90 protein-coding genes, 3 tRNA genes and 1 pseudogene (2 of these 94 cut by a window edge) are annotated in these 115,343 nt (G+C 62.6%); 54 read left to right on the plus strand and 40 right to left on the minus strand.

Translation table 11 applies throughout. The features are described from left to right. The 3 genes from dapC to map form a co-directional block, all read right to left on the minus strand. Positions 1-427: the start of a succinyldiaminopimelate transaminase gene (gene dapC / locus HXS66_RS11575; RefSeq protein ID WP_176503600.1), read on the minus strand. 773 nt of this gene lie to the left of the window's left edge; 427 of the gene's 1,200 nt are visible here — the first part of the coding sequence; it begins with the start codon at positions 425-427; the stop codon falls past the left edge of the window. A 163-nt stretch (positions 428-590) separates the two neighbouring features. Then, positions 591-3,302: a [protein-PII] uridylyltransferase gene (locus HXS66_RS11580; protein WP_077377823.1), complete on the minus strand. Its 2,712-nt coding sequence runs from the start codon at positions 3,300-3,302 to the stop codon at positions 591-593. Between the two features lie 5 nt (positions 3,303-3,307). Next, positions 3,308-4,099, minus strand: coding sequence for a type I methionyl aminopeptidase (gene map / locus HXS66_RS11585; protein ID WP_077378170.1), 792 nt, complete (start codon positions 4,097-4,099; stop codon positions 3,308-3,310). 316 nt (positions 4,100-4,415) lie between these two features. On the opposite strand from map, the gene rpsB reads away from it, so the two are divergent. The 18 genes and pseudogenes from rpsB (at position 4,416) to tilS (ending at position 26,403) form a co-directional block, all read left to right on the plus strand. Beyond that, entirely contained in the window at positions 4,416-5,150 is a 735-nt protein-coding gene (rpsB, locus tag HXS66_RS11590) for a 30S ribosomal protein S2 (protein WP_065392491.1), read from the plus strand. Positions 5,151-5,329: 179 nt separating this feature from the next. Next, complete coding sequence (tsf, locus tag HXS66_RS11595; RefSeq protein ID WP_065392492.1) at positions 5,330-6,199, plus strand: translation elongation factor Ts; 870 nt, start codon at positions 5,330-5,332, stop codon at positions 6,197-6,199. Positions 6,200-6,314: 115 nt separating this feature from the next. Further along, positions 6,315-7,052 carry a UMP kinase gene (pyrH, locus tag HXS66_RS11600; protein WP_240499639.1) on the plus strand — a complete coding sequence of 246 codons (738 nt, stop codon included), beginning with the start codon at positions 6,315-6,317 and terminating at the stop codon, positions 7,050-7,052. Positions 7,053-7,056: 4 nt separating this feature from the next. Continuing rightward, positions 7,057-7,614, plus strand: coding sequence for a ribosome recycling factor (gene frr / locus HXS66_RS11605; RefSeq protein ID WP_077377825.1), 558 nt, complete (start codon positions 7,057-7,059; stop codon positions 7,612-7,614). 55 nt (positions 7,615-7,669) lie between these two features. Continuing rightward, the gene (uppS, locus tag HXS66_RS11610; RefSeq protein WP_084207816.1) at positions 7,670-8,413 is read left to right on the plus strand and encodes a polyprenyl diphosphate synthase; all 744 of its coding nucleotides are present in this window, start codon (positions 7,670-7,672) and stop codon (positions 8,411-8,413) included. Beyond that, complete coding sequence (locus HXS66_RS11615) at positions 8,413-9,216, plus strand: phosphatidate cytidylyltransferase (protein ID WP_084207817.1); 804 nt, start codon at positions 8,413-8,415, stop codon at positions 9,214-9,216. Before uppS ends, HXS66_RS11615 begins: the two co-directional genes overlap by 1 nt. Positions 9,217-9,227: 11 nt before the next feature. Further along, entirely contained in the window at positions 9,228-10,448 is a 1,221-nt protein-coding gene (gene ispC / locus HXS66_RS11620; RefSeq protein ID WP_176503601.1) for a 1-deoxy-D-xylulose-5-phosphate reductoisomerase, read from the plus strand. A gap of 88 nt (positions 10,449-10,536) precedes the next feature. Further along, positions 10,537-11,892 carry a sigma E protease regulator RseP gene (gene rseP, locus HXS66_RS11625; RefSeq protein WP_084207818.1) on the plus strand — a complete coding sequence of 452 codons (1,356 nt, stop codon included), beginning with the start codon at positions 10,537-10,539 and terminating at the stop codon, positions 11,890-11,892. A 258-nt stretch (positions 11,893-12,150) separates the two neighbouring features. Then, positions 12,151-14,487 (plus strand): outer membrane protein assembly factor BamA, encoded by a 2,337-nt coding sequence (gene bamA / locus HXS66_RS11630; protein WP_170877460.1) that lies wholly within the window; start codon positions 12,151-12,153, stop codon positions 14,485-14,487. A 117-nt stretch (positions 14,488-14,604) separates the two neighbouring features. Next, entirely contained in the window at positions 14,605-15,117 is a 513-nt protein-coding gene (locus HXS66_RS11635; protein ID WP_077377836.1) for an OmpH family outer membrane protein, read from the plus strand. Positions 15,118-15,203: 86 nt separating this feature from the next. Beyond that, a complete protein-coding gene (lpxD, locus tag HXS66_RS11640; RefSeq protein ID WP_077378183.1) occupies positions 15,204-16,241 on the plus strand; it encodes a UDP-3-O-(3-hydroxymyristoyl)glucosamine N-acyltransferase in 1,038 nt (345 codons plus the stop codon). 251 nt (positions 16,242-16,492) lie between these two features. Next, a complete protein-coding gene (gene fabZ / locus HXS66_RS11645; RefSeq protein WP_077377839.1) occupies positions 16,493-16,936 on the plus strand; it encodes a 3-hydroxyacyl-ACP dehydratase FabZ in 444 nt (147 codons plus the stop codon). Beyond that, positions 16,933-17,700, plus strand: coding sequence for an acyl-ACP--UDP-N-acetylglucosamine O-acyltransferase (lpxA, locus tag HXS66_RS11650; RefSeq protein ID WP_077377842.1), 768 nt, complete (start codon positions 16,933-16,935; stop codon positions 17,698-17,700). The genes fabZ and lpxA overlap by 4 nt, the downstream gene beginning before the upstream one ends. 2 nt (positions 17,701-17,702) lie before the next feature. Further along, positions 17,703-18,854 carry a lipid-A-disaccharide synthase gene (lpxB, locus tag HXS66_RS11655; RefSeq protein ID WP_176503602.1) on the plus strand — a complete coding sequence of 384 codons (1,152 nt, stop codon included), beginning with the start codon at positions 17,703-17,705 and terminating at the stop codon, positions 18,852-18,854. 92 nt (positions 18,855-18,946) lie between these two features. Then, a pseudogene (gene rnhB, locus HXS66_RS11660) lies at positions 18,947-19,591 on the plus strand (ribonuclease HII); the annotation flags it as partial. Positions 19,592-20,019: 428 nt separating this feature from the next. After that, the gene (gene dnaE / locus HXS66_RS11665; RefSeq protein WP_077377851.1) at positions 20,020-23,520 is read left to right on the plus strand and encodes a DNA polymerase III subunit alpha; all 3,501 of its coding nucleotides are present in this window, start codon (positions 20,020-20,022) and stop codon (positions 23,518-23,520) included. 277 nt (positions 23,521-23,797) lie between these two features. Continuing rightward, a complete protein-coding gene (gene accA, locus HXS66_RS11670) occupies positions 23,798-24,751 on the plus strand; it encodes an acetyl-CoA carboxylase carboxyl transferase subunit alpha (protein WP_084207821.1) in 954 nt (317 codons plus the stop codon). Between the two features lie 143 nt (positions 24,752-24,894). Next, positions 24,895-26,403, plus strand: coding sequence for a tRNA lysidine(34) synthetase TilS (gene tilS / locus HXS66_RS11675; RefSeq protein ID WP_176503604.1), 1,509 nt, complete (start codon positions 24,895-24,897; stop codon positions 26,401-26,403). A gap of 104 nt (positions 26,404-26,507) precedes the next feature. On the opposite strand, the gene ppx is transcribed toward tilS, so the two are convergent. After that, the gene (gene ppx, locus HXS66_RS11680) at positions 26,508-28,070 is read right to left on the minus strand and encodes an exopolyphosphatase (protein ID WP_077377856.1); all 1,563 of its coding nucleotides are present in this window, start codon (positions 28,068-28,070) and stop codon (positions 26,508-26,510) included. 411 nt (positions 28,071-28,481) lie between these two features. Between ppx and trxA the strand changes: the two genes are divergently transcribed. The 5 genes from trxA (at position 28,482) to folM (ending at position 33,889) form a co-directional block, all read left to right on the plus strand. Next, positions 28,482-28,808: a thioredoxin gene (gene trxA / locus HXS66_RS11685; protein ID WP_077377859.1), complete on the plus strand. Its 327-nt coding sequence runs from the start codon at positions 28,482-28,484 to the stop codon at positions 28,806-28,808. A gap of 528 nt (positions 28,809-29,336) precedes the next feature. Further along, positions 29,337-30,596, plus strand: a complete 1,260-nt coding sequence (rho, locus tag HXS66_RS11690; protein ID WP_077377862.1) for a transcription termination factor Rho — start codon at positions 29,337-29,339, stop codon at positions 30,594-30,596. A 197-nt stretch (positions 30,597-30,793) separates the two neighbouring features. Continuing rightward, on the plus strand, positions 30,794-32,263 hold the full coding sequence (gene ubiD / locus HXS66_RS11695; protein WP_176503605.1) for a 4-hydroxy-3-polyprenylbenzoate decarboxylase: 1,470 nt from the start codon (positions 30,794-30,796) through the stop codon (positions 32,261-32,263). 84 nt (positions 32,264-32,347) lie between these two features. Continuing rightward, on the plus strand, positions 32,348-33,142 hold the full coding sequence (locus tag HXS66_RS11700; protein WP_077377867.1) for an FAD-binding oxidoreductase: 795 nt from the start codon (positions 32,348-32,350) through the stop codon (positions 33,140-33,142). A 33-nt stretch (positions 33,143-33,175) separates the two neighbouring features. Beyond that, entirely contained in the window at positions 33,176-33,889 is a 714-nt protein-coding gene (folM, locus tag HXS66_RS11705; RefSeq protein WP_176503606.1) for a dihydromonapterin reductase, read from the plus strand. A 152-nt stretch (positions 33,890-34,041) separates the two neighbouring features. Here the strand turns inward: folM and HXS66_RS11710 are convergent, their stop codons facing one another. Together HXS66_RS11710 and HXS66_RS11715 are read right to left on the minus strand one after the other, a co-directional pair. Next, positions 34,042-34,752, minus strand: coding sequence for an anti-sigma factor domain-containing protein (locus tag HXS66_RS11710; protein ID WP_077377873.1), 711 nt, complete (start codon positions 34,750-34,752; stop codon positions 34,042-34,044). Then, on the minus strand, positions 34,731-35,285 hold the full coding sequence (locus HXS66_RS11715; protein ID WP_077377876.1) for a sigma-70 family RNA polymerase sigma factor: 555 nt from the start codon (positions 35,283-35,285) through the stop codon (positions 34,731-34,733). Before HXS66_RS11715 ends, HXS66_RS11710 begins: the two co-directional genes overlap by 22 nt. Positions 35,286-36,079: 794 nt before the next feature. Here HXS66_RS11715 and HXS66_RS11720 point away from each other — a divergent pair. Beyond that, positions 36,080-37,174: a 3-deoxy-7-phosphoheptulonate synthase gene (locus tag HXS66_RS11720; protein WP_077378189.1), complete on the plus strand. Its 1,095-nt coding sequence runs from the start codon at positions 36,080-36,082 to the stop codon at positions 37,172-37,174. Positions 37,175-37,414: 240 nt separating this feature from the next. Continuing rightward, complete coding sequence (locus tag HXS66_RS11725; protein WP_176503607.1) at positions 37,415-39,565, plus strand: PhoX family phosphatase; 2,151 nt, start codon at positions 37,415-37,417, stop codon at positions 39,563-39,565. Positions 39,566-39,778: 213 nt separating this feature from the next. On the opposite strand, the gene ppk1 is transcribed toward HXS66_RS11725, so the two are convergent. Continuing rightward, positions 39,779-41,947 (minus strand): polyphosphate kinase 1, encoded by a 2,169-nt coding sequence (gene ppk1, locus HXS66_RS11730; RefSeq protein ID WP_077377882.1) that lies wholly within the window; start codon positions 41,945-41,947, stop codon positions 39,779-39,781. 159 nt (positions 41,948-42,106) lie between these two features. Continuing rightward, entirely contained in the window at positions 42,107-43,126 is a 1,020-nt protein-coding gene (hemB, locus tag HXS66_RS11735) for a porphobilinogen synthase (protein WP_136939602.1), read from the minus strand. Positions 43,127-43,573: 447 nt separating this feature from the next. Between hemB and elbB the strand changes: the two genes are divergently transcribed. Next, a complete protein-coding gene (gene elbB, locus HXS66_RS11740) occupies positions 43,574-44,260 on the plus strand; it encodes an isoprenoid biosynthesis glyoxalase ElbB (protein ID WP_077377888.1) in 687 nt (228 codons plus the stop codon). A 122-nt stretch (positions 44,261-44,382) separates the two neighbouring features. Here the strand turns inward: elbB and tatC are convergent, their stop codons facing one another. The 13 genes from tatC to HXS66_RS11805 all read right to left on the minus strand — a co-directional run bounded on the left by tatC (position 44,383) and on the right by HXS66_RS11805 (position 57,512). Then, on the minus strand, positions 44,383-45,174 hold the full coding sequence (gene tatC, locus HXS66_RS11745) for a twin-arginine translocase subunit TatC (RefSeq protein ID WP_077377891.1): 792 nt from the start codon (positions 45,172-45,174) through the stop codon (positions 44,383-44,385). Continuing rightward, entirely contained in the window at positions 45,174-45,578 is a 405-nt protein-coding gene (gene tatB, locus HXS66_RS11750) for a Sec-independent protein translocase protein TatB (protein WP_077377894.1), read from the minus strand. Before tatB ends, tatC begins: the two co-directional genes overlap by 1 nt. Positions 45,579-45,583: 5 nt before the next feature. Next, complete coding sequence (gene tatA / locus HXS66_RS11755) at positions 45,584-45,838, minus strand: Sec-independent protein translocase subunit TatA (protein ID WP_084207831.1); 255 nt, start codon at positions 45,836-45,838, stop codon at positions 45,584-45,586. A 113-nt stretch (positions 45,839-45,951) separates the two neighbouring features. Further along, positions 45,952-46,287, minus strand: a complete 336-nt coding sequence (locus HXS66_RS11760; RefSeq protein ID WP_077377900.1) for a phosphoribosyl-ATP diphosphatase — start codon at positions 46,285-46,287, stop codon at positions 45,952-45,954. Between the two features lie 287 nt (positions 46,288-46,574). Further along, the gene (gene ubiB / locus HXS66_RS11765) at positions 46,575-48,203 is read right to left on the minus strand and encodes a ubiquinone biosynthesis regulatory protein kinase UbiB (protein WP_084207832.1); all 1,629 of its coding nucleotides are present in this window, start codon (positions 48,201-48,203) and stop codon (positions 46,575-46,577) included. Beyond that, positions 48,200-48,868 carry an SCP2 domain-containing protein gene (locus tag HXS66_RS11770; protein ID WP_077377906.1) on the minus strand — a complete coding sequence of 223 codons (669 nt, stop codon included), beginning with the start codon at positions 48,866-48,868 and terminating at the stop codon, positions 48,200-48,202. Before HXS66_RS11770 ends, ubiB begins: the two co-directional genes overlap by 4 nt. Positions 48,869-48,875: 7 nt before the next feature. Beyond that, positions 48,876-49,622, minus strand: coding sequence for a bifunctional demethylmenaquinone methyltransferase/2-methoxy-6-polyprenyl-1,4-benzoquinol methylase UbiE (gene ubiE, locus HXS66_RS11775; protein ID WP_077377909.1), 747 nt, complete (start codon positions 49,620-49,622; stop codon positions 48,876-48,878). A gap of 150 nt (positions 49,623-49,772) precedes the next feature. Continuing rightward, positions 49,773-50,132 (minus strand): gamma-butyrobetaine hydroxylase-like domain-containing protein, encoded by a 360-nt coding sequence (locus tag HXS66_RS11780; RefSeq protein WP_240499733.1) that lies wholly within the window; start codon positions 50,130-50,132, stop codon positions 49,773-49,775. Positions 50,133-50,478: 346 nt separating this feature from the next. Then, positions 50,479-51,804 (minus strand): ATP-dependent protease ATPase subunit HslU, encoded by a 1,326-nt coding sequence (hslU, locus tag HXS66_RS11785; protein WP_077377915.1) that lies wholly within the window; start codon positions 51,802-51,804, stop codon positions 50,479-50,481. A gap of 1 nt (position 51,805) precedes the next feature. Next, complete coding sequence (hslV, locus tag HXS66_RS11790; protein ID WP_077377918.1) at positions 51,806-52,327, minus strand: ATP-dependent protease subunit HslV; 522 nt, start codon at positions 52,325-52,327, stop codon at positions 51,806-51,808. A gap of 334 nt (positions 52,328-52,661) precedes the next feature. Then, a complete protein-coding gene (locus tag HXS66_RS11795) occupies positions 52,662-53,315 on the minus strand; it encodes an SPOR domain-containing protein (protein ID WP_077377921.1) in 654 nt (217 codons plus the stop codon). Positions 53,316-53,318: 3 nt separating this feature from the next. Further along, positions 53,319-55,004, minus strand: a complete 1,686-nt coding sequence (gene argS / locus HXS66_RS11800; RefSeq protein ID WP_176503608.1) for an arginine--tRNA ligase — start codon at positions 55,002-55,004, stop codon at positions 53,319-53,321. Positions 55,005-55,244: 240 nt separating this feature from the next. Beyond that, complete coding sequence (locus HXS66_RS11805; protein ID WP_176503609.1) at positions 55,245-57,512, minus strand: primosomal protein N'; 2,268 nt, start codon at positions 57,510-57,512, stop codon at positions 55,245-55,247. Between the two features lie 218 nt (positions 57,513-57,730). On the opposite strand from HXS66_RS11805, the gene rpmE reads away from it, so the two are divergent. Both rpmE and HXS66_RS11815 read left to right on the plus strand, forming a co-directional pair. Then, complete coding sequence (gene rpmE / locus HXS66_RS11810) at positions 57,731-57,943, plus strand: 50S ribosomal protein L31 (protein WP_077377930.1); 213 nt, start codon at positions 57,731-57,733, stop codon at positions 57,941-57,943. 437 nt (positions 57,944-58,380) lie between these two features. Beyond that, entirely contained in the window at positions 58,381-59,649 is a 1,269-nt protein-coding gene (locus HXS66_RS11815; RefSeq protein ID WP_077377933.1) for a malic enzyme-like NAD(P)-binding protein, read from the plus strand. 101 nt (positions 59,650-59,750) lie between these two features. Here HXS66_RS11815 and HXS66_RS11820 read toward each other — a convergent pair whose 3' ends face one another. Together HXS66_RS11820 and HXS66_RS11825 are read right to left on the minus strand one after the other, a co-directional pair. Continuing rightward, positions 59,751-60,515, minus strand: a complete 765-nt coding sequence (locus HXS66_RS11820; RefSeq protein ID WP_103751453.1) for a YdiY family protein — start codon at positions 60,513-60,515, stop codon at positions 59,751-59,753. Positions 60,516-60,649: 134 nt separating this feature from the next. Further along, positions 60,650-63,166, minus strand: a complete 2,517-nt coding sequence (locus HXS66_RS11825; RefSeq protein WP_077377936.1) for a penicillin-binding protein 1A — start codon at positions 63,164-63,166, stop codon at positions 60,650-60,652. Positions 63,167-63,413: 247 nt separating this feature from the next. On the opposite strand from HXS66_RS11825, the gene pilM reads away from it, so the two are divergent. From pilM to eno, 12 genes are all read left to right on the plus strand, one after another. Continuing rightward, entirely contained in the window at positions 63,414-64,478 is a 1,065-nt protein-coding gene (pilM, locus tag HXS66_RS11830) for a type IV pilus assembly protein PilM (RefSeq protein WP_103751454.1), read from the plus strand. After that, entirely contained in the window at positions 64,475-65,065 is a 591-nt protein-coding gene (locus tag HXS66_RS11835; RefSeq protein WP_077377939.1) for a PilN domain-containing protein, read from the plus strand. The genes pilM and HXS66_RS11835 overlap by 4 nt, the downstream gene beginning before the upstream one ends. Then, positions 65,062-65,694 (plus strand): type 4a pilus biogenesis protein PilO, encoded by a 633-nt coding sequence (locus HXS66_RS11840; RefSeq protein WP_077377942.1) that lies wholly within the window; start codon positions 65,062-65,064, stop codon positions 65,692-65,694. Before HXS66_RS11835 ends, HXS66_RS11840 begins: the two co-directional genes overlap by 4 nt. Beyond that, positions 65,694-66,248 (plus strand): pilus assembly protein PilP, encoded by a 555-nt coding sequence (locus tag HXS66_RS11845; protein WP_167592959.1) that lies wholly within the window; start codon positions 65,694-65,696, stop codon positions 66,246-66,248. The genes HXS66_RS11840 and HXS66_RS11845 overlap by 1 nt, the downstream gene beginning before the upstream one ends. A gap of 140 nt (positions 66,249-66,388) precedes the next feature. Beyond that, the gene (locus tag HXS66_RS11850) at positions 66,389-68,434 is read left to right on the plus strand and encodes a type IV pilus secretin PilQ (protein WP_077377948.1); all 2,046 of its coding nucleotides are present in this window, start codon (positions 66,389-66,391) and stop codon (positions 68,432-68,434) included. Continuing rightward, on the plus strand, positions 68,434-68,976 hold the full coding sequence (aroK, locus tag HXS66_RS11855; RefSeq protein WP_077377951.1) for a shikimate kinase AroK: 543 nt from the start codon (positions 68,434-68,436) through the stop codon (positions 68,974-68,976). Before HXS66_RS11850 ends, aroK begins: the two co-directional genes overlap by 1 nt. A 71-nt stretch (positions 68,977-69,047) precedes the next feature. Beyond that, positions 69,048-70,154 (plus strand): 3-dehydroquinate synthase, encoded by a 1,107-nt coding sequence (aroB, locus tag HXS66_RS11860; RefSeq protein ID WP_084207838.1) that lies wholly within the window; start codon positions 69,048-69,050, stop codon positions 70,152-70,154. Between the two features lie 569 nt (positions 70,155-70,723). Next, positions 70,724-75,175: a glutamate synthase large subunit gene (gene gltB / locus HXS66_RS11865; RefSeq protein WP_176503610.1), complete on the plus strand. Its 4,452-nt coding sequence runs from the start codon at positions 70,724-70,726 to the stop codon at positions 75,173-75,175. A gap of 77 nt (positions 75,176-75,252) precedes the next feature. Then, positions 75,253-76,668 (plus strand): FAD-dependent oxidoreductase, encoded by a 1,416-nt coding sequence (locus HXS66_RS11870; RefSeq protein ID WP_176503611.1) that lies wholly within the window; start codon positions 75,253-75,255, stop codon positions 76,666-76,668. A gap of 193 nt (positions 76,669-76,861) precedes the next feature. After that, a complete protein-coding gene (locus tag HXS66_RS11875; RefSeq protein WP_077377963.1) occupies positions 76,862-78,502 on the plus strand; it encodes a CTP synthase in 1,641 nt (546 codons plus the stop codon). 135 nt (positions 78,503-78,637) lie between these two features. After that, the gene (gene kdsA / locus HXS66_RS11880; RefSeq protein WP_176503612.1) at positions 78,638-79,489 is read left to right on the plus strand and encodes a 3-deoxy-8-phosphooctulonate synthase; all 852 of its coding nucleotides are present in this window, start codon (positions 78,638-78,640) and stop codon (positions 79,487-79,489) included. A 102-nt stretch (positions 79,490-79,591) separates the two neighbouring features. Continuing rightward, complete coding sequence (gene eno / locus HXS66_RS11885) at positions 79,592-80,881, plus strand: phosphopyruvate hydratase (protein ID WP_077377968.1); 1,290 nt, start codon at positions 79,592-79,594, stop codon at positions 80,879-80,881. Positions 80,882-82,094: 1,213 nt separating this feature from the next. On the opposite strand, the gene fdxA is transcribed toward eno, so the two are convergent. Both fdxA and mutS read right to left on the minus strand, forming a co-directional pair. After that, a complete protein-coding gene (gene fdxA / locus HXS66_RS11890) occupies positions 82,095-82,418 on the minus strand; it encodes a ferredoxin FdxA (RefSeq protein WP_077377971.1) in 324 nt (107 codons plus the stop codon). Positions 82,419-82,670: 252 nt separating this feature from the next. After that, entirely contained in the window at positions 82,671-85,250 is a 2,580-nt protein-coding gene (gene mutS / locus HXS66_RS11895; protein WP_077378198.1) for a DNA mismatch repair protein MutS, read from the minus strand. A 168-nt stretch (positions 85,251-85,418) separates the two neighbouring features. On the opposite strand from mutS, the gene HXS66_RS11900 reads away from it, so the two are divergent. From HXS66_RS11900 to HXS66_RS11940, 9 genes are all read left to right on the plus strand, one after another. Beyond that, on the plus strand, positions 85,419-85,940 hold the full coding sequence (locus HXS66_RS11900; RefSeq protein WP_084207843.1) for a CinA family protein: 522 nt from the start codon (positions 85,419-85,421) through the stop codon (positions 85,938-85,940). A gap of 231 nt (positions 85,941-86,171) precedes the next feature. After that, positions 86,172-87,233 (plus strand): recombinase RecA, encoded by a 1,062-nt coding sequence (recA, locus tag HXS66_RS11905; RefSeq protein WP_077377977.1) that lies wholly within the window; start codon positions 86,172-86,174, stop codon positions 87,231-87,233. Positions 87,234-87,380: 147 nt separating this feature from the next. Next, positions 87,381-88,019 (plus strand): regulatory protein RecX, encoded by a 639-nt coding sequence (locus HXS66_RS11910; protein ID WP_255303222.1) that lies wholly within the window; start codon positions 87,381-87,383, stop codon positions 88,017-88,019. A 248-nt stretch (positions 88,020-88,267) separates the two neighbouring features. Next, entirely contained in the window at positions 88,268-90,871 is a 2,604-nt protein-coding gene (gene alaS / locus HXS66_RS11915) for an alanine--tRNA ligase (protein WP_176503613.1), read from the plus strand. Between the two features lie 109 nt (positions 90,872-90,980). Further along, the gene (locus tag HXS66_RS11920; protein WP_077377982.1) at positions 90,981-92,228 is read left to right on the plus strand and encodes an aspartate kinase; all 1,248 of its coding nucleotides are present in this window, start codon (positions 90,981-90,983) and stop codon (positions 92,226-92,228) included. Between the two features lie 362 nt (positions 92,229-92,590). Beyond that, positions 92,591-92,782: a carbon storage regulator CsrA gene (csrA, locus tag HXS66_RS11925; RefSeq protein ID WP_043332937.1), complete on the plus strand. Its 192-nt coding sequence runs from the start codon at positions 92,591-92,593 to the stop codon at positions 92,780-92,782. A 474-nt stretch (positions 92,783-93,256) separates the two neighbouring features. After that, positions 93,257-93,349, plus strand: a tRNA-Ser gene (locus HXS66_RS11930). A 22-nt stretch (positions 93,350-93,371) separates the two neighbouring features. Beyond that, positions 93,372-93,448: transfer RNA gene (locus HXS66_RS11935), tRNA-Arg, on the plus strand. Between the two features lie 93 nt (positions 93,449-93,541). Further along, positions 93,542-93,618 (plus strand) — tRNA-Arg (locus HXS66_RS11940). Between the two features lie 207 nt (positions 93,619-93,825). On the opposite strand, the gene HXS66_RS11945 is transcribed toward HXS66_RS11940, so the two are convergent. Beyond that, positions 93,826-94,848: a tRNA-dihydrouridine synthase gene (locus HXS66_RS11945; RefSeq protein ID WP_176503639.1), complete on the minus strand. Its 1,023-nt coding sequence runs from the start codon at positions 94,846-94,848 to the stop codon at positions 93,826-93,828. Positions 94,849-95,102: 254 nt separating this feature from the next. On the opposite strand from HXS66_RS11945, the gene HXS66_RS11950 reads away from it, so the two are divergent. From HXS66_RS11950 to HXS66_RS11960, 3 genes are all read left to right on the plus strand, one after another. After that, a complete protein-coding gene (locus HXS66_RS11950; protein WP_084207845.1) occupies positions 95,103-95,369 on the plus strand; it encodes an OadG family protein in 267 nt (88 codons plus the stop codon). Between the two features lie 204 nt (positions 95,370-95,573). After that, entirely contained in the window at positions 95,574-97,403 is a 1,830-nt protein-coding gene (oadA, locus tag HXS66_RS11955) for a sodium-extruding oxaloacetate decarboxylase subunit alpha (RefSeq protein WP_077377989.1), read from the plus strand. Positions 97,404-97,473: 70 nt separating this feature from the next. Beyond that, entirely contained in the window at positions 97,474-98,793 is a 1,320-nt protein-coding gene (locus HXS66_RS11960) for a sodium ion-translocating decarboxylase subunit beta (protein WP_077377992.1), read from the plus strand. An 85-nt stretch (positions 98,794-98,878) separates the two neighbouring features. Here the strand turns inward: HXS66_RS11960 and HXS66_RS11965 are convergent, their stop codons facing one another. The 6 genes from HXS66_RS11965 to HXS66_RS11990 all read right to left on the minus strand — a co-directional run bounded on the left by HXS66_RS11965 (position 98,879) and on the right by HXS66_RS11990 (position 102,925). Continuing rightward, a complete protein-coding gene (locus HXS66_RS11965) occupies positions 98,879-99,994 on the minus strand; it encodes a metal-dependent hydrolase (protein WP_176503614.1) in 1,116 nt (371 codons plus the stop codon). A gap of 50 nt (positions 99,995-100,044) precedes the next feature. After that, positions 100,045-100,629 carry a DNA-3-methyladenine glycosylase I gene (locus tag HXS66_RS11970; RefSeq protein WP_084207848.1) on the minus strand — a complete coding sequence of 195 codons (585 nt, stop codon included), beginning with the start codon at positions 100,627-100,629 and terminating at the stop codon, positions 100,045-100,047. Continuing rightward, complete coding sequence (locus HXS66_RS11975) at positions 100,629-101,033, minus strand: DoxX family protein (protein ID WP_077378001.1); 405 nt, start codon at positions 101,031-101,033, stop codon at positions 100,629-100,631. The genes HXS66_RS11970 and HXS66_RS11975 overlap by 1 nt, the downstream gene beginning before the upstream one ends. Before the next feature lie 48 nt (positions 101,034-101,081). Further along, entirely contained in the window at positions 101,082-101,525 is a 444-nt protein-coding gene (locus tag HXS66_RS11980) for a GNAT family N-acetyltransferase (protein WP_205632723.1), read from the minus strand. A gap of 60 nt (positions 101,526-101,585) precedes the next feature. After that, complete coding sequence (locus tag HXS66_RS11985; RefSeq protein ID WP_176503615.1) at positions 101,586-102,191, minus strand: glutathione S-transferase family protein; 606 nt, start codon at positions 102,189-102,191, stop codon at positions 101,586-101,588. Between the two features lie 131 nt (positions 102,192-102,322). Further along, the gene (locus HXS66_RS11990) at positions 102,323-102,925 is read right to left on the minus strand and encodes a LysE family translocator (RefSeq protein WP_176503616.1); all 603 of its coding nucleotides are present in this window, start codon (positions 102,923-102,925) and stop codon (positions 102,323-102,325) included. Positions 102,926-103,082: 157 nt separating this feature from the next. On the opposite strand from HXS66_RS11990, the gene HXS66_RS11995 reads away from it, so the two are divergent. Next, positions 103,083-104,534, plus strand: coding sequence for a PLP-dependent aminotransferase family protein (locus HXS66_RS11995; RefSeq protein ID WP_176503617.1), 1,452 nt, complete (start codon positions 103,083-103,085; stop codon positions 104,532-104,534). Positions 104,535-104,554: 20 nt separating this feature from the next. Here HXS66_RS11995 and HXS66_RS12000 read toward each other — a convergent pair whose 3' ends face one another. From HXS66_RS12000 to HXS66_RS12015, 4 genes are all read right to left on the minus strand, one after another. Further along, positions 104,555-105,691 carry a bifunctional transcriptional activator/DNA repair enzyme AdaA gene (locus HXS66_RS12000; RefSeq protein WP_176503618.1) on the minus strand — a complete coding sequence of 379 codons (1,137 nt, stop codon included), beginning with the start codon at positions 105,689-105,691 and terminating at the stop codon, positions 104,555-104,557. A 93-nt stretch (positions 105,692-105,784) separates the two neighbouring features. Beyond that, positions 105,785-106,309: an acyl-CoA thioesterase gene (locus HXS66_RS12005; protein WP_077378016.1), complete on the minus strand. Its 525-nt coding sequence runs from the start codon at positions 106,307-106,309 to the stop codon at positions 105,785-105,787. Between the two features lie 262 nt (positions 106,310-106,571). Beyond that, a complete protein-coding gene (locus HXS66_RS12010; RefSeq protein WP_077378019.1) occupies positions 106,572-107,882 on the minus strand; it encodes a short-chain fatty acid transporter in 1,311 nt (436 codons plus the stop codon). A gap of 169 nt (positions 107,883-108,051) precedes the next feature. Further along, on the minus strand, positions 108,052-109,398 hold the full coding sequence (locus HXS66_RS12015) for an MATE family efflux transporter (RefSeq protein ID WP_176503619.1): 1,347 nt from the start codon (positions 109,396-109,398) through the stop codon (positions 108,052-108,054). 242 nt (positions 109,399-109,640) lie between these two features. On the opposite strand from HXS66_RS12015, the gene HXS66_RS12020 reads away from it, so the two are divergent. Continuing rightward, positions 109,641-109,982: a hypothetical protein gene (locus HXS66_RS12020; protein ID WP_205632724.1), complete on the plus strand. Its 342-nt coding sequence runs from the start codon at positions 109,641-109,643 to the stop codon at positions 109,980-109,982. Positions 109,983-110,139: 157 nt separating this feature from the next. Here the strand turns inward: HXS66_RS12020 and HXS66_RS12025 are convergent, their stop codons facing one another. From HXS66_RS12025 to HXS66_RS12040, 4 genes are all read right to left on the minus strand, one after another. Beyond that, on the minus strand, positions 110,140-113,070 hold the full coding sequence (locus HXS66_RS12025; protein WP_176503620.1) for an MASE3 domain-containing protein: 2,931 nt from the start codon (positions 113,068-113,070) through the stop codon (positions 110,140-110,142). A gap of 454 nt (positions 113,071-113,524) precedes the next feature. Next, positions 113,525-113,782, minus strand: a complete 258-nt coding sequence (locus HXS66_RS12030; protein WP_077378030.1) for a YfhL family 4Fe-4S dicluster ferredoxin — start codon at positions 113,780-113,782, stop codon at positions 113,525-113,527. Positions 113,783-113,792: 10 nt separating this feature from the next. Then, complete coding sequence (gene coaD, locus HXS66_RS12035; RefSeq protein ID WP_077378212.1) at positions 113,793-114,302, minus strand: pantetheine-phosphate adenylyltransferase; 510 nt, start codon at positions 114,300-114,302, stop codon at positions 113,793-113,795. Between the two features lie 209 nt (positions 114,303-114,511). Then, positions 114,512-115,343: the 3' end of a beta-ketoacyl synthase gene (locus HXS66_RS12040; RefSeq protein ID WP_176503640.1), read on the minus strand. The gene runs 1,043 nt beyond the window's last position; only the last 832 of its 1,875 coding nucleotides appear in the window; the start codon falls outside the window, past its right edge; its stop codon occupies positions 114,512-114,514.

A 115,343-nucleotide genomic window follows, 5' to 3' on the forward strand; every position in this document is an offset into this window, starting at 1 on the left:
AGGTGACCTCGCCGCCGGCCAGCAGCGTCGCGCCTTCGTAGATCTGATAGAAGGGGTTCGGCACCAGTACGCGCGCCGGACGCGTGCTGTCCAGCGAGGCCTGGATGAAGGCGAACAGTGCCTCGCGGGTGCCGGTGACCGGCAGGACCTGCTGGTCGATATCCGGGGTGGCGTTGAGCGAGAAGCGCTTCTCCAGCCAGCTGGCGATCGCGGAGCGCAATTCCGGCAGGCCGCCGGTGGCGGGATACTTGGCCACGCCCATGATGTGCTCGCGCAGGGTGTCGAGCACGAACTCGGGCGGCGCGTGACGCGGCTCGCCGATGGTCAGCGCAATCGGGTCCAGAGCGGGGTTGGGGACGACGCCCCCGCGCAGCTTGGCCAGGGTTTCAAACGGGTAGGGCTTGAGCTGGTCGAGATCCGGGTTCATGCACGTTCCATGGGTGATGGCCGTTGCCGGCCGAGCAGGAAGGAAGGCGTCCGCGAGTCCGCCGGACTGCCATGCAGGTCGACTCGCGATTATAGGGAAGGCGGCCGGTCCCCTCAATCGCGGGGTGCCGGCGGCCTCTCGCTGTTCATGCCTGCGTGACGCGTCAGCCGCGCTCGCCGACCTGGAGCACTTCGGTCAGGGCATCACGCAGGCGCGTCTGGCGCTCTGGGTCGGTGATCGGCTCACCGGCGCGGTCAGTGATGAAGAAGATATCCTCGACGCGCTCGCCCAGGGTGACGATCTTGGCGGCATCGATGGCGATCTCGTGCTCCATGAACACGCGGCCGATGCGCGCCAGCAGACCCGGGCGGTCAGAGGCGATCACTTCCAGCACGCTGCGGCCATTGGTGTAGTCCTGGCTGAGCGTGATGCGTGGCGCGATGCGGAAATGCTTGAGCTGACGCGGTGTGTGACGGTTGACGATCACCGAGTAGTCATCCGGGTCATCCAGCTCTTCGACCAGATGGGTGCGGATGTCGGCGAGACGTGCGGCGTCGCGGATCGGCTCACCGTCATCGTCGAGCAGGATGAAGGTATTGAGCGTCCAGTTGTGGCTCGAGGTGGCGATGCGTGCATCGTGGATCGAGAGCCCCAGCTGCTCCAGTGCCGCCGCCGTGGCGGCAAACAGGTTGTCCACCGAGCGGGTATGGATGAAGACCTTGGTGCCGCCTTCGGTCATCTCTTCGGTGGGTGCACTGGTCAGCACCAGCGGCAGAGGTTCGCCATGCTCGTCCAGCTGGGGGGACGCCTGACGTGCCAGGATGCCCTGGGTGTGCCAGGCCACCTCGCTGGGCGCGTAGCGTACGAAGTAGTCGTCACCGAGGCTGGCCCACAGCGCTTCGGCGTCGCTGCGTGAGGTGCCCATGCCGGCCAGCAGTGACAGGGCTTCCTCGCGGGTCTCGGCGATCCATTCGTGGCGTTCCGGCGGATGCTCCAGGCCCCGTCGCAGCGCCCGGCGCGTCTCCATGTGCAGCTGACGCAGCAGCGCCGCTCGCCAGCCATTCCACAGCGAGGGGTTGGTGGCATTGATGTCGGCCACCGTCAGCACGTAGAGGTAGTCGAGATGCGTCTCGTCGCCGACGATCTCGGCGAAGCGCGTGATGATCTCGGGGTCGGCGATGTCCTGCTTCTGCGCGGTCATCGACATCAGCAGATGGTGACGCACCAGCCAGCTCAGGGTGCGAGTGTCGCGCTGACTGAGATCGTGACGGCGGGCGAAGTCCTCGATTTCCAGTGCGCCGATCTCGGAGTGATCGCCGCCGCGTCCCTTGCCGATGTCATGATAGAGCCCCGCGATCCACAGCAATTCCAGCTTGGGCAGTTCACGGATCAAGGCGGCGGCGACGGGGAATTCCTCTTCCGCGTCAGGGGCGCGGAATTCCTGGGCGACCTTGAGCAGGCGCAGGGTGTGGGCATCGACGGTGTAGACGTGGAACAGGTCATGCTGCATCAGGCCGACGGCACGACCGAAGGCCGGCAGGTACTTGCCGAGGATGCCGTAGCGCGCCATGCGCTTGAGGACGCGTGGCACGTTGCCGCCGGAGCGCATCAGCTCCATGAACAGGCTCTGGTGACGGACGTCGTCACGGAAGGCGTCATCGATCTGGTGACGATGATCACGCAGTGCGCGGATGGTGTCGGCGCGCACGCCCTCGATCTCGGGGTGCTGGGCCATGAGCAGGAACAGCTCCAGCAGCGCGGCGGGGCGACGGCGGAACACGCCTTCCTCGCGCAGGCTGATGTAGCCGCTGCGAATCTCGAAGCGCGGATTGAGCGGCACGATGTTGACCGGCTCGTCATGGCGCAGGATGGCCTCATCGAAGTGCTGCAGCAGCATGTCGTTGAGACCCGCCAAGGCGGTGACGTGACGATAGTAGCGCTTCATGAACTGCTCGACCGCCAGGTGCTCGGGCGTGTCCTGGAAGCCGAACAGCTCGGCGATGGTGCGCTGGTGGTCGAACAGCAGCCGGTCCTCGGCGCGTCCGGCCAGCATGTGCAGCGCGAAGCGCACCTGCCACAGGAAGGCCTGGCCCTGGCTGAGGATGCGCAGCTCGGCGTCATTCATGAAGCCCAGCTCGACGAGGTTGTCGTAGCGCTCGACCCCGAAGTGACGCTTGGCGACCCAGCCGATCATCTGGATATCGCGCAGGCCACCGGGGGATGATTTGATGTTGGGCTCGAGGTGATATTCGGTATTGGCGAACTTGTGGTGGCGAGCGATCTGCTCCTGCCACTTGGCCTCGAAGAAGGCCTCGGCCGGCCACAGACGGTCGGTACCCAGGCGCTCGCGCATGGCCTCGCGCAGCCGCTGCGGGCCGGCGATGACACGGGATTCCAGCAGGTTGGTGATCACGGTGACGTCGGCACGGGCCTCACGTTCGCAGTCACTCAGCGAGCGCACCGACTGGCCGATCTCGAGCCCGATGTCCCACAGGAAGGTGATGAAGGCGGACAGCGCCTCACGGTAGGGCATGTCATCGTCCTGCTCCAGCAACAGCAGCAGGTCGATGTCGGAGTGCGGGTGCAGCTCACCACGGCCATAGCCGCCCACGGCGAGCAGGGCGATGCCATCATCCGGCCAGGCCTGGCGTTGCCAGGCGATGGCCAGCAGGCGATCGATGGCGCGGGCACGGCCATGGATGAGGTCGCGGATGTCGGCACCCGCCTTGAAGCGGGCCTCGAGACGCTCCTGTACCTGTGCCAGAGCCCGCTTGAACAGCGGGATGGGCGTCTTCGTCGTGGCCAGCTCGCCGTCGAAGGTGACGGCATCGTAGAGCGCTTCACGCTCGACGAAGTGGTAGTGGTGCAGAAGCATCGTGATCAACCCTCGAGGAAGGAGAGGTCCTCTTCCGTGCGACGTGTCAGCACCTCGACGCCGGTGGCGGTGACCAGCAGGGTGTGCTCCCACTGCGCGGACAGGCTCTTGTCCTTGGTCACGGCTGTCCAGTCGTCCTTGAGTACCTTCACCTTGTAGCCTCCGACATTGACCATCGGCTCGATGGTCAGGCACATGCCTTCCAGAAGCTCGGCGTCGGCACGGGCTTCGTAGCCGTCATAGTGCAGCACCTGCGGGTCCTCATGGAAGCCGGCGCCGATACCGTGGCCGCAGAAGTCACGCACGACACTGTAACCTGCCGCTTCGGCATGCTTCTGGATGGCGCGACCGATCTCGGAAAGACGCACGCCCGGGCGTACCAGCTCGATGCCCTTGTAGAGACATTCCTGGGTGATGCGGCACAGGCGCTCCGCCTGGATGGTCGGTTCCCCGACGATGTACATCTTCGAGGTGTCGCCGTGATAGCCGTCCTTGATCACGGTGATGTCGATGTTGAGGATGTCACCCTTCTTGAGCTTCTTGTTGTCATCGGGAATGCCGTGACAGACCACGTGATTGATCGAGGTGCAGATCGATTTCGGGAAGCCGTGGTAGTTGAGCGGTGCCGGAATGCAGCCCTGAACCTCGGTGATGTGATGGTGAGCGATGCGATTGAGCTCGCCCGTGGTGACACCGGGACGGACGTGCTCGTCGAGCAGCTCCAGCACTTCAGCCGCCAGACGGCCGGCGACGCGCATCTTGTCGATTTCTTCAGCTGTCTTGATGGGAATGTTCATGAGGACTCGAGGCAGGAGATAAGAGGGATGAAACGCCGCCAGGCCGCGCGTGGCGGGGGAATGGCGCGACGCATCGCGTGCCGTGTCGGGCAGTCGCGACTTCATATCGTGGTCGAGCTATGGTATAAAGCCGCGCGCTTTCCTGCAAATTCTCCTCGATCGGCCACCTCCGGGCATCTGGCCGAGGCGACATTGAAAGGACTGACGTACATAACCCCAATCCACACACGTTCCGTCACATGGTCCCGGGTGCCGCGCAAGCGGTCGGATCCATGGGGGACGTGGAGGCCCAACCCGATATCCAGGAGATATTCACATGGCGCAAGTCAACATGCGCGATCTGCTCAAGGCAGGCGCACACTTCGGTCACCAGACCAAGTACTGGAACCCGAAGATGTCCAAGTTCATCTTCGGCGCTCGCAACAAGATCCACATCATCAACCTCGAGCACACCCTGCCGGCGCTGAACGAAGCCGTGTCAGTGGTCGAGAAGATGGCTGCCAATGGCAACAAGATCATGTTCGTGGGCACCAAGCGCGCTGCCGGCAAGATCATCAAGGAAGAAGCTCGCAAGGCTGGCCAGCCGTACGTCAACCATCGCTGGTTGGGCGGCATGCTGACCAACTTCAAGACCATCCGTCAGTCCATCAAGCGCCTGCGCGAAATCGAGCAGATGCATGAAGACGGTACCTTCGCGAAGCTGACCAAGAAAGAAGTCCTGATGGCCACTCGTGAGCAGGACAAGCTCGAGCGTTCCATCGGCGGTATCAAGGAAATGGGCGGCCTGCCGGACGCCATGTTCGTGATCGACGTTGACCACGAGCGCATCGCGATCAACGAAGCCAACAAGCTGGGCATCCCGGTCATCGGCGTCGTCGATACCAACTCCAACCCGGACGGCGTGGACTACGTCATCCCGGGTAACGATGACTCCATCCGTGCCATCCAGATCTATGTCCAGGCAATTGCAGGCGCCTGTGGCAAGAACAAGGAAGAAGAGCTGGCCGGTGAGTTCGTCGAAACTGCGGCTGAAGAAGACGCAGCAGAGTGATCCTGGCGGCTTGATCTGACTGTCACACACGCTGCGCTACACTAAGTGCGGCATGGCCTAGCCAAGCGGCAGTCAGGTCAGGCAATGAGGGGGCCACGGCCCCCTCATTTGCGACCGCTCAAGCGGTCGTGACCGAATTCCCGTATTCAAAGACGTCGACACGACAGAGGTTTCATCCCATGGCAGCTATCAGCGCATCTATGGTCAAGGAACTGCGTGAGCGTACTGCGCTCGGCATGATGGAATGCAAGAAGGCTCTTACCGAAGCCGGTGGCGACATCGAGCTCGCGATCGAGAACCTGCGCAAGAACTCCGGCCTGAAGGCCGCCAAGAAAGCTGGCCGTGTGGCCGCTGAAGGCGCCATCGTCATCAAGGTCGCCGACGATGCCAGCTATGGCGTGATGGTCGAAGTCAACTCCGAGACCGACTTCGTCGCTCGCGATGACAACTTCCAGGCCTTCACCAAGCTGATCGCCGACCGCGTGTTCGAGACCAAGAACACCGATATCGCTTCCCTGATGGAAGGCGAGCTGGAAGACACTCGTGGTCAGCTGGTTCAGAAGATCGGTGAGAACATCTCCGTGCGTCGCGCCGAGCTGGTCGAAGCGCCGGCCGGTGGTGTCGTCGGTGGTTACGTCCACGGCGGTCGCATCGCGGCTCTGACCCTGCTGCAGGGCGGCACCGCTGACGCGGCCAAGGACGTCTCCATGCACGTCGCAGCCGTGAACCCGGTCTGTGCACGTCCGGCAGACATGCCGCAGGAACAGATGGACGCCGAGAAGGCCATCATCCTTGCTCAGCCGGACATGGCTGGCAAGCCGGCGGAAATCGCCGAGAAGATGTCCCAGGGCCGTCTGAAGAAGTACCTGGCTGAAAACAGCCTGACCGAACAGCCGTTCGTCAAGGACCCGAACCAGACCGTCGCCGAGTTCGTCAAGGCTGCCGGCGGTGAAGTGGTATCCTTCGTGCGCATGGAAGTCGGTGAAGGTATCGAGAAGGAAGAAGTGGACTTCGCAGCTGAAGTCCGTGAGCAGGCCAGCCGCGCGTAAGGGCTGACTGTTTTCGCTTCTCACGATGGCGTGCGCTTAGTCGCACGCCATCGTGTATCTGGCCCCCGCCTTCGGGCCGCCCCGTCCCCGTATGTCAGTATCAGGAGAAATTCGCATGGCCACCATTTCCGCTGAACGCAATGCCAAGTACAAGCGCATACTGCTCAAGCTTTCCGGTGAGGCCCTGATGGGCGATGGCGAGTTCGGCATCGACCCCAAGGTGCTGGATCGCATGGCGCTGGAAATCGGTCAGCTGGTGGGCATCGGTGTCCAGGTCGGCATCGTGATCGGCGGCGGTAACCTGTTCCGTGGCGCGGCCCTGCAGGAAGCCGGCATGGAACGCGTGACCGGCGACCACATGGGCATGCTGGCCACCGTCATGAACGGTCTGGCGCTGCGTGATGCACTGGAGCGTTCCAACATCCGCTCTCGCGTCATGTCTGCCATCCCGATGAGTGGCGTGGTAGAACATTACGACCGCCGTACCGCGATCCGTTATCTGACCTCGGGTGACGTCGTCATCTTCTCCGCCGGCACCGGCAACCCGTTCTTCACCACGGATTCCGCCGCCTGTCTGCGTGGCATCGAGATCGATGCCGATGCCGTCATCAAGGCGACCAAGGTGGATGGTGTCTACGACAAGGACCCGGTCAAGTTCCCGGATGCCGTGAAGTACGAGAGCCTCAGTTATGACGACGCGCTGGAGCAGAAGCTCGGCGTGATGGATTTGACCGCCATCTGCCTGGTGCGTGACCATGACATGCCGGTACGGGTGTTCAACATGAACAAGGTAGGCGCGCTGCTCAACCTGGTGGTGGGTGGCAAGGAAGGCACGCTGATTGATAGAGGGTAAGATTGTGATCAACGATATCAAGAAAGACGTCGAAGCACGCATGAAGAAGACCATCGAGTCCCTCGGTGCCGCCTTCAGCAAGATTCGTACCGGTCGTGCGCATCCGAGCATTCTCGATGCCGTGACGGTCGACTACTACGGTAGCCAGGTGCCGCTGAATCAGGTGGCCAACATCACCACCGAAGATGCGCGCACCCTGACTGTCGTGCCGTGGGAAAAGCCCATGGTGCCGAAGGTCGAGAAGGCCATCATGACTTCTGACCTGGGTCTCAACCCGTCCACCGCCGGTGACGTGATTCGCGTGCCGATGCCGATGCTGACGGAAGAGACGCGTCGTGGTTACACCAAGCAGGCGCGTGCAGAAGCGGAAAACGCCCGCGTGGCGCTTCGCAATGTGCGTCGTGACGCCAATGGCGACATCAAGAGCCTGCTCAAGGACAAGGACATCTCCGAAGACGATGCACGTCGCGGAGAAGACGAGATCCAGAAGCTGACCGACAAGTATGTGGCGGAAGTCGACAGTGCTCTGGAGCACAAGGAAACTGACCTGATGCAGGTCTGATCGGGTCTGCCGCCGGCACCCTGTCGGCGGCATCCGGTGCTCGTAGCGAGACCCCATGACGTCACCGAATTCCCTCTCCACGCCACGCCATGTGGCGATCATCATGGACGGCAACAACCGCTGGGCGAAATCCCGCGGCTGGGCTGGTATCCGTGGCCATCGTGCCGGTGCCGAGACCGTCCGCAGTACCATCCGTCGCGCTGCCGAGCAGGGCGTCGAGGTACTGACCCTGTTTGCTTTCTCCAGCGAGAACTGGAAGCGTCCGGCCAATGAGGTCAGTGCGCTGATGGAGCTGTTCCTCATGGCGCTCAAGCGTGAGGTCAAGAAGCTTCATCGACACGACATACGCCTCTCCGTGATCGGGGAGCGCAGCCGCTTCTCAAGCTCCATCCAGAAACATATCCGCAGTGCCGAAGAGATGACGCGCGACAATCGCGGCATGCATGTGGTCATCTGCGCCAACTACGGTGGCCGCTGGGACATTGCCGAGGCTGCCCGACGTCTGGCGACGCAGGTCGAGCGAGGCGAGCTCAAGGCCGCGGATATCGACGAGTCCCGCCTCGGGGCCGAGGTCTGTCTGAGTTCGCTCCCGGAAGTGGATCTGTGCATTCGCACCAGTGGCGAGCAGCGTATCTCCAACTTCCTGCTCTGGCAGCTGGCCTACGCCGAGTTCTACTTCTCGCCGGTGCTGTGGCCTGATTTCGACTCGGCGGCCTTCGATGAGGCGCTCGATGCCTATGCCCAGCGTCAACGGCGCTACGGCATGACCAGCGAACAACTCGACGCCGAGGGGCTCTAGTGCTCAAACAACGAATCATCACCGCGCTCATTCTCGCCCCGCTGGCGCTGTGGGGGCTGTTTGGCCTCGACGGTGCCGCCTTTGCGGTCATGACCGGGGGCGTGGTGGCACTGGCCGCCTGGGAGTGGGCCAATCTTGCCGGCGTGCGTGCCGGCGCGGCGCGTCTGCTGTTTCCTGCCTGCATGGCGCTGGCGATGCTGCTGGTGTGGTGGGCGGATGCCTCCCAGGCTCGCTGGCCGCTCTATCTGGCGGCGCTGGCATGGGCCGTCAATCTGCGCTGGGTGATGCATTACCCCGAAAAGCGTCAGGAATGGCATGCCACCGGCATGCGACTGGGTGTCGGGGTCCTGGCGCTGTTGCCGACCTGGTTCGGCTTTCTCCAGCTCAAGACCAGCGGTGGCGAGTGGCTGCTGTACGTGCTGCTGATGGTGTGGGCGGCGGATATCGGTGCCTATTTCTCCGGCAAGCGATTCGGCAAGCGCAAGCTGGCGCCACGTGTCAGTCCGGGCAAGTCCTGGGAAGGTGTCTACGGCGGGCTGGTCGCCACCGGATTGCTGGCCACCGGCTATGCGCTGGCAGGGCAGGCCGACTGGCTGCCGCTGCTGCTGGTCACGCTGGGCGTCACTGGCGTCTCGGTGCTGGGAGACCTGCTGGAAAGCATGTTCAAGCGCGAGCGTGAGATGAAGGACTCCAGTCAGCTGTTGCCGGGGCACGGCGGCATCATGGACCGCATCGATAGTCTGACGGCGGCCGTGCCGTTGTTTGCGCTACTGTTGCCCTGGGTGCTGGGAGGTGGTGCGTGATGGCGGGTGACATGTCTTCCAATGCGCCGGTGCAGCGCATCACGATTCTGGGGGCCACCGGCTCCATCGGCTCCAGCACGCTGGATGTGATCTCGCGCCATCCGGAGCGCTATGTGGTGCATGCATTGAGTGCCGCCACGCGCCATGAGGCATTGCTGGAGCTGTGCCTGGTCCATCGACCTCAGGTGGCGGTGATCGCCTCCGCCGAGGCGGCGCTGTGGCTCGGTGAGGCGCTCGAGGGCGTCGAGAGCTACCAGGGCACGCCCATCGAGGTACGTCATGGTGAGCAGGCGCTGGTGGACATCAGCGAGGCCCCCGAGGTAGACAGCGTGATGGCGGCCATCGTGGGTGCTGCCGGGCTGCTGCCGACTCTGGCTGCGGTGCGTGCGGGAAAGCGCGTCCTGCTGGCCAACAAGGAAGCGCTGGTGTGTGCCGGCCAGTTGTTCATGGATGCGGTGAAGCAGCATGGTGCGACGCTGCTGCCCATCGATTCCGAGCACAACGCCATCTTCCAGTGCCTGCCGCCCGAGCATCGCGATGGGCTGGCCCCCATCGGGGTCGAGAAGCTGCTGTTGACTGCCTCGGGTGGCCCGTTCCGTGACGAGGCCGAGTGGCCTGCCGAGCGCCTGGCGACGGTGACGCCGGCCGAGGCCTGCGCGCATCCCAACTGGTCGATGGGGCGCAAGATCTCCGTCGACAGTGCCACCCTGATGAACAAGGGGCTGGAACTGATCGAGGCCTGCTGGCTGTTCGCCTGTGGGCCCAACGACATCCAGGTCGTCGTGCATCCCCAGAGTGTCATTCACTCGATGGCGGCTTACAGTGATGGTTCGGTGCTGGCCCAGATGGGCAATCCCGACATGCGCACGCCCATCGCCTACGCGCTGGCCTGGCCAGAGCGCATCGATGCCGGCGTCGAGTCGCTGGATCTTTTCCAGGTGGCGCGACTCGACTTCCGTGCCGCCGATGAGACGCGCTTCCCGTGTCTGCGTCTGGCGCGTGAAGCCATCGCGGCAGGCGGCACCTGGCCTGCAGTGATGAATGCCGCCAATGAGGTGGCAGTGGCAGCCTTCCTTGAGGGCCGCCTGGCCTTCGATCGTATCCCAGTGGTGGTGGAAGCCGTCATGCAGGCTCGCCCGCCCCTGGCGGTGGATGGTCTCGAGGTGATCCTGTCCGAAGATGCCGCGGCGCGTGAGTTGGCAGCCGCCCAACTGGCCCTCGTCGGGCCCTGAAATCCTATCTTGCACTGTCTTGTCACTTTCCTTGTGGGCGTGACAGGGCAGGCTGCCCATCTCGGGCACCAATTTCCAGGAGCGCGTGATGGGTGTGATCCAGAATATTCTTGCCGTGATCGTCGTGCTGGGGGTGTTGATCACCATCCATGAGTACGGTCATTTCTGGGTCGCGCGTCGTTGCGGCATCAAGGTGCTGCGCTTCTCCATCGGTTTCGGCAAGCCGTTCTGGTCGTGGACGGACCGCCACGGCACGGAATACGGTGTCGCGGCCATTCCATTGGGCGGCTACGTCAAGATGCTGGATGAGCGCGAGGGGCCAGTCGACCCGTCGGAGCGCCATCTGGCCTTCAATACCAAGTCCGTCTGGAAGCGCATCGCCGTCGTCTCGGCAGGGCCACTGGCCAATTTTCTGCTGGCGATTCTGGCGTACTGGGCGCTGTTCGTCGCCGGTACCACGACCGTGGTACCGATGGTCGGAGCGGTGGCGCCGGACTCTCCTGCAGGGCGTGCCGGGCTGACGCCCGATGCGGAAATCGTCGCCATCAATGATCAGCCGACACCAAGCTGGGAGGCGATCAATCTGCGCCTCATCGGCGCGATAGGGGACGACCAGCTGACGATCACCACCCGTGCTCCGGGCGCCAGTGCCTCGCGTGAACAGACACTGGATGTCGAGCGCTTCCTGGTGGATCAGGATCCGCCGCGTCCGCTGGTCACGCTGGGCATCACCGCCTGGCGGCCCCAGTTGCCGGCGGTGCTGGGGCGAGTGCTGGAGGACGGTGCGGCGCAGGCTGCCGGCTTGAAGGCGGGAGACCGTATCGTCAGCATTGATGGCGTGCTGGTGGTGGACTGGATCGACTTCGTCGAGCGTGTGCGCGGTGCGCCGGGCGAAACGCTGTCCGTGCTGGTGGCGCGTGATGGCAAGGAAGAGACGCTGTCACTGACGCCCGCGAGCAATGCGCTCGATGACGGGCGTGTCGTGGGGCAGGTCGGCGCCGGTGTCGAGAATGTCAGCTGGCCGGAAGAGTATCAGCGTGAGCTCAGCTATGGGCCCCTGGCTGCCGTAGGGCAGGCGGTGAGCAAGACCGGCGAGATGACGGTGCTGACGCTGGACTCCATCCGCAAGATGCTGGTGGGCCTGATCGCGCCCTCCAATCTGTCCGGACCGATCACCATCGCGCGGATCGCCGGTGATACGGCTCGCTCCGGGCTTGAAGCCTTCCTGGGCTTCATGGCGTATCTGTCCATCAGTCTCGGGGTATTGAATCTGCTGCCGATTCCGGTGCTGGATGGCGGGCATCTGCTGTTCTATCTGGTCGAGGCGGTGCGCGGCAAGCCACTGTCCGAGAAGGTGCAGAATGCCGGGCTCAGGATCGGCATGGCGCTGGTCGGGTCGTTGATGTTCATGGCGATCTATTTCGACCTCATGCGTCTGTGGTAACCACCAGGATGGCGAAGACGGGGTACCTCAGGATTGCCTCGCGTTTCCTGCAAGATGAACCAGAGCTGAACTGTCGCCCCTCATGAGGGTCAATTCATTGCACGGGCTGGCCAACATGGCCAACTCCCGTCATCATGCCCACACGACTTCGGCCCCGATTGCCGACCCCCAGGGGTGCTGTCTTGTCAGTAGCCAGGGGTTGTGTATAAGGTGCCTGTTTATCCAAGCGGGCGGAATCCAGAGAAGCGAAGCGACTGCATGAAACTCAAGACCATTGGATTGGCAGCTGCGCTGCTCGGGGCCAGTCAAGGCGCCTTGGCCGCGTCTTTCAAAGTATCCGACATCCGGGTGGAAGGCCTTCAGCGCGTGTCTGCGGGCACCGTGTTCAACGCCTTCCCCGTCTCCGCTGATCAGACCGTCGAGGATGATGATCTGTCCTCCGCGGCGCGCCAGCTGTTCGACACTGGCCTGTTTGATGATATTCGCCTCAAGCGTGATGGCGATGTGTTGATCATCGACGTGGTCGAGCGCCCGACGATTTCCAAGATCGAGATCGACGGCAACTCGCAGATTCCCGACGAGGACCTGCGCAAGGGTCTCAAGGAAGCCGGGCTGGCCGAAGGTCAGGTGTTGCAGCGCTCCACCCTGGAAGAGATGCAGCGCGAGCTGGAACGCGTCTACCAGGCGCAGGGCCGCTACAGCGCTCGCATCGAGACCTCGGTGGAAACCCTCGAGCGCAACCGTGTTCAGGTCAATATCGACGTCAAGGAAGGTGCGGTCGCCAAGATCCACCAGATCAACATCGTCGGCAACTCCGCCTTCGATGACGAGACCCTGCGTGAACAGCTCGAGCTGGAAGACCGCCCGAGCTGGTTCTTCGGCTGGTTCTCCGACGACGAATACTCACGCGAGAAGCTGACCGGGGACATCGAGACGCTCAAGTCCTGGTATCTGGATCGTGGTTACGTGAACTTCCAGGTGCGCTCGACCCAGGTGTCCATCTCGCCGGACAAGTCCGAGATCTTCGTCACCATCAATGTCGACGAAGGCAAGCCGTACAAGATCGGTGAGATCGGTTTCGCCGGCGACATCAAGATGAAGGAAGAGCGGGCGCGTGATCTGGTCAAGCTCGCTCCGGATGCCCTCTATTCCCAGCGTGATGTGACGGCCTCCAGCGAGGCCCTGCGTCAGGCATTGGGAGCCGACGGCTTCGCCTTCGCCAAGGTCAACGCCGTGCCTGAGGTCAATGAAGAGAGCGAGACGGTGGATCTGACCTTTGCGGTCGACCCCGGCAAGCGCGCCTACGTGCGTCGCATCAACTTCAAGGGCAATACCACGACGGCCGACGAGGTGCTGCGTCGTGAGATGACCCAGCTCGAGGGTGCGCCTGCCTCGACGGACAAGATCAAGCAATCCAAGCAGAAGCTCGAGCGTCTCGGCTTCTTCAAGCAGGTCGATGTGGACACGCGTCCGGTCGCCGGCGAGCCGGATCAGCTGGACGTCAACTACAACGTCGAGGAACAGCCGTCGGGCTCGATCTCGGCGTCGGTCGGCTTCTCTCAGGGTGACGGGGTCATCTACGGGGTGGGGCTGTCGCAGAAGAACTTCCTGGGCACCGGCAACGAAGTCAACATCAATGCCCAGAAGTCCGATGACTACACCAATGTCAGCTTCGGCTATACCGACCCGTACTGGACACTGGATGGCATCTCGCGTGGCTACAACCTGTTCTACCGCAAGGTGGATTACGACGATGATGACGATGTCGCCAGCTACGCGACCGACAGCTTCGGCGGTGGCATCAACTTCGGTTACCCGATCAACGAACTGTCGCGCCTGAATTTCGGTGCCGGTTACGAGTTCGTGCGCGTCAAGGACTTCGATGACAGCCCCGCCGAGGTCACGCAGTACATCAGTGATGAGGGCGAGGATTTCAACCTCTACAAGCTGACCGCCAGCTGGTCGCGCAACAATCTCAACCGCGGCATCCTGCCCACGGCGGGCAGCTCGCAGCTGCTGTCACTGGAAGTGGCAGTGCCCGGCTCCGATGCGGACTATTACAAGTTCCGCTACAAGGGGCAGAAGCTGTTCGAACTGCATGATGACTGGTCGCTCAAGTTCCGGACCGAACTTGGCTATGCCAATTCGTTCTCCGGCGATACCTACCCGTTCTTCAAGAACTTCTATGCGGGTGGTCTGGGCAGCGTGCGTGGTTACAGCTCCAACACCCTGGGTCAGGCATCCACCGAGGTCGATGACGGTGATGACGATACCCTGGGCGGCAACATCCTGGTCGAGGGCGGGATCGATCTGATCTTCCCGATGCCCTTCGTCAAGGACAAGCGCAGCGTCCAGCCGTCGTTCTTCGTGGATGCGGGGAATACCTATCTGACGTCCTGCTACGATGTCGGCTCCAGCTATTCCAGTTCCTGCGAGAGTGGCGTGGACCTCGGCGATCTGAATTACAGCGCCGGTATCGGCCTGTCATGGATCACGCCGGTTGGCCCGCTGACCTTCAGTGTCGCGCAGCCCATCGGTGACGATGATGATGACGACACCGAGATCTTCCAGTTCTCACTGGGCCAGACCTTCTAAGGCGGACATGACGCCACACCGGTGGGCAACCGATGTGGCGTCATGTCCCCGCTGCCGGCGCCGCCGTTCCTGTTCTGGCGTCGGTCACCGAACAACAGGCCTACAAGGAGTTTTATGATGCGTAAATTGACCCGCGCACTGTGTCTGGCAGGCGGCCTCGCAGCCTTTGCGACCCCGATGATGGCCCAGGCCACGGAAGTGGCGGTCATGGACTGGCGCCAGGCGCTGTTGAGCTCCGATGCTGCCCAGCGCTCCATGAATCAGCTCAAGAATCAGCTGGCTGGCAAGCAGGATCAGGCCAAGGCGCTGGCCAAGGAGCTTGAGACCATGCAGAACAAGCTGCAGAAGGATGGTGCGGTGATGTCGGATTCCGAGCGCCAGTCACTGCAGCAGCAACTGCGCCAGAAGGGCGGGCAGTTCCAGCAGCTGCGCGGCCAGGTCCAGCAGCAGCAGCAGCAGGCCGAGCAGGCATTCCTCAAGCAATCCAAGCCCAAGCTGGACAAGGCCATTCAGCAGGTCGTCGACAAGCACGGTGTCGAGCTGCTGGTGGACCGCAGTGCCACGGTCTACAGCAAGGATGGTCTCGACCTGACCGATGAGGTCACCCAGGTCTTCAACTCGCTCAACTGATGTCGTCGCGCGTCACGGCGCGCGATGCCAGCATTGAGCATGCCTACGCGAATGCGAGCCAGCGGCGCCCGACGCCTAGAGACAGCATGAAAAAGCAACAATTCTCCTACACTCTCGAGGATCTGGCTCAGCGGCTGGGTGCTCGACTCGTTGGCGACCCGAACGTTCGGGTCTCTGGTCTGTCGACGCTGGTGGACGCGGCGCCAGGCGATATCGCCTTCCTCGCCAATCGCGCCTACCTCAAGTATCTCGCGGACTCTCAGGCCACGGCGGTGCTGCTGCACGAGAGTCATCTCGACGAGTGCAAGAGCCATGCGCTGGTGCTGGACAATCCTTACTTGGCCTATGCCGAGCTGTCACGGTTGTTCGATCCCATGGCACAGGCACCGCAGGCCAGCGTGCATCCCAGTGCGGTCGTCGATGAGACGGCCACGCTGGGCGCGAATGTCGAGATCGGCCCGCAGGTGGTGGTCGGCCCCGGTGTCAGTATCGGGGATGGCTCCCGTCTCCAGGCCGGGTGCGTCATTGGCGCTGACAGCGTGCTGGGCGAAGGGTGTCTGCTGCATCCCAATGTCACGCTCTATCACGGGGTGGTCATCGGGGCGCGGGCAGTCCTGCACAGTGGCTGCGTGATCGGTGCCGACGGCTTCGGTTTCGCCCACGACGGCAAGGGCTGGCACAAGATCGCCCAGCTGGGTGGCGTGATGATCGGTGATGATGTCGAGGTCGGCAGCTGCACCAGCATTGACCGAGGAGCACTCGGCGACACCATCATCGGCAATGACGTCAAAATCGACTCCCAGGTCCAGATCGCGCACAACGTGCAGATCGGAGATCACTCGGCGCTGGCCGGCTGTGTCGGCATCGCCGGTTCCACCAAGGTGGGTCGCTACTGTCTGATGGGCGGTGGCGTGGGGCTTGCCGGGCATCTGGAAATCTGTGATGGCGTGCAGGTCACCGGCATGAGTCTGGTGACCAATTCCATCACCAAGCCGGGCGTGTACTCGTCGGGTACCGGGGCGATGGACAATGGCCTGTGGCGCCGCAATGCCGTGCGTTTCAAGCAGCTGGATCAGCTCGCACGACGTCTGAACCAGGTCGAGAAGGACTTGAAGGACAGGTAGCGCTGCTCTGGCACCGCGGCAGGTGCCAGCAGGCGTTGTCCATGAGGCAGTGGTCGCTGGTTTTGTGCCTTGTGCCGAGCGCCTGTCCAGGCAGGTCATCTCGTCAGCCCGGCGACTCTGGGCAATGAGCGGCTGCCAGTCGCGCGCAAGGACGCTATAATGCGCGCCATTGCCAGAACGGCGGTCCGGACCGTCATTACATGCCTGCCCGAGTGCGGCAGGCATTTCGTTATTTCAGAGGTTGCAAGCCAATGGTTATGGACGTCAACGAGATCCGTGAGTATCTCCCGCACCGCTATCCTTTCCTGCTGATCGATCGGGTCATGGAACTGTCCCTTGGCGAGTTCATCGTCGCGCGCAAGAATGTGAGCATCAATGAGCCGTTCTTCAATGGCCACTTCCCGGGACACCCGATCATGCCGGGTGTGCTGATCGTTGAGGCCATGGCTCAGGCGGCAGGTATTCTGGGTTTCAAGACGGTCGACAAGCGTCCTGCCGATGGTTACATCTATTACCTCGTGGGCAGTGACAACGTGCGCTTCAAGCGTCCGGTCATGCCGGGCGACCAGCTCGAGATCAGCGCCCGCGTGCTGCGCGAGAAGCGTGGTATCTGGAAGTTCGCCTGTCAGGCCAAGGTCGACGGTGACGTGGTCTGTGAAGCCGAAATCATCTGTGCCGAGAGGAAGGTCGCTTGATACATCCTACTGCCATTGTCGATCCCGGCGCCCGCCTGGCCGACGATGTCGAGGTCGGTCCGTTTTGCGTGATCGGTGCCGACGTCGAGATCGGCGCTGGCACGGTGGTGGGGCCGCACGTCGTCATCAAGGGTACGACGGTCATCGGTGAGCGTAACCGCATCTTCCAGTTCGCCTCGGTCGGTGAGGATTGCCAGGACAAGAAGTACGCCGGTGAGCCGACACGCCTGGAGATCGGGGATGACAACGTCATTCGCGAGGGTGTGACCCTGCACCGGGGTACCGTCCAGGATGCCAGCCTGACACGCATCGGCAGTCGCAACCTGTTCATGGCCTACTCGCACGTGGGCCATGATTGCATCATCGGGGATGACTGCATCATGGCCAATCAGGCGACGCTGGGGGGGCATGTCCATCTGGGCAATCACGTCATTCTCGGCGGACTGTCGGCGGTGCACCAGTTCTGTCATGTCGGCGAGCACGCCATGGCGGGCGGTGGCTCCATCATCACCAAGGACATCGCGGCCTTCGTGATGGTCAATGGGCACCCTGCCGAGGCGCATGGCCTCAACAGCGTCGGCCTCAAGCGCCGTGGTTTCAGTCGCGAGACCATCTCCGCCCTGAACGCGGCCTACAAGACGGTCTTCCGTCAGGGGCTGACACTGGCGCAGGCACTCGAGAAGCTGGAAGGTGAGCCGCCTCTCGCCGAGCGCGATGTCTTCATCGCCTCGCTCAAGGCGTCCACTCGTGGCCTGACACGCTGAGCATGCGCATCTACCTGGTAGCCGGAGAGCTCTCCGGTGACATCCTCGGTGCCAGCTTGATGCGCGCGCTCAAGGCGCGTCATCCCGATGTCGAGTTTCGTGGCATCGGGGGGCCGCGCATGCAGGCCGAAGGCTTCGACAGCCTCTATCCGCTGGAAACTCTCTCCATCATGGGGCTGGTCGAGGTGCTCAAGCATCTGCCGGAGTTGATCAAGGTGCGTCGCCATCTGTTGCGCGACGCGCTTGAGTGGCAGCCTGACGTGATGATCGGTATCGATGCTCCCGACTTCAATCTGGGGCTCGAGCTGCGCCTGCGCAAGCGGGGCATCACCACGGCGCACTATGTCAGTCCCTCCGTCTGGGCCTGGCGTCAGGGCAGGGTGAAGACCATCCGCCGTGCCGTCGATCGCATGCTGACCTTCCTGCCCTTCGAGGCGGCCTTCTATCGCGAACATCAGGTGCCGGTGACCTTCGTCGGCCATCCGCTGGCGGATGAGTTGCCGCTCGAGGATGATCGCGATGCTGCCCGCCTGCAGCTGGGGATTGCCCCCGACGTGCAGTTGCTGGCGGTGTTGCCGGGATCCCGTGGCAACGAGATCCGTTTCCTCGGCGAGACCTTCCTGGCCTCCATTGAGCGCCTTTGCCAGCGTTACCCTGCGCTTGAAGTGGTGATTCCGGCCGCCACGCCGCTGCGGCGTAGCGAGCTTGAGTCACTGATGCAGGGGCGCGAGGCGCTGGATCGCGGTCGCATTCACCTCATCGATGGCCAGTCGCGTGAAGCGATGACTGCCGCCGATGCCGTGCTGCTGGCCTCCGGTACGGCAGCGCTCGAATGTCTGCTGTGTCATCGTCCGATGGTGGTGGCCTATCGCATGGCGCCGATGACCCACCGCATCGCACGGCACATGGTCAAGACCGAGTGGATTTCGCTGCCCAACCTGATTGCCCGCGAGACATTGGTGCCGGAGCTGATCCAGGACGCTGCCACGCCGGAGTCCATCGAGGAAAGCCTCGCTCCCTTGCTGTCGCGTGCCGCCGGCGATGTCTGTCGCCAGCGTGAGCTGCGTGAGCGCTTCGTCGCCATGCATCGTGAGTTGACCTGTGATGCCAGCGCCGCGGCCGCCATTGCCATCGGTGAGCTGGCGGGGCGCTGATCACGACCGCCCGTGATGCCTTTACTGACTGATACCCCCTGATCGGCAGGCCGCAACAGTGGTCTGTCGGTTGTCTGACGCCCCGAGATACCATGACCGACTCTGCCGATCGACCCGCCGCTCTGCCCGCCAGTCGCAAGCGCAAACCTGCCGATGATTTCCCTGCGCTGGTGATCCCCTATCACGGGGAGCTGCTGGCAGGTATCGATGAGGTCGGGCGTGGACCGCTGGTCGGGCCCGTGGTGGCGGCAGCGGTGATTCTTGACCCGAATGACCCCATCGAGGGCATCACCGACTCCAAGAAACTCAGCGAGAAGAAGCGCCTGGCACTGTACGAGCAGATTCGTGCGCGTGCCTGGGCCTGGGCGATCGCCGAGGCTACCAGTGAAGAGATCGATGAGCTGAACATCTATCAGGCCACGCACCTGGCGATGCGGCGTGCTGTCGATGCCCTGGGCGTACGCCCGGAATATCTGCTGGTGGATGGCAACCGCTTGCCGGGGCACGAGATTCCCGGCATGGCAGTGGTGAAGGGCGACCTGCGCCACGCCGCCATCGGCGCGGCTTCCATACTGGCCAAGGTATACCGCGATGCCCAGATGGCAGCGCTGGATGCCTGCTTCCCCGCCTACGGTTTCGCGCGTCACAAGGGCTACCCGACCCGCGAGCATCAGGCTGCCATCGAGACGCATGGCATCCTTACTCTGCATCGCAAGAGCTTCGGGCCGGTCAAGCGGCTTTACATGGCCGGGCATGTGCCGCAGGCCGTGCCGGAAGATGCATTGATCGCGCTGCCAGCCCCGGTTGAGCCAACCGCTGAGCCGGACAAGGCTGTCGAGTCATCAGGGCAATCGTCGGGGCCGTCAGAGCAATCGTCGGGGCCGTCAGAGCAGGAAGCGGCCCTGGCGACGAGTGAGCCGAGCCAGTCTCCCGCTGCAAAAAAGCCGCCAGCCGTGGTCTGACTGATGCCAGTGAGACCACGGCATCCCCGTCAGTCGAGGTCGTCCTGACAGGCGAGGCGCCTTCAGACGCTGCCCCCGACGCGCTATCCTTGGCAGCGGAGTCCCCGCCTTCAGCGTCCGAGGCGCCGGCAGCGTCAGCGCGGCCATCGTTACCCGCCGCGACTGAATCCTTTACCGTCACGCAGACTTCACGAGCCGATTCCATGACCACGCCCTTTGTTCACCTGCGCGTTCACACCGAGTTCTCTCTCGTCGATGGTCTGCCCGGCGTCAAGCCGCTGATCAAGGCGACCGCCACGGCAGGCCAGCCGGCTGTCGCGGTCACCGACGAGGCCAACCTGTTCGGGCTGGTCAAGTTCTACTCCAATGCCCGAGGGGCCGGGATCAAGCCGATCATCGGCTCCGATCTGTGGATGACCAATCCGCAGGACGTCACGCGTCCCTACCGCATCACGCTGCTGGCGATGAATGACATCGGCTATCGCCATCTGACCGAGCTGATCTCGCGCGGTTGGACCGACGGCCAGAAGCAGGGGCGTGCCTATCTCGAGAAGCAGTGGATCTTCGAGCAGGCCGAGGGGCTGATCGTGCTGTCCGGGGGGCGCGAGGGCGAGATCGGGCGTCATCTGCTCTCGGATCACGAAGACACCGCACGGACCCTGCTGAGCGAATGGAAGGCGGTCTTCGGGGATCGCTTCTATCTGGAGCTGACCCGTACCCAGCGCCAGTACGAGGAAGAGTGCCTGCACCTGTCGGTGGCGTTGGCGGAGGCGACCGATACTCCGGTGGTCGCCACCAATGACGTGCGCTTCCTCAAGCGTGAGGACTACTGGGCCCACGAGACGCGCGTGGCCATCGGGGAAGGCAAGGCGCTGGATGACCCGCGCCGCGAGACCCGCTACAGCGATGAGCAGTACCTGAAGACCGCCGAGGAAATGCACGAGCTGTTCGCCGACATTCCCGAAGCGCTCGAGAACAGCGTGCTGATCGCGGCGCGCTGTTCCGTGACGGTTCAGCTGGGGACCTACTTCCTGCCCGAGTTCCCGGTGCCGGAAGGCATGACGATGGATGAGTTCTTCCGCAAGGTTTCCCATGATGGCCTGACGGAACGCCTCGAGAAGCTCTATCCGCGCGACAGGCATCCCCGCGACAGCGAAGCCTGGGCTGACACCGAACAGCGCTATCGTTCCCGCCTGGACTTCGAGCTCGACATCATCCTGCAGATGGGCTTCCCCGGGTACTTCCTGATCGTCATGGACTTCATCCAGTGGGGCAAGGACAACGGCGTGCCGGTCGGCCCGGGGCGTGGTTCCGGTGCCGGCTCACTGGTGGCCTATGCCCAGAAGATCACCGATCTGGATCCGCTGGAATACGACCTGCTGTTCGAGCGCTTCCTGAACCCGGAACGTGTCTCCATGCCCGACTTCGACGTCGACTTCTGCATGGAGAAGCGCGATCGCGTCATCGATTACGTGGCCGAGCGCTACGGGCGCAATGCGGTCTCGCAGATCGTCACCTTCGGCACCATGGCCGCCAAGGCGGTGGTGCGTGACGTGGCGCGTGCCCAGGGGCGTCCCTACTCGCTGGGCGACAAGCTCTCCAAGCTGATTCCCTTTGAAGTCGGCATGACGCTGGAGAAGGCCATCGAGCAGGAGCCTCAGCTCAAGGAATTCATCGAGAACGATGAAGAGGCCCAGGAAATCTGGGAGATGGCGCTCAAGCTCGAGGGCACCACCCGCGGTACCGGCAAGCACGCCGGGGGCGTGGTGATCGCTCCCACCAAGCTGACCGATTTCTCGCCGCTGCTGTGTGAAGAGGATGGCAGCGGTCTGGTGGTGCAGTTCGACAAGAACGATGTCGAGGAAGCCGGGCTGGTCAAGTTCGACTTCCTGGGGCTGCGTACCCTGACCATCATCGACTGGGCGACCGAGATGGTCGACAAGGTCCGTGAGCGTGAAGGGCTGCCGCCGCTGGAGATCGATGACATTCCGCTGGACGACGCCAAGACCTTCGACATGCTGCAGAAGGCGGAGACGACGGCGGTCTTCCAGCTGGAATCCCGCGGCATGAAGGAGCTGATCAAGAAGCTCAAGCCTGACTGCCTGGAAGACATGATCGCCCTGGTGGCCCTGTTCCGTCCGGGCCCGCTGCAGTCCGGCATGGTGGATGACTTCATCAACCGCAAGCACGGTCGCTCCGAAGTGTCTTATCCACACCCGGATTATCAGCACGAGCTGCTCAAGCCGGTACTGGAGCCGACCTACGGCATCATCCTGTACCAGGAGCAGGTCATGCAGATCGCGCAGGTGCTGGCCGGCTACACGCTGGGCCAGGCCGACATGCTGCGCCGCGCGATGGGCAAGAAGAAGCCGGAAGAGATGGCCAAGCAGCGTGCCGGCTTCATGGAAGGGTGTGCCGAGAAGGGCATCGACAAGGACCTGGCGGGCAACATCTTCGACCTGGTGGAAAAGTTCGCCGGTTACGGCTTCAACAAGTCCCACTCGGCGGCCTATGGCCTCGTCTCCTACCAGACGGGCTGGCTGAAGGCGCACTATCCGGGGCCGTTCATGGCCGCGGTGATCTCGACCGAGATGCAGACCATCGAGAAGGTGGTACCGCTGATCGAGGAATGCCGCCATATCGGCCTGACGGTCACGCCACCGGACGTCAACATCGGTGGCTACAAGTTCACCGTCGACCTCGAAGGGCGCGTCGTCTACGGGCTGGGCGCGATCCGTGGCGTGGGCGAGGGCCCGATCGAGGCGATCGTCAGCGCACGTGCCGAGGGTGGGCCGTTCAGCGACATCTTCGACTTCTGCAAGCGCATCGATGCCAAGAAGATCAACAAGCGCACCCTGGAGGCGTTGATCCGCTCCGGGGCGCTGGACAACATCGGCCCGTCCCGTGCGGTGCTGATGCTGGCGGTGGAGGATGCGCTCAAGGCCGCCTCCCAGAATCATGCCAACAACGATGTCGGCATCACCGACATGTTCGGCGATGCCTTCAGCGAGCCGGAAACGGATGTCTACGCCGGCTATCGCAAGGCGCGTGAGTGGACCGACAAGGAGCGCCTCACCGGCGAGAAGGACACCCTGGGGCTCTATCTGACCGGCCATCCCATCGATGAATACGAAGGTGAGCTCAAGCGCTTCATCAATGCGCGCATCAGCGACCTGAAGCCGTCGCGGGAGCCGCAGCGCATCGCCGGGCTGGTGATCGCCATGCGCACCATGAAGTCCAAGCGTGGCGATACCATGGCCTTCGTGACCCTGGATGATCGCACCGGACGCATCGAGGCCTCGATGTTCGGCGAACTCTACGACCAGGTACGCAACAAGCTGGTACCTGACAGCGTGGTGATCGTCGAGGGGGAGGTCAGTCAGGATGATTATTCCGGCGGCCTGCGCCTGCGTGGCAAGGATGTCACGCCGATCATCGATGCGCGGGCGCGCTTCGGTGAGGCCGTCGAGATGAGCATCGCCGCCGAGGATATCGGCGGACGCTTCACCCAGCAGCTATCCACGCTGTTGACGCCGCACCTGGCCAGCGAAGGCCTGCCGATGCGGCTACGCTATCGCAATGCCGCCGCGGAGGCCTGGCTGGAGCTTGGCGAGCAATGGCGCGTCGCCCCCAGCGATGAACTGCTGATCCAGCTGGGTGAGGTGGAAGGCCAGCGCGGCGTGCGACTCAAGTACCGTGAGTGATTGTGGATCAAGGGGGAGGGACGCCATCCCTTCCCCTTGATGATGCAAGTGAAACCAGGTGGTGAAGGGCGTGGGGGAGAGGCAATCCCGCGCCGAACGGGCGGGCAAGGTTTGCACCTGTCGAACAGGGTGCGATAATGCCCCCCTATCTTTTCCGTACCCAATTCCATGCCGACTGTGACCGCCGTGAGCCACAGATCGCCTGAGCGCTTGCTCAGGGGGAGTGACCCGGCCGACTCGCTTTCCTGGCTGCCCGAGACGACGAACGAAACGCCTTATGAATCCCAATTATCTGGACTTTGAACAGCCGATCGCCGAGCTGCAGGCCAAGATCGAGGAACTCCGTCTGGTCGGTAACGACTCCCAGGTCAACCTGTCTGACGAGATCGCTCGTCTGCAGGACAAGAGCACCAAGCTCACCGAGTCCATCTTCAAGGACCTCGGTGCCTGGCAGGTATCTCAGCTGGCGCGTCATCCGCAGCGTCCGTATACCCTCGACTACCTCGAGAACCTGTTCACGGATTTCGATGAGCTGCACGGCGACCGTCACTACGCGGACGATGAAGCCCTGGTCGGTGGCATCGCGCGTCTCGACGACAAGCCGGTGATGGTGATCGGTCACCAGAAAGGCCGTGACGTGAAGGAAAAGGTGCGTCGCAACTTCGGCATGCCGCGTCCGGAAGGCTACCGCAAGGCCTGCCGTCTGATGGAGATGGCCGAGCGCTTCAAGATGCCGATCCTGACCTTCATCGACACCCCGGGTGCCTATCCGGGCATCGGTGCCGAGGAGCGCGGTCAGTCCGAGGCCATCGCCTACAATCTGGCAGTGATGTCGCGTCTCAAGACCCCGATCATCTCCACCGTCATCGGTGAGGGTGGTTCCGGTGGTGCACTGGCCATCGGCGTGTGTGACGAGCTCAACATGCTGCAGTACTCCACCTACTCGGTGATCTCGCCGGAAGGGTGTGCCTCCATCCTGTGGAAGAGCGCAGAGCGTGCCGCCGATGCCGCTGATGCCATGGGCATCACGGCCTCGCGCCTCAAGGAGCTGGGCTTCGTCGACAACCTGATCAAGGAGCCGCTGGGTGGCGCGCACCGCAACCCGCAAGCTGCTGCCGACAGCATCAAGGCCGCGCTGGGTGAAGGCCTGGAGCGTCTTGGCGCGCTGGATACCGACGCCCTGCTGGAGCGTCGTTACCAGCGCCTGATGAGCTACGGCGCACCGGCATGATCTCTGCACATCACGCTTGATGCGCATGCAGTTCACGCCTGAGTGACCAGGACGCCTCCGGAATCTTCCGGGGGCGTCCTTGCGTTCAGGGTCGCTTTTTCTCCGCTCACTCCATCCATCTGCTTTCGCGACGGGAGCCCGGCATGTCTCTGTCTTCTTCACTGGACTCGATGTCCTCGTCTCCGCAGTCTCTTGGCGAGATGGCGGAATCGCGTGCACTCGTTGCCGTCCGTGCGGCGTTGGCAGCAACGGATTCACGGCACACGGTATGGATCGCACTCTCGGGCGGACTGGATTCGGTGATGCTGGCGAGGCTGGTGGCGCGAGCGGCGCAGGAGTGCCCACGGCGACTGCGGCTGGTGCATGTGCACCATGGCCTGCAGGCGGCCAATGATGATTTCGAGCGTCTGGCGCGCAGGCTGGCCTCGCGGTTGGGGCTGCCGTTGAGTGTGCGCCATCTGGCGCTGGATGAGGCCGCATTCAAGTCGCGAGGCGTGGAGGCTGCCGCACGTGAGGCGCGGCTGGCGGCACTGACGGCCTGTCTGGCGGCGGGCGATAGCCTGTGGCTGGCGCAGCATCAGGATGATCAGGCCGAGACATTGTTGCTCAACGCGCTGCGCGGCAGTGGCGGGCGCGGGCTGGCGGCCATGCCGCCTGAGCGGGCGCTGACCGTGGGCAACTTGTCCACTGGGCGAGATCTGCCCCCCCATGCGCGTGCACGACTGGTACGCCCGCTGCTGGATGTCTCTCGCCGTGATCTCGAGACTCTGGCGAGTCAGCAAGGGCTATGTGTCTCACGAGACTGGTGCGAGGACCCCAGCAATCTCAGTCAGCGTTTCGATCGCAATTATCTGCGTCACACGGTGCTGCCGGCACTCGAAGGGCGTTGGCCACAGGCTGCGGGCAGCCTTGCGCGCTCGGCGCAGCAGCTCCAGGAAGAGCAGTCATTGCTGGATGAGCTGGCGGCCGAGCTGCTGGCGAAGGTACGGCTGTCAGGCGCGGAGCGCGTCACGCCGGGGCAGGAGCTGGAGCAAGGGCAGGAGCTGGAGCAAGGGCAGGAGCTGGAGCAAGGGCAGGAGCAAGAGCAAGAGCAAGAGCAAGAGGTGCAGCTGTCGCTGGCACGTCTGGGCGAGTTGAGTGAGCCACGTCAGCGTCTGGTCCTGCGCCACCTGTGCCAATCACGCGGCTGGCCGGTGCCGCCGCGCGGGCGCCTGGCCAGTCTGCAGCAGTGGATCGTCACGCCGCCGGACTCGGTGGCGGAGGTGCGCTGGCACAGTCCGGTCTCAAGTCTGGTGGTGCGCCTCTGGCGCGGTCAGCTGTGGTGGCAGGCGAGTGATACCGTTACAAGGCATGGTCTTGGTGATGGGGTCAGTGACTGCCAACGGCGTGAACTGGATGATCGGGCGAGACAGAGCTGGCAGGCATTGGCCGCGCAGGAGGACGAAGTCGTGATCGGCCAGCGTCAGCCGGGTGATGTCATGCGCCTGGCTGACAGGGGCCGGCGGGACCTCAAGCGCCTGCTGCAGGAAGCCGACATCCCGCCCTGGCAGCGCCACCAGCTGCGGGTGGCGCGACGTGTCCGCGATCAAGTCATCGTGGCGCTATGGCATCCCGCGTGCGGGTGGTGGTTGCGAGCGAAGCCGAGTGGCTGACTGTGGGCCTTAGAAGTTGGCCCCGGGAGTCAGTCTCGACAGAGAGTCTCACGGGGCCCTGGGCGTAGTGGCGGGACAGCACGAGGCCAGGGCGGCGACCGTTCTCAGTCGACGCCTTCGAGGGTGAGCGTCATGTCGGCGGCCTTCTGCAGACTGCTTTCCTGGGTCAGGTCATCACAGATCAGACTGTGATCCCGATATTCTTCTGCCAGGCTCAGTCGCAATTCGTCGCCCTTGGCGCTCAATTGCGTGCCGAGGACAGGCTGTTCAGGGCGTGAATGATTGAGCATCACGGCGATGCGCAGCAGGCGCGCCAGACGGGCGAGGCGTGGCTGGAGCGTCAGCGGCAGATTGGCAAGCTCCCGGCTGGCGAACTTGCGACGATGGGCGCGTACCAGGAAGGCGAGCGCCTTCTGCTCCGGTCGCGAGAACCCCTGCAGGTCGGAATGCTCGATCAGGTAGGCGCCATGACGATGGAACTGGCTATGCGAGATGGCCAGCCCGACTTCATGCAGTTCGGCCCCCCAGGCCAGCATCTGACGGGAGGTTGCCCCCAGTGACCACGCATCCGCGACCTGGTCGAACAGCGCCAGCGCGGTATCGCGCACGTTGGCCGCATGGCGGGTGTCGATACCATAGCGACGACGCAGCAGATCGATGGCCGCGATGCGCGAGTCTTCCGCCGTATTGCGACCGATCAGATCAAACAGCACGCCTTCGCGCAACGCGCCATCGGAGTAGCGGATCTGCTCGAGTTCCAGGGCTTCGAAGATACCGCACAGGATCGCGACCCCGGCCGGGAAGACGCTGGCGCGGTCACTTTTCAGGCCTGGCAGGCTGACCTTGTCGAGACGCTTGAATCCCAAGAGAGCGGTGCGCAGACGATGGAGTCCCTCGCGAGTCACCAGGCCGTGTGCTGCCCAGCCATGGGCTTCCATCACGCTGGCGGCTGCCTTGATGGTGCCGGAGGAGCCGACGGGGTCGTCCCAGCCCAGCTCGCGATAGCTGCGCTGTATGCTGGCCAGCTCCGAGCGAGCGGCCAGTTCGGCACGGCGCATGCGTTTCTCGCTGATCTCGCCGTCAGAGAAGAATGTCTTGGTATAGGCCACGCAGCCCATGTGCAGACTTTCCAGCAACAGCGGCTCGAACTGTTCACCGATGATGAATTCCGTCGAGCCGCCGCCGATGTCGATGATCAGGCGCTTGCCATGCACATCGGCCAGGGCATGGGCGGCCCCCAGATAGATCAGGCGCGCTTCTTCACGGCCGGCGATGATCTCGATGGGATGCCCCAGCAATTCCTCGGCGCGATCGATCAATGTCTGGCTGTTGTGCGCGGCACGCAGCGCGTTGGTGCCGACGATGCGCAGATGCTCCGCCTCGATGCCATCCAGGAAGGGCGCGAACTGTGCGAGGCAGTTGAGCGCACGCTCCATGGCATCTTCACTGAGCATGCCGTCTTCATCCAGGCCAGCTGCCAGCTGGATCTTCTCGCCCTGCTTGGCCACGACCTGCAATTGCCCGGCCTGATGATTGGCCAGCAGCAGATGGAAACTGTTGGAGCCGAGATCGATGGCGGCCAGCTTCAACAGTGGTGCATCGTCACTGGTGTCCGTGGCAGCGGGGGAGCTGTCAGGTAGGGAGGAGGCTGAATCACTCAAATGCATGGTCCTTGTGGCAGGTCCTGCTGGCAGGCCTTGCGCGAACGGGCGCTGCTACATGCGCTGTCCTCGAGGGCAGGGCGCCATGTGCCAAGCCGTCCACGCTGCGGAGTATCACGGTAAAGAATGCAATGTCAGTCTGGATCAAGGTTGCGGCGACTTGTGTGAGGTGTCAAACCTCATGGCATGTCGTCGGCAGGATCGGTCGAGAGTGGGGCATGTCAGAGACAGGGCGTGGTAGTCTACTGGTGCGACATGACAGTCGTGCGAAGCGCCAGAGAGCGATGCCTCTCGTGCAAGGCGCTCGCGTGACACCGCCCGTCCCGGGGCTTGCCGTCATCGTCGTCACGCTGAAGCATCATCATTTACCTGCAGGAAGATCAGCAAGGCCGATGTGGCCTGGGAGATAACGTCGCGATGAGCGAACGTGTGGCACCGATTTCAGAAAGAGACTTTGAATCCGTGGTGTTGGAGAGCGAGCAGCCGGTACTGGTGGATTTCTGGGCCTCCTGGTGTGGGCCGTGCAAGACGGTGGCCCCGACACTCGAGTCGCTGGCGGAGGAATATGAAGGGCGGTTGAAGATCGTCAAGGTCGATGTCGATGAGGCCCCTGAACTGGCGTCCCGTTTCGGCGTTCGTGGCGTGCCGACCCTGATGCTGTTCCTGTCCGGAAATGTCGAGGCCAGCAAGGTCGGGGCGATGCCTCGTGCGCAATTGGCCGCCTTCCTGGATGCCAACCTGTGATGGGGGATGACGCCGTCAGTTGAGCGGCGGCCCCGTCCCCCGGGCTGCGCTGGCATGGCCTCTGAGCACGGGACTTGCGTTCGAGGTGAAGCTTGACTACCATCGAGGCGTTCGCCTGATTACACGCTCTCTGATTGCGTCATGTCGACCGTCCCACGGTCCCCCAGTTGTCAGCCAGCCCTCTGGTAATTCTGTCCTTCTATTCACAGGTCAGCCACCAGGCGATTCATACCGCTAGATTCCATATCGAGAAGACTTTTACGTCAGGAAGCACGACGCCCCATGTCCTTGCGGACGGGCTGCAGTCGCTCGACACTCCGTTGCCGAATCCGTTGTACGGCCGTGGTGAGTGATCTTTCCTGAACCTTTGGCACCTGTATTCTTTCCACTCAGGCGCTTGCCCCCGGGAATGCTGTCGAGATCAGCCTGCACTCACACAGTACAGTGTCAGTCTCTGCCTCCTGCTCGTCTTCTCGATTCCCTTCTTATCTTCAGCCCTGCTGACACGAGCTACGTTCAAACAAGCCGATGAATCTTACCCAACTCAAGCAAAATACCGTCCCGGAACTGCTGGAACTCGCCCAGACCATGGGGATCGACAACCTGGCACGTTCGCGCAAGCAGGACATCATCTTCGCCATCCTCAAGAAGCACGCGAAAAGCGGCGAGGATATCTATGGTGATGGTGTGCTGGAAATCCTGCAGGACGGCTTCGGCTTCCTGCGCAGTGCGGATTCTTCCTACCTTGCTGGCCCCGACGACATCTACGTTTCCCCGTCCCAGATTCGCCGCTTCAATCTGCGCAAGGGCGATACCATTTCCGGCAAGATTCGTCCGCCGAAGGAAGGGGAACGTTACTTCGCGCTGCTCAAGGTCAATCAGATCAACTTTGACCGTCCCGAGAACGCCAAGCACAAGATCCTGTTCGAGAACCTGACGCCGCTGTTCCCGCAATCGCGTCTGCTGATGGAAATCGGCAACGGTTCCACCGAGGACATCACCTCGCGCATCCTGGATCTCACGGCCCCGATCGGCAAGGGACAGCGTGGTCTGATCGTGTCACCGCCCAAGGCGGGCAAGACGATGATGCTGCAGAACATCGCCGCCTCCATCACTCGCAACAACCCCGAATGTCACCTCATCGTGCTGCTGATCGATGAGCGTCCTGAGGAAGTCACCGAAATGTCGCGCACCGTGCGCGGCGAAGTCGTGGCCTCCACCTTCGATGAGCCGCCGGCCCGTCACGTCCAGGTCGCCGAGATGGTGATCGAGAAGGCCAAGCGTCTGGTCGAGCACAAGAAGGATGTCGTCATCCTGCTCGATTCCATCACGCGTCTGGCGCGTGCCTACAACACCGTGGTGCCGTCCTCCGGCAAGGTGTTGACCGGTGGTGTCGATGCGCATGCCCTCGAGAAGCCGAAACGCTTCTTCGGTGCCGCGCGCAACATCGAGGAAGGCGGCAGTCTGACCATCCTCGCCACGGCACTGGTCGACACCGGTTCCAAGATGGACGAAGTCATCTTCGAGGAGTTCAAGGGCACCGGTAACATGGAAGCGCACCTCGACCGCAAGCTGGCCGAGCGTCGTGTCTTCCCGGCACTCAACATCCGTCGTTCCGGTACGCGTCGTGAAGACCTGATCGCGTCTGAAGATGAAATGCAGCGCATGTGGATCCTGCGCAAGCTGCTCAATCCGATGGAAGACGTGGCCGCGACCGAATTCCTGATCGACCGCCTGAAAGATACCAAGACCAACCTCGAGTTCTTCGAGGCCATGAAGCGCCGCTGAGCCGATGTCCTGAGTTGACGAGGCAATGCCATGGATTCCCCACGTGATTCCGTTCAATGACGGAATCACGTGGGGAATCCGCACTTCCCGAGACGCCCATCTCCTGATCAGGAGATGGGCGTCTTGCGTTGTCGGCCTGCCGACTATCGGCTGGCAATGGTATGCTCGGAACCTGATCAAGCCGACCGGAAACTCCCATGCAGTATCGAGACTTGCGCGATTTCATCGCGGCGCTGGAAGAGAAGGGCGAACTCAAGCGCATTCGTGCCGAGGTGGACCCTTACCTGGAGATGACCGAGATCTGCGATCGCACCCTGAAGGCGGGTGGTCCGGCGTTGCTGTTCGAGAACGTCAAGGGCCACAGCATGCCGGTGCTGGGCAATCTGTTCGGCACGCCGCGTCGTGTGGCGCTGGGCATGGGGCAGGAGTCGGTCGAGGCACTGCGCGAAGTCGGCGAGCTGCTCGCCTTCCTCAAGGAGCCGGAGCCGCCCAGAGGCTTCCGTGATGCCTGGGACAAGCTGCCGATCTTCAAGCAGGTGATGAGCATGGGCCCCAAGCGGGTCAAGCGTGCGCCCTGTCAGGAGGTCGTACTGGAGGGGGATGATGTCGATCTCAACATGATTCCGATTCAGCACTGCTGGCCCGGAGATGCCGCGCCGCTGGTGACCTGGCCGCTGGTGATTACCCGCGGGCCGCACAAGGAGCGTCAGAATCTCGGCATCTACCGTCAGCAGAAGCTTGGCAAGAATCGGCTGATCATGCGCTGGCTGGCGCACCGTGGCGGGGCTCTGGATTTCCGTGAGTGGCAGAAGGCCCATCCGGGTGAGCCCTTCCCGGTCGCCGTGGCGCTGGGGGCTGACCCCGCGACGATTCTGGGCGCTGTCACTCCGGTGCCGGATACGCTGTCCGAGTATGCCTTCGCGGGGCTGCTGCGCGGCTCGCGCACCGAGCTGGTCAAATGCGGCCTGTCGGAGCTCGAGGTGCCGGCCAGCGCCGAGATCATCCTCGAGGGCTACCTGTATCCGGATGACATGGCACCGGAAGGCCCCTACGGCGATCACACCGGCTATTACAACGAGGTCGAGACCTTCCCCGTCTTCACCATCGAGCGCATCACCCATCGGCGCGATCCGATCTATCACTCGACCTATACCGGGCGTCCACCGGATGAGCCGGCGATTCTCGGTCTGGCCCTCAATGAGGTCTTCGTGCCGATTCTGCGCAAGCAGTTCCCGGAGATCGTCGACTTCTATCTGCCGCCGGAGGGATGCTCCTACCGCATGGCGGTGGTGACGATGAAGAAGCAGTACCCCGGCCACGCCAAGCGCGTGATGATGGGAGTCTGGAGCTTCCTGCGCCAGTTCATGTATACCAAGTTCGTGATCGTGCTGGATGATGATGTCGATGCCCGCAAGTGGGAAGATGTCATCTGGGCCATCACCACGCGGATGGACCCGAGCCGTGATACCGTTCTGGTCGACAATACGCCGATCGACTATCTCGATTTCGCCTCGCCAACGGCGGGGCTCGGCTCCAAGATGGGCATGGATGCCACCAACAAGTGGCCCGGCGAGACCGACCGCGAATGGGGCGAGCCCATCGTGATGAGCGACGAGATCGTCTCGCGGGTCGATGAGCGCTGGGACAGTCTGGGCATTCTGGATTGAGTCTCACCTGACCATCACCACTCATGCATTTACCCTGCCTCGGCGCCAGGCGTCGCGGCAGGCTTCAGACAACAAGAGGATACGATGACGGCGCGGACCCTGACCTGTCATGTCGAGAGTGTGGAAGACCTGACCCCGGACGTGTTTCGTGTGCGCTTTGCCGCACGTCCCGAGGCCCTGGCGCATGCGCCGGGCCAGTATCTCGAGATGAAGCTCGACGACACCACCTGGGTACCGTTCTCCATCGCCAACGCTGCCAAGGGAGATGGCGTGCTTGAGCTGCATATCCAGCACTGGCCGGAGCGCAGCAACTCGGCGCGTCTGCGCAGCCTGCTGGTCGCGGCCAATCAGCTGGAGTTGCGCCTGCCGAATGGCGAATGCGTGCTCGATCTCGACGACCCCAGTCCCATCGTGCTGATCTGTGCCGGTACCGGATTCTCGCAGATGCATGCCATGTTGCAGGCAGCGTTTGCACACGGCCTCAATCAGCCCATCGAACTGTGGTGGGCCGCGCGTGAGCGTCGGGATCTGTATCTGGAAAGCGCCGCGCTCCACTGGGCCGCCAGTCAGCCCAATTTCCGCTACGTGCCGGTACTGGAAGAAGCGCCTGAGGCGGGTGATGCCCACCATCAGGCACTGGAAGCGGCTGGGGTCGAGGCAAGCTTCAATGGCCATATCGGTCGTATCGATGATGCGCTGCGAGCGCATGCGGAGAGCATGGCAGGCAAGCGCGTCTATCTGTCGGGCTCGCCCGGCATGGTCTATGCCTGTGTCGATGCGCTGACGCCGCTGGGGGTCGAGGCCGGCGCGCTGAGCTCCGATGTCTTCAGTTATGCACCACGCGAGCCGCTGCTGGATCCGGCGCTGGTATCCGGCTGAAGCTGCCTGACGTTGCCTGAAGGAGTCGAGTGAATGAGTCAGTCCCCCATTCTGATCACCGGTGGCGCCCAGCGACTGGGGCGCTACTGCGCCGAACGTCTGGTGGATGATGGCCATCCCGTCATCATCAGCTACCGACGTGAGCGCGAAGAGCTCGATGCCCTGCGGGCGTTGGGTATCCGCACCGTCCAGGCGGATTTCTCCAGTGAGGCGGGCATCCAGGCCTTCATCGCGACGATTCGTGAGATGACGCCGACGTTGAGGGGCATCGTGCACAATGCCAGCGACTGGGCGCCGGATGGTGGGGCGGAGGAGCGCGGCGAGATGTTCGAGCATCTGTTTCGCGTCCACATGCAGGCGCCGTATCTGATCAATCTGGCGCTGCGTGATCTGCTGGAGGCAGGTATCGAGACTCAGGCCGACATCATTCACATGAGTGATTTCGTGGTCCAGAAAGGCTCGCGCAAGCATGCGGCCTACGCGGCCAGCAAGGCGGGGCTCGAGAATCTGACCTTGTCGTTCGCATCGATGTTCGCGCCACGCATCCAGGTCAACACCATCGCTCCGGCGCTGATCATGCTGCGCCCGGACGACGATGATGACTACGCCGAGCGAGCGCGGGCCAAGTCTGCGATGCAGAGTGTGCCGGGCCCAGGGGTGATCTGGCAGGCGCTGCGTTATCTGCTGGACAGTCCCTATGTCACGGGCACGACACTGCCGGTGGATGGCGGACGTCATCTCACGTGACGGGTGTTTCCTGCCGGTGTCCGGGTAGCCTCCAGGGATCGAGGCCCGGCAGGGCAGCATGAAAAAGGCCCCCGCTGAGAAGCGGGGGCCTTTTCGTTGATGCGACGTCGTGTGGTGACGCAGCGTTTGCCGCCAGTGCTTGCAGGCAGTGCCTACAGAATGTGGCGGCCTTCGACGGCGGTGAACTGGCCTTTCTTGAGCGTTGGCCCCATGTTCTGACCGGAGGGAGCGCCGCCCGGATTTTCCAGCGTGATCACCAGGTCGCTGTCGGGGAAGGCGGCCAGATATTCCTTCGGCACTTCCACCTTCATGGTGCCGGAGTGCGGCAGGATGCCCAGTGACATCGGCTCCTTGCCATCCTTGGCCATCAGCCACAGCTCGCAGACCTTGCCGGGGGCCGGGGCGTTGGGGCTGACGGCCTGGACCATCATCTCACCCGAGTGGGAGGCATTGACGATCCAGCCGGGGCTGCTGTCAGGGTTGCTGACCACGAACACGTAGTCGCTCTCCATGCTCTCGTTCTGACCCAGACTGAAGGTCAGGCTGACGGCGAGTGCGAGGCTGAACGCCGTGGCCGTCATGCCTTGCCACAGGCCCAGGCGACGCCACCACGGCTGCCGGGCGGTGCCCGTCGCCTCGGCGATGCCTTGCCAGACATCGGCGGGCGGTGCGACAGGGGGAAGCTGTTCATTGAACACGTTCAGGTGTTCGCGCCAGCGCTCCACATCGCGCTGCAGGTCGTGACTCACGGAGAGCAGCGATTCGAAAGCGGCGCGCTCACTGCGTGTCAGGGTTCCGAGCGCGTACTCGCCCGCTGCGGTTTCACGCAGTTCGGGATCGCTCAGATCAAATGACTCATGCATGTCTTTAACCTCTCGAGTCCACGTCGGACCCAGCTCTTGACGGTGCCCAAGGGCTGGTCCAGTTGGTTGGCCAGATCCTGGTGGGTGAGGCCTTCGAAGTAGGCCAGTTCCAGGGCGCGGCGTTGATCGTCATTCAGCTCGGCCAGACACTGGTGGAGTTCACCACTGTGCTGGGCCAGGTCGACATCTGCCTCGATATCACTTCGACCGGGCATGGCAGCGATCAATTCGTCGCTGTCGTGCTCGCTGGGTCGCTGTCGACGTATCCAGTCGATGGCGATGTTGCGGGTCATGGTGCCGAGCCAGGTCATCGGGCGGGCGCGGCCGGCGTCATACTGGCCGGCGGCGGCCCATACCCGGATGTAGACCTGCTGAAGACAATCCTGCGCGGATGCCTCATGCCTCAAGATACGCAGCAACTGAGCGTATAGATGCGCACTGGTTGCGCGATAAAGTCGATCCAGTGCCTTGGCATCCTGCCGGGCACATCCCGACAGATACTCTATCAGTGCTTCATTTCGGGAATCCTGCATGCATGCATTCCAAGCTGTGGGCGCGGTGTCAGGCACCGCTGGACGAATGCGCGTTGCCGATCATGTCGTTCGACAACCAAAGGTTATACTGATGCCACTCCGGGCTGATAGTCCTTCTTTATACGTGCAGGCAACGGTTTGTTGCCCGATCACGCTTGCGTGCGACGTTTCGTAGTGCAAGGATAGAGTCATCGACGCTTCATCGTCATCACTGGACACCGGCCCGACCCATGAATCAATCCTCAAGCTCCCGCCTTCGCACTGCCGCTGCCTGCCCTTCGGGTCAGCTGGCGTCGGCTGCGTGTGCGGCCGGCTATTGGTATTGGTTTACACAGGGGCGCGCCTGAGGTTACGGCGTGCCTGTCTCGTACGGGCTGCCACCACCTTGAAGAACCCCCGGTCGCAGCCACGACCGGGGGTTCTTGCGTTTGGGCCCGGCAATCTCTCATGACGAGAGAGGCGTGCCACCCTAACGTGCCAACGATGATTGCAGCATGAATGACTGGAGGAATGACCATGCGTACCACGATCCCGACTACCCGCTTCTCTTTCGCTTCCGCTCGGGTCGTGCATGGTTATTGGCGCTGGCGATTTAGCGGCGTCCTGCCTCTTTCCGCTGTCACCGCGGGGCAGGGCGAGCAACATCGGGGTGACGATTCGCGAAGTCCCTGTCTGTCAGAGTGAATATTGCGTGATGAAGCCGAAGCTTCGTCACAGGAGAGAAGACCATGAACGCCAGCCTTGAACGCGTGTTGACGAATGACCCGCACACAGCCGATACCACTGTCGACACCATGACCGCCGAGACTACCCCCGTGACCCGCTTCGATGCCGCCCAGACACCGACCACTCCCGGACGCATCAGTCGTGAAGCCCTGCCCAGCGCCAGCGAATTGCGCGCGCAGCTGCCGGTGGATGCTGACCTGGCCGGCCAGATTCGCCAGCACCGCGCTGAGATCAACGCGATTCTTGCCGGGGAGGATGATCGTCTGCTGGTGGTGGTCGGCCCGTGTTCCATCCATGATCTCAAGGCCGCGCGTGAATACGCCCAGCGCCTTGCGGTGATCGAACCGCAGGTCCGTGATCGCCTCAAGCTGGTGATGCGTGTCTATGTCGAGAAGCCGCGCACGACGGTGGGCTGGAAGGGGCTGGCCTATGATCCGCATCTGGATGGCAGTGATGACATGGCCAGCGGCCTGCGTCAGGCGCGCGAGCTGATGCGCGAGATCAACCAGCTGGGCCTGCCGGTGGCGACCGAGCTGCTGCAGCCGCTGACCGCCGCCTACCTGGAAGACCTGCTCGGCTGGGCGGCCATCGGGGCACGCACCACCGAGTCACAGATCCACCGCGAGATGGCCTCCGGCCTTGGCTGCGCCGTAGGCTTCAAGAATGGAACCGATGGTGGGGTCGAGGTCGCCGTGCAGGCGATCGGTGCGGCAGCTCACGGGCATCGCCACTTCGGCATGGATGACAGCGGGCGCCCGGCGCTGATCGAGACCGCGGGCAATCCCCACACCCACGTGGTGCTGCGGGGCGGCCATGGTCAGCCCAACTACGATGCAGACTCGGTGGCCGCCTGCCGGCGAGAGCTGGAAGGGGCCGGTCTGACACCGCGACTGATGGTCGACTGCAGTCATGCCAACTCGCGCAAGGACCACCGTCGTCAGAGCGAAGTGATGCTGGATGTGCTCTCCCAGCGTCTGGCCGGTGATGACGCCTTGATCGGCGTGATGCTGGAAAGCCATCTCAACGAGGGCAAGCAGGCATTGCCGGCAGCGGACAAGCTCTCGCAGCTGCGCCATGGCGTTTCCGTGACCGATGCCTGTCTCGGGTGGGAGACGACGGAGCATCTGCTGAGTCTGGCGGCAGAGCGTCTGCGAGACGCCTGACCCAGACACCACCCTGCTGGTGAAGCCCTCTTTCCTCACGGCTGACGGAGCAGGTCTCGCGCTTGTGAATTCCCCGCGCCCGATGGTCATGCGACCGTCGGGCGCTGTCGTTTGCATGAGGCGTATCGTTCGCGTCATACGACTGTCATTTGGTTCGCGTATCACTCTTGTTGCCCTTGGCGGCCTCACAGGGGCCAGGCCTGAAAAGAACAACCCGCAACCTGACTACGGGGAAGCAGCATGAGCAAGGAAATTGAAGATCATCGCCTACTGAATGCCAGTCACAACGAGACATTCTCTTCCATCATCGACAAGCACCTTTCCCGTCGTCGCGTCTTGCAGGGTGGTCTGGGCATGGCGGCTGCCAGCATGCTGGGCGGCTTCGGGCTGGCGGGCCTGAGCGGTGCGGCCAATGCCGACAGCGGCAAGACCACAGGGACCCCGGCGAAGACACCGCTGGCGCTGGCCTTCGAGTCCATCAAGGGCTCTCGCACGGATGCCTTCGTGGTACCTGCAGGGTATACCGCCCATGTCCTGGCACCGTGGGGCACCCCGCTCAACGACAAGGCACCGCAGTGGAGTGAATCGCTGGCGATGACGCCGGAGGCCCAGCTCAACAGCATCGGCATGCATCACGACGGCATGCACAACTTCGCGCTGAGCGAAGACACCGCCTCCAGCAATTTCCTGCTGGTGATGAACAATGAGTACATCGATCAGGATGCTCTGTGGGCGCCCAAGGGCGGCGCGACCAATGCGGAGTCCGGCAAGCGCCCGGCCGATGAAGTGCGTACCGAGATCAATGCCCACGGCGTGACCGTCGTCGAAGTCAAGAAGGATGCCGGCGGCAAGTGGCATGTGGTGAGCAACTCCGGCTACAACCGTCGCTATACCAGCGCCAGCGAGATGGTGTTGAGTGGCCCGGTGGCAGGCAGTGATTACGTCAAGACTGCCTTCTCTCCGGATGGCACGCGCACGCGTGGTACCAACAACAACTGTGCCAACGGCTATACTCCCTGGGGCACCTACCTGACCTGTGAGGAGAACTGGCCGGGGTACTTCGTCAAGCGCAGTGATCGTCAGAGCGATGATGATCGCATCGGCATCGAGACCGAGCGTGGCCGCTACGGCTGGGAAACCGCCGCGGGAGATGCCAGCGAAGTCGATGGCGAATTCGCGCGCTTCGACAATACGCCGACGGCGGACAGTGCCGACAAGGATTATCGCAATGAGCCGCGTACCTTCGGCTACATCGTCGAGATCGACCCCTACACCGGTGAGAAGGCCGTCAAGCGCACCGCGCTGGGACGTTTCCGCCATGAAGGTTGCTGGCCGGGCAAGCTGGTCGAAGGCGAGCCGGTGGTGTTCTATTCAGGCCATGACTCGCGCAACGAATACATCTACAAGTTCGTCTCCGATGCCAGATGGGAGGCCGCCGATGCGCATGTGCCGGGAGCCGACAAGAATCGCCTGGCGATCGGTGACAAGTATCTGGACAAGGGCACGTTGTATGTTGCCCAGTTCTCCGCCGACGGCACTGGCAAGTGGCTGAAGCTGACGCCGGACGCCGTGACCAAGGATGGCCGGACGCTGGCCGCTGCACTGGGCCTGGCGGCCGATGATCTGGCCGGTGTCATCATCCATACCGCGGACGCGGCGGATCTAATGGGCGCCACGCCGATGGACCGCCCGGAGTGGGGTGCCGTCGACCCGGCTTCCGGTGAGGTCTACATGACACTGACCAACAACTCCAAGCGCACCGAAGAGGGTACTGCGGCTGCCTTCACCAATGACGGCAAGGCCATCGAGGAGCCGGGAGTCGGTTACAAGACGGCGCCGACCAATGCCGCCAACCCGCGCGGTGACAACGAGGCAGGACAGATCATCCGCTGGCGCGAGGCGGGAGATCACACCGTCTTCGATTGGGAGATCTTCGTGTTCGGTGCGGCGGCCAGTGATGCCGACAACCTGTCCGGCCTGACCGAGATGAATGAATTCGCCAGTCCGGATGGCCTCTACTTCGACGAACGTGAGGACGAGCAGGGTATCCTGTGGATCCAGACGGACAACGGCTATGCCGGTGTGGCGGACGTCACCAATGACCAGCTACTGGCCGTCGTGCCGGCCGCGCTTCAGCAGGCCGAAGGGGATGCTGCCGTGATCGGTGCCGATAACCAGGCACAGCTCAAGCGCTTCGCGGTTGGCCCGAACGGCTGTGAAGTGACCGGCATCTTCGCGACACCTGACAGGACGGCGTTGTTCGTCAATATCCAGCATCCCGGCAACTGGCCGCAGAGTGTGGATGCGACTGCCGAAACTGACGGCAGTGTGCGCCCGCGCGCCGCGACCGTCGTCATCCAGCGTGAAGATGGTGGTCAGATCGGCGTCTGATCCGTTGAGCGCTTAATCCGATCGTCAGCTGCCAGGCCCCCGCATCCAAGATGCGGGGGCCTTTTCATTGTCTGGTTGGGGGGCAGAAGGATCGGGACAGGAGGACTGGGACAAGGCTTGTCTACTCAACGCAGACGGCCCCCACGCAAGCGTGAGGGCCGAGAGTCAGGTGAATGGACTGCGCCGGATGAGGCGGGCCCGAGCGGGGCGCGATCAGGCCTTGGCAGCGTAGGCGAACAGCAGGGTTTCCTGCACGCTGATCGGCTCTGCATCGCCGGCATCCAGCTGGGTGTAGTGACCATCGCTTTCCAGGCGCCAGCTCTGGCAGTTGTCGACCAGATAGGTGTCCAGGTCCTTGCGGATGCGCTGCGCCAGCTTCTTATCGAGCAACGGGAAGCAGGTCTCGACGCGATGGAACATATTGCGCTCCATGAAGTCCGCGCTGGAACACCAGGTCTCCGGCTGGCCAGCATTGTGGAAGTGGAAGGTGCGAGTATGTTCCAGGAAGCGACCGATCACCGAGCGGACGCGGATATTGTCGGAGATGCCCGGAACGCCCGGGCGCAGACAGCAGACCCCGCGGATGATCAGATCGCACTGCACGCCCGCGCGTGAGGCGCGATACAGCGCGCGGATCAGCTTGGGTTCGGTCAGTGAGTTGCACTTGATGATGATGTGGGCGCGCTTGCCCTTCTCGGCGTTGCGCGCTTCCCGGTCGATCATCTCCACCAGTCGCTCATGCAGTGTGAAGGGGGCATGCAGCAACTTCTCGATATTGCGTTGCTTGCCCATGCCGGTCAGCTGCTGGAAGACCTTGTGCACGTCCTCGCACAAGGTCTCGTTGGACGTCAGCAGGCTGTAATCGGTGTACAGGCGCGCCGTCTTGGCGTGGTAGTTGCCGGTGCCGAGGTGCGCATAGTGGCGCAGCTCGCCATTTTCTCGCCGCACGATGTGCAGCATCTTGGCATGGGTCTTGTAGGCCATCACCCCATAGATGACGATGGCGCCTGCCTCCTGAAGGCGGGAGGCCAGCTGCAGGTTGTCGGCTTCATCGAAGCGGGCGCGCAGCTCGATCACCACGGTGATCTCCTTGCCCTGGCGTGCAGCTTCCACCAGCGAGGAGACGATGTTGGAATCGGCGCCGGTGCGATAGAGCGTCTGCTTGATGGCCAGCACGTTCGGGTCGCGCGCTGCCTCGGCCAGCAGACTCTCGACCGGCGAGAACGACTGGAAGGGGTGATGCAGCAGGATGTCTTCGCGGCGAATGGCATCGAACAGGCTGTTGTCACTCTTGAGTGCCTTGGGCGTGCCGGGAGTGAACGGTGCGTAGAGCAGGTCCTCGCGGCCCACGTCGCCGATGACTTCCATCAGGCGATTGAGGTTGACCGGTCCCTTCACCTGATACAGGTCTCGCTTCTCCAGCTCGAACTGCTTGAGCAGGAAGGTGTAGAGCGCCTCCGGACAGTTGTCCGCCACTTCCAGGCGCACGCCATCGCCGTAACGCCGCGCCAGCAGCTCGCCGCGCAGCGCCGAGGCCAGATCCGAGACATCCTCGGCATCCACCGAGAGGTCGGCGTTGCGCGTCAGCCGGAACTGGTAGCAGCCCTTGATCTTCATCCCCGGGAACAGCTCCTGGGCATGGGCATGAATCATCGAGGACAGGAAGACGTACTCGGTATAGCCGCTCTCTGCGAGCGCTTCCGGCACGCGAATCAAGCGCGGCAGCGAGCGCGGAGCCGGAAGAATGGCCAGGCCGCCCTCGCGCCCGAAGGCGTCCTTGCCTTCCAGCTCGACGATGAAGTTGAGGCTCTTGTTGACCAGGCGCGGGAAGGGATGTGATGGATCAAGCCCGATCGGGCTGATGACCGGCTGAATCTCTTCCTCGAAGTATTCGCGAACCCAGGCTTTCTGGGCATCGTTCCACTGATTGCGGCGACGGAAGCGGATGTGTTGCTCTTCAAGCGCCGGGATCAGTTCTTCGTTGAGGATGCGGTACTGGCGCTCCACCTGCTCGTGGGTGATGCGCGAGATCTCGTCGAGCACCTTGCCGGGCAGCATGCCATCCGGGCCGGGCTCGGTGCGGTCGAAGGCGATCTGATGCTTGAGACCCGCCACGCGGATCTCGAAGAACTCGTCCATGTTGGACGTGAAGATCAGCAGGAACATCAGCCGGTTGAGCAGCGGATGCGAAGTGTCCTGCGCCTGCTCCAGTACCCGGATGTTGAACTGCAGATTCGACAGCTCACGGTTGAAATACAGGGCGGGGTCGGCCAGGTCGGCTTCGGGGGAGGGCGTGACCTTGGCGTGAATGCCCTTGCGCGTGCGATTGACGCGCAGGGGCGGAGGTTCAAGGGCTGGCGGCTCGTCGGTGACCAGCTCCATGTCGCCCTCTTTCCCCCGGGACGCCGCCGGGGCGGCAGCGTCCTGATGCGGTTGGGGAGCGGTGTCCAGCGAGGTGTCTGACGCGTCATCTATGGCGTTCTTGTGGGTCTGTTCCATCATCAACTCCATGACCCCGGTCAGACACGGTCGCCGGGGTAGTCAAAGGCGATTCTTCTCCGCCAGCAGTTCCGCGGCCCGGCGGGCAAAATAGGTGAGAATGCCGTCGGCACCCGCACGCTTGAAGCACATCAATGATTCGAGAATGACCTTGTCGGCATCCAGCCAGCCGTTCTGGAAGGCGGCCATGTGCATGGCGTACTCGCCGCTGACCTGGTAGGCGAAGGTCGGCACTTCCAGTTCACGCTTCACGCGGGACACCACATCCAGGTAGGGCATGCCCGGCTTGACCATCACCATGTCGGCGCCCTCGGCGAGATCCATGGCCACTTCATGCAGCGCTTCGTCGCTGTTGGCCGGATCCATCTGGTAGGTCTGCTTGTCGGCCTTGCCCAGATTGCCGCTCGAGCCCACCGCATCACGGAACGGGCCGTAGTAGTTGGAGGCGTACTTGGCCGAATAGGCCATGATGCGGGTATTGATCAGGCCTTCCTGTTCCAGCATGGCACGGATGGAGCCGATGCGGCCGTCCATCATGTCAGAAGGGGCCACGACATCGGCGCCCGCTTCCGCGTGTGACAGTGCCTGCTTGATCAGGGTGTCCACGGTGCGGTCGTTGAGCACGTAGCCGTCATCATCGAGGATGCCGTCCTGGCCATGCACGGTGTAGGGATCCAGCGCCACATCGGTGATCACGCCCAGCGTCGGGATGGCTTCCTTGAGGGCACGCACCGCGCGCTGCACCAGGCCATTGGCGTTGTAGGACTCCTCGGCCAGCAGGCTCTTGGCCTCGGCATCGATCACCGGGAACAGCGCGATGGCCGGCACGCCCAGCGCATGGACCTCACGGCATTCCTCGACCAGCAGGTCGATGGACAGGCGCTCGACCCCGGGCATGCTGGTCACGGCTTCACGACGCTGCGAACCTTCCAGCACGAAGACCGGCAGGATCAGATCATCGGCCGTCAGCTGGTTCTCGCGCATCAGGCGGCGAGAGAAATCGTCCTTGCGCATGCGGCGCATGCGAATCGCAGGAAACTGGCGTGGGGTACGTTGACTCAAGAGAGGCTCTCCGGATCTAAGGCTCCGGTTCCGTGAGGGACGCTGGAAGTCTAGGTCTATAATATTTCAATGATATTACAGGTCAGACGGCGCCCATACGACCGAAGGAGATGGGATTGGCCGAGCAAGCTGTCGGCACGATGCTTTCGAGTATATCAGTGCATGCAGGTCGGAACAGGGGCGCGGCATGGGGCAGGGTGTCGCGTCGTGTGCACTGTCATCCTGCCCGCCGAACCGCGAGGGGCGCCCTTGAGATGTGGTCATGCCGCCCATAGTCTTGGGGCATCGGAGTGACGAATACCCAGGTGCTGCAGGCTGCCGGCATCATCTGTCCTTTCCAGCCGGTACCTCTTCACATGGTGCTTGCCTGTAGCGGATTCCTGTACGAATCTGTCACTTCTGACCTGTCGGCAGCCGCCGAGCAGTTCACCGTCAATGGAGTAACACATGACCAAGCAGGTAGCCCTGATCCTATCCGGTTGCGGTGTCTATGATGGCTCCGAGATCTACGAAACGACCCTGACCATGCTTCGGCTTGATCAGCTGGGCATCCGCTACGAGTGCTTCGCTCCGGACATCGATCAGCATCATGTGCTCAACCACGCCACCGGCGAGGAAATGGACGAGACACGCAATGTGCTGACCGAGTCGGCTCGCCTGGCGCGTGGCAAGGTGCGTCCGTTGCCGGAGCTGTCCGCCGAGGACTTCGACGCGCTGATTCTGCCCGGTGGCTTCGGTGCCGCCAAGAATCTCAGCAACTTTGCCGTCAAGGGCGCGGATCTGACGCTGGTGGATGGTCTGCGCGAGGTGGTGCAGCCCTTCCATGCGGCCGGCAAGCCGATCGGCGTGATGTGCATCGCGCCGGTGATGGTGCCGAAGCTGCTGGGCGAGGGGATCTCGGTCACCATCGGCACGGACCCTGAAGTCTCCGGCGCCATCAGTGCCCAGGGCGGTCTGCACAAGAGCTGTGAGGTGACGGATATCGTGATTGATGCCGCCAATCGCGTGATCACGACGCCAGCCTACATGCAGGCAGAGCGCATCTCCGAGGCTGCCGAAGGCATCTTCAAGCTGGTGGAGCGTCTGAACGGCTGGATCGAGGAAGACCAGGCCAAGGCCAGTCAACAGGATTGACACGGTCGCACGGCACCCAGCAGGAAACGACGAAGCCCCCGCCATTGGCGGGGGCTTCGTCGTTTCCTGCGTCATGATTCTTGCGCGTCATCGTTCAGGCGCTGTCTGCTCGAGTCTTCGCGTCAGGGGGCCTGCTGCGAGGCCTCATCATCGCTCGCCGGACGGCGGCGCTTGAAGGCGCGTGCGGCGAGAATCCCGACCTCGAACAGCAGCCACATCGGAATCGCCAGCAATGACTGCGAGATGACGTCAGGCGGTGTCAGCAGCATGCCGACCACGAAGCAGGCGATCACGATGTAGGGGCGTTTCTTGCTCAGCACCTCCACGGACGTGGCCCCCGTCCAGATCAGCAGGAAGGTGGCGATGGGAATCTCGAAGGCCACACCGAAGGCGAAGAACAGCTTGAGGACAAAATTCAGGTACTGATTGATGTCCGTCATGATCGCCACGTTCTCGGGGCCCGTGGTGGTGAAGAACTGGAACAGCAGCGGGAAGACGACATAGTAGGCAAACGCCGCGCCCGCATAGAACAGCAGGATGCTGGAGGCCAGCAGCGGCAACGCCAACGCCTTCTCGTTCTCGTAGAGTCCCGGCGCGATGAAGGCCCAGGCCTGATAGAGCACCGCCGGAATCGCCAGGAACAGCGCCACCACCAGTGTCAGCTTGAAGGGGGCCAGGAAGGGCGAGGCCACCTCGGTGGCGATCATCTGAGAGCCGGGAGGCAGCAGGGCCATCAGCGGCTCGGCCACATACAGATAGATCTGATTGGAGAAGCCATACAGCGCCGCGAATACCACGAGGACCACGACAGTCGCACGCAGCAGGCGGGAGCGCAGTTCGATCAGATGCTCGATGAGCGGGGCGTGGGCAGCCTCGCCGGAGGCGGAGGGCTGCGGGTCATGCGGATCACTCATCAGGAACGCGGCTCCCGTGACTCACTGGTGGGGGTGGCGGAGGTCTCTTGCTCGCCTGAGGTCGTCTCCGTCGTCGAGCGAGCACTGTCGGCGGCAGGCGAGGCGTTGGCATCCTCCTGTGACGCGGGCGAGGAACGCGTGATGGTGGTTTCCACCTCACGCGCCTCATTGCGGGCATGTGCCAGGGTCTCGTCGAGCTGCTTCTTCTGCTCATTGAGCGTCTGACGCAGTTCTTCGGCTTCCAGCTGGGCGCTGATTTCCTGCTGGATCCCCGAGACGCTGCGCTTGATGCGCCCCAGCCACAATCCCGCCGTACGTGCCGCCCGGGGCAGACGCTCCGGGCCGAGCACGATCAATGCCAGCAGCGAGATCAGTGCCAGTTCAAAAAAGCCGATGTCGAACATGCGGCTTACGAGCGCTTGTCAGCGGTATCGCGGCGCTCGGCCTCGACATCGATGGTATCGCCGCGGGATTCACCGTGGGAGACCTTCTGCTGAGGAGCCGTGTCTTCGGGGGCCTTTTCCTCTTCCTTCATGGCGCCCTTGAAGCCTTTGACCGCGCCACCGAGGTCTGATCCGACGTTGCGGAGCTTCTTGGTGCCGAAGATCAGGATGATGATGCCGAGCACGATGAGGAGCTGCCAGATACTGATGCCACCTAACATGGGAAGTTCTCCATTTTGGCCGATGGGACTAGGTCACGAGGCCTTGAGTCTTGCAGGGTGAGAGCACCACTGCCAGGGAAATCGGCTTGCGCTGCAAGTCGTCTGCTTGATCATCACTGACCGCGAGCGGCCTTTTCATCATGGCCGGAGACGCCGAAGCGTCGCGCCAGCTCATCCAGCACGTCCTGATGGTCCAGCCCGAGGTGAGAAAGCATTACCAGCGAGTGGAACCACAGGTCGGCGGTCTCACCGATCACTGCACGGTGGGAGTCCACGTCGTCCTGAGTGAAATCCTTGGCGGCCAGTACCGTTTCCGTGGCCTCTTCGCCAATCTTCTCCAATACCTTGTTGAGGCCCTTGTGATGCAGGCTCGCGACATAGGAGGACGTCGGATCAGCGTCGCGCCGCTCTGCCAGTACGTCTGACAGGCGGTTGAGAATATCACTCATGAATCATCATTCCTGAAAGCATGGGGTCTGGCATGAAAACCTTATCTGCATGAGAACCGTTGCATGAGAACCGTTGCATGAGAACCGTTGCAGGAGCGTCGCGGCCAGCCGGACAACCGGGCCCGAGCGAAGGCAGCGAGTCCAGCCCGAGGCTCCTGCCTCATCGAGCACTGCCGCGAGGCAAGGCCCGGCGACTCAGGATGCAAGGGTTACATGACAATCATATTGCACTGCGCCCCGAGGGGCGGCAAGTTTCGGTCAGCGCCGCGAGCGAAGCAGGGGCGCGGCTAGCGCCACAGCAACAGCACGATGCCCAGCCCCGCGCCGACCAGCACCATCATCGGTTGCGTCTCGGCCCAGGCGATCAGCGGTTGCCAGCCGAAGGCCACGGCGATCAGCAGTCCACCTGCGCGCAAGCGCCAGCCGGTGCTGGACGCATGATTGACACGATCGCGCAGCGTGGCGAGTGCCTCGGTCTGACGCTGTCGAGCGCGGTGTTCATCGTCGATGCGCTGCATGGCCTGGAAGGCCATCACCGGCAGCTGCGGCAGCTGATGTGACAGCTCCGGAGCCTGCTTGACCATCTCGGCCCAGAACGCCTTGGGGCCGGCGCGCTCCTTCATCCAGCGCTCCAGATAGGGGCGGGCGGTGGCCCACAGGTCGAGATCCGGATACAGCTGACGGCCGAGCCCCTCGATGTTGAGCAGCGTCTTCTGCAGCAGGACCAGCTGCGGCTGGACTTCCATGTTGAAGCGGCGCGCGGTCTGGAACAGGCCCAGCAGCACCTGGCCGAAGCTGATGTCCTTGAGCGGCTTCTCGAGAATCGGCTCGCAGACGGCCCGGATGGCCGCGGCGAACTCGTTGGCGCGCGTGCCTTCCCCGACCCAGCCGGACTCGATGTGCAGCGCCGCGACCTCGTAGTAATCCTGACGGAAGAAGGCCAGCAGATTGCGCGCCAGATAGTCCTGGTCCTCGCGGGTCAGGCTGCCGACGATACCGCAGTCGATGGCGATGAACTGCGGGTCATGGGCGTTCTCTCGCGAGACGAAGATGTTGCCGGGGTGCATGTCGGCGTGGAAGAAGTTGTCGCGGAACACCTGGGTGAAGAAGATCTCCACGCCGCGCTCGGCCAGCTTCTTCAAGTCGGTGCCCTGGGCTTCCAGCTCGTCGATGTCGGCGACCGGGATGCCGCGGATGCGCTCCTGCACCATTACCCGGCGCCGCGTCAGCGGCCAGTGGATGGTCGGCACGTAGAGCAGGGGCGAATCGAGGAAGTTGCGCTTGAGCTGGGAGGTGTTGGCGGCCTCCTTGTGCATGTCCAGCTCATCGAACAGCGTGGCCTCGTAATCGGAGACCACTTCCACGGGGCGCAGACGCCGTGCTTCCGGCGAGAGCTTCATCAGCAGGCGCGCGAGCAGATACAGCAGGCCGATATCCTTGCGCATCACCTCTTCGATGCGCGGGCGGATCACCTTGACCACCACGTCGGCACCATCGTGCAGGCGTGCCGCATGGACCTGGGCGATGGAAGCCGAGGCCAGCGGTTGCGCCTCGAATTCGGCGAAGGCTTCCTCGACCGGCATGCCCAGCTCCTGCTCGACCAGTTCGCGCGCCACCTCGTTCTCGAAGGGCGGCACCTGGTCCTGCAGGCGCTTGAGCTCATCGGCGACGTCCGGTGGCAGCAGGTCACGACGAGTCGAGAGCATCTGGCCGAACTTGATGAAGATCGGGCCCAGCGCTTCGAGTGCCAGCCGCAGGCGCTCACCACGCGAGCGCTTGCCGACAGGCAGCAGGCGCAGCGGTGAGAGCTTGACCAGCGGCCGCAGCAGCGCAGGTACGCGAGACAGCGGGATCAGATCATCCAGTCGATAGCGGGCGATGACCCACAGGATGCTCAGCAGGCGATAGAGTCTCACGACGGCTGGCACTCCCGATCAGCGGACTGTGGCGTGGTGACGGCCTCCAGATGGCGTCGCAGGCGCGCCAGGCGTGCCTCGGTGCGATCCAGGCACTGGGTCAGCTCGGTCAGCTCGTCCCGCGCGACCTGCAGCTGAGCATGGCCGGGCAGCCAGCGTGCTTCCTCGGTCAGATACTCGCGCAGATCCAGCTCCAGCTCACGGCGGCTGGTCAGCCCGAAGCGACCGAGGCTGCGCAGGCCGGTGGCCAGACTATGACCGGGGGTCTCGCCGAACCATTCGCTCAAGGCCCCTTCCCAGTCGAGATCGAGATCCATCACCAGATCCCGTGCGCTTTCCAGCAGGTGCAGACGGCCACGCACGGCCAGGCGGCCCTCGAACATCAAGCGCTCGATGGGCTCACCGGACAGCAGTGCCGCGGCAGTTTCCATGTCCAGCTCCACCACCACGTCGCCGTCGCTCTCGTTGGCCTCGGGCAGGCGCAGCAGATGCAGCCCCTGCAGGTCGAAGTGCACCAGCAGGTCGAAGGCGGGGCGCTCCAGGCGCAGCAGCAGGCGTCTGCCGGCAAGCGCATTCAGGCGCATGGCGGAGGCGGGGTCACGGGCGAGCAGGCGGTTGAGCGTGCGTTCCGCCGTCGCCACCAGCAGGGGGGTCAGCAATGCCATGACAGCCTCAAAGCTTGATACCACGGTGCAGCGCGACGATGCCACCGGTGAGATTGGTGAACTCGACACGCTCGAGACCTGCCTCTTCCATCATGCCGGCCAGGGTCTTCTGGTCGGGGTGCATGCGAATGGATTCGGCCAGATAGCGGTAGGAATCGGCGTCGCCAGCGACCATCTCGCCCATCTTCGGCAGCAGGCGGAAGCTGTACTGATCGTAGGCGGTGGAGAGCAGCGGATTGACCGGCTTGGAGAACTCTAGCACCAGCAGACGGCCTCCGGGCTTGAGGATGCGCTGCATGGAGCGCAGGGCCTTGGCCTGGTCGGTGACGTTGCGCAGCCCGAAGGCGATGGTGATGATGTCGAAGGTGTTGTCAGGGAAGGGCAGCGCCTCGGCATTGGCCTGCACATACTCGACATTGCCACCCACGCCGCGGTCGAGCAGCTTGTCACGCCCGACGTTGAGCATCGAGGCGTTGATGTCGGCGAGCACCACGCGACCCTTCGGGCCGACCAGGCGCGAGAACTTCAGCGTCAGATCCCCGGTGCCACCGGCAATGTCCAGCACCGTCTGGCCCGGACGGGCACCGGCACGCTCCAGGGTAATGCGCTTCCACAGACGGTGGATGCCGAAGGACATCAGGTCATTCATCACGTCGTACTTGGCGGCGACACTGTGGAAGACATCCGCGACGCGGCCTGCCTTCTCGTCCACGGCAACTTCCTGATAACCGAAGTGAGTCGTACGCTTGTCCATGACTTCCCCTGTTGTGACGCCACCCATGGGGGACGTCAGCGCAATATGGTGAGCTTTCGCAGTGGCTCGATTGTAACCGCTGGCCAGCGGGCTGTCTTTTGACAAGACGTCGAGTCGGACATCTTGCCGCGCCCCATTGGCATCAGTGGCTTACAGCTGATTGAGCGGAATGCCCAGCGGCTCACGCGAGGCACCGGCCTCTTCCAGCTGGCGCAGGTAGTAGGCCCACATGGCATCGCGGCGGTTGGCCAGTTCCCACAGGTATTCCCAGGTGTAAAGGCCGCTGTCGTGGCCATCATCGAAATGCAGCTTCAGCGCATAGCGACCGCTCTGGGTGATGTTGGCCAGACCGACGTGGCGCATGCCGACCTGCAGCGTTTCCTGGCCGACACCGTGACCGCGCACTTCCGCGGAGGGGGACATCACGCGCAGGAATTCGGTGCTGAGGCGGAAGGTCTGGCCATCCGCATAGCCCAGTTCCAGTTCACGCTCCGACTTGTGGTAGTGCACGCGCGTCGGTACCGGGGCCTCGTCGGCGTCACGGGCGTGGCGCTCATTGAGGCGGTAGTCGCGCTGCTGACTGCGGGGTTCGTCCTGCTCGGCAGCGTGGTCTTCAGGAGTGTCGTGGCTCATCAGGGCATCCTCGTGTCAGCCCGCCGTCCAGCATGACACCACGCTGTAAGGCGACCGAAGGAACAGGGGCGTCGAGCGACATCTCGGGCGCGTCGACGTATCTATGTCGCATGATGCACTGACGCCCGAACCGGGCCAAGCCGGATCGGGCGTCAGTGGCATCTCTCAGGGTGGCGATTGCCGCCATGAGGGCTTCTCGCGGGTCAGGCGCTGACGCCAGACGTCAGAGAATGTAGCGCGACAGGTCTTCGTCACACGCCAGGTCGCCCAGGCGAGCATCGACATAGGCGGCATCGACCTTGAGCTCACCCGCCTGATCGGCACCTTCGTAGGAAATCTCTTCCAGCAGGCGTTCCATCACGGTATGCAGACGACGCGCGCCGATGTTCTCGGTGCCTTCGTTGACCTGATAGGCGATCTGGGCGATACGCTCGATGGCGTCATCCGCGAAGCTCAGCTCGACGCCTTCGGTGGCCAGCAGCGCCTTGTACTGACGGATCAATGCCGCGGACGGCTCGGTCAGGATGCGCTTGAAGTCGTCCGGGGTCAGGGCATTGAGCTCGACGCGGATCGGCAGACGGCCCTGCAGCTCCGGAATCATGTCCGAGGGCTTGGACAGGTGGAAGGCGCCGGAAGCGATGAACAGGATGTGGTCCGTCTTGACCATGCCGTGCTTGGTGGACACGGTGGAGCCCTCGATCAGCGGCAGCAGATCGCGCTGCACGCCTTCACGGGACACGTCGCCACCACTGCCGGACTCGCCACGCTTGGCGACCTTGTCGATCTCGTCGAGGAAGACGATACCGTTCTGTTCGACGGCCTCGATGGCACGGCTCTTGAGGTCTTCATCGCTGACCATTCTGGCCGCTTCTTCCTCGTGAACCAGCTTGAGGGCTTCCTTGACGCTGATGCGACGGCTTTCCTTCTGCTGCTTGCCCATGCTGGAGAACATGGACTGCAGCTGACTGGTCATCTCTTCCATCCCCGGCGGGGTGGCGAAATCCAGGCTCTGGCTGGCCGGGCTCAGCTCGATGTCGATTTCCTTGTCATCCAGCTGACCTTCGCGCAGCTTCTTGCGGAACATCTGACGCGTGCTGCTGTTGTTGGCCGCTGCATCATATTCCTCGCCACGGGCGCGCGGCAGCAGCGCATCAAGGATGCGATCCTCGGCGGCATCCTCGGCCTTGTCGCGCACTTCCTTCATGGCCTCTTCACGCACCAGCTTCATGGCGACCTCGACCAGGTCACGGATGATCGATTCCACGTCACGTCCGACGTAGCCGACCTCGGTGAACTTGGTCGCCTCGATCTTCAGGAAGGGCGCGCCGGCCAGCTTGGCCAGACGACGGGCGATCTCGGTCTTGCCGACACCGGTCGGGCCGATCATCAGGATGTTCTTCGGGGTGACTTCCGGGCGCAGATCATCGTTGAGCTGCATGCGACGCCAGCGATTGCGCATGGCCACGGCCACGGCACGCTTGGCTTCCGGCTGACCGACGATGTGCTGATCGAGGGCGTTGACGATTTCCTTCGGGGTCATCTGGGACATCTCAGGACAGCTCCTCGATGATGGCATTGTGGTTGGTGAAGACGCAGATGTCGGCCGCGATGGAGATGGACTTCTCGGTGATCTCGCGGGCGGACAGCTCGGTGTTCTCGATCAGGGCGCGGGCGGCGGCTTCGGCGAAGTTGCCGCCGGAGCCGATGGCCAGCACGCCGTGTTCGGGCTCGACCACGTCACCGTTGCCGGTGATGATCAGCGAGGCATGTTTGTCGGCCACCACCAGCATGGCTTCCAGCTTGCGCAGGGCGCGGTCGGAGCGCCACTCCTTGGCCAGTTCCACGGCGGATTTCACCAGCTGGCCCTGATACTTCTCGAGCTGCGCTTCGAAGCGTTCGAACAGCGTGAAGGCATCGGCGGTACCGCCAGCGAAGCCGGCCAGCACCTGATTGCGATACAGGCGACGCACCTTGGCGGCGTTGCCTTTCATGACAGTGTTGCCAAGGGATACCTGGCCGTCACCAGCCAGGGCGACCTGGCCGTTGCGACGCACGGAGACGATCGTGGTCATGGATAACTCCTGAGAGAGCATGCCGGCGATTGGAATAAGGTGAACGGGGCCGGGCATGGCATTTCGGGGCAGACGGGGCCAGGGCCTCGTCGCGTAAAACGGGTGGTGGTCGTCAGTCTGGCAATTGCCACTGCTTGCCGCGACGTGTCACTGCCACCATGGCGGATCGCGGTCTGATATCTCACCGGAATGCTGTAAATGGGGGCGCTGATGCGGGTTTCAAGTCATCGGCGACTCAGCGTTGACGCCCGTTGTGCAGAGGGCTGGCACCCTTTACGCAACGGGCCCGCTCAACATGTGAGCGGGCCCGTTGGCCTGTGGCGTCATGCCGAGGTCATTGCAGCTTGATCAGCAGAGGCTCGATGCCCTGGGTGTTCATCAGATCCTGTGCGCGGTTGAGCTCGCGGGTGTCCTTGTACGGGCCGACCTGAACGCGGTGCCAGACGGTACCGCCAGAAGCATTGACGTCACTGACCTTGGCCAGCAGGCCGAGATCCTTGAGCTTGCCGGCCAGTTTCCTGGCATCGGACATCTCGCGGAAGGAGGCCGCCTGCAGCATGTAGTTGGTCAGCGAAGCCTCGGACTTCTTGGTGCTCTCGGCGCTGCCCGGACGCGGAGTGGACTTGTACTCATCCACCTTGGGGGCGATCACCTCGGTTTCCGGCAACAGAGTGTAGAACTCGAAGGTCGGCATGCTGCCGCCGCTCTCTTCGGGAGTGTCCTTCTGCGATGCCTTGTCCTGCTGGCTACCCTGTTGTGCGGCCTGCTGACCATTCTGCTGAGTGTTGGCCTTGGGCACGATGGCAGCCACCGGCAGACGCGGCGCCTGTTGCTGGAAATACTGAGCCAGCACGAAGCCGGCGACCAGACCGACGATCCCCCACAGCCACCCCGGGAAGCCGCGGCTCTGACTGGCGGCGGGCTGCCGGCGGGGGCTGGCTCCCTGACGGGAAGCGGGCTTCTTGCTGGCGGGGCGGCGAGCAGCCATGGCTTACATCTCCTCGGGAGCGCTGACACCCAGCAGGGCCAGGCCGTTGCGGATGACCTGAGCGGTCGCCAGACCCAGCGCCAGGCGCGCGTTGCGGGTCGCGTCGTCCTCGACCATCACCTTCACCGCGTTGTAGCAGGTGTGGAAGTCAGAGGAGAGGTCCTGCAGATACTGAGCGACCTGCTGCGGTTCCCGCACCTTGGCGGCGTGGGTGACGACGTCCGGGAACTGGGCCATGCGATTCATCACGGCTTTTTCCTGATCGCTGGTCAGCAAGGACAGTTGCGCCATGGCCAGAGATTCATCGAAGGCCTTGTCTTCACGGCTGGCCTTGCGCAGCACGCTGTGCACGCGGGCGTGGGCATACTGGATGTAGTAGACCGGGTTGTCGTTGGACTGGGAGCGGGCCAGGTCGATGTCGAAGGTCAGCTGGGAGTCGGCGCGCCGCGCCGCCAGGAAGTAGCGGGTAGCGTCGCGGCCGACTTCCTCGATCAGGTCACGCAGGGTCACGTAGCTGCCGGCACGCTTGGAGAGCTTCACTTCCTCACCGGAGCGCATCACGGTGACCATCTGGTGCAGCACGTAGTCAGGCCAGCCTTCCGGGATGCCGGCCTTGAGGGCCTGCAGGCCCGCACGCACGCGAGTCACGGTGGAGTGGTGGTCGGCACCCTGTTCATTGATGACCTGGGTGAAACCGCGCTGCCATTTGTCCAGGTGGTAGGCGACGTCCGGCAGGAAGTAGGTGTAACCGCCGTCACGCTTGCGCATCACGCGGTCCTTGTCATCCCCGAAGTCGGTGGTGCGCAGCCACATGGCGCCATCGTCTTCGTAGGTATAGCCGTTGTCGACCAGGCGCTTGACGGTGTCTTCGACCTTGCCGTCACGGTAGAGCGAGGATTCGAGGAAGTAGACGTCGAACTCGACGCCGAAGGCCTTGAGGTCCAGATCCTGTTCATGGCGCAGGTAGGCGACGGCGAAGACGCGGATGGCGTCGAGATCGTCAGGTTGCGCGGCGCCCGTGACCTGCTTGCCATCGGCTTCGACGGTATCGCCGGCCATGTAGGAGGCGGCCAGTTCGCGGATGTAGTCACCGCGATAGCCATCAGCCGGCCAGCTGGCGTCATCCGGGCCCAGGCCCTTGGCGCGTGCCTGAACGGAGAGCGCCAGATTGTTGATCTGGGCGCCGGCGTCGTTGTAGTAGAACTCGCGCGTGACGTCGTGGCCGGTGGCGGCCAGCAGGCGGCACAGCACGTCGCCGACCGCGGCGCCACGCCCGTGACCGACATGCAGCGGCCCGGTCGGATTGGCGGAGACGAACTCGACCTGGACCTTCTCGCCGGCGCCCACGTCGCTGTGCCCGAAGCGGTCACCTTCGCTGAAGACGCGGCGCACGATGTCGGCCACCGCCCCGGTCTCGGCGAAGAAGTTCAGGAAGCCGGGGCCGGCGATCTCGACCTTGGAGACCGCGTCGGAGGCCGGCAGGGCGGCGACCAGCTTCTCGGCCAGCTCACGCGGCTTCATGCCGGCAGCCTTGGACGTCATCATCGCCAGGTTGCTGGCGTAGTCGCCGTGGGTCTTGTCCTTGGTCGGGTCGACCTTGATCTGCGGGCTGGCGTCGGCGGGCAGGGTGCCGTCGGCCTTGAGGGAATCCAGGGCCTGGCCCAGCAGTTCGATGATCGTCTCTTTCATGGAATATCGGTCTCTTCACGGCTCAGGTCGCACCGCGTGCTCTGGAGCAGGCGGTTGCAGGCATCAGGCCTGCGGGCAATGGGGGAGTGCGGATGTCGCTGCACGATGGCGGGCATTATCACCGATCCTGCGGCTTGCATAAACCGTCGTGATCAATCACGGCGCAATCCGTGTCCTGGCGGGATAGTGGTCAGTTCAGTATCGGGGCTGGCGACACCTGCCTGAGTCCCCCTGGCAGACTCAGGCCATGCCGATGGGATCGACATCCAGTGACCAGCGCAGGCGGCGCGCGTCACGATCCTGCTCGCAGAGCGTCACCAGCCAGGCGGCGGCTTCATGCAGCGGGCCGCGTTTCGCCGCGCGCAACAGCAATTGGGCGTGATAGCGATTCTGGCGGCGCTCCATCGGCGCCGGTACCGGGCCGAGGCAGTCCACCTTGAGGTCGGCACTGTCGATGTGCTGACGCAGGGCGCTTCCTACCTTCAACAGCCACTGCTCGACCTGCTGCTGATCGGTGGCTTCGGCGCGCAGCAAGGCCAGATGACTGAACGGCGGCAACTGCGCGATGCGGCGCTCCTCCAACAGCTCGCCGGCCAGCTGTGGGTAGCCGGCCTGGATCAGTGTCAGCAGATTGGGGTCTTCCGGGTGGCGGGTCTGGATCAGCACCTCACCGGGGCGCTCGGCGCGTCCGGCACGCCCGGCGACCTGCACCAGCAGCTGGGCGGATTGCTCCAGCGCACGGAAGTCGGCGGCGTAGAGTCCGCTGTCGGCATTGACCACCACCACCAGCGTGACGTGGGGGAAGTGGTGGCCCTTGGCCAGCATCTGGGTGCCGACCAGCAGGCAGGGTTCGCCACGGCGGATCACTGCCAGCGCTTCACTCATGGCGTCCTTGCGCTGGGTGCTGTCGCGGTCGATGCGCAGCACCGGCACGTCGGGGAATTTCTCGCCGAGCAGCTCTTCGGTGCGCTCGGTGCCCGCGCCTTGCGGACGAACATCGCCGCTGCCGCAGGCCGGGCAGGCATCCGGCAGCGGGCGGGTGCGTTCGCAGTGATGGCAGGTCAGCTGCGGGGGATGGCGATGCAGGGTCATGCGTGCGTCGCAGTTGTCACATTCGGCGATCCAGCCGCAGGCATGGCAGGTCAGCGTCGGAGCGAAGCCGCGCCGATTGATGAATACCAGCACCTGATCGCCCTGGGCGAGGCGCTTCTCGATGGCGTCCAGGCTCTGGGTGGAGAGTCCGCCCAGCGTCATGCGGCCGCGCAGGTCGACGGGGTGCAGGCGGGCCGGCTGGCTGCGTCCGGCGCGCTGATGCAGGTGCAGATGCGTGAAGCGCCCCTCGCGTGCATGGCGCAGGCTCTCAAGGGACGGTGTGGCGCTGCCGAGCACCACGGGTATGCCTTCCTGCTTGCCGCGCACCAGCGCCAGATCGCGAGCGTGATAGCGCAGGCCGTCCTGTTGCTTGAAGGAGCCATCGTGCTCCTCGTCGACGATGATCACGCCGAGTCTGGCCATCGGCGTGAAGATGGCAGAGCGCGTGCCGATCACGATGCGCGCGCGACCGCTGCGTGCCGCCTCGAAGCCATCGAGGCGCTCGCCATCGCTGACGCCGGAATGCAGCATCACCTGGGGGACGCGGAAACGTCTGCGGAAGCGCTCCAGCGTCTGGGGCGTCAGGCTGATCTCGGGCACCAGCACCAGGGCCTGACCATCGCGATCCAGCACCGCCTCGATCAGTTGCAGGTAGACCTCGGTCTTGCCGGAGCCGGTCACGCCCTCCAGCAGCGTGGGGGAGAAGCGACTCAGGCCTTCATGCAGGCGCGAGAGCGCGCGGCCCTGCTCGTCATTGAGTGCCAGGCTGGGCTCGGCCAGCACGCCCTTGCTGGCCTGCTCCGGGGTGGCGCCGGTGACAGGCTCTTCACGTGACTCGATGAAGCCACGACTGCGCAGGGTTTCCAGCTGCTGGCGGGTGAAGCCCTGGGCGGTGATCGCGCTGTGTACCAGGCCATGACGGTGCTGAGCGAGCAGCTCGAGCAATGCGATCTGGCGGGTCGCGCGGCCGAGGCTGGCCGGCTCCGTGATACGCCCCTTGTCGGTGAGTGACCAGCGCTCACGGGTGCGTGCTTCCAGGGCGCGTCCCTGGCGCAGCAGCGATGGCATCGCCTGCGCGAAGGTGTCGCCGAGCGAGTGCTGGTAATAGCGTGCGGTGAACTGACATATCCACAGCCAGTCGGCCGGCAATGGCGCTTCGTCGATCACCTCGCTGACGGGCTTGAGCTTCTCGATGGGAAAGTGTGAGTCGCTGCGCAGCTCCGCGATCACCCCGACCAGCTGGCGACGGCCGAACTCGACGCGCACGCGCAGACCGACCTGCCAGCCATGGCGAGGTGGCTGGCGTGCTGGCAGATAGTCAAACAGGTCGCGCAGGGGGCCGGGAATCGCGATGCCCAGTACACGTCCGGGCAGGTGAGTCGCAGTCTTGTCGCTGGTGTCAGGCACGCAAGGCATCCGAGGAAGAGAGAATGAGAAGACGAGAGGAAAACGCCACGCAGTCTACAGAGTGTTGCCGGCAATAAACGCCATAAAGTTTGGTCTTGTCGCAGATGGCTGGTAAAATGTGTCGCCTTCCGTCGGAGTCGGCGGAATGACCGGTTACATCCAAAACCCGTGTACGGTGCCTGGCAATCGATCAGGTGGCGGTGCACAGCGACCTGAGGTTACACACCATGAAACAGGGTATCCATCCGGACTACCAGCGCCAGACCGCAACCTGCTCCTGCGGCGCGCAGCACGAAATCGGTTCCACTTCCAAGCAGACCTTCGCGCTGGACGTGTGCTCCGAGTGCCACCCGTTCTACACCGGCAAGCAGAAGCAGGCTACCACCGGTGGCCGCGTCGAGCGCTTCAACAAGCGTTTCGGTGCTGCCATCAAGCGCTGATACCTTCAGCTGCTTGTCGCTTGCATGGCGCTGTGCATCGCGCAGCGCCATCAACGAAAAAACCCGCTTGCGAGCGGGTTTTTTTGTGCCTGTCATTCGATGCAGGTGAGGGGATTGGTGCCGAGCTGGCACTATTCCAGCGCCACCAACGCATCAACCCTCTGCGCAGGAGGCATTTCATTTCCGGCGCCGGATGCGCGCGGTCATTGCGCGGATTTTCAGGAGATATGCGGGGCGAAACGCCACGCCGACCCGTCAGTGATAAGGAAAGGTTTATGACTGAGCGGGGCATCCATAACGTTAGACGAATGGCTAAAACAGTTTTTAAACATCCGTATTAACTCCTTTTATAACAACAAGTTGCGTTGGTTGTTCGCGAGGGGGTTTTTCTATATTCTGGTCACAGCCAACCCCCGCTAAAATACCGGATGACACGCATGTCTGATGCCATGAAGAAAGCAGCACTGCAATATCACGCCGAACCGATTCCCGGAAAGCTGTCCATCGAGCTGACCAAGCCGACAGAAACTGCCAAGGACCTCGCGCTGGCCTACAGCCCGGGTGTAGCCGAGCCGTGCCGCGAGATTGCTGCCGATCCGGAAAATGCCTACCTGTATACCGGCAAGGGCAACCTGGTCGCCGTCATCTCCGATGGCACCGCCATCCTGGGGCTGGGCAATCTCGGGCCGCTGGCTTCCAAGCCGGTCATGGAAGGCAAGGGCGTGCTGTTCAAGCGCTTCGCTGGCATCAACTCCGTCGACGTCGAGATCGATGCGGAAAGCCCGCAGGCCTTCATCGATACCGTGCGTCGCATCCACACCACCTACGGTGGCATCAACCTGGAAGACATCAAGGCACCGGAGTGCTTCGAAGTCGAGCAGGCGTTGATCGAACAGTGCAACATCCCGGTCTTCCATGATGACCAGCACGGCACGGCCATCGTCACCGCTGCCGGCATGCTCAACGCACTCGATATCGCCGGCAAGTCCCTGGAAGACGCGCGTATCGTCTGCCTGGGCGCCGGTGCTGCCGCGATTGCCTGCATGAAGCTGCTGGTCTCCAGTGGTGCCAAGGTCGAGAACATCTTCATGCTCGATCGCAAGGGCGTGATCCACAGCGGCCGTGATGACCTGAATCAGTACAAGGCGATGTTCGCCACCGAGACCGAGCTGCGTACGCTGGATGATGTCATCGAAGGTGCGGACGTCTTCGTCGGCCTGTCCGGCCCCAATCTCTTGAAGGCCGAGCAGCTCAAGAAGATGGCTGACACGCCGATCGTGTTCGCGTGCTCCAACCCGGATCCGGAAATCCATCCGGATACCGCTCGTGAAGCGCGTCCGGACGTCATCATGGCGACAGGTCGCTCCGATTACCCGAACCAGGTCAACAACGTGCTGGGCTTCCCGTTCATCTTCCGCGGTGCGCTGGACGTGCGAGCCACACGCATCAATGAAGAGATGAAGCTGGCGGCCGTTCACGCGCTGAAGGACCTTGCTCGCGAGCCGGTCAGCCAGGACGTGCTGGATGCCTACGAGATCGACAGCCTCGAATTCGGTCCGGGGTATATCATCCCGACGCCGATGGATGCGCGTCTGCTCGAGCGTCTGCCGGCTGCCGTGGCGCAAGCCGCCATCGATTCCGGTGTTGCGCGCAAGCCCTATCCGGCGCATTACCCGCTGACCAATGCGGATCAGGTCTACGGCTAAGCGTCATCGGGCCCCGCTTGCGGGGTGCTGAAGAAAAAGCCCTCGTCGGAGATGTCCGGCGAGGGCTTTTTGCTGTCTGTCCAACAGCTTTTGGTTGCGCACTAGAAGCTGTAGAGAATCGAGGCGGCGGTGGTGGTGTCGGTCTTGGCGTCCGTGTCATCCGGCGGGCTGGTGTTGTTCTTGATCTCGTGGGAGAGCTTCAAGGCCAGGCTGGAATTGATGGAGACGGTCAGTGCGGTATAGCTGCGGCTGATGATGTTGTCCCGGGTACCTTCCACCGAGAACTGCTGCTCGAAATTCGAGGTATCAGACAGCTGCCAACGATAGTCCATGGCCGTGTAGCCGAGGAGATAGTTCTCGTGATCCCCCTCGGTGATATTGTCGTAGCGATAGCCCGGGCCCGCCTCGACAGAGAGGTTGTGCTCAGGGCCTGACAGCAGGCGAATCCCGTACCCCCCGATGGAGGTGACTTGATCGTCATAGCCGGAGAAGCGCTCCTTCTCCCAGCGCAGCAGCCCGAAGGCATAGCGATCACGCCCCAGGTCATAGCGCTCACGCTGACCGATCAGGTACTGCTCGGTGGTGGTCTCGCCGCTGCTGGACACATGCTTGGCTTCCATGCGGAAGGTATGGGTCCAGGGCTTGAGGTGCCAGGACAGGCGGGCCTTGCCCAGCAAGGTTTCGCTGTTCGAGTTGCCGGAGAGCTTGGTAAAGCCCAGCTCGGCCTGACCGCTGAATGGCTCGGAATCCTCGCTGGCGGCGGGGGGAGCGTAGAAGAGGTCATCATCGGCACTGGCCTCGCGAAGCGGGCTCAGGGCCAGACACAGCAGCAGGGTCATGCGCAGTGTGGGCAATGGGTGAAGCATGCAGACTCCGGGCATGGTGAAAGGGGGCATTGAAGGACAGCGAGGCCAGATGGATGAAAGAAGAGCGACCATGGGCCGCTCTTCTTTCACCTCACTGCGCGCGGTGTGGACGGGCGCAGGTGACCTGCTTCAGATCAGAAGATGGCCTCGAAAGTTCCAGTACCTTCTGAGCCGCTCTGTTGCTCCAGCTCCTTGCGGATGGTGCGTTCCTTGTAGGGCGGCAGATTGTCCTTGCGGAACAGCTCGCTGACGCCGCCGGATTGACCACTGTGCAGGCGCTTGCCGGACTCCGGGTCGATGGTCGCGCTCACGATGTCATCGGGGCGCTCCATCCTGGCGGATGGCATGCCCTTGAGGGCGCCACGCATGTAGTCGACCCAGATGGGCAGCGCGGCCTGGGCACCGTACTCGGCGAGGGTGTCATTGGAGTCCTTGCCGACCCAGACGGTCGCGACCAGCTTGCTGTTGAAGCCGGAAAACCAGGCATCACGCTGGTCATTGGTGGTCCCTGTCTTGCCAGCCAGGTCATCGCGACCAAGCGTCAGGGCCCCACGGCCGGTGCCGCGCTTGATGACGTCTTCCATCATGTCACGGATCAGGTACATGGATTCCGGCGAGGCGATGCGCTCGGCCAGCGGATACTGACGGCCATCACGATTGACGGTCACCATGCCCGGCGTGCAGTTGGCGCAGGCGACGGCCGGATGAGCTTCGTAGTCGGTCTCGTCGTCACCGCGCGTGACGGTGTCGATGTACCAGGGTTCGACACGGAAGCCGCCGTTCGAGAGTACGGCGTAGGCACGGGCCATTTCCAGCGGTGTCAGCGAGGCGCTGCCCAGTGCCAGTGACAGACCGTTGGGCAGCTCTTCGCGCTTGAAGCCCACCTTGACGAGGAAGTCGAGCGTCTTCTCGAGACCGACGGTCTGCAGCAGTCGCACGGACACCAGGTTCAGGGAGCGATAGAGACCAACGCGGATCCGGGTCGGGCCAGTGAACTTGCCGCCGGCGTTCTCCGGGCGCCATACCTTGTTGCCATCCTGCATGACCACCGGAGCATTGTTGATGATGGTCGCCGGTGACATGCCGCCCTGCTCGAGTCCCGAGAGGTAGATGAATGGCTTGAAGATGGAGCCGGCCTGACGACGTGCCTGAATCGCTCGATTGAACTTGCTGGCGGAATAGCTGAAGCCGCCCTGGAGTGCGAGGATGGCGCCACTTTCCGGGTCCAGTGAAACGATGGCCGACTGGGCATCCGGCAGCTGACCCAGGCGATAGCCATCATCTTCCTTGATGACGCGCACCAGATCGCCGACCTTGGCGATCTCGGCGGCAGAGCCGGGTACACCACCGCGCCAGCGGGAGCTCTTGTACTCGCGAGCCCATTTCAGGCCGTCCCAGCCAATCGTGGCCAGGCTGGCGTCTGCCAGCAGGACCTTCATCTGCTTGCCATCATTTTCCACCACGATGGCGGCTTCGAGCGGGCCATAGTCCGGCGTGCGATCCAGCACTTTCAGCCAGTTGGAGACATCGCGGTCGATGCCCTCGATGCGCTTCTCGCTCTTCTGGGCGGCCTGTCTGGCCGTTTCCAGCACTTCGGGAGAGCGAGAGATCTCTTCTTCGAGGCCGGCCTGATCGGTCTGGTCCTGAGCTTCCGCCAGTGACGCCGCGATACCGGATTCCTCCACGCCACGCCAGCCATGGCGGGTGTCATAGTCGATCAGGCCCTTGATCAAGGCATCGCGAGCCTGCGGCTGCAGCTTGCTGTCCAGCGTCGTGGTGATACGCACATTGTCGGTATATGCCTTGTCACCGAAACGATCGACCGCGAAGCTTCTGGCCATCTCTGCGACGTAGGGCGCCTCGACTTCCGGCCGCGTGTAATGGCGTGCCGCGGTGATCGGTGCCTTGACGGCCTCGTCATAGGCCTGAGGCTCGATATAGCCCAGTTCCTTCATGCGCAGCAGGATCCAGTTGCGACGGATCAGGGCGCGCTGAGGGTTGGTGAGCGGGTTGAAGCTGGAGGGGGCCTTGGGCAGGCCTGCCAGCATGGCCTGCTCGGCCAGGGTCAGTTCATCGAGAGACTTGTCATAGTAGGTGCGTGCCGCAGCCGCGATCCCGTAGGCGCGATGGCCCAGGAAGATCTTGTTGACGTAGAGCTCGAGGATCTCCTGCTTGGAGAGGATCTGCTCCATCTGCAGTGACAGCAGGATTTCGCGAATCTTGCGCGTGAACGTCTGATCCAGCGTCAGCAGGTAGTTGCGCGCGACCTGCATGGTGATGGTGCTACCGCCCGATTGGATGCTGCCGCTGGAAGCCAGCTGGACGGCGGCACGTGCGAGGCCCTTGGGGTCGATGCCCGGGTGCGAGAAGAAATTGCTGTCCTCGGCCGCGAGCAGGGCATCCACAAACGTCTCGGGGATCTCGTCGAAGGTGACCGGGATGCGGCGCTGGTCACCGTATTCGCCGATCAGCTTGCCGTCACGGGTGTAGATGCGCAGCGGCGTCTGCAGCTTGGTATCCTGCAGTTGATGAACATCGGGCAGGCCAGGTGCGAAATACAGGGAGGCGCCGACGATGGCCAGCAATCCCGCAGCACACAGTGACAGCAGCAGCCAGAACACTGGCGAAAGTAGTCGTCTCAATAGCTTCATGGGCAAGACAGGGTCCGTGGGTAATGAAAGGCGGGTGGCTGCGGGGGGATTGGCAATTCCATTGCTGGGGCATTATAAGTAGCGGGTCCAGATGCGGCCAGCGTTGAACCCTGTCTTGCGCGTCTGTTGTGTTATTCTGCGAAACATAATGTAACCTCTCAGCAGAAGAGGGTGCCGCGGCGGTGCCGCACGGGAAGCGGCGGCCCGCCAGTCAGACGGGGTCGTCATCAGAGCAGGGGAATGCCAATTGCTGGGACTCAAATCCGCCGGCAAGGGACTGATTGGCGTCGATATCACATCGGCGACCGTCAAGCTCCTGGAGCTGTCCAGACACGGAAATCGATACCAGATCGATAGCTACGCGGTGCGCCCCTTGAAGGAAGGCGCAGTCGTCGAGCGGCGCATCCGCGACATGGATGAAGTCGTGCTGGCGATCAAGCGCGCGGTCGAGCAGGCCCAGCCGCGCTCGCGACGAGCCGTCGTGGCGGTGCCGGCCAGTGCCGCCATCACCAAGACATTGAGTTTTCCGACCAATCTGGCCGATGACGAGATCGAGCAACGCATCGCGCTCGAATCCGAGAAGCATTTTCCCTTCCCGCTCAATGACGTGGCGTTCGACTTCCAGCATCTGGGGGTCAATGCCCGCAATCCTGATCAGCAGGATCTGCTGCTGGTGGCCTGTCGCAGCCTGGATGTCGATCAGCTCACCTCCGCGCTCGAGCAGGCCGGCCTTGAGCCGTCAGCGGTCGATGTCGAGACCTTTTCGCTGGAGCGTGCCTTCGGTGAATTGCGCCATCAGCTCCCCCCTACCTACGACAATGAAGAGTGCGTCGCGGTCGTCGATATCGGTGCCACCATGACGGCTTTTCATGTCATCCAGAACGGTCGCATCGTCTACAGCCGGGATGCCGTGTTCGGGGGGCGTCAGCTGACCGACGAGATCATGAACCGTTTCGATCTTTCCAATGACGAAGCGGGTCTGGCCAAGAAGCGCGGTGGTCTGCCGGACACCTATGACAGTGAAGTGCTGGATCCGTTCCGTGACACGCTCGTGCAGCAGATCGCGCGCTCCCTGCAGCTCTATTACACCGCCGGCAAGCGTCGTGAGGTCCAGCGCATTCTGCTGGGAGGAGGGACCGCCGCCATTCCCGGATTACGTGAGTCGCTGGCAGGGCACACCGGACTGGAAGTGATCATGGCCAATCCCTTCACGCACATGAGCGTCAACCCTCGAGTCGACATCCAGGCGCTGGCCGGTGATGCCCCTGCGATGTTGACGGCCTGCGGGCTTGCGATGAGGAAGCGCTCATGACCATCGAGATCAATCTGCTGTCGTGGCGTGAGGAGCGTCGCGAGAAACGCAGCAAGCGCTTCTTCGGCATTCTGGCGCTGGCCGCCGTGGTAGGGGTGGGGGCCGGGTTTGGCATGAGCGAGTATTACCAGAGCCAGCTCGAGGCGCAGAAGCAGCGGCATGCCTTCATCGAGAAGGAAATGGCGCGGCTGAATCGCGATATCAAGGAAGTCGAGGATATCGAGAGTCGGCGTGATCAGATGCTGGCGCAGATCGAGCTGATTCGCAGTCTGCAGTTCTCGCGCCCGGAAACGGTACGTGTCTTCAATCAGCTCGTTGCGACGCTGGTCGAGGGTGCCTGGTACCAGAGCATCAGTCGCAGCGGACGTCAGATCAAGGCCAACGGCATCGCGGAGAATACGCGTCAGGTGTCCGGTCTGATGCGCACGCTTGCGGCATCGGATGTCTTCGGTACGCCGACACTGTCTGACGTACAGAGCAGCGACGATGATCGTCGCAGCTTCAATATCATGATTCCCGAGACACCGACGGCTGTCGCTTCCAGTGCTGCCGATACGAAGGCCGCCAGGCAGGGAGGTCGGAAATGAGTTTCCTCAATGCCGAAGTGCGTCGTCTCAAGTCGACGGACTTCCAGGATCTCGACCTCAAGGAGGCGGGTATCTGGCCCGTCACCTTGCAGGTGGTATTGGTGCTGATCGTCTTTGGTGCCCTGTTCTGGGCGTCCCACTGGTTCCTTGCGGCGCCCAAGGCCGAGGATCTTGAGCGCCTGCAGGCCAAGGAGCGTCAGCTGCTGAGCCAGTTCGAGACCAAGGCCTTCAAGGCGGCCAATCTGCCCGTGATGCGTGAGCAGATGGCCGAGCTGGAGACGCGCATGGAACAGCTGCTCGAGATGCTCCCGACCGATGCCGAAGTGCCGGCTTTGCTCGATGACATCAGCGAGACGGCCATCAACAACCAGCTGGAGGTGGAATACATTCGCCTCAAGCCGGCCCAGAATCGCGATTTCTACGTCGAACAGCCCTTCGATATCAAGGTGCGCGGCGATTACCACCGCATTGCCGCCTTCGTGTCAGGGGTCGCCGGGCTTTCGCGTATCGTGACGTTGCATGACTTCGTGCTGACACCGGTCTCGCAGGGTGAAGACCTGGAGTTGTCGCTGCTGGCCAAGACTTACAACTACCGCCAAGGCGCACCGTTGCCATCGGGAGGTAAATGATGAGTCTGACGACACGTCGCAAGCATGTCGTGCTGGGTGGTGCGATGTTGCTGACACTGCTGGCCGGTTGTGGTGATCCGCAGCTGCCTGCGCTGGAGAGCGAGCTCGAGTCGCTCAGAGGGCGGCCGACGGGGCAGGTCAAGGACCTGCCGCCTCAGCCCGAGTATCATCCCGTGACGTACGACATGGCAGATGCTCGCAGTCCTTTCCAGTCGCGACTGCCGGAGCCGGAGGAGGAGCTCGCCATGGTGGACAATGGCGTGCGGCCGGATCTGGATCGCCCCCGCGAGCCTCTTGAGGCCTGGCCGATGGAGCAGCTCAGCATGGTGGGGACCCTGGATGTGGACGGCAGTCGCTCGGCGTTGATCTTGACGCCGGAGCAGGAGGTGCAGCGTGTGAGTGTCGGCGGACACATGGGGAGCAATTTCGGCCGCATCATTCGCATCGGTGATACTCAGCTGGACCTGGTGGAAATCGTGCCCAACGGTCAGGGCGGTTGGATCGAACGAACCCGCGCCATGGCATTGACTCAACCGGCAGATGCCAGCGGTTAGCGCGTGCTGGCGGCGCTGTCTGCAGAATCGTCACGGAAGATGAGCGGTCGATGACCGACACCATAATGCTTCGACAAGAATAAGGCGCGATCAGCCTCAATGGCTGGGCGGAGCCGCAGCGAGACAGGGGACAAGGGAACATGACGCGATTGCAACGAATGAGTCTGCTGGGGTTGGCGGCTTTCGGCAGCCTGATGGCGAGTGTGGCGCAGGCGGCCTCCACGCTGCAGGATCTGGAATTCACTTCGCTGGGTGGCGATCGGATGGAGCTCAAGCTCGATTTCGCCGGCGGGGTGCCTGAGGTCAAGGGATACCGGATCGAGACACCGCCGCGTATCACCATCGATCTCATGGATACCAGCAGTCAGCTGGACAAGCGCCGCTTCGAGCTCGGCCTCAATGGGGTCGAGGAGCTGGTGGCGCTGGAGGCCGGCTCGCGTACGCGCCTGGTCATGAAGCTCAGCCAGACCCGTCCCTATGTGACGCGTACCGAAGGCAATAGCCTCTATGTCATCGTCGGTGAGCAGGGCGGTCCGGTGGCCGCCGCCGCGTCAGGCCAGTCCGCGCAGCCGCAGCAGCAGGGTGGCGGACTGGAAGTCGCGGCGGAGCCTTCCGTCAGTGGTATCGATTTCCGTCGGGGCAGTGAGGGGGAAGGGCGTGTCGTGGTCAACTTCAATCGCGCCAATGTCGAGTCTCGTGTGACCGAGCGTGGCCGCAAGATCTATATCGATCTCAAGGGTGTCGCCCTGCCGCCAGAGCTGAATCAGGTGCTGGATGTCGGTGATTTCGCGACTCCGGTCTCGAGGATCGACCCACAGCGTACTCGTGATGGTGTGCGCCTGGTGGTGGATGCCAATGGTTACTACACCCAGCTGGCCACCCAGGCCGGCAACGAGCTGGTGCTTGAGGTCAAGCCGCTGACACGGGAAGAGCAGGCGGAGCGAATCAAGGACAAGTTCCCGTACACCGGCAAGAAGATCTCGCTGAACTTCCAGAATATCGAAGTGCGCTCGGTGCTGCAGATCATCGCGGACTTCACTGGGCTCAATCTGGTGGCCAGTGACAACGTCACCGGCAACGTGACCCTGAACCTCAAGGAAGTGCCCTGGGATCAGGCGCTGGACCTGGTGCTCAAGTCGAATGGCCTTGCCAGTCGCCGCATGGGCAACGTGCTGATGGTCGCGCCGGCGGAAGAGCTGGCGGCACTTGAGCGCAAGGAGCTGGAAGCCAATCAGCAGGTCAAGGAGCTGGCGCCCCTGACGACGGAGTACATTCAGGTGCGTTATGCCAAGGCGGCGGACCTGGCGGCATTGCTGCGCGGTGAAGGCGGTATCGGCCTGCTCTCCGAGCGCGGTCGTGTCATGGTGGATGAGCGTACCAACACCATGTTGATCCAGGACACGCGCGACACTCTGGAGTCCATTCGCGGTACCCTCGAGTATCTCGACATTCCGGTGCGTCAGGTCCAGATCGAGGCGCGCATCGTGATCGCGCGCAGCAGCGTGTCGAGTGAAATCGGTGTCAACTGGGGGCTTTCCAACAGCAGCAACGGCAAGTTCGGCCTGGAAGGCGCCTCGACCGGCACGACCAGTGACGGTGGCCTGAGCGTCAATCTGGGTGACGACAGTGATCCGGGCAGCACCTTCAGCTTCGGTTACCTGTCCGGCGACATCCTGCTGGATCTGGAGCTTTCGGCGCTGGAAAGCGAAGGCAAGAGCCAGACCATCTCCCAGCCCAAGATCATCACCGCCAACCAGAAGAAGGCCGTCATCAAGCAGGGTCAGGAAATTCCCTACGAGGAGGCGACCTCCAGCGGCGCGACCAACATCGAGTTCAAGGAGGCGGTGCTGGCGCTGGAGGTCACGCCGCAGATCACCCCGGACAACCGCATCATCATGGATCTGTTGATCAACAATGACGACGTGTCCGATGACAGCTTCAATGGCGAGCCGGCCATCGATACCAATGAAATCGAGACTCAGGTGCTGGTCAATGATGGCGAGACGGTGGTGCTGGGCGGTATTCTGACCTCTGAACAGATACGCAGCGTCTTCAAGACACCTTTCCTGGGGGATCTGCCGGTGATCGGGAATCTCTTCCGCTATACCGAAGAGTCCAACGAGAAGGTAGAATTGCTGGTATTCATTACCCCGAAGATCATCGAGGACGGCCTGGCGGTGCGCTGATGCATGTGATTCCCAACGTATTCCTTGTCGGCCCCATGGGGGCCGGCAAGAGCACTATCGGCCGCCTGCTGGCGGCCGACTTGCATCGTGAATTTTGCGATAGCGACCACGTGATCGAAGATCGCTGCGGTGCCAGCATCCCCTGGATCTTCGATGTCGAGGGCGAGGCAGGCTTTCGCGGGCGCGAGCAGGCCGTGATTGACGAGCTGACCTCGCTGTCCGATGTCGTGATGGCCACCGGTGGTGGTGCCATCATGGCCGAAGCCAACCGGCGTGTGCTGCGAGAGCGCGGCACGGTGGTCTATCTCTATGCTCCGGTCGAGCAGCAGCTCAAGCGTGCCGGACGTGACCGCAATCGTCCTCTGCTCCAGCAGGATGACCCGGGGCGGGTGCTCAAGCGTCTCTTCGAGCTGCGAGACCCTCTCTATCGCGACACCGCGGATATCATCGTGCGTACCGATCGACGCAGCCCGCGTGCGGTCACCAACGAGATCCGGCGCCGGCTCAAGGCATTGTCAGACCCGCTCCACGTGCATGGCTAGACTCCCCTGGGGAGTCTGGCTCTCGCTTACATTCAGGCGCCGTCATTCGTTTCGCCGCAAGGAGAATCATCATGTCCCTGGCTCCCGCTCATCGTCTCGATGTCGCACTTGGCGAGCGTAGTTACCCCATTCACATCGGCCCGGGCCTGACGGCGCGAGGAGACCTCATTCGTGAGCATCTCGCCGGTCGTCAGGTGATGATCGTCACCAACACCGTGGTGGCGCCACTGTATCTGGAGGCGCTCAAGGCATCACTTGGCGATGGTCTGGATATTCGAGAGGTGATTCTCGAGGATGGCGAACAGACCAAGCACATGGCCAGTATCGGTCTGATCTGGGATGCCCTGCTCGAGGCCGGCTTCAATCGTCGTTGCACCTTGATCGCCCTCGGTGGGGGAGTCATCGGCGACATGACCGGTTTTGCCGCCGCCTGTTATCAGCGGGGGGCGGCCTTCATCCAGGTGCCGACCACGCTGTTGTCGCAGGTGGATTCCTCGGTGGGGGGCAAGACCGGCGTCAATCATCCGCGCGGCAAGAACATGCTGGGTGCCTTCTGGCAGCCGAGACTGGTGTTGATCGATACCTCAAGCCTCAGGACATTGCCGCAGCGTGAGCTGTCGGCGGGCATGGCCGAGGTCATCAAGTATGGCCTGCTGTGGGATGAAAGCTTCCTGAGCTGGCTGGAAGACAACATGCAGGCCTTGATGGCGCTGGATGAAACCTTGCTCGGAGAGGCCATCCGCCGCAGTTGTGCGATCAAGGCGGATGTCGTGGCGCAGGACGAGACCGAGCAGGGCGTGCGCGCACTGCTCAACCTCGGCCACACCTTCGGGCATGCCATCGAGACGGACCAGGGCTATGGCGTCTGGCTGCACGGTGAAGCCGTCGGCACCGGCATGCTGATGGCCGCTGAACTTTCGGCGCGCATGGGGTGGCTGTCGAGTGCCGATGTCGAGCGTATCGCCAAGGTGATCGGCAAGGCCGGTCTGCCGCTGCAAGCGCCGGAGGACATGGGGGTCGAGGACTTCCTGCGTCACATGCAGCTGGACAAGAAGAATGTCGATGGCCGTCTGCGTCTGATCCTGCTCGAGCGTATCGGGCGTGCGGTGATTACCGAAGAGGCGCCTGCCGGCCTGCTGGCGGACATGCTGGAGCACTGGCCGCGCAGCAGCCACTGATCCCTCGACCAGCCGTTGGCTGGTGCACGGAATCTGCCGCAGAAGAAAAGCCGTCACCTCAGGGTGGCGGCTTTTCTTTTTGTCGAGCGTCAGTGGGCACTTCAGGTGGACGTGCCCAAGGCGCATGTCCGATGTACGGGTCGGGTGTACCGGCGAGTGTGCAAGACAGGTGCATTAGCGGGGCGTGATTCCTGAATTGGTATGCCGTATGCGTAATCGGTATGGGGAGAATTGAATAAAAACGCTGTTTTTTATTCATCCAAGACTAAAGTTGCAAGGCGAAACCCGCGAGGCATGTCTACCCGCTAAGCGCTTGAGCCTACAGGGTTTTTTGGAATGAGGTGTCTCTAACCTTCGGTTTTGTCAGGTTTTTTTGCCCGATGGGCGACCTGTGGAGAATTGCGCGGTGGGGAAGCGCGGGGATATGCTCGAGGGAAATCTGGCGTCGTGTTGCGACACTGATGGCGCCACTATCGGCAGGCATAAAAATAAAGATAACCGATAACTATAACCTCGAAAATGCTTGTTGAAAAGCATCTGGACACATGATTTCTCCGTGAGGCACGCCCATGAATAAAGGTCTCCACCAACCGGGAGAGTTCCGCGACAACTGCGGCTTCGGCTTGATCGCCCATATGGAAGGGCAGGCAAGCCATGAGCTGCTGCAGACTGCCATTGAATCCCTGACGTGCATGACTCACCGCGGTGGTATCGCTGCTGACGGCAAGACCGGTGATGGCTGCGGCCTGCTGCTCAAGATGCCGGATGGCTTCATGCGCCAGATCGCCCGAGAGACGCTCGGGCTCGAGCTGGGCGAGCGCTATGCCGTCGGTACGCTTTTCCTGCCGAATGATGACGCGCGTGAACAGGACGCGCGTGATGCCTTCGAGTCCGCTCTAACGGCACGCAACCTCGAGGTGCTCGGCTGGCGTGACATGCCGGTGGATGACAGCGTGTGCGGCCCGATGGCCCGCGACTGCCTGCCGCGCATTCGTCAGGTCTTCGTTGCAGCTTCCAGTGAACGTACCGATATCGCCTTCAATGTCGACCTGTTCATGGCGCGCAGATACGCCGAGCAGGCGCTGAAGGGCGAAGAGGACTTCTACGTCTGCTCGCTGTCCGGCAAGGTCATCTCCTTCAAGGGTCTGGTGATGCCGGAAGACCTTCCGCGCTTCTACAAGGACCTGGGCGACCCGCGCCTCGAGACCGCAATCTGTGTCTTCCACCAGCGCTTCTCGACCAACACCGCGCCGCGCTGGCCGCTGGCCCAGCCGTTCCGCTTCCTCGCCCACAACGGCGAGATCAACACCATCGAGGCCAACCGTGGCTGGGCAAACGCGCGCAAGGAGAACTTCGTCTCCGAGCAGCTGCCCGAGATCGCCGAGCTGGACGAGATCGTCAACACGGTCGGCTCCGATTCCTCCAGCATGGACAACATGCTGGAAGTGCTGCTGACCGGTGGCATGGATATCTATCGCGCCATCCGCATGATGGTGCCGCCGGCCTGGCAGAACGTCGAGCAGATGGATTCCGACCTGCGGGCCTTCTACGAATACAATTCCATGCACATGGAAGCCTGGGATGGTCCGGCGGGCATCGTGCTCACCGACGGTCGCCACGCCGTGTGCATGCTGGACCGCAACGGTCTGCGTCCGGCGCGTTGGGTCATCACCCGCAATGGCTTCATCACGCTGGCCTCCGAGATCGGTACCTACGATTACAAGCCGGAAGATGTCGTCGCCAAGGGGCGTGTCGGGCCGGGGCAGGTGCTGGGTGTCGATACCGAGACCGGTGAAGTGCTGCACACCGATCAGGTCAGCGAGCGCCTCAAGGGGGCCCATCCCTACAAGCGCTGGTTGCGTGAAAATGCCAATTACCTCGAGTCCGCGCTGACCGAGCTGGCGCGTTTCCAGCCGATGGAAGCGGACACGCTGGACGTCTATCAGAAGATGTTCCAGGTCAGCTTTGAAGAGCGTGATCAGCTGCTGCGCCCGCTGGCCGAGAGCGGTCAGGAGGCGGTCGGCTCCATGGGGGATGACACCCCGATGGCCGTGCTGTCGCGCCAGAACCGCGTACTGACCGACTATTTCCGTCAGAAGTTCGCCCAGGTCACCAATCCGCCGATCGATCCGCTGCGCGAAGCGATCGTGATGTCGCTGGAGACCTGCTGTGGCGCCGAGCTCAACATCTTTGACGCGACGCCGGAACACGCGCATCGTCTGATCCTGACCACGCCGGTGCTGTCACCGCGCAAGTTCAATGCGCTGGTCAATCATGAGGACCCGGCGTTCACCTCCCAGACGCTCAAGCTGCACTATGACCCGAGTCAGGACTCTCTGAAGCAGGCGCTTCAGGGCATCTGTCAGCAGGCCGAGGAAGCGGCGCGCAATGGCAAGGTGATCCTGGTGCTCAGCGACTGCGGGCTCGCCAAGGGACAATTGCCGATTCACGCGGCGCTGGCGACCGGTGCCATTCACCATCACCTCGGAGCACTGGCACTGCGTCCGCGCGTCAATCTGGTCATCGAGACCGGCTATGCGCGTGATGCACACCAGATGGCAGTGCTGTTCGGGGTGGGCGCCACGGCGGTCTACCCCTACCTTGCCTATCAGGTGATGGCCGACATGCATCGCACCGGCGAGCTGTCCGGCAACCCGGCCGATGCCCGCGAGAACTATCGCAAGGGCATGCAGAAGGGCCTCTACAAGATCCTGTCCAAGATGGGCATCTCGCACATCGGCTCCTACCGTGGTTCGCAGCTGTTCGAGGCCGTAGGGCTCAACAGTGAAGTCATGGACATGTGCTTCACCGGCATGGCCTCGCGCATCGAAGGCGCCGGCTTCGCCGAACTGCAGTTCCAGCAGGAGCTGCTGGCGCGTGAAGCCTGGCTGCCGCGCAAGCGCATCAAGCAGGGCGGTCTGGTCAAGTACGTGCACGGTGGTGAGTACCACGCCTACAACCCTGACGTGGTGATGAAGCTGCAGCAGGCCGTGCAGCAGGGGGACTACGGCAAGTGGAAGGAATTCGCGCGCCTGGTCAACGAGCGCCCGGTCGCGACCATTCGCGATCTGTTGAGCCTCAAGCCCGTGGCCGAGCCGCTGCCGCTTGAGGAAGTCGAGTCCGTCGAATCACTGCTGCCGCGCTTCGACAGCGCCGGCATGTCTCTCGGCGCGCTGTCTCCCGAGGCACATGAGGCGCTGGCGCAGGCCATGAACGAGGCCGGCGGGCGCTCCAACTCCGGTGAGGGCGGTGAAGACCCGGCACGCTACGGCACCGTGCGCTCCTCCAAGATCAAGCAGATCGCGTCCGGGCGTTTCGGTGTCACGCCGGCGTACCTGGTCAATGCCGAGGTACTGCAGATCAAGGTCGCACAGGGCGCCAAGCCCGGTGAGGGCGGTCAGCTGCCGGGCGGCAAGGTCAACGACCTGATCGCACGTCTGCGCTACGCCGTGCCGGGGGTGACACTGATCTCGCCGCCGCCGCACCATGACATCTATTCCATCGAGGATCTGGCACAGCTGATCTTTGACCTGAAACAGGTCAATCCGTCAGCGCAGGTCTCGGTCAAGCTGGTCTCCGAGCCCGGTATCGGCACCATCGCCACCGGTGTCGCCAAGGCCTATGCCGACCTGATCACCGTCTCCGGCTACGACGGTGGCACCGCGGCCAGCCCGATCACCTCGATCAAGCATGCCGGTTCCCCGTGGGAGCTGGGGCTGCCCGAGGTGCACCAGGCGCTGCGCATCAATCAGTTGCGTCACAAGATTCGTCTGCAGACGGATGGCGGCCTCAAGACCGGTCTGGATGTGGTCAAGGCGGCGATTCTGGGGGCCGAGAGCTTCGGCTTCGGGACGGCACCGATGGTGGCGCTGGGCTGCAAGTACCTGCGTATCTGTCACCTGAACAACTGTGCCACCGGTGTCGCGACCCAGCACCAGGCGCTGCGTGATGAGCATTTCCGCGGCACCGTCGAGATGGTCAAGCACTACTTCCGCTTCATCGCTGAAGAGGTGCGCGAGCTGATGGCGCTGCTGGGCGTGCGCCAGATCACCGACCTGATCGGTCGTACCGATCTGCTCGAAGTGCTGGAAGGCGAGACCAACGCGCAGCGTCGTCTCGACCTCACGCCGTTGCTGGGCAATGACTTCGTGCCCGAGGACGCGCCGCAGTTCTGCCAGGTCAGCCGCAACGAGCCGCATGACCCCGGCGCCAAGAACCTCGAGATGCTGGCGGCGATGGAGTCGGCGATCGACAGCCGCAGCGGTGGCGAGTTCAGCTTCCATGTCACCAACTGCGATCGCTCCATCGGGGCGCGCGTCTCCGGTGAGATCGCCAAGCGATATGGCGAGGCAGGACTGGCGGGCTCGCCGCTCAAGGTCAGCCTGACCGGCGTGGCAGGGCAGAGCTTCGGGGTCTGGAATGCGCATGGCCTCGAGATGCATCTGGAAGGCGATGCCAACGATTACGTCGGCAAGGGCATGAATGGCGGCAAGCTGACCATCGTGCCGCCGCGCGGCTCGCGCTTCGAGAGCCACAAGACGGCCATCATCGGCAACACCTGCCTGTATGGGGCGACCGGCGGCAAGTTGTACGCCGCGGGAACTGCCGGCGAGCGCTTCGCGGTGCGCAACTCCGGTGCGCATGCCGTCATCGAAGGGGCGGGCGATCACTGCTGTGAGTACATGACCGGCGGGCTGGTCTGCGTGCTGGGCGAAACCGGCGTCAACTTCGGTGCAGGCATGACCGGCGGCTTCGCCTATGTACTGGACGAGAGTCGAGACTTCGTTGACAAGTACAACCACGAGCTGGTGGAAATCCACCGTATCAATACCGAAGCCATGGAGGCCTATCGTCGCCATCTGCGCGAAGTGATCGAGGAATACGTGGCCGAGACCGGCTCCGAGCGCGGTCGCAACATCCTGCGTGATTTCCCTGACTTCGTGCGTCACTTCTGGTTGGTCAAGCCCAAGGCGGCAAGCCTGGGGGGATTGCTCGATCAGTCCCGGCGTCAGCCGGAGTGACCGCATCCCTCACCCTGGCAAGCCCCGGGTGAGGGCCCGCACCGCGACGGTGCCCGGATTTTGAGAGAGGATTCATCATGGCCAATCAGCTCGCCAACGACTTCCAGTTCATCGATGTGGGTCGTCAGGACCCGCAGAAGAAAGATGCTCGCGTGCGTGCCCGCGAGTTCAACGAGATATACGCCGAGTTCAAGCCGGTGGAAGCGGCCAGTCAGGCGCATCGCTGCCTGGGTTGCGGCAACCCCTACTGTGAGTGGAAGTGTCCGGTACACAACTACATCCCCAACTGGCTGAAGCTGGTCTCCGAGGGCAACATCCTCGAGGCTGCGGAGCTTTCGCACCAGACCAACTCGCTGCCCGAAGTCTGTGGGCGCGTCTGCCCGCAGGATCGTCTCTGTGAAGGCGACTGCACCCTGAATGATGGCTTCGGTGCCGTCACCATCGGTTCGGTCGAGAAGTACATCACCGACACCGCCTTCGCGATGGGTTGGCGCCCCGACATGTCCAAGGTCAGCTGGACGGACAAGCGCGTCGCCATCATCGGTGCCGGCCCGGCGGGTCTGGGTGCCGCCGATATCCTGGTGCGCAACGGTGTGCGTCCGGTGATCTATGATCGTCATCCGGAGATCGGTGGGTTGCTGACCTTCGGTATCCCGGAGTTCAAGCTCGAGAAGGGCGTGATGACGCGCCGCCGCGAGATCTTCGAAGAGATGGGCATGGAGTTCCGTCTCAATGTCGAGGTCGGTCGTGACATCGGCTTCGATGCCCTGCTCGAGGAATACGATGCCGTCTTCCTGGGAATGGGCACCTACAACGCCATGAGCGGCGGTTTCCCGGGCGAGGATCTTCCGGGGGTTCACAAGGCGCTCGACTTCCTGATCGCCAACGTCAATCATTGCCTGGGCTTCGAGAAGGATCCGGCCGATTACGTCTCGATGGAAGGCAAGAAGGTCGTGGTGCTCGGCGGTGGTGATACCGCGATGGACTGCAACCGCACTTCCATCCGTCAGGGCGCGGCTACCGTGACCTGTGCCTACCGTCGCGACGAGGCCAACATGCCGGGCTCGCGTCGTGAGGTGACCAATGCTCGTGAGGAAGGCGTCGACTTCCTGTTCAATCGCCAGCCGGTGGCGGTGGTCGGTGAGGGCAAGGTCGAGGGCGTCAAGGTCGTGCGTACCCGCATGGGTGAACCGGACGCCAACGGGCGCCAGCGCCCGGAAGTGGTGCCGGGTTCCGAAGAGATCCTGCCGGCGGATGCCGTCATCGTCGCCTTCGGCTTCCAGGCCAGTCCTGCCCCGTGGTTCACCGATTTTGATATCGGGGTCGATGAGCGTGGGCGCATCGCGACCAGTGCCGAGCGACTCGCCTTCCAGACCACCAATCCCAAGGTGTTCGCCGGTGGTGACATGGTGCGCGGTTCCGATCTGGTGGTGACCGCCATTGATGAAGGTCGCCGGGCCGCAGAAGGGATTCTCGATTTCCTGGAAGTGTAAGGAGATCGCAGTATCACGTATCAGGCCCGCCACGGCGGGCCTGATACGTTGGGCGGGTGCCCGTGGCGGCGTCACCAAGGATGGATGGAGTGGCAATCAAATTGAGCCGGAGCAGCCTTTCCGCTAGACTGGCGACCCATCCTGATCCGTTCCCCCGGATCTCTCCTACAGCTCACGTTTTCGGCAGGTTTCCATGACACGATTTATCTTCGTGACGGGCGGCGTTGTGTCCTCGCTTGGCAAGGGCATCGCATCCGCTTCGCTGGCGGCTATTCTCGAGGCCCGTGGCCTCAAGGTCACCATTCTCAAGCTGGATCCGTACATCAACGTCGATCCGGGCACCATGAGCCCGTTCCAGCACGGCGAAGTCTTTGTCACTGAAGATGGCGCGGAAACCGATCTGGACCTCGGTCACTACGAGCGCTTCATCCGCTCGCGCATGACCCAGGGCAACAACTTCACCACCGGCCGTGTCTACGAGCACGTGCTGCGCAAGGAGCGCCGCGGCGACTACCTGGGTGGAACGGTTCAGGTCATCCCGCACATCACCGACGAGATCAAGCGTCGCGTGATCGCTGGCGGTGAAGGCTATGACGTCGCGCTGGTCGAGATCGGTGGCACCGTCGGTGACATCGAGTCCCTGCCATTCCTGGAGTCGATCCGTCAGTTGCGCGCCCAGCTGGGTAGCGAGCGTGCCATCTTCATGCACCTCACGCTGGTGCCGTACATCAAGACGGCTGGTGAGACCAAGACCAAGCCGACCCAGCACAGCGTCAAGGAGCTGCGCTCCATCGGTATCCAGCCGGATATCCTGATCTGCCGCAGCGAAGTCGAGATCGAGGAAAGCGAGCGTCGCAAGATCTCGCTGTTCACCAATGTCGAGGAACGTGCTGTCGTGTCGCTGCAGGATGCCGACACCATCTATCGTATTCCGCTGATGTTGCATGAAGCCGGTCTCGATGAGATTGTCTGCGACAAGCTGCGCCTGGAGGCCAAAGAGGCCGACATGTCCGAGTGGGTGTCGGTACTGGATGCCAAGCTCAACCCGCTCAAGACCATCAACATCGCGATGGTCGGCAAGTACATGGAGCTACTGGACGCCTACAAGTCCCTGAACGAGGCACTGATTCATGCCGGTATCCAGGGACGTGTGAAGGTCAACGTCGACTTCATCGATTCCGAAGAGATCGAGCGCAACGGTACCGATCGTCTGATCGGCAAGGACGCGGTGCTGGTGCCGGGCGGTTTCGGCGAGCGGGGTGTGGAAGGCAAGATCGCCACCGCACGCTTCGCACGTGAGAACAAGGTGCCGTATCTGGGTATCTGTCTGGGCATGCAGGTCGCGGTCATCGAGTTTGCCCGCAACGTGGCAGGCTGGACTGATGCGAACTCCACCGAGTTCACTCACGACACCCAGCACCCGGTGGTCGGTCTGATCACTGAATGGCTGACGCCGGAAGGCAAGATCGAGACCCGTGACGCGGCATCCGACCTGGGCGGCACCATGCGTCTGGGCGGTCAGGCCTGTCGTCTGCTCAACGGCTCCAAGGCGCATCAGGCCTATGGCAGCGATGAGATCGTCGAGCGTCACCGCCACCGCTATGAGGTCAACGACCAGTTCGTGCCGGCGCTGGAAGAGGCCGGTCTGATCTTCTCGGGCCGCAGCGTCGACAACTCGCTGGTCGAGATGGTCGAGCTGCCGGACCACCCGTGGTTCGTGGCGTGTCAGTTCCACCCGGAGTTCACTTCCACCCCGCGTGATGGTCACCCGCTGTTCTCCGGCTTCGTGAATGCGGCGCTCAATCACAAGGCGGCGCGGACTCGCGGCGAGTGATAGGGTGATCGCCGGGCGTCACGCCAGAGTGGCGCCCGTGGGTCTTTTCCGCGGCGGCTCATCAAGAATGTCCGGCAGGCAAGGGCATCGCGGCTGAGCCGCCGGTGGGCAACGTTTTTGATGGACGGTGCAGTGATGAGCAACGAACAACGCGTGATCGAATTTGCAGGCCTGCAAGTCGCCAATGATCGGCCGATGACGCTTTTCGGTGGCATGAACGTGCTGGAATCGCGTGAGCTGGCACTGGAAGTCGCCGAGCAATACGTCGAGGTGACATCGCGCCTCGGCATGCCGTACGTCTTCAAGGCCAGCTTCGACAAGGCCAATCGCAGCTCCATGCACTCCTATCGCGGGCCGGGGATGGAGAAGGGGCTCGAGATCCTCGCCGAGATCAAGTCGCGCTTTGGCGTGCCGATCATCACTGACGTCCACGAGCCTCATCAGGCAGCTGCCGTGGCCGAAGTGGCCGATGTCATCCAGCTGCCCGCCTTCCTGGCGCGCCAGACGGATCTGGTCGTGGCCATGGCGCGCACCGGTGCCATCATCAACGTCAAGAAGCCGCAGTTCCTGGCCCCGCACGAAATGCGCCATATCGTCGCCAAGTGCGGTGAAGCGGGCAATGACCGGATTCTGCTGTGCGAGCGCGGCTCCAGCTTCGGCTACAACAATCTGGTGGTCGACATGCTCGGCATGGCCGAGATGAAGGATACGGGGCTGCCGGTGCTGTTCGATGTCACCCACTCGCTGCAACGCCCGGGTGGGCGGGCCGATTCTGCCGGTGGTCGTCGTGAGCAGGTCTTCGATCTGGCCCGTTCCGGCGTGGCGCTGGGGCTGGCAGGCCTGTTCCTCGAGGCACATCCGGACCCGGACAACGCCAAGTGTGACGGCCCCTGCGCATTGCCGCTGGATCAGCTCGAACCCTTCCTGCGCCAGCTGCAATCGCTGGATTCGCTGGTGAAGGGCTTTGCGCCGCTGGATATTCGCTGAACATGACTACTGGCCGTTCACTACCCTGTGAGCGGCCTTTTTGCGCTATGGGCAAGATGCCCGTCGTGGTGTTTCAATCCCCCGTGTAGAGGACGACACAAGATGGCCAATATCGTCGAAATCCGCGCCCTTGAGGTGCTCGATTCCCGTGGTAACCCGACCGTACAGGCCGAGGTCGTGCTGGAAGGTGGACAACGTGCCAGCGCCTGCGCGCCTTCCGGTGCCTCCACCGGTTCGCGCGAAGCGCTGGAATTGCGTGATGGCGACAAGAGCCGTTATCTGGGCAAGGGCGTACTGAAGGCAGTCGAAGCCGTCAATGGCCCGATCCGCGAGCGTCTCGTGGGCATGGATGCACTGGACCAGCGTGCGCTGGATGACGCCATGCTGGCGCTGGATGGCACCGAGAACAAGGAATCGCTGGGTGCCAATGCGATCCTCGCGGTCTCCCTGGCCGCAGCCAAGGCAGCTGCCCAGGCCAAGGGCATCGAGCTCTACGCTCACATCGCCGAGCTCTACGGTCAGCCGGGCAAGTACTCCATGCCGGTGCCGATGATGAACATCATCAATGGCGGCGAGCATGCCGACAACAATGTCGACATCCAGGAGTTCATGGTCCAGCCGGTCGGCGCGCCGACCTTCCGTGAAGCGCTACGCACCGGCGCCGAGATCTTCCACGCGCTCAAGAAGGTCCTGCAGGGCCGCGATCTGAGCACTTCCGTGGGCGACGAAGGTGGTTTCGCACCGAACCTTGCCTCCAATGCCGAAGCGCTGGCGGTCATCAAGCAGGCGGTCAGCGATGCGGGCTACACGCTGGGCACTGACGTGACCCTGGCGCTGGATTGTGCCTCCTCCGAGTTCTACAAGGATGGCCAGTACAACCTGTCTGGTGAAGGCAAGAGCTTCGATGCACGTGGTTTCGTCGACTACCTGGCCGAGCTGGCGGACGAATACCCCATCGTGTCCATCGAAGACGGCATGGACGAGTCTGACTGGGAAGGCTGGAAACTGCTGACCGACAAGCTCGGCGACAAGGTGCAGCTGGTCGGTGATGACCTGTTCGTCACCAACACGCGCATCCTGAGCCGTGGTATCGATGAAGGCATCGGCAACTCCATCCTGATCAAGTTCAACCAGATCGGTTCACTGTCCGAGACCCTGGATGCGATCAAGATGGCGCAGGCCGCTGGCTTCACTGCGGTCATCTCCCACCGCAGTGGCGAGACCGAAGACACCACCATCGCCGACCTCGCCGTGGGTACCTGTGCCGGGCAGATCAAGACCGGTTCTCTGTGCCGCTCTGACCGTGTCGCCAAGTACAACCGCCTGCTGGTGATCGAGCAGCAGCTGGGCGATGTCGCCTACAATGGCCTGAAAGAGATCAAGGGCCAGTAAACAGGCGACAGGCTTGTGGATGCCGTCTTGGTCGTCGGCATCCACAACGCTTCCACATGACGGGGTCGTACCTTCGGGTACGGCCCCGTCGTGCGTTACACGTGCTGTCCGCGCAGGTTGCGTCTCAAGTACGTGGACTTTCCCCATCTCTGCAGTCAGTTCATGTAAGCCTTTTCCTACAAGATATGCAGGACATAGAGGATAACTGCTGCACTCCGGATACGTGTTCAATCGTATGTTTTTCTATAGATCACTGTTTTAAAACAGTTTTATCTAAAAGCTTCCTTGTTTGTCCCGATGCGTCTGAGCGGTTTGGCTAGTTGCCTGATGACGGCTTGCTGACCAGAATAGCGTCATGGAAGCGGGATGCGGCGGGACACCGCACCCTTGAGCAGGATGCTCTTGATGATCTTCCAGGGAGTATGTCGGGCAGGATGCCCGACTCGTCTGAACAGGATGTTCAGCGAACAGGAACCGTCAAGGATGACGGAAGCAGCAGCACTGCATGACATCTTGCCCGAGGAGCGGGCAGGAATTGGCCAGGGACCACGGATGAATGGCCAGGTACAGGAAGTACCGGATCAGGAAGATCCAGAGTGACGGTATCGTCATTGGCAGCGGACGCGCAATCACGACAGGGATGGTTGATGGGGCTCGACCCGATATGCAGTCAGGAAGCTCGCCTTCACAGGAGTGACGGATGACGGGACATCATCCGTGTCAGGCAGACGAGGCAATCAGCGGCAGAATCTCGACGGCAGGATGCCGAGGCAAGGATGTCAGATCACGGAACATCATGAGACTGTCAGCTGAGGCAGGTCAGGAGCGGCACGGGCAGGATGCCGGGCAATGCATCTGCGATGCAGTTGCATGAGCAGGACAGCAGGGCAGGCAATAAGCAGAAACGGGCATTGTGGTGGGACAGCTGCGCAAGCAGTGCCACAATGCCCCATGCGTGACGGTGCGCTCTGAATGGCAGGATGCCATGACGGGCAGGGACAGCACCCAGGAACACGATCCAGGACGGATCGACAGGGACACGCTTGGAGCGGGCGACCTTTCGGGGTTGCCCTTTTTTGTGCCTTTTTTTCGGCCCCACCCGCCGGGCTGGCTGACCATGAGCGCTCAAGACGAAGACGGCAGCCACCCCTGAGGGAGTGGCTGCCGTCTTGATGAGAACCTGGTGCTTGCCCGGTCAGGTCGGGCAGGGCATTTACTGCTCCAGGTATTCGAGCTTGCCTTCGACACCATCCCACTTCTCAGCGTCTTCCATGGCGTCCTTCTTCTCGCTGATGTTCGGCCACACTTCGGCCAGATCGGCATTCAGCTCGATGAATTCCTTCTGATTCTCCGGCACTTCGTCCTCGGAGAAGATGGCTTCCGCGGGACACTCCGGCTCGCACAGAGCGCAGTCGATGCACTCGTCCGGGTTGATGACCAGGAAGTTGGGGCCTTCATAGAAGCAATCGACCGGGCAGACCTCCACGCAGTCAGTGTATTTGCAGCGGATGCAGTTCTCGGTGACGATGAATGCCATCTGGGTCTCCTGACGCGGGTCGGCGTCTCTCGTAGGTCGTGGTCCAGCGCCACTCTGTGCCGTCTGAGCGGCATCTTGAGTTTCAGGTTATAAGCGGCGCGAGTGTTATAAGGCGTTATTCTAGTGGCGCTCTGCCGCCCTCGCAATCAGCGTGGGCGGATCGTTTTGGAATGGTGCTATGCCCATCGCGCACTGTCGAGTGTCGGCAGGCGCATGGTGTCATGCGACTTGTCAGTCGACTCACTCCGCCGCTTACTGGATCTTGCGCCATTCATAGATGAGTTCCAGTGCCCGCTTGGGGCTCAGGTCATCCGGGTCCAGCTGGGTCAAGGCTTCGACGATCGGGTGAGGCGGTGCCGCGAAGAGATCATTCTGCTGCGGTACTGGCTGGCCGAGTGCATCTTCACGGGCAACCTGCGGACGATCGACCTCCTGCTGCTCGAGACTGGTCAATTTCTCACGTGCACGCAGGATGACGTTCTGCGGGACCCCGGCCAGCTGGGCAACCTGCAGGCCATAACTCTGGCTTGCCGGCCCCTCCTCGACACGGTGCATGAAGACGATGCCATCGCCATGCTCTGCGGCGGTCAGGTGAACGTTGGCCACGCCATCGACGTGCTCGGGGAGTGCCGTCATCTCGAAATAATGGGTCGCGAACAGCGTGAAGGCGCGCGTGCGGGCCAGGTGCTCGGCGCTTGCCCAGGCCAATGACAGGCCATCGAAGGTCGAGGTGCCGCGACCGATCTCATCCATCAGCACCAGACTCTCGTCGGTGGCGTTGTGCAGGATGCTGGCAGTCTCGGTCATCTCGACCATGAAGGTCGAGCGGCCACCGGCCAGGTCATCCGAGGAGCCGATACGCGTGAAGATGCGATCCAGCGGGCCGATGCAGGCGCGAGCGGCGGGTACGAAGCTGCCGGTATGCGCGAGCAGTGCGATCAGCGCGGTCTGACGCATGTAGGTGGATTTACCGCCCATGTTGGGGCCGGTGATCACCAGCATGCGGCGCGCATCGTCAAAGCGCACGTCGTTGGGCACGAAGGGGTGGTCGCTGACATGTTCCACCACCGGGTGGCGGCCGCCTTCGATGTCGATTCCCGGCGTGTCGCTGAGCTGTGGGCGGACGAAGTCAAGTGCGGCGGCGCGATCAGCGAAGGCGGTGAGCACATCCAGTGACGCCAGGGCGCGTGCCGTCTGCTGCAGGCCATCCAGTTCGGTATTCAGGTCATCCAGAAGGTGCTCATACAGCAGCTTCTCGCGGGCCAGCGACTTGGACTTGGCCGACAGCGCCTTGTCCTCGAATTCCTTGAGTTCCGGGATGATGAAGCGCTCGGCATTCTTGAGCGTCTGGCGGCGGATGTATTCCGGCGGAGCTTCCGCTGACTGGGAGCGCGGCAGCTCGATGAAGTAACCATGAACGCGGTTGTAGCCGACCTTGAGGTTGCTGATGCCGGTGCGCTCACGCTCACGGGTCTCGAGGGCCACCAGATACTGACCGGCGTTCTCGGAGAGGCCGCGATACTCGTCCAGCTCATCGTCGTAGCCATCGGCGATCACCCCGCCATCGCGCAGCACGACCGGCGGATTCTCGATCAGCGCTTCGCTGAGCATGGCCGAGAGGGCGGGGAACAGGCGGATGCCATCGCGCAGGTCATCGATGGCACTGCCTTTCTCGACGCTGGCGAGCACGGCACGCAGCTCTGGCAGTGTATTGAGGCCATCACGCAGGCGCGCCATGTCCCGCGGGCGGGCGCTGCGCAGTGCAACACGCGCCAGGATGCGCTCCACATCGCCGATCCGCTTGAGCAGGCCTTGCAGTTCGAAGGGGTAGTCACCCTCCATCAAGCGCTGCACTGCCGCCTGGCGCTGGCCGATCTGGGTCTGATCGCGCAGCGGGCGGTTGAGCCAGCGCTTGAGCAGGCGTGAGCCCATCGCGGTAGCAGTCACGTCCAATACGCTGGCCAGCGTGTTGTCGCTGCTGCCGCCAAGATTGGTGTCGATCTCGAGGTTGCGACGGCTGGCGGCATCGATCACGACCGAATCGTCGCGACTCTCGACGGCCAGCGCCGTCACGTGGGGCAGACCGGTGCGCTGCGTGTCACGCGCGTAGTCGAGCAGGGCACCAGCAGCGGTGACCGCGCAGGTCAGATGACTGCAACCGAAACCATTGAGGTCCTGAACGCCGAACTGATCGCAGAGCAGGCGCAACGCGGTCTCATGGTCGAAATGCCAGTCGCTCTGACGGGTCAGGCCCGGGCGTGAGGCAAGACTGCTTGGCAGTTCACGACTCTCGCCGACCATCAGCTCGGCGGGTGACAGACGCTGGATCTCGGCCAGCAGTTCTTCATCGCCATTGACTTCCAGTACGCTGAAGCGTCCTGAGGAAAGCTCCAGTGCCGCCAGGCCCCAGGTCTCACCGTCTCGATGCAGCGCCACCAGCAGATTGTCACGGCTGGCATCCAGAAGCGCCTCGTCATGCAGGGTGCCCGGTGTGACGATGCGCACCACCTTGCGCTCGACGGGGCCCTTGGTGGTCGCGGGATCGCCGATCTGCTCGCAGATGGCCACGGATTCGCCCATTTTCACCAGGCGTGCCAGGTAACCCTCGGCGCTGTGATAAGGCACCCCTGCCATGGGAATGGGGGAGCCGCCGGAGCTGCCACGTGCCGTCAGGGTGATGTCGAGCAGTTGCGCGGCTCGCTTGGCGTCCTCATGGAACAGCTCATAGAAGTCGCCCATGCGATAGAACAGCAGCACACCGGGGTGCTCGCGTTTGATCTTCATGTACTGCGCCATCATCGGCGTCATCTGGGGCGCGCTGTTCTTGGCCATGGCCATGGACTTCCTTGACTGCACTGCAATGGGAAAAAGACGCACATGCGAGAACACGGCATGCGGGATGCGCGATATTCTACGGACTGGCGCGGCCGGCTCCAATGCCTGTGATGCCTCCTGCTCGCTTCCCTTTTCCTCAGACCACTTCTAGAAAGGAGTTCGTTCATGGCCCGATTGACGGATACGACGTCCGAGGCACCGGATGCGAATGCACTGGCCGAGCAGCTGCAAGCGCTGGCATTGGCGCGCGGAGTCCAGATCACTGCTGCAGAGTCATGCACCGGGGGCGGCGTGAGTGCCGCGATCACGGCGATTTCCGGTAGCTCCGGCTATTTCGAGGCGGGCTATGTGACGTACTCGAATGCGGCCAAGCGGCGTCTGCTCGGCGTCAGCGAAGCATCGCTCGCGGACTTCGGGGCAGTCTCCGAGGCCGTCGTGCGCGAGATGGTCAAGGGAGCGTGTCGTGACAGCGGTGCCGAATTGGGGGTGGCAATCAGTGGTGTGGCGGGTCCGGGAGGCGGCAGTGAAGAAAAGCCCGTGGGGACGGTGTGGCTGGCATGGGGCAGTGAGGCGCGACAGCAGGCGCGGTGTTTCCACTTTCCGGGAGACCGGCAGGCCGTGCGCGACGCCGCCGTGAGGGTGGCATTGCAAGGCTTGATCGAATGCGTGGAAGCCTGGCAGGGCTGAACTGGTGAGGCTCGAGACGCATGCAACCCTCTGCGTTGAGACTGCTGCCTGAAAAAGCGCATCACCGGACTGGCAGAACGATGAAACATGCGGCATCATACTGTCCATGTATACAGGGTTTTGCCATGACAGCCCAGCCGCTAGGCTGACAGTTTCTGCATCACCCGAAGCTTGAGAATTTCCTATTTCAGGTGGTTGCCCATGCGGCGCCGCCGTTCGACAGGAGGCCACATGGCACAGGACGACAATCGTACCAAGGCGCTGAACGCGGCGCTGTCCCAGATCGAGCGCCAGTTCGGCAAGGGCGCCGTCATGCGCATGGGCGATGCCCCGCGTGTGGCCATCCCGTCGGTATCCACCGGGTCTCTGGGCCTGGATATCGCGCTCGGCATCGGTGGCCTGCCTTTCGGTCGAGTGGTCGAGATCTACGGTCCGGAATCCTCGGGCAAGACGACACTGACGCTCTCGGTCATCGCCCAGGCCCAGAAGCAGGGCAAGGTGTGTGCCTTCATCGATGCCGAGCACGCGCTGGATCCGTCCTACGCCGAGAAGCTGGGCGTCAATCTGGACGAGATGCTGGTCTCCCAGCCGGATACCGGTGAGCAGGCACTCGAGATCGTCGACATGCTGGTGCGTTCCGGTGGTGTCGACGTCATCATCGTCGATTCCGTGGCAGCCCTGACGCCGCGTGCCGAGATCGAGGGTGAGATGGGTGACTCCCACGTCGGCCTGCAGGCGCGTCTGATGTCCCAGGCGCTGCGCAAGGTGACGGGTCACATCAAGAATGCCAACTGCATGGTGGTGTTCATCAACCAGATCCGCATGAAGATCGGGGTGATGTTCGGTAGCCCGGAAACCACCACCGGTGGTAACGCGCTGAAGTTCTACTCGAGTGTCCGTCTCGACATCCGTCGTACCGGCTCCGTGAAGTCCGGCGATGAAGTCACCGGTAACGAGACTCGCGTCAAGGTCGTGAAGAACAAGGTCGCGCCGCCGTTCCGCCAGGCCGAGTTCCAGATTCTCTACGGCAAGGGCATCTACCACGCCGGTGAGGTCATTGATCTGGGCGTGCAGTGTGGTCTGGTCGGCAAGGCAGGTGCCTGGTACAGCTACCAGGGCAGCAAGATCGGTCAGGGCAAGGCCAACTCCGCCCAGTATCTGGAGGATAACCCCGCGATCATGGAAGAGATCGAGAGCCAGATTCGCGCCCAGCTGCTGGCTTCTCCGGAAACCAAGGAAGAGGCCAAGGAAGAAGTGGTCGCCGAAAATGAAGATGATCTGGATCTCGATTGAGACCTGCTCGAGAACGTGTTCATTGAGCGCTGATTTCAGCGCCTTTCAGTGATCTGCAGCGCCCGCCCCGTTTTCGGTGGCGGGCGCTGTGCGTTTTGCACCGGGGATTTCGCCATCTCGGGTGCCTCTCCAGAAAGGAGCGCCAACATGCACGATCAGGAAAGAGAGACCGTCGGGCCGGACTATCAGCCCCTCGATGTCGGCGCGATGACGCCGCAACGGCGTGCCCGCAATGACGCCATCGCACGTCTGGCACGCCGCGAGCACAGCCGTCGCGAGCTGCACGACTATCTCAAGGAGCGCGACTACCTGCAGACCGTCAGCGATGATGCGCTGGCGGAGCAGTCCGCGAGTGGCGAGGAGGGCGCCGAGACGCGCTTGAGTCGTGATGAGGTCGAGCTGCTGATCGAGGAAGTGCTGGAGCGTCTGGTCGAGGAAGGCCTGCAATCCGATGAGCGCTTCGCCGCCAGCTTCCTGCGGACACGGGTGCTGAGGGGGCAGGGCCCCAGGCGTATCCAGCAGGAGTTGCGCCAGCGTGGCATCGACAACGAGACGTCAGGTGCCGTGATGCGTGCTGCCTGTGATCCGGTGCCTGATGCCTTCGGACATGTTGATGCGGTGGACTTCTTCGAGCTGGCGCGCGAGACGTTGGCAAGGCGCTTTTCCTCAGCGGGCGAGGGTCACAAGGAGCGTGCGCGCCGAGAGCGCTTCCTGCTCCAGCGCGGCTTCGACTACGAGCAGTTGCGCTACGCCATGGAGTCCGCCTGGACGGAAGACGAGGCGTGAGGCCAGCCATTGCCCGGGCAATGGCTCGGAACGCGCAAACCGGTCACTCAAGCCATTTCCCCCCCTTTAGCTTGCGCGAACAGGCGTTATACTAGGTCGTCTTGCGACGGCACGGGGCAGGCGCCTTCTTTCATGCTTTTCATTGCACCTCCATGCATTCCCACATGGATGAATATGCAGAAACCATGCGGAAGTCATGCAGAAGAAGACCCCCGGAGCGTCTTTACGCACATCGCTACGGAACCTCTATGAAAAGCGCAGAAATCAGAAACGCCTTCCTGACCTATTTCGAGAAGCAGGGGCATACCATCGTTCCCACCAGTTCTCTGGTGCCGAACAACGACCCGACCCTGCTGTTCACCAACGCCGGCATGGTGCCCTTCAAGGATGTCTTCCTGGGCCGTGATCCGCGTGGCTACAGCCGTGCCACCTCCGCACAGCGCTGCGTGCGCGCCGGCGGCAAGCACAATGACCTGGACAACGTCGGTTACACCGCACGTCACCACACTTTCTTCGAGATGCTGGGCAACTTCAGCTTCGGTGACTACTTCAAGCGCGAAGCCATCCAGTTCGCCTGGAAGTTCCTGACCGAAGAGCTGGGCCTGCCGAAGGAGAAGCTGTGGGTCACCGTGCACGTCAGCGATGACGAAGCCCGTGACATCTGGTTCAACGAGGTCGGCATCGATCAGAACCGCTTCTCGCGTCTCGACGAGGACAACTTCTGGCAGATGGGCGACACCGGCCCCTGTGGTCCGTCTTCCGAGATCTTCTATGATCACGGTGAAGACGTCGCCGGTGGCCCGCCGGGCAGCCCGGACGAAGATGGCGATCGCTACATCGAGATCTGGAACCTGGTCTTCATGCAGTTCGATCGTGATGCCGAAGGCACGCTGAATCCGCTGCCCAAGCCGTCCATCGATACCGGCATGGGGCTGGAGCGCGTCGCGGCCGTGATGCAGGGCGTGCACTCCAACTACGAGATCGACCTGTTCCAGAATCTGCTGGCGGCGGCGGCCGAGATCATCGGTCACGACAACATCACCACTCCCTCGCTGCGCGTGGTGGCGGATCACATCCGTTCGTGTGCCTTCCTGATCGCCGATGGCGTGCTGCCGTCCAACGAAGGGCGTGGCTACGTGCTGCGCCGCATCATCCGCCGTGCCGTGCGTCACGGTCACAAGCTGGGCGCGCGCGGCAGCTTCTTCTACAAGCTGGTCGCGGCGCTGGATGCCGAGATGGGCGATGCCTATCCGGAACTGCGCTCTGCGCGTGAGCAGATCGAGCGTGTGCTGCTCAAGGAAGAGGAGCAGTTCGCGCGTACGCTGGAGCACGGCATGAAGCTGCTCGAGGAGGCCATCGCCGAGCTGGATGGCAATACCCTCGACGGCGAAACCATCTTCAAGCTCTACGATACCTACGGCTTCCCCTACGACCTGACCGCCGACATCTGCCGCGAGCGCGAACTGACCCTCGATGAGGCCGGTTTCGAGGCCGCGCTGGAAGCTCAGCGTGAGCGTGCACGTGCTGCCAGCAATTTCGGGGGCGACTATTCCGCCAACCTGACGCTGGAAGGCGAGACGCAATTCACCGGCTATGATCACCTCGAGGGTGAGGCGACCGTCACCGCACTGTTCGACAGCGAAGGCAATGCGCTCGAGCGTCTCGAGGCCGATACCAAGGGCATCGTGGTACTCGATACCACGCCGTTCTATGGCGAGTCCGGTGGTCAGGCGGGCGATACCGGTTATCTGCATCTGGAGGGCGGCCGTTTCCAGGTCAGCGATACCCAGAAGCAGGCCGGACATCATCTGCATCACGGTGTGCTGATCGAAGGTTCGCTCGCGGTGGGCGACGCGGTGCGTCCGCAGGTCGATGCAGATCTGCGTGCTGCCTCCGTGCGCAACCACTCCGCCACGCACCTATTGCATGAAGCGCTGCGCCAGGTGCTGGGTGAGCACGTCCAGCAGAAGGGCTCGATGGTCACGGCCGAGCGCCTGCGCTTCGACTTCAGTCACTTTGAGGCGATGACCGCAGAACAGCTCTCCGAGGTCGAGCGCATCGTCAATGCGCAGATTCTCGCCAACGCCGAGACCACCATCGAGTTCATGACTCTCGATGAAGCCAAGGCGCGCGGCGCGGCGGCACTCTTCGATGCCAAGTATGGTGAGCAGGTCCGCGTGCTGACCATCGGTCAGGATGCCTTCTCCATCGAGCTGTGTGGCGGGACTCACGTCAGGCGCAGTGGTGATATCGGTCAGATGCACATCATCGCCGAGACTGGCATCGCCTCCGGCGTGCGCCGTATCGAAGCCATCACTGGCCGTGCGGCACGTGATTTCCTGCTGGCGCAGGAAGCGACCCTGACTCGTCTGGGCGAGCGCCTCAAGGCCAAGCCGGAGCAGGTCGAGGAGCGTGTCACCAGTCTGCTTGAGCGCAACCGCGGTCTCGAGAAGGAGCTTGAGCGTCTGAAGGCCAAGCTGGCGTCCGCCTCTGCCAGTGACATGCTGAGCGACATCGCGGATGTCCAGGGGCTCAAGGTGCTGGCCAAGCAGGTCGAAGGCGTCTCCGGCAAGGAGTTGCGTGGCCTGATGGATGACCTGAAATCCAAGCTGGGTTCCGGCATTCTGGTGCTTGGCGTCGCGGATGGTGACAAGGTCAGCCTGATTGCGGGCGTCACCGATGATCTGACCTCGCGCATCAAGGCGGGTGATCTGGTGCGTCACGTGGCTGAGCAGGTCGGTGGCAAGGGCGGTGGTCGTGCTGACATGGCGCAGGCCGGTGGCAGTGATGCCGCATCGCTTCCCGGGGCACTGGCCGGCGTGCCAGCCTGGGTAGACGCCCAGCTGGGGTAAGAAGACAAGATGAAGGCCGGGCTTCTCGTGAGGAGACCCGGCCTCTTTTTGGGCCCGCATGAGTCTCATGTGGGGACAACGCAAACGGACACGGATAACGGAAACGCACATGGCGCTATACGTTCAGAAGTTCGGAGGCACTTCGGTCGGCTCGGTGGAGCGGATCAAGGCCGTCGCCGAGAAGGTCAAGCGATTCCGCGACGAAGGACATCAGGTTGTCGTGGTCGTCTCAGCCATGAGTGGCGAGACGAACCGACTGATCGGTCTCGCCAGCGAGATCAACGATGACCCGACGCCGCGCGAAATGGACATGCTGGTCTCTACCGGTGAGCAGGTGACCATCTCCCTGCTGGCCATGGCACTGCAGAAGATCGGTGTCGACGCGACCTCCTATACCGGCGCTCAGGTAGGCATTCGTACCGATAGCGCGCACACCAAGGCGCGTATCCAGCGCATCGACACCGATGACCTGCGCGAAGACCTCGATGCTGGCAAGGTCGTGGTGGTCGCTGGCTTCCAGGGGGTCGATGATGAAGGCAATATCACGACACTGGGGCGCGGTGGCTCGGATACCACCGGCGTCGCCCTGGCGGCAGCCCTCAAGGCGGACGAGTGTCAGATCTATACCGATGTCGATGGTGTCTACACCACTGATCCACGTGTGTGCTCCAAGGCACGTCGTCTGGAAACGGTGACCGTCGAGGAAATGCTGGAAATGGCGAGCCTTGGCTCCAAGATCCTGCAGATCCGTTCGGTGGAATTCGCCGGCAAGTACAATGTTCCCCTGCGTGTGCTGTCTTCCTTCGAGGATGGCCCGGGTACCCTGATCGTCGCTGAGGAAGAAGACAACATGGAAGAACCGCTGATCTCCGGCATTGCCTTCAATGTCAACGAAGCCAAGCTGACCCTGCTCAACACGCCGGACATTCCGGGTGTCGCCTCCAAGATTCTGGGCCCGATCGCCGATTCCAACATCGAGATCGACATGATCGTCCAGAACGTCTCCCCGGACGGCAATACGACCGACTTCTCCTTCACGGTGGCCAAGAGCGACTTCAAGGCGACCCAACGCATCCTCAACGAGACGGTCATTCCGTCCGTCGGCGGTGGTGAGCTCAGAGGCGATGACAATATCGCCAAGGTCTCGCTGGTCGGTGTCGGCATGCGTTCCCATGCCGGTGTCGCCTCCAAGATGTTCCGCGTGCTGGCGGAAGAGGGCATCAACATCCGCATGGTGTCCACGTCCGAGATCAAGATCTCCGTTCTGATCGACGAGAAGTTCATGGAGCTGGCCGTGCGTGCACTGCACACCGCCTTCGGCCTGGATGCGGAAGCCGTCAGCGACGAGACTGCCTGATTTGCATTGAATGATCAGCACAATGGTGCTCAGATGAAGTGACTTGCCACCCGTGGGTGGCTCGTCCTTCCGCCAGGGACTGCACTGCATGGAAGTGAGGCCCGGCAAGGAGCGCCAGGGGCCCTGCCTCATGCACCCGATACATTGGCGATCGCACCTTCTGGGGGAGAGCCGGTGTGTCGGGTGCTTTCATTCAACGAGTCATTCAGTTGATATGAAGGGGTGGTGTTGGCCGTCGGAGCATGCATGACGCATAATCTCCAAGCCTCATGCACCTCGGTGGCCGGCTCGTCCCTGCCGGTCGCTGACTTCGAATCCTGTTGCCGTCCCGGCTGTATGAATTACTGACAAGGAGATCAGTCATGCTCATCCTGACCCGTAGAGTAGGTGAAACGCTGATGATTGGTGATGACATCACCGTCACCGTGCTCGGTGTGAAGGGAAATCAGGTGCGAATCGGTGTCAACGCACCCAAGGACGTCGCCGTCCATCGTGAAGAGATCTATCAGCGTATCCAGCGCGAGAAGGAAGACAATGGTGATGCCATCGCCTGATGGCATGTCATGGCCACCAGATGGCTCCGGATACTCTCGAGAGCACCACACGAACGCCAACCACGCTGTCCACCTGGTTGGCGTTCGTGTTTCTGGCATATGGTCTGTGCGGTCCTGGCGGCCTGAGTGACTCGATCCGTTCAGGCTCAGATGCATGCGTCGGAGGCATCAGGCAGAGCTGAATGGGCGGCTGAGCGTCAAGTCAGTGTTCCATAAGGAAAAAATTCACTTTTTTCCTGGAAAGGGGGCGACAGACGACTTCTTCTTGGGTATTATTCCCGCTCCCTCGAACGAGACGCGACGACAGGCTAGCCATCGTCATGTTCTGGTTCATGCGGGGAGATTGCTTGGGGGCGCGCAGCCTCGAGCCTGTTGTCGAATGGTGATGAGATGCTCTGCATCGAAGCCAAAAAATCGACACAGGGGCTAGACAAAGCCCAATCAAATGAGTAAGATATGCGCCGTACCTGATGAGGAGAGGTGGCCGAGTGGCTGAAGGCGCTCCCCTGCTAAGGGAGTATAGGGTTTATAGCCCTATCGAGGGTTCGAATCCCTCTCTCTCCGCCATTAGGTGCAAATGCAGTAAGATGCGCCCTTAGCTCAGCTGGATAGAGTACCTGACTACGAATCAGGCGGTCGGAGGTTCGAATCCTCCAGGGCGCGCCACTGCAATGCAAGACGGTGTTGGAAAGACACAACACTCGCAAGTCAAGTCCTGAAGACATTTGAAATGCTCAGGCCACAGATTTCAAGGTTTATGCGCCCTTAGCTCAGCTGGATAGAGTACCTGACTACGAATCAGGCGGTCGGAGGTTCGAATCCTCCAGGGCGCGCCAATTGAAAAACCCGCTTCACTGAAGCGGGTTTTTCTTCGTCTGAAGAAAAGTCAGGCATCTGCGATCTCAGCCGGCATGGCCTCGATCCTTGCCTTCATGTCATGTCTGACAGTTCCCCGTTTTCCTTGACTGTGATGTCACGCCTTCAGGCGGACGATCGCTAGGGCGCCCTTTTCGCGAGGGGCGCCTTTTTTTGTTTCGGACGGATCAGGCGAGGGCGGGCAAGTCGGCGGATTCCGGCATGCGGGTCACCGATGTCAACAGACTCGGCGCCAATGCCAGCGAGGTACCTGCAACCAGACCGGTGAAGAATTCGGCGCGCCCCTTGTGGCGCTTGATGGCCTGGAAGCGATGTTCCGCTTCCTCGTTGCCACTCTGGCGCATCATGTTCATCCACTGCTTGAGCAGCGGCACCATCACCTTGTCAGGCAGATGGGCGCAGCGTTCGGCGTGGGAGAGCAGCACCTGTGCACGCTGTGTCCAGTCCGTCTCGGGCAGCAACTCCCCGGTCATCTGCCAGTGCTTGATGCGCGCCGCGAGGAAGGGGTCGGCCAGGGCGGCACGCCCCAGCATCACATCGCGACAGCCGGACAGTGAGCGAGCCCGCCAGTAGCAGGGCATGTCCCAGATGTCCCCATTGGCAACGACCGGAATGGAGAGCTCGGACGTGATCTTGCCGATCCATTCCCAGTGCGCTGGCGGACGATAGCCTTCCTGTTTGGTGCGCCCATGCACGACCAGCTGCGTGGCGCCCCCGGCCTGGGCTGCCTGAGCGCATGCCAGTGCCAGGCGACGGTCGTTGAAGCCGAGGCGAATCTTGGCCGTGACGGGTACCCCGGTGCCCTTGAGGGCATTGCGCACGCCCTCCACCGCACGAAAGACGCGGTCCGGCGAGCGCAGCAGGGCTGCGCCTCCGTCGTGACGGTTGACGGTCTTGGCCGGGCAGCCGAAGTTGATGTCTACGCTGGGTGCCCCCAGGCGTGCCGCGACGCGAGCGTTGATGCCCAGCGCCTCGGGGTCGGCACCCAACAGCTGCAATGCGACCGGTGTGTCGTGTCGTGTGCGTGCCGTCCGTGTCGGGGAGGCTTCCAGCAGCTCCGGGCAGATACGCTTGAAGACGCGAGGCGGTAGCTTGACATGCGTCACGCGCACGAATTCCGTCACACACCAGTCATAGCCGCCAAGGCCGGTGAGACATTCGCGCGTGATGTCATCAATCACGCCTTCCATCGGCGCGATGCCGATGCGGCCAGCCCGCGCGAGGGCTTGTGGGGTCAACGATGGTGTCATTGCAATTGCCGTGGAATCAGGCACTTTAAAGCGATCAACAAGCACTGAATGCCGCTGCATGGGGTGTCGACAGTGGCCAGCGACGCAACGGCGTGAACGCTTGGACGTGTCGAGCATCATCGAAGGCATGGGCAATCATCGCTCATGCCGCACCCTGATTGGCGCGATGACGAGAATGACTCGAGGACACTGGCATGCAAGAGAATGATCTGCTCGGTGAAGGCTTGAACCTGATGGTGTTCGGGATGGGGTTCGTGTTCGTGTTTCTAAGTCTGCTGGTAGTCGCCATGATGGCGATGGCCAAGCTGGTGGACCGTTTTGCGCCCGCGCCGCTACCGGCTGCACCGCGCACGACGCGCGCGCCTGTCTCGGCGGCACCTGCAGCAGAGGATGACAGCGAACTGACGGCTGTCATGGCGGCGGCGATTCACCGCTTTCGCCAGGATCATCACAAGCACTGAGATGTCGCGGAAGTCGTCGGTGCTGCTGGTACTCTCGGAGCGCCGGAGCGACACCGCAGCGAGAAAGCGGCGATTCTATCATGAGCCGTCCGGTGGGGAGACCACCTCTCGAGTGCAATATTCTGTGTGGCAGGCGCAGTGAAAGGCAAGCCTGCCGCCACGGCAGAACCCGATATCCACATTATAAAGAACAAGGGATCACTCATGGACAAGCAACCGCTGGGCATCACGGATGTGGTACTGCGCGACGCGCATCAGTCATTGCTGGCCACGCGCATGCGCCTCGATGACATGCTGCCGATCGCCGCCAAGCTGGACGACATCGGCTTCTGGTCGCTGGAGAGCTGGGGCGGCGCGACCTTCGACGCCTGCATTCGCTACCTGGGCGAAGACCCCTGGGCGCGCATACGTGCCTTGAAGGAAGCGATGCCCAAGACTCAGCAGCAGATGCTGCTGCGCGCCCAGAACCTGCTCGGCTATCGTCATTACGCCGATGACGTGGTGGATGCCTTCGTCAAGCGTGCCGCGACCAGCGGTGTCGATGTCTTCCGTGTCTTCGACGCGATGAATGACCCGCGCAACCTCGAGCGTCCGCTCAAGGCAGTGCTGGATCAGGGCAAGCATGCCCAGGGCACCATCTCCTACACCGTGAGCCCCGTGCACACGCTGGAGATGTGGGTGGAGCTGGCGCAGAAGATCGAGTCCATGGGGGCCCAGTCGCTGGCGATCAAGGACATGGCGGGCCTGCTGACGCCGTATACCGCCTTCGAGCTGGTCTCGCGCCTCAAGGCGAGCCTGTCGATCCCGATCCACATGCAGTGCCATGCCACCACCGGGCTTTCCACCGCCACGGCTCTCAAGGCCATCGAGGCGGGCATCGACAACGTCGACACCTCCATCTCCTCGATGTCGATGACCTACGGCCACAGCCCGACCGAATCGGTCGTCGCGATGCTGGCAGGCACCGAGCGCGATACCGGACTGGACCTCGAGAAGCTCGAGGATATCGCGGCCTACTTCCGCGAAGTGCGCAAGAAATACGCGGCATTCGAGGGCAGTCTGCGCGGTATCGACTCGCGCATTCTGGTCGCCCAGGTGCCGGGTGGCATGCTCACCAACATGGAAGGCCAGCTCAAGGAGCAAGGCGCCGGTGACAAGCTGGATGACGTGCTCGCCGAGATTCCGCGCGTACGCAAGGACCTGGGCTACATCCCGCTGGTGACCCCAACCTCACAGATCGTCGGCACCCAGTCGGTGATGAACGTGATGATGGGCGAGCGCTACAAGTCGATCTCCAAGGAAGTGCAGGCGTTGCTCAAGGGGGAATATGGCGCGGCGCCGGCACCCTTCGACAGCGAACTTCAGTCCCGCGTGCTGGAAGGCGCCGAGCCGATCACCTGCCGCCCGGCAGACAACCTGACGCCGGAGATGGAGCGTCTGCGTGAGGAGCTCAAGGGCAAGGCCAGGGAGGAAGGTATCGCGCTGGAGAGCGGCGAACGCGAGACCGATGACGTGCTGACCTATGCACTCTTCCCGCAGATCGGCCTCAAGTTCCTGCGCAACCGTGGCAACCCGGATGCCTTCGAGCCCGCCCCGCAGGCTGTCGATGACAAGGCATCCAAGGCCGCCGCAGCGCCGGTCTCTGGTGCTCCGGCCGTCAGTGCTCAAGGCGCGTCGAGCGGCCCGCAGACCTACACCCTGAACGTCAACGGCAAGCAGTATGTCGTCGAGGTCGCCGAAGGCGGAGACATCACCCAGGTGCAGGCCAGCGAGCCTGCGGCATCGGCTCCGGCAGCCGCGGCACCTGCCGCCCAGGCCGCCTCCGGTGAGCCGGTGAATGCGCCGCTGGCGGGCAACATCTTCAAGGTCAATGTCGCCGTCGGTGACAGCGTGGCGGAAGGAGATGTCGTGATCATTCTCGAGGCCATGAAGATGGAGACCGAGATCCGTGCCCACCAGGCCGGTACCGTCTCCGCGGTGAAGGTCAAGGAAGGCGACAGTGTCAGTGTCGGCGACGTTCTGATCACCCTCTGAGCCGGTGTGTCCGGCCCGTCGTCATGCGCGGCGGGCCGGTCGGTGATGCTCCTCTGCAAGGCGACACGACATGGACAAGATACTCAACCTCTGGCACGGCTCGGGGCTCTACAACATGAGCTTCGGCCAGCTGGCGATGATCGTCATCGGCCTTGGCCTGCTTTATCTGGCGATCCGCAAGAACTTCGAACCCCTGCTGCTGGTGCCGATCGGCTTCGGCGGCATTCTGGCCAACATCCCGGAAGCCGGGCTGGCGCTGTCTGCCGCCGAGCAGGCGGCCCATCTCGGCAAGCCGGAGCTGTTGGCTTCGATGGCCAATCTTCTCAACGTCAACATCGCCAGCCTGCCGCTGGATGAGGCACGTCACGCGGTGGAGCAGGCACTGCATGGCGAGATTCCCGCAGTGCTCAAGCAGCAGGCCAGCAACATGGCGCTGGATGGTGGCTTCTCCAACGGCATGCTGTACAGCTTCTACAGCGTGGCGATCGCTTCCGGCATCGCGCCGTTGGTGATCTTCATGGGCGTTGGGGCGATGACGGATTTCGGTCCGTTGCTGGCCAACCCCAAGACCCTGTTCCTCGGGGCGGCGGCGCAGTTCGGCATCTTCGCGACGCTGCTGGGCGCGGTGGCGTTGACCTCGATGGGGCTGATGGACTTCAGCCTGCAACAGTCGGCGGCCATCGGCATCATCGGCGGTGCGGACGGCCCGACCTCCATCTACGTCGCCAGTCTGCTGGCGCCGGAGCTGCTGGGGGCAATCGCCGTGGCGTCCTACTCCTACATGGCACTGGTGCCGATGATCCAGCCGCCGATCATGCGCGCGCTGACCACCGCCAAGGAACGCAGCCTGGTGATGACGCAGCTGCGTCCGGTCTCCAAGACCGAGAAGATCCTGTTCCCGCTGGTGCTGTTGATCATGGTGGCGATGCTGCTGCCGGACGCCGCACCGCTGCTGGGCATGTTCTGCTTCGGTAACCTGATGCGCGAGTGCGGTGTGGTGGAGCGTCTGTCGGATACCGCCCAGAACGCGCTGATCAACATCACTACCATCTTCCTGGGACTGTCGGTGGGCTCCAAGCTGCAGGCCGACAAGTTTCTGGCGGTGGAGACGCTGGGCATTCTGGCCCTCGGCGTGGTCGCCTTCGGTATCGGCACGGCCTGCGGGGTACTGATGGCCAAGCTGATGAACAAGGTCTCCAAGACACCGATCAATCCGCTGATCGGGTCGGCCGGTGTCTCGGCGGTACCGATGGCGGCACGTGTCTCCAACAAGGTCGGGCTTGAGTACAACCCGCACAACTTCCTGCTGATGCACGCGATGGGGCCGAACGTGGCCGGTGTGATCGGCTCGGCGGTGGCCGCTGGGGTGATGATCAAGTACCTCGGCTGATCCTGTCCGCAGTACTGAGACGACAACGCCCGCCATGGTTTCCATGGCGGGCGTTGTCGTCTCTCGGGCCTTCATCAGCGGCGCTTTATCTTGTCTCGGTCGAGGGGCTGGAGGGCGTGGCTGAGACGGTGCGCTGGCTTGGCTGCATGCGGGATGCCGGGTCATGGATGGCTTGCCAGAGGCTCAGCAAGGCAGCGCGATCGACACGCTGACTGGGCAGTCGCTGGCTGTCGTCCAGAGAATGCCATTCACGTGTGCTGGTCTGGCGGGCCAGCGCGAAACGGAAGGGGTGATAGCCGGGCGAGCCCAGGCGGGTATCGGTCACCGCCAGCAGCGTCTCACCCTCTGATGTCCGCTCGCGGCTCGCCCGCAGGTAGGGCGCGGCGAACCAGCGCAGACGCTGTCCATCCTCAAGCTTCCCGACCTCGGCATCCAGCGCTGGCTGGCGCGGGAAATCCCGTCGCGCCAGTGCCATCAATTGCTCGTCGGAATCGAAGACACCGACCATCCACTCGTGATCCGCCAGCGGCGTGACCACGCTGACCCGCCATAGCAGGCTGTTGAAGGGCGTGGGCTGCACCATGCGTGGGGCGTCCGCGAACCCCTGACTGGCCAATACCGGCGCCATGCGATGTTCCACCCAGCTCTTGGCGGCCAGCCCCCAGACAAGATAGAGGCTCGAGAGCATCAGGCCAGTGGCCAGCAATCGTCCTGCGTGGCCGCGTATGGCGACCCACAGGCCGGTGATCAGCAGCGGCAGGGTGTAGAGCGGGTCGATGATGAAGATGCTGGCCAGGCTCACCGGTCGGCTTGGCCATGGCCACAGCAGCTGGGTGCCATAGGTGGTGAAGGCATCCAGCAGCGGGTGCGTGATCAGACACAGCAGGCAGTAGGCGATCAGGCGGCCACGCCCCAATGGTGCCAGGCGTGGAAGACGGGCGAGCAGCCAGCCGAGCAGAATGCCCAGCAGCCCCAGTACCGGCAGGGAATGGCTGAAGCCGCGATGATGGGTGTAATTGGCGACGGCGTCGCCGTAGTCGATCATCACGTCGAGATCGGGCAGGGTGCCGAGTGCCGCTCCACCGAGCAATGCATGACGGATGGCAGCGCCGCGTCTTTCGACGGGCAAGTGTCGGATGGCGGGCGCCATGACGGCACCGCCCACGGCGGCTCCGAGGCAGATCTGGGTAAGGGAGTCCATCGGCGGGCTACCTGCGAGAGGGAAGGGGGAGTGAAGAGGACGAGCTGGTGTCAGGCATCCGCATGGATCGCCTCCAGGGCACCCGGCTCGGCCCAGCGCGGGCCGGCGTCCAGCACGCGAGCCTGTACCGGACAGTCGTCACGATGACAGCCCGGCAGATAGCCGCAGCTCATCAGCAGCTCGTTGACGATCTCGGGACCAGTGAAGCGGAAGGTCTTCTTGAACAGCTTGACCCAGGCGGACAAGGGTTGCGGATGATGGGCATCCAGCCATTGGAGAAAGCTGCCGTGCGAGTCCTTCATCTGCAGTACCACGCCCGCGTTGTGGATCACGGCATTGACCTTGAGGCGGTTGCGGATGATGCCGGCATCGCTCAACAGACGCGCGCGCTCTTCATCTCCATAGGCGGCGATACGCGCGATATCGTAATTCTCGTAGGCCTCGCGAAAGGCCTCGCGCTTCTTGAGTACCGTCAGCCAGGAAAGGCCGGCCTGGTTGATCTCCAGCACGAAACGCTCGAACAGTACCCGGTCATCGCTGACCGGGAAGCCGTATTCGTGATCATGATAGGGACCATGAATCGGGTGCTGGGGAGCATTCTCGCAATAGGTGCTGGCAGTGACGACGTCGGCCATCAGTCCTCCTGCACCGCGAAGCGGCCACTGCCGAGAAAGACGACGGCCAGTGCGCTGGCGAGGAAGAAGCCTTGCAGTTCCAATGCCCAGCCACCGGACGATGACAGGCTCAGCAGCTGCCCCATGTGAGCCACCGCAATGGCGAACAGCATGTTGGCGACGACGATCAGGCCGGCGATGCGGGCGTGCACGCCGAGGATGAGCATGATGGGCGCAATGATCTCGCCGATGTAGACCCCATAGGCCACCACGCCTGGTATCCCCATCTTCTCCAGCTCGCCGGCGATCCAGCTCAACGTGCCGCCATCACCGAGCAGTTTCGAGAGGCCGTGGAACAGCAACAGCAGTCCCAGAGTCAGGCGCAGGATCAACTTGCCGAGGTCGTCATTTTCGAGAAATTGCACGTCAGAGCTCCTTGCTCAGCGAGGGTTGCGGGAAATCAGCGAGAGAGGTCAGGCGTTGGGGTCGTCCACCAGCAGGCGCGAGAAGCGCACGATCTCGGCATTGCGATTCGCCCAGCCCAGACGCTCCCAGAAGCGGTGGGCCTCATGATTGTCATGCAGGGTATCCAGGTGCACCTTGTCGATGCCTTCCTGTGCCAGGGCGTCCAGGCAGCGCTCGACCAATGTTCTCGCGATCCCCTGGCCTCGCATGTCCGGGGCCGTCATCACATGTTGCAGGTAGCCGCGCTTGCCATCATGCCCGGACATGGCACATCCCACCAGCCGCACGCCGGAGAAGGCCAAGTGGCTCATGCCGGGGTTGCGGATCAGATAGCGCTCGACGGCGGCATACTCATCCGCCTTGCGGATCACCACCCCCGGGGTGGCCTCCATCATGTGCATGAAGGCCGAGTGGTCGGCGGGTGTCATGGGGCGATAGGTGACGGGTAGCATCGACGAGCCTGTCATGGAAGGTGAGCCGGTGGTCGCTGGGGCTGCCAGCTGGAGAAGATATCAGTCGCGCGGGATATCGAAATGGCCCGGGCGCGCCGCGACACGTGCCAGCCACGCCTGTATGGCAGGATAGTCATCCAGCGCGAAACCGCCTTCATCAGCGACATGCGTATAAGCATAAAGGGAAATGTCGGCGATCGTGAACTGATCCCCTACCAGCCAGTCATATTCGGCGAGATGATGCTCCATCACCCGCAGGGCACGCTTGCCGCCCTCCTGCTTGGCGGCGTACTCGTCACGGCGTTCCTCGGGCAGGCCGAGGTAGCGATTGATGAAGCGGGCAGTGGCGATGTAGGGCTCATGGCTGTATTGCTCGAAGAACTGCCACTGCAGCACCTTGGCACGCAGGAAGGGGTCACTCGGCAGATAATCGCTGCCATCGGCGAGGTAGTTCAGGATGGCGTTGGACTCTGACAGTGTCTCACCGCGATGCAGCTCCAGCAGCGGGATCTTGCCATTGACGTTGCGGGTCAGGAATTCCGGCGTGCGAGTATCGCCGGCCAGAATGTCGACTTCGATGTAATGGTGATGGCGTTCGAGAAGGTGCAGCAGCAGCTCGACCTTGTAGCAGTTACCGGAGCGGCGATCACCATAGAGCGTCAGCATGGAGGAGCATCCTGTGCAGGCGTGTAAAAAGCGTCCTGACAGTCTAGCGAACATCGCGAGGGAAAACAGTGGTGATGCGAACAGTGTTCGATATCCGTGATGTACTGCCGTCCCTCGCAGGCCAGCGACGATCAGCCCAGGATGAAGATGACGCAGGAGGCCGTCAGTGCCCCCATCACGCGGTTGAAGATCCTCCAGGCGCGATCGGTATTCAGCAGACGCCCGATGGCGGTGCCGAAGCCTGCCCACAGGGAGATGCAGGGCAGCGCCACCAGTTCCGCGAAGCTCGCCAGCAGAATCGCGTTGAGCCACACCGGCCCGTCTTCCGGGAGAAAGCCCGCCATCAGCGCGATACCCATGACCCAGGCCTTGGGGTTGGCGAACTGGAACAGCGCGGCTGCCAGAAAGCTCATCGGCCGTGCATCCTGTCGGCTCGACAGGTCGGGTGGTGGGGCCATGGCAATCTTCCAGGCCAGATAGAGCAGATAGCCACTCCCCAACACCTTGAGCAGTGTCTGCACGATGGGGTAGCGCTCGAAGACCAGTCCCAGTCCCAGCGCGATGCCGATGAACAGCACCAGGCAGCCGATCAGGATGCCGAAGATATGCGGCAGGGTGCGCCAATAGCCATGATTGGCTCCGGAAGCCGTCAGCATGACGTTGTTGGGCCCCGGTGTCAGGGTCATCGACAGCATGTAGAGCGTGGCTGGGGCAAGAAAGGCGAGGGATTCCATGGGTGTCCTTCAGCGTGTGGGGCGTTGGCGTGATGCCGCATTATTGTATGGGTTCAATTGTGATGGATGTCGGCACGTTCCAGCATTTTATGGCTTGTTGGTGCCATGTTTTGAGCATAATCTGATGACAATTACCGTCAACAGGTTTTTTGTCACCATGACAATGTGGATTCCGGCACTTGATCCCACCCTGCCGCGTTACCGTGCGCTGGCGGAGGCCATCCGCCTCGATATCGCCTCAGGCCTGCTCAAGGAGGATGAGCGACTGCCGCCGCAACGCCGACTTGCGGATGCGCTGGGTGTGACGATCGGTACCGTGACACGCGGCTATGCCGAGGCCGAGCGACATGGGTTGGTCAGGGCGCGTGTGGGGAGCGGAACCTACGTCAATGCGCCGGTCAGCGCGGGGCCTGTGCCCGACAGGCGCTTCGGACATGCCTTGCGTGCCAGGCCATCATTCGGGATCGCGGCGGAGTCAGATGACTCCCTTTCGGCATCCTCTGGTGTGATGGATCTCACCATGAGCCTGCCACCGCCGCATCCGGCGCGGCAGCAGGGGATGGCGGCGGCGCTGACCGCGATCAGCCACTCCCCCGAGGCATTGGTGCGGAGTGTCGAATACCAGAATGAATTCGGGGTGGGCAGTCATCGCCAATTGCTTGCGAGCTGGATGAGCGAGCTCGGCATGCCGGTCGAGCCCGAGGAGCTGATGCTGACGCAGGGAGGGCAGAATGGCATTACTCTCGCGCTGTCGGCCTTGCTGGCCCCCGGAGAGGCGGTGGTCACGGGAGCGCTGACCTACCCCGGACTGATCGCCGCGAGTGCTGAGCGGGGCCTGAAGCTGCTGCGAGTACCGCTGGATGAGGAGGGCATGGTTGTCGAGGCTCTGGCGCGGCTGTGTCGCCAGCAGGTGCCCAGGATGGTCTACGTGATGGCCGAGCAGAACAATCCGGGCGCGGCGCAGTTGTCTCATGCACGGCGCGAGGCCCTGGTCGCCCTCGCGCGCCATCATGACTTCTGGATTCTGGAAGATGGGGTGCAATATCTGCCCAACGAGGAGTGCGGCACGCGGCTCTATCAGATGGCTCCTGAGCGCACCCTGTATGTCTTCAGTACCTCCAAACTGCTGGCTGGCGGTCTGCGTCTGGGCGTATTGCGCGCCCCGGTGGAAGTGCTGTCCCGGATTGGCGCGGTGCTGCGCAGTCACAGCTGGATGGTGGCACCGCTGCTGATGGAAACGGTCTGCGCCTGGCTGACCAGTGGCAATGCGACACAGTTGGTGGACTGGCAGGTGGAGGAGATGCGGGCGCGCCAGCGACTGGCACGTACTCTGCTGGGGGAGTGGACGCTCTCTTCGCGGCCTTCATCGTTCGATCTGTGGCTGGTGCTACCCGAAGGGCAGCGTAGCCAGGCTGTGGTCGAGTCATTGGCTCGGCGCGGGGTACATGTCACCAGTGCCGAGCCTTTCTGTGTCGGCAATGAACCTCCACCACAGGCATTGCGGCTGTGCCTGAGTGCCGCCGAGAGTCGTGAGGTCCTGACGCGGGCCCTGGAGATCGTCCGTGAGGTGCTGCATGCCCCGCCGCCGTTGCGTTGCACAACGCTCTAGCCGCTGTGCGCTGGCGGGCCTCATGATCTGTCGGAGGATTCGGCCTCCTGAGCCAGCCTTGCCTGCTTGAGTTCCACTCCCCAGCGATAGCCACCGAGACCACCATCGCCACGCACCACACGGTGGCAGGGCGTCAGCAGGGCGAGGGGGTTGGCGCCGCAGGCATTGGCGACGGCGCGGCTGGCAGTGGGTCGCCCCAGAGCTTCAGCCAGTTGCCGGTAGGTCAGGGTCTCGCCGCTCAGGGTGGTATTCAGTTGCTGCCAGACACGCAGCTGAAATGCGGTACCGCGGACATCCAGCGGCAGCTCGATGAAGAGCGTCTGGCTCGTCTGTGGAGTCTCGCAGAGTGCCAGCAGGCGCGCACCGAGCATTGCATGCAGTGATTGCCCTGCCTCGTCATCGGGTGTCACCTGTTGCCAGTCAGCCTCTGGCAGACGAGCTTCCAGAGCACTCTGCCCAGCATCACGGCTATCCGTCAGCTGGATGGCCACCACTCCACGTTCACTGAGCGCGGCGCTCAGCCAGCAGTGATGCTCGGGCATACCGAAACTGCATGGCCAGTGCATCGCCAATAGTGTCTCGCCACTGCCTCCTTTCGAACGAGCGCTGGGTGTCATGCCGCCGGCGCGTGCATGGGCACGGCTGGTGGAGCGATAGCCTGCCGTGAGGATGGCGTCGGTGACACCGCGCCCTTGTTCGAGCAGATCATGAAAGCGCAGCTGGCGCAGTCCGCTGGCATAGTCGCTGGGCGACAGGCCGAGCCAGGCCTTGAAGCGGCGCTGAAGGTGAGAGCTGCCAAGGCCCGTGAGGATGGCCAGACGGCTCAGTGACGGTGTCGGCCGGCTCTCGGCGACGGCGGCTTCCAGTTGCCGACAGACGGCGATGAGCCAGTGTGGCATGTCGGGGATCTCGCGGTTGTCCGAGGATGAATCCGTCTCTGGGTGACAGCGACGGCACGCGCGCAGCCCGGCTGCATGCGCGGCGCGGGTGTCAGGGAAGAACCTGACATTGTCACGCCGTGGAGGCGGTGAGGGACAGCCGATACGACAGAAGATGCCGGTGGTGATCACGCCATAGCGCAGTGACTCACCGGCAATCGACTGGCGAGCCAGCAGGCGTTGCCAGATGGCGTCTTGTGCCGCTCGTGAAGGAGTCATCGTTCGTCTCGCGGTGACGGAGTTCCGCCCAGTATTGCCACGTGGCGACTACCTCGCACTCCGCATCTTGCACTGGCTTTCGAGATCGGTGTCTCAGAATTCCATCGATTCCTGACGCTTTTCCTCTTCCTCGGCCTGCTTGCGCAGCTTCTTGCGAATCGCGGCCTTGTGGAAGCGCAGTTTCTGCTCCTGGGTTTCCAGGTTCAGTGGCGGCACCGGAACCGGATTGCCGTCCGGATCCACCGCGACCATGGTCAGGTAGCAGCTGTTGGTATGACGAATCAGGCGACCCTGGATGGACTCGGCGACGACCTTGATGCCGATCTCCATCGAGGAGCGGCCGACATGATTGACGGAGGCCAGGAAGGTCACCAGCTCGCCGACGTGAATCGGCTGCTTGAAGCGCACCTGGTCCACCGACAGAGTGACGACGTAGCTGCCGCTGTAGCGGCTGGCACAGGCGTAGGCGACTTCATCCAGCTTCTTGAGAATGGCGCCACCGTGCACCTTGCCGCTGAAGTTGGCCATGTCCGGTGTCATCAACTCGGTCATGATCAACTGGTGCTGACCGGGGAGGGCGTCATTGAGGGTGGCCTGATCAGGCTGGGTGTCATTCATGCAGGAATCCTTGATGAGCGAGTCAGGGTCAGAAAGGCTCGAGTGACCCTGGGGACGGGTATCGGAGCGGGATGATTCTTGTCCCTGACAGTCTGAGGGATTCGGCGTCACTTGGCACCCTGTGAGCGGCATATCAGCACTCTCTGAACGACCTGGCCCCCGAGGAATCACTCCCCGGGGGCCAGGTGGCATGACGTTGCGAGGGGCCGGGAGTCGTGGCATTCGAACGTCTCATCAGAGATATTTCGTCACGGCGACCTTCTCATAGAAGGGTCAGCCCCAGTGAGATGATGATACCGGTCACCAGCAGCTGCACCAGACAGAACCCCATGATGTCCTTGGCCTTCAGGCCCGCGATGGCCAGGACAGGCAGTGCCCAGAAAGGCTGCAGCATGTTGGTCCAGGCATCGCCCCAGGCGACGGCCATCGCGACGCGTGGCAGGTCGGCACCCAATGCCTGGGCGGCGGGAATCATGACCGGTGCCTGAACCGCCCACTGCCCACCACCGGAAGGTACGAACAGATTGACGATACCGGCACTGATGAAGGACCAGAACGGCAGGCTCTCGGCGCTGGCGATCGACACGAATCCCTCGGAGAGGGTAGTCGCCAGTCCGGACTGCACCATGATCGCCATGATGCCGGCATAGAAGGGGAACTGGATGACGATACCGGCGCCGCCCTTGATGGCCTCGTTCAGACTGTCCAGCAGCTTGCGCGGTGTGCCATGCAGCACGATGGCCAGGAACAGGAAGCTGAAGTTGATCACGTTGAGATTCAGGCCACCGCCACGAATCACGAAGTGATCCACCAGCCAGGCGAGGCCGAACAGCCCCACGACCCAGGCGAGGATCGGTGAGTTCTCGAGACGCTCGGCGGGACGAGGCTGGTCGCTGATCTCGGTGGGCTTTTCCTCCAGCAGGGCCGGATCCACGTACACGCTTTCCTTCTCGAAGGGCATCATGGCGCGATTGACCAGCGGCATGATGATCAGCAGCGCCGCGACGATGGCGATATTGAAGAAGGCAAAGATGGTGTCCGAGGTGGGCACGATGCCGATGCTCTCCTCGGTGAAGTGGCCCGCGGTGGCGATGGTCAGCGGAATCGAGCCCGAGATGCCCGCATGCCAGATCACGAAACCTGAGTAGGCGCTGGCGATCAGCAGCCGGTAATCCACCTTGATCATCTTGGCCAGCTGCTTGGCGAATAATGCACCGATCACTAGTCCGAAGCCCCAGTTGATCCAGCTGGCGATCAGCGAGACGAAGGTGACCAGCATGATGGCACTGCCAGGCGTTCTGGCCAGCGAGGCGATGCTGGCCAGGCCCTTCTTCACCGGCGGCGTATTGGCGAGCATGAACCCCGAGATCAATACCAGCAGCATCTGCATGGAGAAGGTCAGCAGATTCCAGAAGCCATCGCCCCAGTAGCGCATTACCTCGGCGGGGGAGCGTTGCTCGATCAGCATGGCGGCTGCGGCCGCGACGACGGTCAACAGCAATACGAAGATATAGGGGTCAGGTAGATAGCGCTCGACCAGCTTGACGGCTGGCCGGGATAGCGATTGCAGCATGTGATGCTCCCTGTGGCTTTTTATCGGTATGGGAGTTGGGTTGGCATGCTCACATTAGTCTATCCGATAGCAGTAGAGTATCGCGCGATGGTCGAGGGGTAGGGCTCCGATGCTCCTGGCGAGCACTTCATCGCTGGATCAACCCAGGGCGTGCTCTGCTCGATAGGGTTCAGCGCCAGTGGTGACGGCGATGATGCAGATAGTAGCCGCCGAGCACGACAGAACGAACGCTGGTAAACAGCAGGAACGCCAGCCACAGGCCATGATTTCCGAAGCTCTCGAGCAGGGGCCACAGACCGATGAATGCCAGCAGGGAGACCACCAGCGTATTGCGCATTTCACGTGTCGCGGTGGCACCGATGAAGATCCCGTCCAGCAGGTAGCTCCATACGGCCACCAACGGCATGGCGACCATCCAGGGCAGATAGGTGATTGCCAGTTGTCGTACCTCGGGCAGGTCCGTCAGCAGGGCGATCATCTGCGGGCCAAGGAGCCATAGCAGCATGCTTGCGGCGGCGGCAGTGACCAACGAGAAGCGCGTAGCCGCCCTGACGCTGCGAGTGAAGCGCTGCCAGTCTCCCTGTCCCACGGCGCGGCCGACCTCGGATTCAGCAGCCTGCGCGAAACCATCGAGCCCGTAGGACGTGATCATCACGAATTGCAGCAGCACGGCATTGGCCGCCAGAGTCTCGTCCCCGAAGCTGGCTCCCTGGGACGTGAAATAGGCCGTGGCGCCCAATAGACACAGGGTGCGCACGAAGAGGTGCTGATTGACGCGGATCAGTACGCTCCAGGCGGACAGTGATAACAGGGCGGCGCGATCACTGTGACCCGGCATGCGGGAGAGTTGACGTGACACCAGCCACAGGCCGGCCGCCAACCCGCAGTAATCCGCGATCACACTGGCCAGGGCCACGCCATCACTGGTCATCCCCAGGCCTGGGACGAAGGCGAGATCCAGCACGATATTGAGCACATTGGTCAGCACCAGGATACCCAGCGTCACCCGTGAATTCCCCAGGCCCAGAAACCAGCCCAGTATCACGTAATTGATCAGTACGGCGGGTGCCGACCACAGGCGAATGCTGGCGTAGTCATGGGCCAGTGCGCGAGTGGTCTCGCTGGCCTCCATCAAGCCCAGGCCCAGCGAAATGAGCGGTGAGCCGAGCAGCATCAGAAGCATGCCGATGGCCAGTGCCAGCAGAATGCCCTGTCCGAGCAGCGTTCGCAGCCGGTCGTGATCGCCACGGCCATGTGCCTGGGCCGTCATGCCGGTCGTGCCCATGCGCAGGAAGCCGAAGCCCCAGTAAAGGAAGCTGAACAGCACCGCGCCCAGCGTGACGGCACCCAGATAGATCGCATCTTCCAGATGCCCGACCACGGCGGTATCCACCAGTCCGAGCAACGGCACCGAGATATTGGAAAGGATGATCGGCCAGGCGAGCTGCCAGAGATGGCGGTCGGTGCGAGCGGCCGATGGAGAAGAGGGGTCGGCTTGTCGTGAAGAATCGGTCATTGGGGATCGTTGCCGTAGTGGGTGATGCTGAATCAGTAAAAGGAGCAGCGCGGGTGACGCGGCGTGAGTCCGTTGGCGTTGACCACAGCATGAGGGGAGAGAGCTGGGCGTATGGCTTTCGGAGCGCTAATCTAGAGAACGTGAGATGGATGACACGGCTTGTCAGGCGCTGGTGGTGCTTGCCCCAGTGTATAGACTCATAACAGGGACGCTTGGAGCGTCCATACGCAAGGGACCTGAGCATGAAATCCATGATTTTTCAGTCGGGCATGTGGCTGCGCAACGGAATCGCGGCTGCGGGCATGACACTGATGCTGGCATCTCCCGCCTATGCCATCGAGTTGCCCAGCGAGCAGGGGGATGATACTCCGAGTGCCGGCATGATGGTGGCTGATGCGCTTGTCGGGCGCCCTCTGCTGTTGGCGACGACGGTCGTGGGGGCAGCGCTTTTTGTCGTTTCGGCTCCGTTCGCGGCCATGGGGCAGAATATCGATGAGACTGCTCGTGTGCTGGTGGCTACACCGGCGCAGGCAACCTTCGCGCGCTGCCTTGGCTGCAAGACGACGCGTGTTGACTGGGACTGACTCCCGCTGGGGGGCGACTTGAAGCATCGCCTGTCCAGAGCCATGCAGGAATGTGACAAGACCCCGCACACGACACCGCCGGCCATCATGGCCGGCGGTGTCGTCTTTGAGGTCAGCGGAAAGAGGCTGAACTCGAGCGCTGCAATATCACGAGGCCTCATCTGGGAGAGGTCGTGACTCGATGGTCTTCGGTGGGGGGCAGATTGTTGAAGCACAGAACGCGTTGACGGCCCGAGCGCTTGGCCTGATAGAGCGCGTTGTCGGCCATGCTGAACAACGTGTCGGTCGACTGACTGTCGTGGGGAGCATTGGCGACGCCGGCGGAGAAGCTCAGCCCTGTCAGCTGTCCCAGGGTGTCATGCTCGAAACTTTCTTCCCGGAAGGCTTCAAGGATGGCTTCGACGCGTGCGCGTGTCACGGCAGCGCTGGCCCCCGGCATCAGAATGACGAACTCTTCCCCACCATAACGGCAGGCTTCATCCGAGCTGCGCAGCGACTCGCGGATGATGCTGGCGAGGCGAGACAGAACCTGGTCCCCCATCTCATGACCGTAGGTATCGTTGACCTGTTTGAAGTTGTCCAGATCCAGAACTACCAGTGAAAGGGGGTTGCCGATGCTGGCTTCTGCCAGTTTCTGTGGCAGCACTTCATCCAGATGCCGGCGATTGTAGAGTCGAGTGAGGGTGTCCCGACGTGCCTCATGGGCCAGCCCCTGTTTCAGTTGCAAGTCAGCCAGCGCCAGCATGATCAATTGACAGACGTCCTCTGCCAGCGGGCGGAGGTGCTCCTGACTCTCGCTGTCAGAGGGGATCTGCAGCGTGAAGTTGCCGATCACCGTATCCCCGACGCTCAGTGAGTGATTGAGTACGCAGACTTCCGTGGGAGCCGTCCCCCACTGGATATGTGTCTTCTGCTGGTGATCCGCCGGATCTGCCAGTTGCAGCGTGCCCTCGCAGCCGGCGAACAGGCTGGGCAGGCGCACATTGAGCTGGGTGACGATCTCGTCCAGTCGTGAGCAGGTCAACAGGCGTTCCGAAAGATGATGGATCTGGGTGCGGCTCTCCGAAAGGCGCGACAGCTTGAGATTGGCGATCTGGAGGTCTCGTTGCGCGCGTTTGCGATCCGTGATGTCGTGCACGATCGAAAACAGCAGGGTGCGGCCATTGAGGTCAACCGGGCCTGTGAAGATCTCGACGTCACGCAGTTCGCCGTTGGCCAGCTGATGGCTGGCCTCAAAGTGGTTGTCAGTACGGTTGACTACCGAACGGATGCGCTTCGAGAGCGTCTGGCTTGCCAGCACGTTGATGCGTCCCAGGGGCATGCCACACATCTCACCGATGCTGTAGCCGTAGAAATCGGCGGCGACCGGGTTGGCATCGATGATTTCAGCCAGTTCCGGATCGATCAGCAGCTTGATGGCGTTGCCGGTACTGAAGACTTCCTGATAGAGCGTCGCGTTTTCCTCCAGCAATTCGATGGCGCGGCGACGGTCCTCGATGTTGTTGACCAGCACCAGGGTGCGATCCTCGCCTTCAAGCGGAGTAAGGGTGACTTCCGCCCAGAACAGATGCCCGCGCGCGGTCTGCATGTGGTATTCGTCCTGGAAGTTGCCGCCCTCGCGCTGGAGCTGCCCCCAGGCACGCTTCAGGCGACTGACTTCCTCGAGGGAGAACAGCCCCCAGAGGGACTGCTGGAAGAGCTCGGCTTCACCTCTGCCCAACAGGTTGTGCATGGCGGAGTTGGCATCGACGATGGTGCCGCTGCGATCTGCCACGATGATGCCCACGGGGGCCGAATGGTAGATGGAGCGCAGCCGTGCCCGACTGGTGATCAGGCGTTGCTGCTGTTCCTTGATCCAGTCGATATCGCTGTGGGTGCCGATCATGCGCAATGGTCGACCGTCCGGTGAGCGTTCGACGACTCTTCCCTGATCCAGAATCCACTTCCATTCACCGCTGCGGGTCAGCATGCGATGCTCGTTGCGGTACTCGACGCTGTGCCCCTCGAAGTGTTGCTTGAGGTCTTCCAGCGTCCGCTGCATGTCGTCAGGGTGTATGCGCGATTTCCATTCGTCGAAGCTGCTGCCGATGTCCTCTTCTTCATAGCCCAGCGTCGCTTTCCACTGCGGAGAGTAGAAGACCTGATCGCTGTCCTGCTTCCAGTCCCAGACACCGGCGCCTGAACCTTCCAGCGCGAACTGCCAGCGCTGTTCCGCTTCTGCCAGCGCACTGCTCATGTCCTTGAGTCGCTGGTAGGGGTAGACCAGGCGTGAGGAATAGATGGCGTGGTAGAGCATGCCGTAGGCGGCCACCTTGTACAGGTGCCCCAGGAGATTGAAGACGTCGTGGGCAGTGGCATACAGGGTGAAGCAGAGCTCCGAGAGGCCAGTGGCAAGCGCGGCGACGGCCAGCCAGCTGATGTTGGTGCCCTCGGGCAGACGTCGGGAGCTGAGCAGCAGGATCGCGGCGATCAGGGATCCGATCGCCAGTACCCATTCGTAACCGATCTTCCACGCCGTCAGGCCGCTTCCGGGGATGAAGGTCGCGGGGAGGTAGTCAAGATGATAGAGCCCTACCCAGCTGACCAGCAGGCCGATGACTAGCGTCAAGACGAACGCCAGTGGCAGCCGGCGACGCGTCATCGGGCGTGAGGTGATCAGGCAGGGTGCCAGCAGCGCCACGACGAAGGCCGTCCGCCCCGCCAGCCAGAAGTGGATGGCTTTCTGTACCGACGCATCACTGACGAAGTTCGGCATGCCGTCATAGCTGAAGATATGAATCAGGTCGAAGAAGGCCGAGAGCAGAAAGGCACAGCCCATCACCACGAAGCTGACGGGGACCGTGCTGCGATGGCCCTGGAAGATGGAAATGGCCGCCATCGAGGCGACCAGTACCGCACCGATCTCAAGCAGTGAATGAGGGATGAGGTATTGCGCGACTGACGTGAAGATATCGGGGCGTGGCAGCAGGATCAGCAGCACCATCAAGACCAGCATTCCGGCCAGACCGACCAATCCCGAGGCGGGAAGTGGAGTATGGGCTTTGAAGGCTGGCATTTTCAGGGCTGACGGCAGTTGGCGTGATGACATGTGCATTCCGTGCGCGTGAAGGGCGATCGGTGACTGTATCCCTACAGGATAGAATACTTCTGTTACTGTGTGCTAACAGAAATTAACCGATAGTCGCGCTATCAACCATCATATTCTTTATCGCTGATGAAAGTGCGAGGCGCCTGCCTCCCGGGAAGTCGCGCAAGGCGAGCCGTCCTGCACGGTGTCAGCGACTGACCGCTGGCATAGAGACTCGTGCGGTCATCGCACATCGCGAAGCACGCAGGATGGAAGAGGTTGAAAAGAGAGAAGAGAGAAAACAATAGAAGAGAAAAGAGCAAGCGGGAGAAGAAAGGAGAGGCGACAGGACAGGAGGGAGAGGAATGCTGCCAAGGAGGGAGTCAGGACATGGCTTCTACAGGCGTTGCAGGAGTGCCAGGCCACCACGAGCGCCTGACCGGGGCAGGCGCTCGTGGTGGCGGGCAGGTGCAGGTCAGTTGCCCAGCGCTGCCGTGATGATCTGGTACTTCTCCATCAACTCTTCCTGACTTTCCTTGTTGGCCGGGTCGAGCGGGATACAGTCAACCGGGCAGACCTGCTGGCATTGCGGCTCATCGAAGTGGCCGACGCACTCGGTGCACAGGTCCGGGTCGATGACATAGATCTCTTCACCCGGCGAGATGGCGCCATTGGGACATTCCGGCTCGCAGACGTCGCAGTTGATGCACTCATCAGTGATGATCAGGGCCATGGTGGTGTCCTCAGCTTGTGGCGGTGTCGGCGCCGGGCGGATTGAAGTGGCTGGCAAGAGCCTCGGCCACTATCGGGTGCACCAGACGCGACACATCACCCCCGTGTCGCGAGATTTCGCGCACGATGGTCGATGAAATATAGGAGTTCTGCAGTTCCGGGGTCAGGAACAGGCTGTCGACGTGCGGCGCCTGTGCCCGGTTCATGTTGGCCAGCTGCAGCTCGTACTCGAAGTCGGATACCGCGCGCAGGCCGCGCAGAATGATACGCGCATTCTGCTGTTCCAGCAGCTCCGTCAGCAGACAACTGAAGCCGATGACCTCGACATTGTCGAGATGCGAGAGAATCTGTCGGGCAAGCTCGATGCGCAGTTCCAGTGGAAGGGCGGGTTGCTTGCTCGGGCTGTAGGCGACCGCGACGATGACCTTGTCGAACAGGCGAGCACCACGCTCGATCAGGTCGGTATGGCCATTGGTGATCGGATCGAAGGTGCCGGGGTAGACGGCAATGTTCTTGGGCATGACGAACTCGTGCTCTGTCAGCGGGCCATCGCGGACGGCCTTGCTGCAATGGACGACGAAGGGTGAGATGCCTGCGCTCTGGTCTTGGTGCAAGACGCCTGCGGGCAACGAGCGAAAGCTGGTGGCCAGTCCGAGTGTAGAACCCCCAGCCTTGCTGTGGCCAGCAGGCTGGGGGAGCGCTCTTCACGGCAGTCGCTCACGAGGTGTCGCTAGAGTGACCCGAAGGGGTTGTCGACCTTGAGAGAGACGGCTTTCGCGTATCCCGGAATGCGGATCTCGCGATCAGTGATCTCAAGCTCCGGCCCTTCCAGAACACCCTCGCCGAAGCGGTAGGTCGGCGTGAATTCACCGCGCTGCGCCTTGTCCAGATAGTCCGCCCGACGTTGCTCACAGAGGCCGCTGCGCTCACGCCAGGCCGCCAGGGCGTCGTCACCATGTCGCGCTGTCAGCAGCTTCAGCGTGACATCGGCCGACAGCACCACGCCGCTGGCGTTGTTGCCACCGAATCCCTTGGCATTGATGAAGGCGACATCGGCCGAGAATTCGCGAGCTTCGCGTCGGATGTCGAGATGGCTGTGATGCACGTCTTCGGCGATGGCATCCAGCGTCGGAATGCCCGGCAGAATGCCGGTGGTCATGCTGCCGAGTGCCGAGACCGTCTGATCACCCGCCGCGCTGCCCTGGCTGTGGCCGACGAAGGTCTTCACCGCCACGACAGGCCATGCTTCGATACCGTTGGCCCGCGCCACCTCGTTGAGCACATGGGATTCGGTCGTGCGGTTCTTCGGTGTGGAGGTGGCGTGTGCATGCACGAAACTGCGCTGGCGTACGCCTCCATCACCGACGATATCTCGCGCCAGCGCCACCGCCTTGCTCAGCGTGATGTAATTGCCGACGCCCGGTGCCGAGATGGACCGCTTCCAGCCATCCGCATTGACGAAGACATCCGGGACACTGCCCAGGATGCGAGCGCCGGTCTCCAGCGCCAGCTCGTCCGCCATCAGAATCACGAACTGGGTCGCTTCGGCGATGGTGAAACCG

The organism is Cobetia sp. 5-11-6-3, from assembly GCF_013374055.1.
In the GTDB taxonomy this organism is placed as follows: Bacteria; Pseudomonadota; Gammaproteobacteria; order Pseudomonadales; family Halomonadaceae; genus Cobetia; species Cobetia marina.

Bases quoted from the DNA above. Each gene is read 5' to 3' on its own strand.
- tatB (WP_077377894.1), bottom strand. From the start codon at position 45,578: ATGTTCGACATCGGCTTTTTTGAACTGGCACTGATCTCGCTGCTGGCA.
- pyrH (WP_240499639.1), top strand. From the start codon at position 6,315: ATGGCCACCATTTCCGCTGAACGCAATGCCAAGTACAAGCGCATACTG.
- alaS (WP_176503613.1), top strand. From the start codon at position 88,268: ATGAAAAGCGCAGAAATCAGAAACGCCTTCCTGACCTATTTCGAGAAG.
- HXS66_RS11910 (WP_255303222.1), top strand. From the start codon at position 87,381: ATGCACGATCAGGAAAGAGAGACCGTCGGGCCGGACTATCAGCCCCTC.
- HXS66_RS11760 (WP_077377900.1), bottom strand. From the start codon at position 46,287: ATGAGTGATATTCTCAACCGCCTGTCAGACGTACTGGCAGAGCGGCGC.
- HXS66_RS11635 (WP_077377836.1), top strand. From the start codon at position 14,605: ATGCGTAAATTGACCCGCGCACTGTGTCTGGCAGGCGGCCTCGCAGCC.
- HXS66_RS11945 (WP_176503639.1), bottom strand. From the start codon at position 94,848: ATGGAAGGCGTGATTGATGACATCACGCGCGAATGTCTCACCGGCCTT.
- lpxB (WP_176503602.1), top strand. From the start codon at position 17,703: ATGCGCATCTACCTGGTAGCCGGAGAGCTCTCCGGTGACATCCTCGGT.
- lpxD (WP_077378183.1), top strand. From the start codon at position 15,204: ATGAAAAAGCAACAATTCTCCTACACTCTCGAGGATCTGGCTCAGCGG.
- ppx (WP_077377856.1), bottom strand. From the start codon at position 28,070: ATGCATTTGAGTGATTCAGCCTCCTCCCTACCTGACAGCTCCCCCGCT.
- HXS66_RS12010 (WP_077378019.1), bottom strand. From the start codon at position 107,882: ATGCTGCAATCGCTATCCCGGCCAGCCGTCAAGCTGGTCGAGCGCTAT.
- HXS66_RS12020 (WP_205632724.1), top strand. From the start codon at position 109,641: ATGAAATCCATGATTTTTCAGTCGGGCATGTGGCTGCGCAACGGAATC.
- HXS66_RS12005 (WP_077378016.1), bottom strand. From the start codon at position 106,309: ATGAATGACACCCAGCCTGATCAGGCCACCCTCAATGACGCCCTCCCC.
- aroK (WP_077377951.1), top strand. From the start codon at position 68,434: ATGCATGTGATTCCCAACGTATTCCTTGTCGGCCCCATGGGGGCCGGC.
- hslU (WP_077377915.1), bottom strand. From the start codon at position 51,804: ATGTCCCAGATGACCCCGAAGGAAATCGTCAACGCCCTCGATCAGCAC.
- tsf (WP_065392492.1), top strand. From the start codon at position 5,330: ATGGCAGCTATCAGCGCATCTATGGTCAAGGAACTGCGTGAGCGTACT.
- HXS66_RS11805 (WP_176503609.1), bottom strand. From the start codon at position 57,512: ATGCCTTGCGTGCCTGACACCAGCGACAAGACTGCGACTCACCTGCCC.
- trxA (WP_077377859.1), top strand. From the start codon at position 28,482: ATGAGCGAACGTGTGGCACCGATTTCAGAAAGAGACTTTGAATCCGTG.
- HXS66_RS11960 (WP_077377992.1), top strand. From the start codon at position 97,474: ATGGACAAGATACTCAACCTCTGGCACGGCTCGGGGCTCTACAACATG.
- recA (WP_077377977.1), top strand. From the start codon at position 86,172: ATGGCACAGGACGACAATCGTACCAAGGCGCTGAACGCGGCGCTGTCC.
- HXS66_RS11845 (WP_167592959.1), top strand. From the start codon at position 65,694: ATGAGTCTGACGACACGTCGCAAGCATGTCGTGCTGGGTGGTGCGATG.
- fabZ (WP_077377839.1), top strand. From the start codon at position 16,493: ATGGTTATGGACGTCAACGAGATCCGTGAGTATCTCCCGCACCGCTAT.
- tatC (WP_077377891.1), bottom strand. From the start codon at position 45,174: ATGAGTGATCCGCATGACCCGCAGCCCTCCGCCTCCGGCGAGGCTGCC.
- HXS66_RS11835 (WP_077377939.1), top strand. From the start codon at position 64,475: ATGACCATCGAGATCAATCTGCTGTCGTGGCGTGAGGAGCGTCGCGAG.
- ispC (WP_176503601.1), top strand. From the start codon at position 9,228: ATGTCTTCCAATGCGCCGGTGCAGCGCATCACGATTCTGGGGGCCACC.
- HXS66_RS12025 (WP_176503620.1), bottom strand. From the start codon at position 113,070: ATGTCATCACGCCAACTGCCGTCAGCCCTGAAAATGCCAGCCTTCAAA.
- HXS66_RS11815 (WP_077377933.1), top strand. From the start codon at position 58,381: ATGTCTGATGCCATGAAGAAAGCAGCACTGCAATATCACGCCGAACCG.
- HXS66_RS11700 (WP_077377867.1), top strand. From the start codon at position 32,348: ATGACGGCGCGGACCCTGACCTGTCATGTCGAGAGTGTGGAAGACCTG.
- rpsB (WP_065392491.1), top strand. From the start codon at position 4,416: ATGGCGCAAGTCAACATGCGCGATCTGCTCAAGGCAGGCGCACACTTC.
- HXS66_RS11720 (WP_077378189.1), top strand. From the start codon at position 36,080: ATGACCGCCGAGACTACCCCCGTGACCCGCTTCGATGCCGCCCAGACA.
- coaD (WP_077378212.1), bottom strand. From the start codon at position 114,302: ATGCCCAAGAACATTGCCGTCTACCCCGGCACCTTCGATCCGATCACC.
- hslV (WP_077377918.1), bottom strand. From the start codon at position 52,327: ATGACCACGATCGTCTCCGTGCGTCGCAACGGCCAGGTCGCCCTGGCT.
- ubiE (WP_077377909.1), bottom strand. From the start codon at position 49,622: ATGGACAAGCGTACGACTCACTTCGGTTATCAGGAAGTTGCCGTGGAC.
- tatA (WP_084207831.1), bottom strand. From the start codon at position 45,838: ATGTTAGGTGGCATCAGTATCTGGCAGCTCCTCATCGTGCTCGGCATC.
- ppk1 (WP_077377882.1), bottom strand. From the start codon at position 41,947: ATGGAGCTGGTCACCGACGAGCCGCCAGCCCTTGAACCTCCGCCCCTG.
- fdxA (WP_077377971.1), bottom strand. From the start codon at position 82,418: ATGGCATTCATCGTCACCGAGAACTGCATCCGCTGCAAATACACTGAC.
- HXS66_RS11980 (WP_205632723.1), bottom strand. From the start codon at position 101,525: ATGCTACCCGTCACCTATCGCCCCATGACACCCGCCGACCACTCGGCC.
- HXS66_RS11840 (WP_077377942.1), top strand. From the start codon at position 65,062: ATGAGTTTCCTCAATGCCGAAGTGCGTCGTCTCAAGTCGACGGACTTC.
- rseP (WP_084207818.1), top strand. From the start codon at position 10,537: ATGGGTGTGATCCAGAATATTCTTGCCGTGATCGTCGTGCTGGGGGTG.
- HXS66_RS11920 (WP_077377982.1), top strand. From the start codon at position 90,981: ATGGCGCTATACGTTCAGAAGTTCGGAGGCACTTCGGTCGGCTCGGTG.
- tilS (WP_176503604.1), top strand. From the start codon at position 24,895: ATGTCTCTGTCTTCTTCACTGGACTCGATGTCCTCGTCTCCGCAGTCT.
- oadA (WP_077377989.1), top strand. From the start codon at position 95,574: ATGGACAAGCAACCGCTGGGCATCACGGATGTGGTACTGCGCGACGCG.
- dnaE (WP_077377851.1), top strand. From the start codon at position 20,020: ATGACCACGCCCTTTGTTCACCTGCGCGTTCACACCGAGTTCTCTCTC.
- HXS66_RS11725 (WP_176503607.1), top strand. From the start codon at position 37,415: ATGAGCAAGGAAATTGAAGATCATCGCCTACTGAATGCCAGTCACAAC.
- HXS66_RS11970 (WP_084207848.1), bottom strand. From the start codon at position 100,629: ATGGCCGACGTCGTCACTGCCAGCACCTATTGCGAGAATGCTCCCCAG.
- bamA (WP_170877460.1), top strand. From the start codon at position 12,151: ATGAAACTCAAGACCATTGGATTGGCAGCTGCGCTGCTCGGGGCCAGT.
- rho (WP_077377862.1), top strand. From the start codon at position 29,337: ATGAATCTTACCCAACTCAAGCAAAATACCGTCCCGGAACTGCTGGAA.
- HXS66_RS11870 (WP_176503611.1), top strand. From the start codon at position 75,253: ATGGCCAATCAGCTCGCCAACGACTTCCAGTTCATCGATGTGGGTCGT.
- HXS66_RS12015 (WP_176503619.1), bottom strand. From the start codon at position 109,398: ATGACCGATTCTTCACGACAAGCCGACCCCTCTTCTCCATCGGCCGCT.
- elbB (WP_077377888.1), top strand. From the start codon at position 43,574: ATGACCAAGCAGGTAGCCCTGATCCTATCCGGTTGCGGTGTCTATGAT.
- HXS66_RS11580 (WP_077377823.1), bottom strand. From the start codon at position 3,302: ATGCTTCTGCACCACTACCACTTCGTCGAGCGTGAAGCGCTCTACGAT.
- aroB (WP_084207838.1), top strand. From the start codon at position 69,048: ATGTCCCTGGCTCCCGCTCATCGTCTCGATGTCGCACTTGGCGAGCGT.
- HXS66_RS12000 (WP_176503618.1), bottom strand. From the start codon at position 105,691: ATGACTCCTTCACGAGCGGCACAAGACGCCATCTGGCAACGCCTGCTG.
- folM (WP_176503606.1), top strand. From the start codon at position 33,176: ATGAGTCAGTCCCCCATTCTGATCACCGGTGGCGCCCAGCGACTGGGG.
- uppS (WP_084207816.1), top strand. From the start codon at position 7,670: ATGACGTCACCGAATTCCCTCTCCACGCCACGCCATGTGGCGATCATC.
- HXS66_RS11715 (WP_077377876.1), bottom strand. From the start codon at position 35,285: ATGCAGGATTCCCGAAATGAAGCACTGATAGAGTATCTGTCGGGATGT.
- HXS66_RS11795 (WP_077377921.1), bottom strand. From the start codon at position 53,315: ATGGCTGCTCGCCGCCCCGCCAGCAAGAAGCCCGCTTCCCGTCAGGGA.
- accA (WP_084207821.1), top strand. From the start codon at position 23,798: ATGAATCCCAATTATCTGGACTTTGAACAGCCGATCGCCGAGCTGCAG.
- mutS (WP_077378198.1), bottom strand. From the start codon at position 85,250: ATGGCCAAGAACAGCGCGCCCCAGATGACGCCGATGATGGCGCAGTAC.
- HXS66_RS12030 (WP_077378030.1), bottom strand. From the start codon at position 113,782: ATGGCCCTGATCATCACTGATGAGTGCATCAACTGCGACGTCTGCGAG.
- argS (WP_176503608.1), bottom strand. From the start codon at position 55,004: ATGAAAGAGACGATCATCGAACTGCTGGGCCAGGCCCTGGATTCCCTC.
- gltB (WP_176503610.1), top strand. From the start codon at position 70,724: ATGAATAAAGGTCTCCACCAACCGGGAGAGTTCCGCGACAACTGCGGC.
- HXS66_RS11875 (WP_077377963.1), top strand. From the start codon at position 76,862: ATGACACGATTTATCTTCGTGACGGGCGGCGTTGTGTCCTCGCTTGGC.
- HXS66_RS11710 (WP_077377873.1), bottom strand. From the start codon at position 34,752: ATGCATGAGTCATTTGATCTGAGCGATCCCGAACTGCGTGAAACCGCA.
- HXS66_RS11965 (WP_176503614.1), bottom strand. From the start codon at position 99,994: ATGGACTCCCTTACCCAGATCTGCCTCGGAGCCGCCGTGGGCGGTGCC.
- HXS66_RS11825 (WP_077377936.1), bottom strand. From the start codon at position 63,166: ATGAAGCTATTGAGACGACTACTTTCGCCAGTGTTCTGGCTGCTGCTG.
- HXS66_RS11995 (WP_176503617.1), top strand. From the start codon at position 103,083: ATGACAATGTGGATTCCGGCACTTGATCCCACCCTGCCGCGTTACCGT.
- HXS66_RS11820 (WP_103751453.1), bottom strand. From the start codon at position 60,515: ATGCTTCACCCATTGCCCACACTGCGCATGACCCTGCTGCTGTGTCTG.
- kdsA (WP_176503612.1), top strand. From the start codon at position 78,638: ATGAGCAACGAACAACGCGTGATCGAATTTGCAGGCCTGCAAGTCGCC.
- rpmE (WP_077377930.1), top strand. From the start codon at position 57,731: ATGAAACAGGGTATCCATCCGGACTACCAGCGCCAGACCGCAACCTGC.
- eno (WP_077377968.1), top strand. From the start codon at position 79,592: ATGGCCAATATCGTCGAAATCCGCGCCCTTGAGGTGCTCGATTCCCGT.
- HXS66_RS11950 (WP_084207845.1), top strand. From the start codon at position 95,103: ATGCAAGAGAATGATCTGCTCGGTGAAGGCTTGAACCTGATGGTGTTC.
- HXS66_RS11900 (WP_084207843.1), top strand. From the start codon at position 85,419: ATGGCCCGATTGACGGATACGACGTCCGAGGCACCGGATGCGAATGCA.
- HXS66_RS11850 (WP_077377948.1), top strand. From the start codon at position 66,389: ATGACGCGATTGCAACGAATGAGTCTGCTGGGGTTGGCGGCTTTCGGC.
- map (WP_077378170.1), bottom strand. From the start codon at position 4,099: ATGAACATTCCCATCAAGACAGCTGAAGAAATCGACAAGATGCGCGTC.
- HXS66_RS11990 (WP_176503616.1), bottom strand. From the start codon at position 102,925: ATGGAATCCCTCGCCTTTCTTGCCCCAGCCACGCTCTACATGCTGTCG.
- HXS66_RS11770 (WP_077377906.1), bottom strand. From the start codon at position 48,868: ATGGCATTGCTGACCCCCCTGCTGGTGGCGACGGCGGAACGCACGCTC.
- HXS66_RS11985 (WP_176503615.1), bottom strand. From the start codon at position 102,191: ATGCTGACGCTCTATGGTGATCGCCGCTCCGGTAACTGCTACAAGGTC.
- ubiD (WP_176503605.1), top strand. From the start codon at position 30,794: ATGCAGTATCGAGACTTGCGCGATTTCATCGCGGCGCTGGAAGAGAAG.
- csrA (WP_043332937.1), top strand. From the start codon at position 92,591: ATGCTCATCCTGACCCGTAGAGTAGGTGAAACGCTGATGATTGGTGAT.